100 protein-coding genes (1 of these 100 running past the window's edge) are annotated in these 115,343 nt (G+C 37.0%); 34 read left to right on the top strand and 66 right to left on the bottom strand.

The annotated features are described in order from the left end of the window. Positions 1–548, bottom strand: partial view of a DNA polymerase III subunit delta gene (holA, locus tag M0D58_RS00500; protein ID WP_248392622.1) — the 5' portion only. 490 nt of this gene lie to the left of the window's left edge; the window shows 548 of its 1,038 coding nt (coding positions 1–548); the start codon lies at positions 546–548; the stop codon falls past the left edge of the window. Positions 549–555: 7 nt separating this feature from the next. Between holA and M0D58_RS00495 the strand changes: the two genes are divergently transcribed. Then, entirely contained in the window at positions 556–987 is a 432-nt protein-coding gene (locus M0D58_RS00495) for a type I restriction enzyme HsdR N-terminal domain-containing protein (protein WP_248392620.1), read from the top strand. Positions 988–1,273: 286 nt separating this feature from the next. Further along, positions 1,274–2,017: a dienelactone hydrolase family protein gene (locus tag M0D58_RS00490; RefSeq protein ID WP_248392619.1), complete on the top strand. Its 744-nt coding sequence runs from the start codon at positions 1,274–1,276 to the stop codon at positions 2,015–2,017. Between the two features lie 46 nt (positions 2,018–2,063). Here M0D58_RS00490 and M0D58_RS00485 read toward each other — a convergent pair whose 3' ends face one another. The 7 genes from M0D58_RS00485 to M0D58_RS00455 all read right to left on the bottom strand — a co-directional run bounded on the left by M0D58_RS00485 (position 2,064) and on the right by M0D58_RS00455 (position 9,906). Beyond that, a complete protein-coding gene (locus M0D58_RS00485; RefSeq protein ID WP_248392618.1) occupies positions 2,064–2,444 on the bottom strand; it encodes a PEGA domain-containing protein in 381 nt (126 codons plus the stop codon). A gap of 155 nt (positions 2,445–2,599) precedes the next feature. After that, positions 2,600–2,971 carry a cupin domain-containing protein gene (locus M0D58_RS00480; protein WP_248392617.1) on the bottom strand — a complete coding sequence of 124 codons (372 nt, stop codon included), beginning with the start codon at positions 2,969–2,971 and terminating at the stop codon, positions 2,600–2,602. Then, positions 2,958–3,491 carry a GNAT family N-acetyltransferase gene (locus M0D58_RS00475; protein ID WP_248392616.1) on the bottom strand — a complete coding sequence of 178 codons (534 nt, stop codon included), beginning with the start codon at positions 3,489–3,491 and terminating at the stop codon, positions 2,958–2,960. Before M0D58_RS00475 ends, M0D58_RS00480 begins: the two co-directional genes overlap by 14 nt. Positions 3,492–3,521: 30 nt before the next feature. Further along, positions 3,522–4,127: a DUF2911 domain-containing protein gene (locus tag M0D58_RS00470; protein WP_248392615.1), complete on the bottom strand. Its 606-nt coding sequence runs from the start codon at positions 4,125–4,127 to the stop codon at positions 3,522–3,524. Between the two features lie 154 nt (positions 4,128–4,281). Further along, complete coding sequence (carB, locus tag M0D58_RS00465; RefSeq protein WP_248392613.1) at positions 4,282–7,461, bottom strand: carbamoyl-phosphate synthase large subunit; 3,180 nt, start codon at positions 7,459–7,461, stop codon at positions 4,282–4,284. Positions 7,462–7,758: 297 nt separating this feature from the next. After that, entirely contained in the window at positions 7,759–8,832 is a 1,074-nt protein-coding gene (locus tag M0D58_RS00460; protein WP_248392603.1) for a carbamoyl phosphate synthase small subunit, read from the bottom strand. Positions 8,833–9,015: 183 nt separating this feature from the next. Then, positions 9,016–9,906, bottom strand: a complete 891-nt coding sequence (locus M0D58_RS00455) for an aspartate carbamoyltransferase catalytic subunit (RefSeq protein WP_248392596.1) — start codon at positions 9,904–9,906, stop codon at positions 9,016–9,018. Between the two features lie 245 nt (positions 9,907–10,151). Between M0D58_RS00455 and M0D58_RS00450 the strand changes: the two genes are divergently transcribed. Continuing rightward, positions 10,152–10,613, top strand: coding sequence for an Lrp/AsnC family transcriptional regulator (locus tag M0D58_RS00450; protein WP_248392595.1), 462 nt, complete (start codon positions 10,152–10,154; stop codon positions 10,611–10,613). 48 nt (positions 10,614–10,661) lie between these two features. After that, a complete protein-coding gene (locus M0D58_RS00445) occupies positions 10,662–11,180 on the top strand; it encodes a SecDF P1 head subdomain-containing protein (RefSeq protein ID WP_248392594.1) in 519 nt (172 codons plus the stop codon). A gap of 31 nt (positions 11,181–11,211) precedes the next feature. Here M0D58_RS00445 and argH read toward each other — a convergent pair whose 3' ends face one another. The 8 genes from argH to M0D58_RS00405 form a co-directional block, all read right to left on the bottom strand. Then, the gene (argH, locus tag M0D58_RS00440) at positions 11,212–12,516 is read right to left on the bottom strand and encodes an argininosuccinate lyase (protein WP_248392593.1); all 1,305 of its coding nucleotides are present in this window, start codon (positions 12,514–12,516) and stop codon (positions 11,212–11,214) included. A gap of 147 nt (positions 12,517–12,663) precedes the next feature. Further along, complete coding sequence (locus tag M0D58_RS00435; RefSeq protein ID WP_248392592.1) at positions 12,664–13,746, bottom strand: M20 family metallo-hydrolase; 1,083 nt, start codon at positions 13,744–13,746, stop codon at positions 12,664–12,666. Further along, the gene (gene argB, locus M0D58_RS00430) at positions 13,721–14,515 is read right to left on the bottom strand and encodes an acetylglutamate kinase (protein WP_248392590.1); all 795 of its coding nucleotides are present in this window, start codon (positions 14,513–14,515) and stop codon (positions 13,721–13,723) included. The genes M0D58_RS00435 and argB overlap by 26 nt, the downstream gene beginning before the upstream one ends. A 68-nt stretch (positions 14,516–14,583) precedes the next feature. Continuing rightward, on the bottom strand, positions 14,584–15,543 hold the full coding sequence (locus M0D58_RS00425) for an N-acetylornithine carbamoyltransferase (protein ID WP_248392588.1): 960 nt from the start codon (positions 15,541–15,543) through the stop codon (positions 14,584–14,586). Positions 15,544–15,826: 283 nt separating this feature from the next. After that, positions 15,827–16,966, bottom strand: a complete 1,140-nt coding sequence (locus tag M0D58_RS00420; RefSeq protein WP_248392579.1) for an aspartate aminotransferase family protein — start codon at positions 16,964–16,966, stop codon at positions 15,827–15,829. A 347-nt stretch (positions 16,967–17,313) separates the two neighbouring features. Next, complete coding sequence (gene argC, locus M0D58_RS00415) at positions 17,314–18,279, bottom strand: N-acetyl-gamma-glutamyl-phosphate reductase (RefSeq protein ID WP_248392576.1); 966 nt, start codon at positions 18,277–18,279, stop codon at positions 17,314–17,316. 129 nt (positions 18,280–18,408) lie between these two features. Continuing rightward, positions 18,409–19,602: an argininosuccinate synthase gene (argG, locus tag M0D58_RS00410; protein WP_248392575.1), complete on the bottom strand. Its 1,194-nt coding sequence runs from the start codon at positions 19,600–19,602 to the stop codon at positions 18,409–18,411. Beyond that, positions 19,574–20,170, bottom strand: coding sequence for a GNAT family N-acetyltransferase (locus M0D58_RS00405; RefSeq protein WP_248392574.1), 597 nt, complete (start codon positions 20,168–20,170; stop codon positions 19,574–19,576). Before M0D58_RS00405 ends, argG begins: the two co-directional genes overlap by 29 nt. Positions 20,171–20,330: 160 nt before the next feature. Between M0D58_RS00405 and M0D58_RS00400 the strand changes: the two genes are divergently transcribed. The 12 genes from M0D58_RS00400 (at position 20,331) to M0D58_RS00345 (ending at position 35,049) form a co-directional block, all read left to right on the top strand. Beyond that, positions 20,331–20,747: an IS1/IS1595 family N-terminal zinc-binding domain-containing protein gene (locus M0D58_RS00400; RefSeq protein ID WP_248392573.1), complete on the top strand. Its 417-nt coding sequence runs from the start codon at positions 20,331–20,333 to the stop codon at positions 20,745–20,747. Between the two features lie 249 nt (positions 20,748–20,996). Further along, positions 20,997–22,376 carry a porin gene (locus M0D58_RS00395; protein ID WP_248392572.1) on the top strand — a complete coding sequence of 460 codons (1,380 nt, stop codon included), beginning with the start codon at positions 20,997–20,999 and terminating at the stop codon, positions 22,374–22,376. 95 nt (positions 22,377–22,471) lie between these two features. Continuing rightward, positions 22,472–24,052, top strand: a complete 1,581-nt coding sequence (locus M0D58_RS00390) for an MFS transporter (RefSeq protein WP_248392571.1) — start codon at positions 22,472–22,474, stop codon at positions 24,050–24,052. A 44-nt stretch (positions 24,053–24,096) separates the two neighbouring features. After that, positions 24,097–24,324, top strand: coding sequence for a DUF6814 family protein (locus M0D58_RS00385; RefSeq protein ID WP_248392570.1), 228 nt, complete (start codon positions 24,097–24,099; stop codon positions 24,322–24,324). 78 nt (positions 24,325–24,402) lie between these two features. Then, entirely contained in the window at positions 24,403–24,597 is a 195-nt protein-coding gene (locus M0D58_RS00380) for a hypothetical protein (RefSeq protein WP_248392569.1), read from the top strand. Next, a complete protein-coding gene (locus tag M0D58_RS00375; RefSeq protein WP_248395002.1) occupies positions 24,590–27,304 on the top strand; it encodes an ATP-binding protein in 2,715 nt (904 codons plus the stop codon). The genes M0D58_RS00380 and M0D58_RS00375 overlap by 8 nt, the downstream gene beginning before the upstream one ends. Positions 27,305–27,377: 73 nt before the next feature. After that, positions 27,378–27,809, top strand: coding sequence for an IS200/IS605 family transposase (gene tnpA, locus M0D58_RS00370; RefSeq protein WP_248392567.1), 432 nt, complete (start codon positions 27,378–27,380; stop codon positions 27,807–27,809). Positions 27,810–27,950: 141 nt separating this feature from the next. Further along, positions 27,951–28,313 (top strand): response regulator transcription factor, encoded by a 363-nt coding sequence (locus tag M0D58_RS00365; RefSeq protein ID WP_248392566.1) that lies wholly within the window; start codon positions 27,951–27,953, stop codon positions 28,311–28,313. A gap of 32 nt (positions 28,314–28,345) precedes the next feature. Beyond that, positions 28,346–30,244 (top strand): AMP-binding protein, encoded by a 1,899-nt coding sequence (locus M0D58_RS00360; protein WP_248392565.1) that lies wholly within the window; start codon positions 28,346–28,348, stop codon positions 30,242–30,244. A gap of 43 nt (positions 30,245–30,287) precedes the next feature. Then, the gene (gene acs, locus M0D58_RS00355) at positions 30,288–32,195 is read left to right on the top strand and encodes an acetate--CoA ligase (protein WP_248392564.1); all 1,908 of its coding nucleotides are present in this window, start codon (positions 30,288–30,290) and stop codon (positions 32,193–32,195) included. Positions 32,196–32,361: 166 nt separating this feature from the next. Further along, complete coding sequence (locus M0D58_RS00350) at positions 32,362–32,724, top strand: hypothetical protein (protein WP_248392563.1); 363 nt, start codon at positions 32,362–32,364, stop codon at positions 32,722–32,724. 114 nt (positions 32,725–32,838) lie between these two features. Beyond that, positions 32,839–35,049, top strand: coding sequence for a RelA/SpoT family protein (locus tag M0D58_RS00345; protein WP_248392558.1), 2,211 nt, complete (start codon positions 32,839–32,841; stop codon positions 35,047–35,049). 406 nt (positions 35,050–35,455) lie between these two features. Here the strand turns inward: M0D58_RS00345 and M0D58_RS00340 are convergent, their stop codons facing one another. Together M0D58_RS00340 and M0D58_RS00335 are read right to left on the bottom strand one after the other, a co-directional pair. After that, positions 35,456–36,415: a YihY/virulence factor BrkB family protein gene (locus tag M0D58_RS00340; RefSeq protein ID WP_248392557.1), complete on the bottom strand. Its 960-nt coding sequence runs from the start codon at positions 36,413–36,415 to the stop codon at positions 35,456–35,458. A 1-nt stretch (position 36,416) separates the two neighbouring features. Further along, positions 36,417–37,433 (bottom strand): DUF4421 family protein, encoded by a 1,017-nt coding sequence (locus tag M0D58_RS00335; protein WP_248392556.1) that lies wholly within the window; start codon positions 37,431–37,433, stop codon positions 36,417–36,419. A 113-nt stretch (positions 37,434–37,546) separates the two neighbouring features. On the opposite strand from M0D58_RS00335, the gene M0D58_RS00330 reads away from it, so the two are divergent. Beyond that, a complete protein-coding gene (locus tag M0D58_RS00330; protein WP_248392555.1) occupies positions 37,547–38,020 on the top strand; it encodes a 23S rRNA (pseudouridine(1915)-N(3))-methyltransferase RlmH in 474 nt (157 codons plus the stop codon). 75 nt (positions 38,021–38,095) lie between these two features. Here the strand turns inward: M0D58_RS00330 and M0D58_RS00325 are convergent, their stop codons facing one another. From M0D58_RS00325 to secD, 8 genes are all read right to left on the bottom strand, one after another. Next, on the bottom strand, positions 38,096–38,911 hold the full coding sequence (locus M0D58_RS00325; protein ID WP_248392554.1) for a tetratricopeptide repeat protein: 816 nt from the start codon (positions 38,909–38,911) through the stop codon (positions 38,096–38,098). After that, positions 38,908–39,474 carry a phosphatase PAP2 family protein gene (locus M0D58_RS00320; RefSeq protein WP_248392552.1) on the bottom strand — a complete coding sequence of 189 codons (567 nt, stop codon included), beginning with the start codon at positions 39,472–39,474 and terminating at the stop codon, positions 38,908–38,910. Before M0D58_RS00320 ends, M0D58_RS00325 begins: the two co-directional genes overlap by 4 nt. 3 nt (positions 39,475–39,477) lie before the next feature. Continuing rightward, positions 39,478–39,813, bottom strand: coding sequence for a Sec-independent protein translocase subunit TatA/TatB (locus M0D58_RS00315; protein ID WP_248392550.1), 336 nt, complete (start codon positions 39,811–39,813; stop codon positions 39,478–39,480). A 67-nt stretch (positions 39,814–39,880) separates the two neighbouring features. Next, entirely contained in the window at positions 39,881–40,528 is a 648-nt protein-coding gene (locus M0D58_RS00310) for an SCO family protein (protein WP_248392548.1), read from the bottom strand. After that, a complete protein-coding gene (locus tag M0D58_RS00305; protein WP_248392546.1) occupies positions 40,500–40,997 on the bottom strand; it encodes a toxin-antitoxin system YwqK family antitoxin in 498 nt (165 codons plus the stop codon). Before M0D58_RS00305 ends, M0D58_RS00310 begins: the two co-directional genes overlap by 29 nt. A gap of 49 nt (positions 40,998–41,046) precedes the next feature. Continuing rightward, positions 41,047–41,808 carry a YHYH protein gene (locus M0D58_RS00300; protein ID WP_248392544.1) on the bottom strand — a complete coding sequence of 254 codons (762 nt, stop codon included), beginning with the start codon at positions 41,806–41,808 and terminating at the stop codon, positions 41,047–41,049. Positions 41,809–41,889: 81 nt separating this feature from the next. After that, positions 41,890–43,149 carry a TCR/Tet family MFS transporter gene (locus tag M0D58_RS00295; RefSeq protein ID WP_248392542.1) on the bottom strand — a complete coding sequence of 420 codons (1,260 nt, stop codon included), beginning with the start codon at positions 43,147–43,149 and terminating at the stop codon, positions 41,890–41,892. A 442-nt stretch (positions 43,150–43,591) separates the two neighbouring features. Then, the gene (gene secD / locus M0D58_RS00290) at positions 43,592–46,504 is read right to left on the bottom strand and encodes a protein translocase subunit SecD (RefSeq protein ID WP_248392540.1); all 2,913 of its coding nucleotides are present in this window, start codon (positions 46,502–46,504) and stop codon (positions 43,592–43,594) included. A gap of 215 nt (positions 46,505–46,719) precedes the next feature. On the opposite strand from secD, the gene M0D58_RS00285 reads away from it, so the two are divergent. Next, positions 46,720–48,081 (top strand): PQQ-dependent sugar dehydrogenase, encoded by a 1,362-nt coding sequence (locus tag M0D58_RS00285; RefSeq protein WP_248392538.1) that lies wholly within the window; start codon positions 46,720–46,722, stop codon positions 48,079–48,081. A gap of 21 nt (positions 48,082–48,102) precedes the next feature. On the opposite strand, the gene M0D58_RS00280 is transcribed toward M0D58_RS00285, so the two are convergent. The 4 genes from M0D58_RS00280 to M0D58_RS00265 form a co-directional block, all read right to left on the bottom strand. Beyond that, positions 48,103–49,311, bottom strand: coding sequence for a hypothetical protein (locus M0D58_RS00280; RefSeq protein WP_248392536.1), 1,209 nt, complete (start codon positions 49,309–49,311; stop codon positions 48,103–48,105). A 4-nt stretch (positions 49,312–49,315) separates the two neighbouring features. After that, positions 49,316–50,674: an oxygen-independent coproporphyrinogen III oxidase gene (hemN, locus tag M0D58_RS00275; protein ID WP_248392532.1), complete on the bottom strand. Its 1,359-nt coding sequence runs from the start codon at positions 50,672–50,674 to the stop codon at positions 49,316–49,318. Between the two features lie 134 nt (positions 50,675–50,808). After that, positions 50,809–51,831 carry a beta propeller repeat protein gene (locus M0D58_RS00270; protein ID WP_248392531.1) on the bottom strand — a complete coding sequence of 341 codons (1,023 nt, stop codon included), beginning with the start codon at positions 51,829–51,831 and terminating at the stop codon, positions 50,809–50,811. Between the two features lie 61 nt (positions 51,832–51,892). Continuing rightward, positions 51,893–53,413 (bottom strand): APC family permease, encoded by a 1,521-nt coding sequence (locus M0D58_RS00265; RefSeq protein WP_248392529.1) that lies wholly within the window; start codon positions 53,411–53,413, stop codon positions 51,893–51,895. Positions 53,414–53,578: 165 nt separating this feature from the next. Here M0D58_RS00265 and pnuC point away from each other — a divergent pair, with 165 nt between their 5' ends. The 5 genes from pnuC to M0D58_RS00240 all read left to right on the top strand — a co-directional run bounded on the left by pnuC (position 53,579) and on the right by M0D58_RS00240 (position 59,483). After that, entirely contained in the window at positions 53,579–54,241 is a 663-nt protein-coding gene (gene pnuC / locus M0D58_RS00260) for a nicotinamide riboside transporter PnuC (RefSeq protein WP_248392527.1), read from the top strand. A 6-nt stretch (positions 54,242–54,247) separates the two neighbouring features. Next, positions 54,248–54,832 (top strand): hypothetical protein, encoded by a 585-nt coding sequence (locus M0D58_RS00255; RefSeq protein WP_248392525.1) that lies wholly within the window; start codon positions 54,248–54,250, stop codon positions 54,830–54,832. Between the two features lie 100 nt (positions 54,833–54,932). Beyond that, entirely contained in the window at positions 54,933–55,700 is a 768-nt protein-coding gene (gene dapF / locus M0D58_RS00250) for a diaminopimelate epimerase (protein WP_248392523.1), read from the top strand. A 21-nt stretch (positions 55,701–55,721) separates the two neighbouring features. Next, positions 55,722–56,747, top strand: coding sequence for an endolytic transglycosylase MltG (gene mltG / locus M0D58_RS00245; protein WP_248392521.1), 1,026 nt, complete (start codon positions 55,722–55,724; stop codon positions 56,745–56,747). 168 nt (positions 56,748–56,915) lie between these two features. Continuing rightward, positions 56,916–59,483, top strand: coding sequence for a TonB-dependent receptor (locus M0D58_RS00240; RefSeq protein ID WP_248392519.1), 2,568 nt, complete (start codon positions 56,916–56,918; stop codon positions 59,481–59,483). Between the two features lie 44 nt (positions 59,484–59,527). Here M0D58_RS00240 and M0D58_RS00235 read toward each other — a convergent pair whose 3' ends face one another. The 3 genes from M0D58_RS00235 to M0D58_RS00225 all read right to left on the bottom strand — a co-directional run bounded on the left by M0D58_RS00235 (position 59,528) and on the right by M0D58_RS00225 (position 62,640). Next, complete coding sequence (locus M0D58_RS00235; RefSeq protein ID WP_248392517.1) at positions 59,528–59,980, bottom strand: adenylyltransferase/cytidyltransferase family protein; 453 nt, start codon at positions 59,978–59,980, stop codon at positions 59,528–59,530. Between the two features lie 25 nt (positions 59,981–60,005). Further along, entirely contained in the window at positions 60,006–61,028 is a 1,023-nt protein-coding gene (gene galE / locus M0D58_RS00230; RefSeq protein ID WP_248392515.1) for a UDP-glucose 4-epimerase GalE, read from the bottom strand. 487 nt (positions 61,029–61,515) lie between these two features. Then, a complete protein-coding gene (locus tag M0D58_RS00225) occupies positions 61,516–62,640 on the bottom strand; it encodes a DegT/DnrJ/EryC1/StrS family aminotransferase (RefSeq protein WP_248392513.1) in 1,125 nt (374 codons plus the stop codon). An 86-nt stretch (positions 62,641–62,726) separates the two neighbouring features. Here M0D58_RS00225 and M0D58_RS00220 point away from each other — a divergent pair, with 86 nt between their 5' ends. After that, positions 62,727–64,337, top strand: a complete 1,611-nt coding sequence (locus tag M0D58_RS00220; RefSeq protein WP_248392511.1) for a S8/S53 family peptidase — start codon at positions 62,727–62,729, stop codon at positions 64,335–64,337. 43 nt (positions 64,338–64,380) lie between these two features. On the opposite strand, the gene M0D58_RS00215 is transcribed toward M0D58_RS00220, so the two are convergent. Both M0D58_RS00215 and M0D58_RS00210 read right to left on the bottom strand, forming a co-directional pair. Beyond that, positions 64,381–65,127: a hypothetical protein gene (locus M0D58_RS00215; RefSeq protein ID WP_248392509.1), complete on the bottom strand. Its 747-nt coding sequence runs from the start codon at positions 65,125–65,127 to the stop codon at positions 64,381–64,383. 7 nt (positions 65,128–65,134) lie between these two features. Beyond that, positions 65,135–67,669, bottom strand: coding sequence for a phosphoenolpyruvate carboxylase (locus tag M0D58_RS00210; protein ID WP_248392507.1), 2,535 nt, complete (start codon positions 67,667–67,669; stop codon positions 65,135–65,137). Between the two features lie 116 nt (positions 67,670–67,785). On the opposite strand from M0D58_RS00210, the gene M0D58_RS00205 reads away from it, so the two are divergent. The 7 genes from M0D58_RS00205 to M0D58_RS00175 all read left to right on the top strand — a co-directional run bounded on the left by M0D58_RS00205 (position 67,786) and on the right by M0D58_RS00175 (position 73,325). After that, complete coding sequence (locus M0D58_RS00205) at positions 67,786–68,238, top strand: SLATT domain-containing protein (RefSeq protein WP_248392505.1); 453 nt, start codon at positions 67,786–67,788, stop codon at positions 68,236–68,238. 86 nt (positions 68,239–68,324) lie between these two features. Beyond that, positions 68,325–68,729 carry a putative periplasmic lipoprotein gene (locus M0D58_RS00200; RefSeq protein ID WP_248392503.1) on the top strand — a complete coding sequence of 135 codons (405 nt, stop codon included), beginning with the start codon at positions 68,325–68,327 and terminating at the stop codon, positions 68,727–68,729. A 229-nt stretch (positions 68,730–68,958) separates the two neighbouring features. Then, positions 68,959–69,537 (top strand): hypothetical protein, encoded by a 579-nt coding sequence (locus M0D58_RS00195; RefSeq protein ID WP_248392500.1) that lies wholly within the window; start codon positions 68,959–68,961, stop codon positions 69,535–69,537. Between the two features lie 782 nt (positions 69,538–70,319). Then, the gene (locus M0D58_RS00190) at positions 70,320–71,483 is read left to right on the top strand and encodes an iron-containing alcohol dehydrogenase (RefSeq protein ID WP_248392499.1); all 1,164 of its coding nucleotides are present in this window, start codon (positions 70,320–70,322) and stop codon (positions 71,481–71,483) included. Between the two features lie 187 nt (positions 71,484–71,670). Then, positions 71,671–72,132, top strand: a complete 462-nt coding sequence (locus M0D58_RS00185; RefSeq protein ID WP_248392498.1) for a lipocalin-like domain-containing protein — start codon at positions 71,671–71,673, stop codon at positions 72,130–72,132. 62 nt (positions 72,133–72,194) lie between these two features. Further along, positions 72,195–72,848 (top strand): GDSL-type esterase/lipase family protein, encoded by a 654-nt coding sequence (locus M0D58_RS00180; RefSeq protein ID WP_248392496.1) that lies wholly within the window; start codon positions 72,195–72,197, stop codon positions 72,846–72,848. Continuing rightward, positions 72,849–73,325 carry a hypothetical protein gene (locus tag M0D58_RS00175; protein ID WP_248392494.1) on the top strand — a complete coding sequence of 159 codons (477 nt, stop codon included), beginning with the start codon at positions 72,849–72,851 and terminating at the stop codon, positions 73,323–73,325. A gap of 41 nt (positions 73,326–73,366) precedes the next feature. Here the strand turns inward: M0D58_RS00175 and M0D58_RS00170 are convergent, their stop codons facing one another. From M0D58_RS00170 to M0D58_RS00070, 21 genes are all read right to left on the bottom strand, one after another. Beyond that, positions 73,367–74,719: a DEAD/DEAH box helicase gene (locus M0D58_RS00170; protein WP_248392492.1), complete on the bottom strand. Its 1,353-nt coding sequence runs from the start codon at positions 74,717–74,719 to the stop codon at positions 73,367–73,369. An 82-nt stretch (positions 74,720–74,801) separates the two neighbouring features. Beyond that, a complete protein-coding gene (locus M0D58_RS00165) occupies positions 74,802–76,451 on the bottom strand; it encodes an ABC1 kinase family protein (RefSeq protein WP_248392490.1) in 1,650 nt (549 codons plus the stop codon). A gap of 118 nt (positions 76,452–76,569) precedes the next feature. Continuing rightward, a complete protein-coding gene (locus M0D58_RS00160; protein ID WP_066436637.1) occupies positions 76,570–76,905 on the bottom strand; it encodes a transposase in 336 nt (111 codons plus the stop codon). A 1-nt stretch (position 76,906) separates the two neighbouring features. Further along, positions 76,907–77,344, bottom strand: a complete 438-nt coding sequence (locus tag M0D58_RS00155; RefSeq protein WP_248392488.1) for a transposase — start codon at positions 77,342–77,344, stop codon at positions 76,907–76,909. A gap of 768 nt (positions 77,345–78,112) precedes the next feature. After that, positions 78,113–79,612, bottom strand: coding sequence for a carbon-nitrogen hydrolase family protein (locus tag M0D58_RS00150; protein ID WP_248392486.1), 1,500 nt, complete (start codon positions 79,610–79,612; stop codon positions 78,113–78,115). Between the two features lie 459 nt (positions 79,613–80,071). After that, entirely contained in the window at positions 80,072–81,601 is a 1,530-nt protein-coding gene (gene guaA, locus M0D58_RS00145) for a glutamine-hydrolyzing GMP synthase (RefSeq protein WP_248392484.1), read from the bottom strand. Between the two features lie 209 nt (positions 81,602–81,810). Beyond that, positions 81,811–83,049, bottom strand: coding sequence for a phosphoribosylamine--glycine ligase (gene purD / locus M0D58_RS00140; protein ID WP_248392482.1), 1,239 nt, complete (start codon positions 83,047–83,049; stop codon positions 81,811–81,813). A 269-nt stretch (positions 83,050–83,318) separates the two neighbouring features. After that, entirely contained in the window at positions 83,319–84,836 is a 1,518-nt protein-coding gene (gene purH / locus M0D58_RS00135; RefSeq protein ID WP_248392481.1) for a bifunctional phosphoribosylaminoimidazolecarboxamide formyltransferase/IMP cyclohydrolase, read from the bottom strand. Positions 84,837–85,128: 292 nt separating this feature from the next. Then, a complete protein-coding gene (gene purN, locus M0D58_RS00130) occupies positions 85,129–85,701 on the bottom strand; it encodes a phosphoribosylglycinamide formyltransferase (protein ID WP_248392480.1) in 573 nt (190 codons plus the stop codon). A gap of 81 nt (positions 85,702–85,782) precedes the next feature. Then, positions 85,783–86,775, bottom strand: coding sequence for a phosphoribosylformylglycinamidine cyclo-ligase (gene purM / locus M0D58_RS00125; RefSeq protein ID WP_248392478.1), 993 nt, complete (start codon positions 86,773–86,775; stop codon positions 85,783–85,785). Positions 86,776–87,044: 269 nt separating this feature from the next. After that, the gene (locus M0D58_RS00120; RefSeq protein ID WP_248392476.1) at positions 87,045–87,596 is read right to left on the bottom strand and encodes an NADPH-dependent FMN reductase; all 552 of its coding nucleotides are present in this window, start codon (positions 87,594–87,596) and stop codon (positions 87,045–87,047) included. Between the two features lie 29 nt (positions 87,597–87,625). Then, positions 87,626–88,354, bottom strand: a complete 729-nt coding sequence (locus M0D58_RS00115) for a pirin family protein (protein WP_248392474.1) — start codon at positions 88,352–88,354, stop codon at positions 87,626–87,628. Between the two features lie 162 nt (positions 88,355–88,516). Continuing rightward, positions 88,517–89,935 carry an MFS transporter gene (locus tag M0D58_RS00110; protein ID WP_248392465.1) on the bottom strand — a complete coding sequence of 473 codons (1,419 nt, stop codon included), beginning with the start codon at positions 89,933–89,935 and terminating at the stop codon, positions 88,517–88,519. Further along, positions 89,935–90,447 carry a nuclear transport factor 2 family protein gene (locus M0D58_RS00105; protein WP_248392463.1) on the bottom strand — a complete coding sequence of 171 codons (513 nt, stop codon included), beginning with the start codon at positions 90,445–90,447 and terminating at the stop codon, positions 89,935–89,937. The genes M0D58_RS00110 and M0D58_RS00105 overlap by 1 nt, the downstream gene beginning before the upstream one ends. 110 nt (positions 90,448–90,557) lie before the next feature. Further along, positions 90,558–92,411, bottom strand: coding sequence for a glycoside hydrolase family 13 protein (locus tag M0D58_RS00100; RefSeq protein ID WP_248392453.1), 1,854 nt, complete (start codon positions 92,409–92,411; stop codon positions 90,558–90,560). Positions 92,412–92,448: 37 nt separating this feature from the next. Continuing rightward, on the bottom strand, positions 92,449–92,808 hold the full coding sequence (locus tag M0D58_RS00095; protein ID WP_248392452.1) for a hypothetical protein: 360 nt from the start codon (positions 92,806–92,808) through the stop codon (positions 92,449–92,451). Further along, the gene (locus M0D58_RS00090; protein WP_248392451.1) at positions 92,805–93,284 is read right to left on the bottom strand and encodes a DoxX family protein; all 480 of its coding nucleotides are present in this window, start codon (positions 93,282–93,284) and stop codon (positions 92,805–92,807) included. Before M0D58_RS00090 ends, M0D58_RS00095 begins: the two co-directional genes overlap by 4 nt. A 58-nt stretch (positions 93,285–93,342) precedes the next feature. Then, complete coding sequence (locus M0D58_RS00085) at positions 93,343–95,499, bottom strand: glycoside hydrolase family 97 protein (RefSeq protein WP_248392450.1); 2,157 nt, start codon at positions 95,497–95,499, stop codon at positions 93,343–93,345. A gap of 84 nt (positions 95,500–95,583) precedes the next feature. Next, complete coding sequence (locus M0D58_RS00080) at positions 95,584–96,693, bottom strand: SusE domain-containing protein (RefSeq protein WP_248392449.1); 1,110 nt, start codon at positions 96,691–96,693, stop codon at positions 95,584–95,586. A 17-nt stretch (positions 96,694–96,710) separates the two neighbouring features. Next, the gene (locus M0D58_RS00075; RefSeq protein WP_248392448.1) at positions 96,711–98,303 is read right to left on the bottom strand and encodes a RagB/SusD family nutrient uptake outer membrane protein; all 1,593 of its coding nucleotides are present in this window, start codon (positions 98,301–98,303) and stop codon (positions 96,711–96,713) included. A 6-nt stretch (positions 98,304–98,309) separates the two neighbouring features. Beyond that, entirely contained in the window at positions 98,310–101,045 is a 2,736-nt protein-coding gene (locus tag M0D58_RS00070; RefSeq protein WP_248392447.1) for a SusC/RagA family TonB-linked outer membrane protein, read from the bottom strand. 329 nt (positions 101,046–101,374) lie between these two features. Between M0D58_RS00070 and metG the strand changes: the two genes are divergently transcribed. Further along, the gene (gene metG / locus M0D58_RS00065) at positions 101,375–103,411 is read left to right on the top strand and encodes a methionine--tRNA ligase (protein ID WP_248392446.1); all 2,037 of its coding nucleotides are present in this window, start codon (positions 101,375–101,377) and stop codon (positions 103,409–103,411) included. 236 nt (positions 103,412–103,647) lie between these two features. Here metG and M0D58_RS00060 read toward each other — a convergent pair whose 3' ends face one another. The 5 genes from M0D58_RS00060 to M0D58_RS00040 form a co-directional block, all read right to left on the bottom strand. Next, positions 103,648–104,349: a class I SAM-dependent methyltransferase gene (locus tag M0D58_RS00060; RefSeq protein WP_248392445.1), complete on the bottom strand. Its 702-nt coding sequence runs from the start codon at positions 104,347–104,349 to the stop codon at positions 103,648–103,650. Between the two features lie 475 nt (positions 104,350–104,824). Further along, positions 104,825–106,417, bottom strand: coding sequence for an MFS transporter (locus tag M0D58_RS00055; protein WP_248392444.1), 1,593 nt, complete (start codon positions 106,415–106,417; stop codon positions 104,825–104,827). Positions 106,418–106,567: 150 nt separating this feature from the next. Next, on the bottom strand, positions 106,568–107,683 hold the full coding sequence (locus M0D58_RS00050) for an HlyD family secretion protein (RefSeq protein WP_248392443.1): 1,116 nt from the start codon (positions 107,681–107,683) through the stop codon (positions 106,568–106,570). Positions 107,684–107,704: 21 nt separating this feature from the next. Further along, entirely contained in the window at positions 107,705–109,015 is a 1,311-nt protein-coding gene (locus tag M0D58_RS00045; RefSeq protein WP_248392442.1) for a TolC family protein, read from the bottom strand. 89 nt (positions 109,016–109,104) lie between these two features. Further along, positions 109,105–109,950: a helix-turn-helix domain-containing protein gene (locus M0D58_RS00040; RefSeq protein ID WP_248392441.1), complete on the bottom strand. Its 846-nt coding sequence runs from the start codon at positions 109,948–109,950 to the stop codon at positions 109,105–109,107. Positions 109,951–110,018: 68 nt separating this feature from the next. Here M0D58_RS00040 and M0D58_RS00035 point away from each other — a divergent pair, with 68 nt between their 5' ends. Next, positions 110,019–110,492: an Mpo1 family 2-hydroxy fatty acid dioxygenase gene (locus M0D58_RS00035; RefSeq protein ID WP_248392440.1), complete on the top strand. Its 474-nt coding sequence runs from the start codon at positions 110,019–110,021 to the stop codon at positions 110,490–110,492. Between the two features lie 90 nt (positions 110,493–110,582). Here M0D58_RS00035 and M0D58_RS00030 read toward each other — a convergent pair whose 3' ends face one another. Next, on the bottom strand, positions 110,583–111,650 hold the full coding sequence (locus M0D58_RS00030) for a DUF2891 domain-containing protein (RefSeq protein ID WP_248392439.1): 1,068 nt from the start codon (positions 111,648–111,650) through the stop codon (positions 110,583–110,585). A 235-nt stretch (positions 111,651–111,885) separates the two neighbouring features. Between M0D58_RS00030 and M0D58_RS18130 the strand changes: the two genes are divergently transcribed. Next, entirely contained in the window at positions 111,886–112,023 is a 138-nt protein-coding gene (locus M0D58_RS18130; RefSeq protein ID WP_345892704.1) for a GxxExxY protein, read from the top strand. 120 nt (positions 112,024–112,143) lie between these two features. On the opposite strand, the gene M0D58_RS00020 is transcribed toward M0D58_RS18130, so the two are convergent. From M0D58_RS00020 to dnaA, 4 genes are all read right to left on the bottom strand, one after another. After that, positions 112,144–112,842: an SAM-dependent methyltransferase gene (locus M0D58_RS00020; protein WP_248392437.1), complete on the bottom strand. Its 699-nt coding sequence runs from the start codon at positions 112,840–112,842 to the stop codon at positions 112,144–112,146. Positions 112,843–112,847: 5 nt separating this feature from the next. Beyond that, a complete protein-coding gene (locus tag M0D58_RS00015; protein WP_248392435.1) occupies positions 112,848–113,348 on the bottom strand; it encodes a nuclear transport factor 2 family protein in 501 nt (166 codons plus the stop codon). A gap of 1 nt (position 113,349) precedes the next feature. Continuing rightward, positions 113,350–113,796: a low molecular weight protein-tyrosine-phosphatase gene (locus tag M0D58_RS00010; protein ID WP_248392433.1), complete on the bottom strand. Its 447-nt coding sequence runs from the start codon at positions 113,794–113,796 to the stop codon at positions 113,350–113,352. Between the two features lie 92 nt (positions 113,797–113,888). Further along, positions 113,889–115,343: a chromosomal replication initiator protein DnaA gene (gene dnaA / locus M0D58_RS00005; RefSeq protein WP_248392431.1), complete on the bottom strand. Its 1,455-nt coding sequence runs from the start codon at positions 115,341–115,343 to the stop codon at positions 113,889–113,891.

Here is a 115,343-nt window from a genome sequence, read left to right as displayed (position 1 = left end):
TTGGCGATTCTGGAGAGGTCATTGCCCAAATATTCTGCAAGAAGATGAGAAATATTCGGGGCAGTTTTGATGTTCAGCCTGATACACTCATCGGAGATCCATTTCGGAAGATTGTTTTCCTTTACCGATTCGCTAAGGATTAAAGCATTGGCTTTGTCGAGAGCTTTGGTAGCTTTTTTACGGCTGTCCAGTTTTTTATGTTTATGCGCAAAAACCAGCACTGTGGAAGGAACTGGATTGGCAACATAAGCTTCCAGAATTCTGTTTTCTTCTTCATTGAATTTTAAGTCCTGTGCTTCTTTTACAATGATTACCTGCTTATCGCCCATCATCGGAAATTGTCTTGCCAGGGAAAGAATTTCCTGGTAAGAAGTATCTTTTCCGTACACAACGGTTTGGTTGAATGCTTTTTCATCTTCCTCCAGAAAGTCGTGCTCAAGTGCTTTTACTGCAAGATCTATAAAGTAAGGCTCTTCTCCATGGAAAAAATAAATCGGTAAAACTTCTTTATTTTTAATATTTTTGAGGATTAAATCTAATTCTTTCATCTTATAAATGGAACTTCCAAAACTGAATTTTCAGGAAACTTTTGATTTTAAATTCAAGAAAGACAAAGATAAGTTTTTTATTTATGATCTGGTTCGTAAAACTTACCTTTTGCTCACTCCTGAAGAATGGGTACGGCAACACTGGATTCATCATTATCTTACGGTAAAGTCCTACTCTGTTTCTGCTTTAATTACAGAAAAAAAAATTGTTTTAAATGGTTTAACAAAAAGAATTGATCTTTTAATCACTGAAAAGACAGAGCCGAAAATTTTAATTGAATGCAAAGCGCCGCAAATTAAATTAACCGAAAAAACATTTGAACAAACGGCAAGATACAATTCTATAATCGGAGCGAAAGAGATTGTTTTAACGAACGGACTGCAGCATATTCATGCGTTTTACGAGAATGGCGAGTATCATTTTTATAAGCCGGATTGAAGAGTTATAGGTTCAGGTTGAGGCTAAAATTGAGTTTAAGTCTGTTTTTTGAGTTATTTTTAGTAATTTAGATAGGATATCTTTGATGGTATTGGAATGGAAACAGAAGTATGATGCAGGGTTTGCTAGCCCGGATTGAGCGGCATGTCTGAGCTCTTTTTATTTTCGGCGGCGCGCGCCGCCGAAAATAAAAAAGCGAGTAGCGAAAGCCGGAAAAGCTTCAAATAAAAATAAACACTGATTTTCGAGGTAATCCAATAACTCTAACAAAATTAAATTACAAAATATGATACGCACACTTTTATTATCGGCATTCCTGATGGGTTCGGGAACTTTTTTCAGTCAGAATTTAAAGCCTGTGGCTTATAAGGACGGCTCGCAAAAACTAAACGGTTTAGTCACCTCAAATTCCGGAAAAAAACTTCCCGGAGTTTTAATCTTACCGGCATGGAAAGGTATTGACGATGAAGCAAAAAATGCCGCTGCAGATCTGGAAAAACAAGGGTATATTGCTTTTGTTGCAGATATTTACGGTGAAGGAAATATTCCGGCAGATAATGAGTCGGCAGCAAAAACATCGGGATATTATAAGAAAAATTATGAGGCTTACCAGAAAAGGATTTTACTGGCACTGGAAGAACTAAAGAAAAACGGAGCTGTTCCTGAAAAAATTGCTGTAATAGGCTATTGTTTTGGGGGTACAGGTGCTCTGGAGTCTGCGAGAGGAAGTTTTCCTGTGGCGGGTGTAGTTTCGATCCATGGAAGTATCGGGAAAGACCAGACAAGAAAAAACGGACCGATTTCTACAAAAATACTGGTTGAAAATCCTGCAGATGACAAAAGTGTAACGCCGGAAGATTATAACAATCTTATCAAGGAAATGAATGAAGGAAATGCCGACTGGCAGATCATCACCTATGCGCATTCTAAACACACATTTACCGATCCGAAATCTCCGGATTACAATCCTGTTATGGCAAAAAGAGCATGGAATCATACTCTGATGTTTTTGAAAGAAATCCTGAAATAATATAACAGTGTAACAATTACTTATTGTTACACTGCTAAATTTTAAATTAATTTTTCTGCTCGAGCTCTATTTGATATGCTTTTGGAGAATATTTGGTAAGAGAACCTGTAGCCGCATCAATTCCGACACCGATAGCGCCACCTAAAAGAATATTGACCAATGTCACCGGATTAAAGGTTTTGGTAAGCTTAACCTCCTTAGTATTAAATCCTTCTTTTTCAAAAGTTACCATTTGTTTGCTTAAGGATCTCGGAATCTCAGCGGTACATGGAGTTGTACACTTTTCAATTCCTTTATGAAATACTTTGGCACCTTCCGGAGTCGAATTAAAAGTGATCTTATCTTTTGTTCCTGTAAGAATACTTGCGCATGAAGTTACAGAAAGGGCGATTCCCGCTAAAAGGGCTATTGACAGTTTGTTTTTCATAGTTAGTTTTATCTTTCGTAAAAATTTGCGCGAACTTACGAATAATCTGTCACCGGTCAAAAAAAACAACTATATATCGAGTCAGTTTAATATCATTATAAATTATATTTTGACTGTTACACTGTTACATTATTAAATTGGTGCATTATGCAATTTTAATCTACTCCTTCCTCTTCCCGATGTACCGATTCTATAGAAAATGCAGGGAGACAAATTGAAATATATTCACACTCCTGTTCAAAAGGATTGCTGTAGCGGATTCTGGCGCCTTTTTCGATCATGATGCTTTGCCCTTTCTCCAGGATGACTGTTTCACCGTCAATTTCAAACTGTTTTTTCCCCGAAATAATAAGGGTAAATTCATCAAATTCCGGTGTCTGATGCGGCTCGCTCCATCCCGGCGGAGCTATCATGTGGGCAATTGAAAGGTCTGAGTTTCCGGTGGAATTTCCCCAGTGTTCTTCAATTAGTTTTCCATCGGTCGTCGGAACCACGAATGGTGTCTGTTGGATCTTAAATTTTTTCATATTTTTCTTTTTTGATTTGGTATAAAATGTTGATTCTCGAAGGTTCTCCGAAATAAGCAATTTCTTCTTCACCTCTCTCTTCCGCCCCCAGCTTTTCCATAGCTTTCCTGGAACGAATATTATTTTTTCCGACATGGAAATACACCGTATCAACAAACTGAAAGATATAATGAAGCATTAATTTTTTGATTTGAGAATTAATCCCTTTCCCCCAGAATTTTGTTCCATAAAAAGTGTAACCTATGAAAATGCTGTTATCATGTTGGTTATAATCATAAAAACGGGTGCTTCCCAGTATTTCGTCAGAAGATTTTCCGGTGATTTTAAAGGCTCCGCCACTTTTCATAGCTCCTTCAAAGAAAGTACTGAAAACGTCTTTACGATACCGGTCTTTGTTCGGATGCTGGCTCCAGACCTCCGGATCGGAAGCGACGTGATATAAAGACTCAAAATCCCCTTGCTGCAAGGGGATTAACTGATATTTTTCATTTTCTAAAACCGGTTGAATAGAAAATTTCATTGCTTATTTTTTATTGATGCTAAACTGCAATTAACTCTTTGTTTTAGCAGCATCCGCTTCGATTTTTTTAATTTCTCTAAGTTTATCGGCAATTTTATTTACAGCATCCGGCTTGGAAGGTTTTACCGGAACTTCAGCCTGCAGATCATCCCATTTTAGCACAAGATTAGCAGCATTTTCGTCGGTAGGATTCAGGGTAATTTCAAACCACTCCTGTTTATCAGCCAGCTTGTTCACCGGAACGGTAACATCTACTACATCCTGTTTCGGATCATAGGTATAAGCACCCCACTGCTGGAAGTCTTTATTGAGTATTACTTTCCATTCTTTTTCTGTAGGAACGATGAATAAGCCATACGTTCCTGCCTGAACAATCTTACCTCCGAAATTCACCGACTGTCCGAAAGTAATTTTCGTAGAAGAGTTGGCTCCCGCTCTCCAAACCTGTCCGTAAGGCACTAATTCTCCGAAGATCTTACGTCCTTTCACGCCCGGTCTTCCATAGTCAACCGTTATTTTAGACATTGAGAACTGCTGCTCTACTTTCTGACGCGGGCTTGCCGCCGGTACCGAATAATCCTGTGCAAAACTGAAAGCCGAAACTGATATACAAATGGCAAATAGTATTTTTTTCACTTTTAAAATTTTGTTTAAAAATACAAAATCGGGATCAGAAAAGTATTTGTTCGGGATGCTAAAATTTTGTTAAAGATTGCATTATATCCATAAAAAAACCTCACAGGTTTTTAAAACCCGTGAGGTTGATTATATAATCATTAATAATTTTACATTACATCGTTTCCATTTTGAAGCTCATGCTTTCGATTACTTTTAAGATGGCTTCTACCGTATCCATGGATGTTAAACAAGGTACCCCGTTTTCCACGCTCATTCTTCTGATCTGGAAACCGTCTCTTTCGGATTGTTTTCCTTTCGTCATGGTATTGACCACATACTGAACTTTTCCTTTCTGGATAAGATCAATCAGGTTAACACTTTCCTCTCCTATTTTATATCCTATTTTGCAAGGAATTCCTTTTTCTTCGAAAAATTTTGCCGTTCCTTCCGTTGCCCAGATTCTGAAACCAACTTCATGGAATCTCGACGCCAGATCAGCCGCTTCCTGCTTGTGCTTATCCGCTACCGTGAACAGGATGGAACCGTGCATCGGAACTTTTCTTCCGGCAGCAACCAATCCTTTATAAAGCGCCTTTTCAAGGGTGGTATCTTTACCCATAACCTCTCCTGTAGACTTCATTTCAGGGCCTAAAGAGATATCAACTTTCGTTAATTTTGAGAAAGAGAACACCGGAACTTTTACGAAAACACCTTCTTTGTTCGGAACCAGTCCGCTTTCGTAGCCCAGGTCTTTCAGTTTCTGACCTAAAATTGCTTTCGTAGCCAAGTTTGCCATCGGAACTTCTGTAATTTTAGATAAGAAAGGAACTGTTCTTGATGATCTTGGATTCACCTCAATCACATAAACGTTTCCTTCGAAAAGAACGTACTGGATGTTCATTAATCCGATGACGTTGAGTCCTTTTGCTAATCTTTTGGTATAATCAACCAAAGTATCGATTTCGCTTTGTGAAATATTCTGTGGAGGATACACTGCAATTGAGTCTCCGGAGTGAACTCCTGCTCTTTCGATGTGTTCCATAATTCCAGGAATGATCACTGTTTCACCATCGCAGATCGCATCGATTTCCACTTCTTTTCCAACCATGTATTTGTCGACCAAAACAGGATGCTCAGGGCTTGCTTCTACCGCGTTTTCCATGTAATGCGCCAGTTCGGTTTCTGTGTAAACAATTTCCATGGCTCTACCTCCCAACACGTAGCTCGGGCGAACCAATACCGGATAACCGATCTCGTTGGCAATTTTTATCGCTTCTTCTTTTGAAACAGATGTTTTTCCTAAAGGCTGCGGAATCTGCATTTCCTGAAGCGCTTTTTCAAACTTATCTCTGTTTTCCGCTCTATCAAGATCTTCCAGAGAAGTTCCTAAAATCTGAACACCGTGAGAAGCCAATTTATCCGCTAAATTGATGGCCGTCTGACCGCCAAACTGTACCACAACACCTTTTGGTTTTTCCAGTTCGATGATATTCATCACATCTTCTTCCGTCAAAGGTTCAAAATATAATTTATCTGAAATGGAGAAGTCTGTAGAAACTGTCTCAGGATTATTGTTGATGATAATCGCTTCGTAACCCATTTCTTTGATCGCCCAAACCGAGTGAACTGTCGCGTAATCAAACTCAACACCCTGCCCGATTCTGATCGGTCCTGAACCCAGAACGATGATCTTTTCTTTATCTGAAACAACACTTTCATTTTCCTCTTCATAAGTTCCGTAGAAATATGGGGTTTCAGATTCGAATTCTGCGGCGCAGGTGTCTACCATTTTGTAAACCGGCATTACCCCGTTTTCTTTTCTGAAATTGAACACTTCCCTTTGTGTAACATCCCAAAGGTGAGCGATATTTAAATCTGCAAAACCTAATTTTTTAGCTTCAATCAGAATTTCTTTGTTGAATTTATTTTCTGCAATCGTTTTTTCGAAATCAATTAATTTTTTGATTTTCCAGATGAAGAATTTATCGATTTTGCTCCATTCTACAATTTGTTCCCAGTCGTACCCTCTTCTTAAAGCATCCCCGATGATGAACAATCTTTCGTCGTCACAAACCCTGATTCTTCTTTCGATTTCTTCCGCTGTTAAAGCTTCGGTCTGCTTGGTTTTTAAACCGATATGTCTGATTCCTGTTTCAAGGGAACGGATGGCTTTTTGTAAAGATTCTTCGAAATTTCTTCCGATTGCCATTACTTCACCCGTTGCTTTCATCTGAGTTGATAATCTTCTGTCCGCTGTTTCGAATTTATCGAACGGGAATCTTGGGAATTTCGTCACTACATAATCCAATGCCGGCTCAAAACAAGCATACGTTTTTCCTGTAACCGGATTCATGATTTCATCAAGTGTTAAACCTACCGCGATTTTCGCAGCGATTTTCGCAATCGGATAACCTGTTGCTTTTGATGCTAAAGCTGAAGAACGGGAAACTCTAGGGTTTACTTCGATAATATAATAATTGAATGAATGTGGGTCTAATGCTAACTGTACATTACATCCACCTTCAATTCCTAATGCTCTGATGATTTTTAATGAAGCATTTCTCAGCATCTGATATTCTCTGTCCGAAAGCGTCTGAGAAGGCGCCACAACGATGGAGTCTCCTGTGTGAACTCCCACCGGATCGATATTTTCCATGTTACAAACCACAATTGCGTTGTCGTTTGCATCACGCATTACTTCATATTCAATTTCTTTGAAACCTGCGATTGATCTTTCAATCAGACATTGCGTAACCGGACTGTGTTTTAACCCTAATTCTGCAATTTCCTTCAATTCAGTTTCGTTGGAAGCGATACCACCTCCTGTTCCACCCATGGTAAAGGCCGGACGAACAATTACAGGATACCCGATTTCATCAGCAAATTTTAAAGCTCCTTCTACTGTGTTCACGATGTCAGATTCCGGAACAGGCTCGTTCAGTTCTCTCATCAACTCACGGAACAAATCTCTGTCTTCTGCTCTGTTGATGGCTGAAAGCTTTGTTCCCAACACTTCCACTTTACATTCTTCAAGAATTCCTGATTTTTCCAATTCTACCGCCATATTCAGTCCGGTTTGCCCACCAAGCGTTGGTAAAAGCGCATCGGGACGTTCTTTTCTGATGATATGACTTACAAACTGAAGTGAAATCGGCTCGATATATACTTTATCTGCGATTTCAACATCCGTCATAATGGTTGCAGGGTTTGAATTGATCAAAATTACCTTGTAGCCTTCTTCTTTTAAAGATAAGCAAGCCTGCGTTCCTGCGTAATCAAATTCCGCCGCCTGACCGATAATGATTGGACCTGAACCGATTACTAAAATTGTTTTTATGTCGTTTCTTTTCATTTTTAAATTTATCCTTTTTGTTAATGTTGAACCCTTTCGGGTTCTGATGTTGGTTGTTTTACCATTTTCATGGTTTTCACCGTTTTCCATAGGTTGCACCTACGGCTATTCATAATTGAATCCTTCGGATTCTTTTAATTTAAGCAGCGAATTGCACGCAGCCCGACTTGAGCGGAAATCCTTTTTTGCCATCCTGTTTGTTCTATTTTCGCAGAAAAGTCCTGCAAAAAAGATTGGGAGCCCTTCGACTTCGCTCAGGATAAACTACAGGCGGATTAAGCTGCCCAAATTCATATTCTACTTTTTAAAATCTTCCATCAACTGGATAAAATCATCGAATAAATAATTCGCGTCTTCAGGACCCGGACTTGCTTCCGGATGATACTGAACGGAGAAACAAGGGTGAATTTTGTGCTTCAGGCCTTCGTTCGTCCTGTCATTCAATGCGATATGGGTTTCAATTAAATATGTATTTTTCAAACTTTCCTGATCTACCGCGTAACCGTGATTTTGGGAAGTAATGGCCACTTTGTTTTTCTCTAAATCCAACACCGGATGGTTTCCTCCCCTGTGTCCGAATTTTAGTTTGAATGTTTTTGCTCCGCAGGCCAGACCTATTAATTGGTGACCCAGACAGATTCCGAAAATCGGAACTTTTCCTAAGATTCCACGGATCATTTCCAGTGCCTGCTGATTATCTTCCGGATCTCCAGGACCGTTTGACAACATTACGCCATCGGGATTCATCAGTAAAATTTCTTCTGCTGTTACATCCTGGGAAACTACCGTAATATCACAGTTTCTTTGAGATAACTCCCTGATGATCCCTAATTTGGAACCGAAATCCACCAATACCACTTTTAAGCCTCTTCCCGGATTTGCATACGGTGTTTTTGTAGAAACCTGCTCCACCTGATCGGTTGGAAAGTTGGTTGATTTTAATTCTGAAACTACGGTGTTTTCATCAGCATCAGCGTTTACAATTTTTCCTTTCACTACCCCGTGGTTACGAAGAATTCTTGTCAGTCTTCTGGTGTCGATTCCTGAAATTCCTGAAAGGTTTTTCTTTTTAAATAATTCATCTAAAGTAATCTGAGTACGAAAATTAGATGGCAGATCACAAAGTTCCTTTACAATAAGCCCTTTGATCGCCGGTTCTATACTCTCATAATCATCTCTATTAATTCCATAGTTTCCGATTAATGGATAGGTCATGCACACAATCTGACCGCAATAAGACGGATCAGAGATCAGTTCCTGATACCCTGTCATTCCGGTATTGAAAACTACTTCCCCTGCCGTTTCCAATTCTGCTCCGAAACCTTCTCCATGAAATACTTCACCGGACTCCAGTATTAATTTTTTCTTCATTTTAAACTTTTATCTCTTATTATTTATTTTATATATCCACATGGGTTTCACCCACGGCTATTAACATGTCGCTCCTATGGAGCTTGGACAACCTGTATGTTTTTGTTTTCCAGGGCTTCACCCGTCGCTATTATAAATCGCCCTTTCAGGGCTCATCAAAATTTTTTTAAACTATTCCTTGCCTCATTTAAAAGTATATCCTTGATTTTCCAAGGCTTCTTTTATGATGGCCATTCTTGCAAAAACGCCGTTCTGCATTTGTTTGAAAACCCTTGAACGTTCGCATTCCACGAGGTCGGTATCAATCTCCACGTCTCTGTTAATGGGTGCCGGATGCATGATGATGGCATCTTTTTTCATGGCTTTTTCTCTTTCTTTGGTTAAACCGTATTTTCTATGGTATTCAGAAGCAGAGAAGCTCATTTTGGCATCATGCCTTTCGTGCTGGATTCTTAACAACATTAAAACATCAACCTCTTTAATTAATTCATCAACGTTTAAGTAAGTTCCGTTGATTAGAGCCCCTTCATCAAACCATTGTTCAGGTCCCGAAAAGTATACCTTCGCTCCAAGCCTTCTCAATGCTTCTGCGTTTGAATTGGCGACTCTGCTGTGTTTAACATCACCTACAATCCCCACTTTAAGGCCTTCAAATTTCCCGAATTCCTGATAGATCGTCATTAGATCCAGCATACATTGAGACGGGTGATTTCCCGTTCCGTCTCCTCCGTTGATTACCGGAATTTTTATATTTTTTAATTCATCAAAATATCTGTCTTTTTTATCTCTGATTACGACAAGATTTACACCTAAACTTTCAATGGTCTTTACGGTATCATACAAACTTTCTCCTTTGTTTACGGAAGAATTTGAAGCATCAAAAGGCACTACCTGCAAGCCCAGTTTTCTTTCTGCAATATCAAAACTCGTTTTTGTTCTGGTGCTGTCTTCAAAGAAAAGATTCGAGCAAAAAACTTCTCCTTCAATTTTAGCCGTTTTTCCATTCGCAAAAGCCAAAGCTTCTGTCACTATCCTGTTGATTCTCCCGGTGCTTAGTTCTGTAATCGTAAACATAATATTTTAATTTTTTTACAAAAAAAAAGCGAAGAAACATCTTCGCTTAAAATAAATAAATATCATAAAGGGCGCTATCGCCCGGTAATTCTAATGATATAAATACTGTGTTATTCATTAGGTGCAAAGATACAACAATTTTATAAACCGACAAAACCAAATTTCATTATTATTAAAATACCATGATTTTTAAATAATTTAATTTTTAAATACTATTTTTGTTACCCTATCAACGTTTATACAATATGGATTTAAAAGACAAAATGATTCTCAGCATTATTCAGGAAGATTCTACTTATTCTGTAAAAGAAATTTCGGAAAAAATCGGGCTTACTTTTACTCCGACATATGAACGCATCAAACAACTGGAGAAACAGGGAATCATTGAAAAATATGTAGGCCTTTTAAACCGTGAGAAACTAGGGCTTAATATTGTTGTATATTGTAACGTAAGACTAAAAGAACAATCTAAAAAAGTATTGGAAACTTTTGAGAAAAACATAATGCAGCATGATGAAGTTCAAGAAATAATAAGTCTTTCCGGCGAATACGATTATATGCTGAAAATCATTGCGAAAGATATTAATTCTTATAATGATTTTACCGTGAATGTGATTTCAAATATTCCTAACATCGGTCAATATCACAGTTCTATCGTTCTTCACGAGGTGAAGAAGTCTACGAAGTTTAAGATTGATTTGGATTAAAAATTTAAAAATCAATATCATTTAGCATAACATTTTATTCATTTTATAATGAAACATACATTACTAATAATAGGAATAATGGTATCAAGTCTGTGCTTTTCGCAAAATACTTCCGAAGTTGTTGATGTTATCAACAATGGAAAGGTTGAAAACAACGAAGATCGAGATACACAAAACTATATCGCAGAATATCTCACTTCCTTTTTTGACAAAACCTACGAAAAACCTGACGGATTCTACCTCGTTATCGAACAAAAAACTCCTAATAACAAAAATACGCTCGAAATTGAAAGCATTGCTTTCCTAAATTCAACTGATATAAAAAATATAATTTTAAATAAAAATGGCAATAAATACCCCACCGTCCTATTCGAACTTAATGAAACAGGAAGTAGAAAATTAAAGAAAATTACATCTGAAAACTTTGGAAATGGAATCGCTATAATTGTTGACAAAAAAATAATTACCATGCCAATGATTGTTGCTGAGATATCAGATGGTAAGCTTGAATACAACAGTATTCTGCCTTATAACGAAACCGAATTAATAGTTAATAAATTAAAATAATTTTCTTTAATTAATCTTTTTTAAACATAAACTATCCCAGCAATTTACTTTTCAGTTTATTAAACTGATATTCTATCCTATCCAGACAAAGATTTCCGATGCTTCCCTGATGCGTATGATTCAGGTTTCCCATTTTAAAATCAAACTCGCCTTTTTCAATTTCCTGCCCTACCTTTATATAAGCATCGCGGAATGAACTTCCGCTTTTCACTTCTTCATTTATTTTCTCTACACTGAAAAGATATTTATACTTTTCATCCTCCAAAATCCCGTCTTTCACCTGAATATTCGGCAAAGTGTAACTTAAAATTTCAAGACATTCCTTTAATGAATCAATTGCCGGGAAAAGAATTTCTTTCGTCAACTGCATATCACGATGATAGCCTGAAGGAAGATTATTGGTCAACAAAATAAACTCATTCGGCAACGACTGAATTCTGTTGCAACGTGCACGAACCAACTCGAAAATATCCGGATTTTTCTTGTGGGGCATAATGCTGCTTCCCGTGGTAAATTCTTTAGGGAAACTGATAAAATCAAAGTTCTGGCTCAAATACAGACACACATCATAAGAAAATTTGCTTAAAGTTCCCGCCAAAGTTGCCATTGCCATCGACAACATTTTCTCTGACTTTCCGCGCGTCATCTGAGCGTAAACCGAATTGTAATTCATGGATTGAAAGCCTAAGTTATAGGTTGTACTCTCCCGATCAATCGGAAATGAGGAACCATAGCCTGCCGCCGAACCTAATGGATTTTTATTGATGATATTTTTTACCGAAAACAACATCTCAAGGTCATCCAACAACGCTTCTGCATACGCTCCAAACCACAATCCGAAAGAGGAAGGCATCGCAATCTGTAAATGCGTATAGCCCGGAAGCATAACATTTTTATGCTGTTCCGCCAATTTGATTAAGATCTGAAAGAATTCGTCCGTTAAAGCTGTAATTTCACGGATTTCATCTAATAAATACAACTTAATATCTAATAAAACCTGATCGTTACGAGATCTTGCCGTATGGATCTTTTTTCCGGTATCCCCTAATTTTTCGATTAAAATTGATTCTATCTGTGAATGAATATCTTCTGCATTTTTATCAATGTTAAAAGTTCCATCTTCAATATCCTGTAAAATCAAAGCCAGAACGAAAAGCATTTTTTCCGATTCTTCCTTTGTAATAATACCTGTTTCTGCCAGCATGATGCAATGCGCAACTGAACCTTTGACGTCATATTTTGCCAAACGTTCATCAAAGTCAAGATCTTTTCCGACTGTAAATTTGTTGACTAATATATTGGTGGCATTATCGTCTTTTTGCCATATTTTTTTCATAAATTTCTTTTTTGTTGGAAGATGGAAGCTAGGTGCTGGAAGTTTACTACCAAATGCTTAATCTTCATTAATTAAAAAAAATTGTTATTTTGAACAAAAATTATATTTTTAGGCATCTTTATTAGCATCCAGCATCCCGCTTCCAACCTATAAAACCTTTTCTAAAATTTGAATATAAATCTCAATTCCCTCCGCAATTTCTTCGATGAAAATAAATTCATCTGCGGTATGAGAGCGCCTGCTGTCACCTGGTCCGAGTTTTACCGATGTACAAGGAATAATGGCCTGGTCGGATGAAGTCGGCGAGCCGTATGTTGTCCTTCCAATCTCAAGACCTGCCTGTACGAACGGATGCTCCATTTCAATTTTTGAAGAATTTAATCTGAAAGATCTCGCTGTCAACGTTGATTTCATCTGTGACTGAATGATTTCAAATGCTTCTTGATTAGAATACTCATCCGTCACTCTTACATCCAAAGTAAAAGTGCACGATTCCGGAACGACATTATGCTGAACTCCGGCATGAACCCCTGACAACGTTATCTTTACCTCACCCAGATAATCCGAAATTTTTGGAAATTTAAAATTCAAAATGTTTCGGAGGTCTTCCATACATTTTACAATCGAGTTATCATTGTTAGGATGAGCAGCATGAGAAGGAGTGCCCTTCATTTCCCCGTCGATCACCAAAAGACCTTTTTCCGCGATCGCCAGATTCATCTGCGTTGGTTCTCCTACGATGGCGAGTTCGATATTGGGCAACTGTGGAAATAAAGCTTCGATCCCGTCAAAACCTGAAATCTCCTCCTCTGCTGTCAAAGCAATAACTAAATTATATTTTAAATCTTCTTTCTCAAAAAAATACAAAAAAACCTGCGCCATCGAAACCAAAGAAGCTCCTGCATCATTGCTTCCCAATCCGAATAATTTTCCGTCTTTTTCAATTGGTAGAAACGGATCCAAAGTGTACGCTTTATTCGGTTTTACGGTATCATGATGTGTATTCAGCAAAATTGACGGTTTGAAAACATCAAAATTCTTATTCACAGCCCAGATGTTATTTTTAAATCGCTTCGTCGGAATTTGATGTCTTTTGAAAAAATTTTCAATTTCCACGGATGTATTAAATTCATCTTTGCTGAATGACGGAATTTCAATCAGTCTTTTCAGCAAATCCACTGCGTTATTCAGTAGTTCTTCTTTACTATAAACAGATTTCAGTTCCTGCATGATGGTTTTCTATATGGTTTTTTAGTTCGGTTTCCTTAATTAAGAATACCTTATTCACATTATTTTTTACTGCTCCTAAGGCATTTTCCAATTTTGGAAGAATTCCTTTATGAAGTTTTCCTTCGTTTTTTAAGATTGAAAATTCTTCTTCGGAAATATTTTTAATAACAGATGCTGGGTTATTTACATCTTCCAAAACACCTTCTTTATCGAAGCAGTACAATAATTCCACATCATATTTTATTGATAAAGCCTGCGCAATTACCGAAGCAATGGTGTCTGCATTGGTATTGAAGAGATGTCCTTTTTTATCATGGGTAATCGCTGAAAACACCGGAACTAATTTTAGTTTAAGCAACTTTGAAATCAACTTTCTGTTCACACTTTTTTCGGTAATATCTCCCACAAATCCGAAATCAATTTCTTGGTGTTCCCGTTTTTTAGCTTTAATTAAATTCGCATCGGCACCGGAAAAACCTATGGCTTTACATTTCTTTTGCTGAAGTTTTGCCACAATATTTTTGTTAATTCCTCCTGCATACACCATCGCTACAATATCTAAAGTATCTTTATCTGTGATTCTTCTACCGTTCACCAGCTTTTGTTTAATTCCAAGCTTGTCCGCCAAAGTGGTTGCTAATTTTCCGCCACCATGAACAAGGATTTTCTTTTCCTGAATTTCAGCAAACTGCTCTAAGAATTGTTCTAATAATTCCTCATCATCAATTAATGATCCGCCAATTTTTATGATGTATAATTTTTCTTTCATTTTATACATTTTTTTGATTGGATTATATCCAATCCTTTTATAATTCGTCCTTTCAGGACTTTATTAATTTATTTAGAATTCAATTCATCCAAAATTTCTGAGAAAACGGCCTGCGCTGAGAAAATCCGGTTTTTTGCCTGTTGATAAATGATAGAATTTTCACCATCCATTACCTCATCGCTCAATTCTACATTTCGACGAACCGGAAGACAATGCATTACCTTTGCCTGATTGGTATTTTCCAATTTTTCATTCGTTAACATCCAGTTTTCTTTCACTTCAGGCATCTCCGCATACTCATCAAAAGACGACCAGTTTTTAACATAAATAAAGTCTGCATCTTTCAACGCTTCATCCTGATCATGAATAACTTTTACGTCTTTCGTGAAATTTTTATCTAAATCATAACCTTCCGGATTGGTAATGATAAAATCGACATCCATTTCCTGCATCCATTCTGCGAAAGAATTTCCTACCGCGTGAGCAATCGGTTTGATGTGAGGCGCCCAGGTTAAAACCACTTTCGGTTTACGGTCTTCCTGCCAGCTTTCTGTAATCGTAATGCAATCAGCCAAACTTTGCAAAGGATGGCGTGTAGCCGATTCCAAGGAAATAACGGGAACTTTTGCATGTTGCTCGAACTGACTTAAAATGCTTTCGTTTACATCATCTTCCTTACTTTTCATTCCCGCAAAACAACGAACTGCAATGATGTCACAATATTGATTTAATACTTCAATCGCGTCTTTGATATGTTCAACAGTATCGCCATTCATCACTGCGCCATCTGCAAATTCAAGGTTCCAGGCTTCCTGAGCTGCATTTAATGTTAAAACATTTAACCCTAAATTCTGCGCAGCAATCTGACTACTCAAACGGGTTCTCAAACTTGAATTTAAAAATACAAGTCCGATGGTTTTTCCTTTTCCCTTATCAGTTTCCGAAAGAGGATTTTCTTTAATTTGTAAAGCTTTTTTTATAATTTCCTGTAAGTTCTCAACGTCACTTACAGCGGTGAATTTTTTCATTTGGAAATTTTTATTTTTTTAATGGACAAATGGAATATCCATTTCATTTTGAATTGATTTTAAAGATTTTTTATCTTACATATTTGATTGAGTTTTTAACGCTATGATCGCGAAGCTTTTTTTATTAAAATTGAAAACATTTTCGTTCGCAAGGGCGTTTCACTCAGGTAATGATAATTATGTTTGTCATTCTGAACGAAGGAAGAATCTATTGGTACTATGATAGAGATTCTTCACTACACTTCGTTTCGTTCAGAATGACAAACCGCATAATTTTCACAGGTTAAATATTCTCCAATACTTCTTTCAAAGCACTGATGAATAGATCAGTTTCTTCTTTTTTAATATTAAGTGCCGGAAGAATCCTCAGCACAGCCTTATCATTAGAATTTCCTGTGAAAATATGATGATTGTACAACAGGCTGCTCCTCACTTCCGAGCAATCCCGATCAAGTTCAATCCCGATCATCAGACCTTTCCTTCGAATTGTTTTAATATGTGGAAAATTTTTAATTTCATTTTCAATATACTCACCCATTTCCTGAGCATTTCCGATGAGATTTTCATCTTTCATAACATCCAGAACCGCAATTGCAGCGACACAAGCTAAATGATTTCCACCGAAAGTAGTTCCCAGCAAACCGTTGCTTGCCTGAAATTTTGGATGAATCAAAACGCCACCAATCGGGAAACCATTTCCCATTCCTTTTGCTGTTGTGATGATATCGGCTTCAATCCCGAATTCCTGATGGGCAAAGAAATAACCACTTCTTCCGTATCCCGACTGAACTTCATCCAAAATCAAAACAACATTATATTTTTCGCATAATTCTTTGATTTTAGTTAAAAATCCAGCCGTTGGAATCATAATACCTCCAACTCCCTGAATTCCTTCGATAATAACAGACGAGATTTCACTTCCTTGTTTTTCGAAAACTTTCTCCAGCTGTTCGATATTATTCCATTCAGACTTGATAAATCTTTCGTCATAATTGACCGGAGCTACGATTTTCGGATTATCCGTCACCGAAACTGCCGCCGAAGTTCTTCCGTGAAACGAGCCTGAAAAATAAAGTACTTTATTTTTTCCGTTGTGGAAAGAAGCCAGTTTTAAAGCATTTTCATTCGCTTCAGCACCTGAATTGCACAGAAATAAATTATAATCTTCCAAGCCTGAAAGTTTCCCTAATTTTTCAGCCAGTTCAGTTTGTAATTTATTCTGAACCGAGTTTGAATAAAAAGAAATTTTATCTAATTGCTCTTTCAAATGATTTTGGTAATGCGGATGATTATGTCCGATGGAAATCACCGCGTGACCACCGTAAAAATCAAGATATTTTTTCCCTTTGTCGTCCCAGAGAAATGATCCCTGAGCTTTTATCGGATTGATGTTGAATAATGGATATACGTTGAATAAATTCATCTTAGTTGATTGTTTTTGGTTGATAGTTGTCGGTTTTTCTGACAACTTATCTTTATAACTTTTCTTTTGCCTTGAAATCGAAGATTCGACGTAGTCAAACAAAAGAAACAAAAGTTCAAGACTTGGAAACTTCCGCTAAAAAATATTTTTATTCTCTAAAAATTCTAAAACTTGCGCGAAATCAATGTTTGTTCTTCGGTTCTACATTTGTGTCGCGCTTCGAACAGTAGAATTTTCTTAACGTTCATAAAATTCTTTTTCTTAACGCTCCATTTTCCTAAGTCGGTTTTGATTCGAGCCTTTAAAATTCACAATTGACTATTTGACAATTTGCATTTATAATTCTTTTAAAATGCAATAGGTTTTAAGTTCAATCCTAAATCTTCTTCCCAACCCATTGCAATATTCATGTTTTGAACAGCCTGTCCGGAAGCTCCTTTCAACAAATTGTCAATCGCTGAGTGAATAACCGCAACATTTCCACTCTTTTCAATATGAATCACACAGCGATTCGTATTGACAACCTGCTTTAAATCAATTGCTTTTTCACTTACCTTTACAAAAAGTTCATCGGCATAAAAATCTTCAAACAATTGATATATTTCTGAAAGTTCCACATCTGTTTCCACCGTGGAACTTGTAAAAATCCCTCTCGCAAAATCCCCTCTCCAGGGAACAAAATTCAAACTAATTTCATTATTATTAAAAGAAACTAACTGCTGTAAAATCTCATCCACATGTTGATGAGTCAAGGTTTTATAAGCTGAAATATTGTCATTCCTCCATGTAAAATGGGTTGTTGGCTGTAAAGACTGGCCTGCGCCTGTTGAACCCGTAATTCCTGTCGTATACACCTCATCTAACAAACCTTTTTGCGCTAAAGGAAGCAAAGCAAGTTGAATAGCAGTCGCAAAGCATCCCGGATTGGCAATACTTCTTGCTTCTGAAAGTTGTTTTTTGTTGATTTCAGGTAATCCGTAGATAAAATTTCTATCTCCGAAACTACCGTCCAAACGAAAATCATTTCCCAAATCAATAACCAGCGTTGAATCTTTTACAGGATTCTGACTCAGCCAATTCTGACTTTCTTTGTGAGGAAGGCATAAAAACAAAATATCGACTTCTTCTGGTTGATCCGTTAAAACCATTTCGCAAACTGTCGTTAAATCTGGGTACAGATCCGAAATCTTTGTTCCCGAATTTGAACGACTATACAAAAAACTCAAAGACACATGAGGATGAAAAGCCAGCAGACGAACCAGTTCGCTTCCTGTGTAACCGTTGGCTCCGATGATTCCAATTTTCTTTTTCATTTTATTATTTTCCATAGGTTTTCACCTACGGTTATTTGTATTGAACCCTATCGGGTTCTGATTCTTGTTGATTTTATTAACCATAGGTTTTACCTACGGCTATTAATATTGAACCCTTCGGTTTCACCATCATAATGCTGAATTAATCTGATGATATATATTTAAAGAATTGCTTACGATTTTTGTATAACCTTTCACATCTTCGCCTGTCCATGCTCTGTTCGCTTCGCCATAGCTTCCGAATTCATCAGACATCAGATCGTGTTGAGACTCAATTCCATTCAAAATAAATCGATAAGGATGGAGCGTTACAAAAACTTTTCCGCTGACCGTTTTTTGAGAATTAACCAAGAAAGACTCGATATTTCGCATCACTGGATCCAGGAAAAGTGCTTCGTGAAGCCAGTTTCCGTACCAGTCGGATAATTGGGACTTCATCATCTGCTGGTATTTCGAAAGCGTATGTTTTTCCAATAAATGGTGTGCTTTGATAATCACAGACGCCGCAGCCGCTTCAAATCCCACTCTTCCTTTAATTCCGACAATCGTATCTCCAACGTGAATATCACGACCGATTCCGTAAGCAGAAGCCAATTCTTCAATTTTCTGAATGGCATAAACAGGATGTTCAAAATTTTCTCCGTTTACAGCAACAACTTCTCCGTTTTTAAACTCAACTTCCATTTCTGAAGGCTGAGTTTCTTTAATCTGAGAAGGAAAAGCCTCTTCAGGCAAATAATTTCTTGATGTCAGCGTTTCTTTTCCGCCCACGGAAGTTCCCCAAAGTCCTTTATTCACCGAATATTGTGCTTTCTGAAATTCCATTTCATAGCCATTACTTTTCAAAAACTCAATTTCTTCTTCACGAGACAAAGCCATATCGCGAATCGGCGTAATGATTTCCACATCGGGGCACATGACCTGGAAAATCAAGTCAAAACGAACCTGGTCATTTCCTGCTCCAGTACTTCCGTGAGCGATAGCATCAGCTCCGACTTCAATCGCAAACTTTGCAATTTCCTGCGCCTGAATCGTACGTTCCGCACTTACGGATAAAGGATAAGTATTGTTTTTTAAAACATTTCCAAAAATCAAATACTTCACGCAAGAATTGTAATAATCTTCCTGAGCATCAACACACCTGTATTCTTTTACCCCGAGAATCAAAGCTTTATTCTCCAGCTCTTTTTCTTCTTCCTTAGAAAAACCGCCGGTGTTTACAGTGACTGCATATACATCATATCCCAGTACTTCACTGAGATATTTAGCGCAGTAAGAGGTATCAAGACCTCCGCTAAATGCTAAAACTACTTTCTTGTTCATTATTGTATTGATTTTCAGACTGAGATTTCTCAGCACTGTTTTTTATATTTTCCGGGACAAAAAGCATTGCCGTGCAAAGACAATTTTTCCGTTCTTTCTTCATTAAAATATCATAATTCACACAACTTTTGCAGCCGTTCCAAAACTCTTCATCCTGGGTAAGCTCGGAATAAATAACTGGCTTATATCCCAAATCACTGTTAATTTTCATAACCGCTAATCCGGTAGTCAATCCGAAAATTTTTGCATTCGGATACTTATTTCGGGACAAAGTGAACACTTTATCCTTAATCAATCTTGCCACACCCAAGTGCCTGAATTCAGGAGAAACGATCAGTCCGGAATTAGCTACAAACTGTCCATGAGACCATGTTTCGATATAACAGAAACCCACCCATTTTCCGTTATCAGTAGCTATTACCGCATTTCCTTCAATAATTTTTTTACTGAGGTATTCGATAGAACGTTTGGCAATGCCCGTCCCCCGACGCTGTGCAGAATCATACATTTCCTGCTGTATATCATTCACATACATCAAATGAATGGATGAGGAAATTTCTATTTCCATTTATTTATCTAAAATTTTCGGCAAATTTAAAATATAATTTCCATAATAAGCAAGTATAAAAGATAATTTTATTGAAATAAATTAATATTCAGGTAATTTTATCTTTAAGTAAAATTAATATTTTGCTAAATTATTATATATTTGCTAAAAAGATATAGTTATGGAAAATCAATGTCCGAAATGCAATAACAATAAAGTTGTAAAAAGCGGGATCGTAAATGACAAACAGCGTTTCCTATGTAAAGACTGCAACTATTATTTCACTGTTAAAAAATTAGGAAAACAGATCGATGATTATTACGTAACAAAAGCATTACAACTCTATCTGGAAGGCTTAAGTTTCCGTGAGATTGAGAGAATTATTGGTGTTTCACACGTAACCATTAGTTCATGGATTAAGAAATACAACATCACAAGACCTCCCCATTCAGAATTTCATCCTGTGTATAAGATTTTAAAGCAAAACGAATTGATTGAATATATGAGCAAGGAAGAAAATATTAAAAATTCTGGGTTAATTATTACTCAGTTTGCAGATAAATACATGCTTATCAAATGGGAACGATTTAAAAAATAACTTTTGGTAAGCTATGAGTTATTAATTATAAATTATGAGTTTTAGTTACATGCGATTAACTATTAAATAGTTTAAAATAAGAATATTACATATATAATTAATTCAAAATTTACAAGTTTCAACACCTTATAATTAATCACTAATAACTTATAACTATACCATTAGCATTAATATATATTAAATTTTTTCAAACAAATTATTAATTACAATTTGGCTTTCATAAAAAACAACGCCAAAAATTGATAATTTATGAAAAAATTACTCACTTTAATCGGATTGGCTTTAATCAGCAATTCTTTATATTCTCAAGGTTCACCTGATTATGGAAGTGGATTAAAAATAAATCTCAATCAGCAAGGTGACAAATACATCAGATTTATTTTATGGGATCAGTTTTGGCTGAGGAATACCGATATGAATCCTGGCAGTATGGTTGGTGGAGAACCGACTGATAATTCATGGAGCTTAGGAAATAGAAGATTGCGTGCATTGGCATATGCTCAAATTTCCAAAAGATATATGATCTTAGCCCATTTTGGAATTAATAATCAGACTTTTATCAATGGCGGTGGCTCGGGAACTTCAGGAACAGGAGGATACGGAAACGGCAAAAAGCCACAGATGTTTTTTCATGATGCCTGGAATGAATACGCTGTGGTTTTACCTGGTGAAGCCGGAAAATTCAGTTTATCTTTGGGAGCAGGACTGCATTACTACATGGGTCTTTCAAGGATGACGATGGCTTCAACATTGAATTTCCTTACTGTCGATTCGCCAATCTTTACATGGCCTTTAATTGACAATTCCGACCAGTTTGCGAGGCAGCTGGGGATGTTTGCCAAAGGAAAATATGGAAAACTGGAATATCGTTTTAGCTTAAACAAACCTTTCGCGACCGACCTGGTTCCGGCGAATGTGACTGATCCATCGAAAGCCGTAGCCGTTGACAACAACGGAAATCCGAACTTTTCAAAAGCAGCATATGTCGAATACCAGTTTCTGGATGAGGAGTCGAATCTATTGCCTTTTAAAGTGGGTTCTTACTTAGGAACAAAAAAGGTTTTCAATGTCGGAGCCGGATTTTATCATCAGAAAGACGGAACGAGAACTTCCGTGAATTCCAATATTGAAAAACATGACATTACACTTGTTGCCGTTGATGCCTTTGCAGATATTCCGCTGGGAAATGCCAAAAACAAAATGGCTGTTTCGGCTTATGCAGGATACTACAATTATCAATTTGGACCCAATTATATCAGAAATATCGGCATCATGAATATCGCTTCTTCCGACCCGAATTTTGTCGGAAATAAAGCTATTGCCGGTCCGGGAAACCTGCAACCAACCATTGGAACAGGTAATATTATCTACGCACAGGCAGGATTATTATTACCAAGCCAAGCAGAAAAACCAAAAATCAGGATCCAGCCGTTCGCAGCCTATACTCATAAAAGTTTCGAGGCATTTGATAAATCTTCCTCGCAATTTGATGTCGGTGCCAACTGGTTTATCGACGGTCATCACGCAAAAATCACCACGCAATATTCTACAAGGCCGGTGTACACAAGTCCAACCGACAGCCCTTCTTCCAAAGGAGAATTCATTATACAATTTCAGATTTACCTGTAAAAACTTTGAATTTTAACCATTAAGATTATTTAATCGGATAAAAATCAATTAAGAAAACTAAATATCAATTCAAATTAACATTAAAAATTAATCATATGAGCGATAACAATCAAGTAAGCTACGAGAATATGACCGAAAGACAAAAAAATCGCACGATTTGGGGCGTGATTACGGCATCATCACTCGGAACATTAATAGAATGGTACGACTTCTATATATTCGGGAGTCTGGCTGTTGTTTTAGCTACGAAATTTTTTCCGTCGGATAACCCGACCGCAGCATTTTTATCGACCTTAGCTACTTTCGCGGCAGGATTTGTCGTAAGACCTTTCGGAGCATTATTTTTCGGAAGACTTGGAGACATCATCGGAAGAAAGTATACATTCCTGGTAACGTTGCTGATCATGGGATTTTCAACTTTCCTTATCGGATGTATTCCAAGTTATGAGACCATCGGATTTTTAGCACCTGTTTTAGTTTTAATTTTAAGATTACTACAAGGTCTGGCTCTTGGTGGTGAATACGGAGGAGCGGCAACCTATGTCGCAGAATATGCACAGCCCGGAAGAAGAGGCTACTGGACTTCATGGATCCAGACAACGGCAACAGCAGGACTTTTCATTTCATTAATCGTTATTCTAGTCACCAAAACGACGCTTTCGGTAGAAGAGTTTGATGGTTGGGGCTGGAGAATTCCATTCTGGATATCAATTTTAATGGTGGGTGTTTCTTATATCATCAGAAGGAATATGAAAGAATCTCCCTTGTTTGCAAAAGCCAAAAGTGAAGGTAAAACTTCAAAAAATCCTTTAAAAGAAAGTTTCGGGAATAAATTCAACTTCAAATTTGTCTTATTGGCATTATTCGGAGCGGCAATGGGACAAGGAGTCATCTGGTACACAGGACAGTTTTATGCGATGAGCTTCCTTCAGAAAGTAATGAATGTAGAATCTGCACAGGTTGACTCACTGATGGCAACAGCACTATTCCTGGGAACACCTTTCTTCGTATTCTTCGGGTGGCTTTCGGATAAAATCGGACGAAAAGCCGTGATGATGACGGGAATGCTGATTGCTATTCTGGCCTACAGACCTATTTACGACAGTATGTTTAAGAGTGTAAATCTTGAAAATAAAACGATAGCAGCCAATGGAATTACAGAAACAAGAACAGCTAAAATTCATGATAAAATCACAACCGACAGCCTGATAAGCTTCCATAAAGAAACTTTATACACCGACGGGACTTTAATCAAAAAAGACAGTGTTGTACACTGGTCACCGACCGGGCCTGTCATAAAAGACGGAAAAGCAGAAGAACCGAAAGTTTCTCAAAGCATCAAATTAGCCGATAATACAAAATGGTATCTCGTTTTTATGGTATTCATTCAGGTGATTTTTGTGACGATGGTTTACGGTCCTATTGCAGCATTTTTGGTAGAGATGTTCCCAGTGAGGATTCGCTATACCTCAATGTCTCTTCCTTATCATATCGGAAACGGTGTTTTCGGAGGATTGCTTCCGGCTGTAGCCACCTATCTGGTTACCACAGGAAAAGAGGCAGGGCATGCAACATGGTATCTGGAAGGACTTTGGTATCCTATCGGAGTTGCCGGAGTCTGTTTATTAATCGGATTATTTTATCTTAAAAATAAGAACAATAATATTCACGATTAGAAGCGAAATCACTCAATTTTTTTACTAATTTTAAAACAACTAAAATGAACGGACTCAAAAAAATATTAGGCATACTTTGGATAGCCATTGCGTTGGTGGTGGGATATTTCGGAATTACAGTTTTAGGAATTCCAAAAATCACTTCAGGAAAACAGGAAGACTTGGTTTTCGGAATCATCATTCTTTTTGTACTGATGCCGATTATTTCCGGTGGAATGGCCATTTTCGGATATTATTCGCTCACGGGAGAATATTCTGACCATAAAGAATAATTTATAAATAATGAATGATAATTGATTAATGGCAAATTCAAAATCGTCAAACTATCAATTATCATTCATCAATCAATCATGAAAAAGAGACACGAACAAAAATTAATCATCCTGAGTATCGGCCTTTTGATAGCATTTAGCATTCCGGTTTCACTACTTTTCAACAGCGACCGGGAAGTCCTTGGCTATCCGATGATTCTGATTTATATTTTCGTTATCTGGATGATTTCCATCATTATATCTTTTATAATTATAAAAAAATATGATGAGTAGTTTCGCTTTATTTACCGTGGTTTTGTTTTACCTGGCGCTTTTGTTCTTAGTCGCTTATCTGGCGGAGAAGAAAAAGAGTAAGCTATGGATCAACAATCCTTACATCTATGCACTTTCCCTGGCGGTATACTGCACAGCCTGGACCTACTATGGCAGCATAGGCGTTGCAGCAACAAGCGGACTCAACTATCTTCCAATCTATATCGGGCCTATCATCATTATTCCTGCATGGATCTACATCAATACACGAATTGTAAGGATCTCAAGGGTAAATAAGATCAGCAGCCTTGCAGACTTCATCTCCCTAAGATATGGAAACAGCAGAAGTTTTAGTGCAGTAATTACGATTGTCTGCCTTTTGGCTATCGTTCCGTATATCGGTTTACAGATTAAGGCAATTTCCGAGACTTTCCATTTGGTGACAGAAACACCAATGTCAAAAAATATCCTTACAGATAATGCGACTTTCGTGGTTGTTTTAATCGCTTTGTTTTCATCATATTACGGAACCAGATATGTGGATGCATCGGAAAAACGTTTGGGAATTATTTCTGCGATTGCTTTAGAAAGCTTCCTGAAATTGTTTTTCATTATTATTTTAGGACTTTTTGTGATTTATTTTGTGTTTGACGGATTTTCGGATATTTATCAAAAGGCAAGTCAGTTTGAAGATTTTAAAGAAAAAAATACGTTTAACGGTGTTGAAGGTGCGATGAACTGGATGGTTTTGTGTATGATTTCCGGAACAGCAATCTGTATACTTCCAAGGCAGTTTCATACCGCAATTGTGGAAAACAGACAAGAGAAACATATCAAAACAGCGATTTGGTTTTTCCCTCTTTACTTATTGATTTTCACTGTATTTATCTTTCCTATAGCTTGGGGTGGACGACTTATTTTCGACGGTCAGAAAGTAAATCCTGAATTCTACTCCATTTTAATTCCGCAGCATTTCAACAATACACTGATTACGGTTTTGGTGTTCCTAGGAGGATTAAGTTCCTGTATATCAATGATTATTATTTCGGCCATCACTTTATCCATTATGCTTTCCAATAACCTGATTATTCCGTATGGATTGTTAGGAAAATTCAAATCGGAAAACGAGATTCAGAATACCCGAAATATTACCAACATCCGAAAATTCAGCATTTTCGCATTGATTATCATGGCATTTGCCTTTTATAAATATTTTATTCTGAAAACTTCATTGGATTCTGTCGGGTTGATTTCATTTGTCGTTATTGCCCAGTTGGCGCCTGCATTTTTCGGAGCTATTTTCTGGCGAAGAGGAAGCTATAAAGGTGCTATTACAGGACTTTTAGCAGGACTGATCATTTGTTATTTCGGCTTAATAATTCCTCAGTATTATTTTTCCTATAATCAGGAATTCAAGGGAGTTCTAAGAGATATGTATGATGCTTTTGATTTCTTTAAAATCTCTTTTTTAAGCCGGATTCCTCAGATTTTCTTTTGGTCGATTTTAGTGAATACAGCGCTCTTCAGCATTATTTCGGTAAGTGTAAAAGGAAATTATCGTGAGCGAAATTTTGCCGAATTGTACGTTGATATTGATAAATACATCCAAAATCATGAGAATGCATTTATCTGGCGCGGAACTGCCTATGTATCAGATATTAAAAATATTCTTGAGCGATTTTTAGGTAAAAGCAAAACAGAGCAGGCCTTACGAATTTTTAATTTAAAATATAATATTGATTCTCAGACAGAAACTGCAGATTCAAGGTTTATCAAGTTTTCAGAAAATCTTCTCGCAGGAAGAATAGGAACAGCTTCAGCAAAAATATTAATCGAAGGTGTGACGAAAGAAGATAAAATTTCCTTAAAAGAGGTTTTAAACATTCTGGAAGAATCTAAAGAAAATATCACGCTTAATAAAAAACTCACCGAACAGTCGGAAGAGCTGCAAAAACTGTCCGATGATTTGCGAAATGCCAATGAAAATCTGATCATTAAAGACCTTCAGAAGGATGATTTCCTGGACTCTGTGGCGCACGAATTGAGGACGCCGATTACAGCAATCCGGTCTGCAGGAGAAATTCTGGCCGATGATGACGACATTCCTCTAGAAATCAAAAAAGAGTTTTTAAATAATATCATTACGGAATCCGACAGATTAAGTGAAATTATTAATGACATTCTCTATTTGGATAAACTGGAACACGGTGAAATAGCGCTACACATTCAGGAGAATAATATTATTGAAACCTATAAAAAGGCGTTAAATCCGCTTTTGCATCTTATCCATCAGAAAAACATTCATTTAAGCGAAGTTAATCTGCTCAATCATTTTTTATTTGAATATGACGAAGCCCGAATGATTCAATTATTTCAGAATATTTTGGGAAATGCCTTAAAATTTACCGATGAGCAGGGAACGATCCAGACAAAATTATCTGAAAAAGAAAACCAGCTGGTTATTAAAATTTTCAATACAGGAAAACATATCCCTGAAGAAGATCTGGAAATGATTTTTGATAAATTTTACCAGTCGAAAAATCAAAATATTTTAAAACCTACAGGAAGCGGACTGGGACTGGCAATTTGTAAAAAGATAGTTCAGGCACAAGGCGGAACCATCAGCGCGGAAAACAGCGGATTGGGCGTGACTTTTACAATTATTTTGCCAAGTAGAAAGATCGGTGATAAAGAACCCGAAGGGTTCAACAACAATAGCCGTAGGTAAAACCTATGGAAATGAAAATGAATATAAAATAAACCCGAACCCGAAGGGTTCAATAATAAAACACAAATGAAAAATGGGAACGTATCGACAAATATTTTATCATATCGTTTTCGGAACAAAACATCGAGAACCAACAATTAACGAAAGAAATGAATCAGAATTATACAAATATATTTGGGGTATTTTAAAAAATAAAAAATGTAAATTATACAGAATTAATGGAATGCCGGACCATATCCATATTTTCTGTGATCTCCATCCCAATATAAATCTCAGCAATCTGGTAAAAGACATTAAAGTTGCAACAAATTTATGGATGAAAGAATCAGGGTTATTTCCTGAATTTTCGGGATGGCAAGAAGGGTACGGAGCGTTTACCAATTCGATAAGAGACAAGGAAATAATTGTAGAATATATAAAGAATCAAAAAGAACATCATAAAACAGAAAAATTTGAAGATGAATTTAAAAAACTTTTAGCTGAACATGGAATTGAATCAGAATGAACATTAATATATTCAACCCTTACGGGTTGGTTTATAATACATTCCGTGTTCCATAGGTTTCACCTACGGCTATTAAAATTGAACCCTTCGGGTTCCCCAAAACCAAAACAATGAAGTTGAACCATAAAGAAGAAATACACAATGAAAAAGATAATCATTGCAGATGATGAACACAAGATATTAATGTCACTGGAGTACAGCTTTAAGAAAAACGGCTACGACGTGTATATCGCCAGAGACGGAACCGAAGTTCTGGAATTTTTAAAAAATATGATTCCGGATGTTATTTTACTGGACATTATGATGCCCAATCTCGACGGTTTTAGCACGTTAGAGATCATTAAGCAAAATGAAAAATTACGAAATACGAAAGTCATCTTCCTGAGCGCAAAAAACAATCCGAAAGACATTGAAAAAGGCTTGGAGATGGGGGCTGATGCCTATGTTACAAAACCCTACTCTATCAAAAAACTGATGCAGCAAATCGAAGAAATGTTTGAATAGTTTTTAAGATTGAAACACAAAATAAAAATATTATGAATGCAGAAAATTTATTTCAAAGAAGTATAGAAAATAAAGAAAGTTTCTGGAAAGAACAGGCAAAGGAAATCGACTGGTTTCAATTTCCTTCACAAATTCTTTCCAAAGACGAAAATGATTACACCCAATGGTTTACCGATGGAAAATTGAATATGTGTTATTTATGCATAGACAAGCATATCAATGATGGTCATGGAGAACAAATCGCAGTGATCTATGACTCACCGGTAACGGAGCAAAAGAAAACATATACTTTCAATCAGGCGAAAGAGGAAATTTCGAAATTAGCGGGAGGCTTGGTTTCTTTAGGCTTAAAAAGGGGCGATACCGCGGTTATTTATATGCCAATGATTCCACAGACGCTTTTTGCCATGCTGGCCTGTGCAAGAATCGGTGTTATACACAATGTTGTTTTCGGAGGTTTTGCACCGCATGAACTCGTAGTAAGAATTGATGATTGTAAACCTAAAGCCTTAATAACAGCAACAGCAGGGGTAGAAATCGCCAAAAGGATTCCGTATTTGCCTTTAGTTGAAAAAGCCATTGAATTAGCACAGGATAAAGTAGAAAACATCATCGTTTTTAACAGGAGATTAGCGGACAACCAACATGAAATGTTTGACGGATTAATTGATTATGAAGAATTGATCCGGCAGTCAGAACCAGCAGATTGCGTTTCCGTTGAATCTACACATCCACTCTATTTATTATATACATCAGGAACCACAGGAAAACCGAAAGGAATTACGCGTGATACCGGTGGCTATGCCACAGCACTGAAATTTTCCATGAAATACATTTATGATGCCGAACCCGGTGAAACATATTGGGCAGCTTCAGATTTCGGATGGGCGGTCGGTCATAGCTTTTCCGTCTACGGACCGTTAATAAACAGAAATACAACAGTCATTTTTGAAGGCAAACCTATAATGACGCCGGATGCCGGAACTTTCTGGAGAATTATTTCAGAATATAAAGTTTCCGTAATGTTTACGGCACCAACGGCAATCAGAGCTATAAAAAAGGAAGATCCGAACGGAGAACTGGTAAAAAAATATGATTTAAGCCATTTTAAAAAGCAGTTTCTGGCAGGTGAAAGATGTGACGTTGCCACACTGGACTGGTTTGCAGAACACATCGGAGTTCCCGCCATTGACCATTGGTGGCAGACCGAATCCGGCTGGCCAATGCTGGGATTAATGACTTTCGGTGAAAATTACAAGATAAAAAGAGCTTCTGCCGGAAAACCCATTCCCGGTTATGATATTACAATTTTTGATGAAAACGGATATGAGCTGGACGCCCACCATGAAGGTTATCTCGTGATTAAACTACCACTTCCTCCGGGAGCTTTGCTTGGAATCTGGAATGACAATGATCGTTTTCAAAAAAGCTATCTGTCGCAATATCAAGGCTATTATTTTTCAGGAGATGGCGCAATCAAGGATGAAGATGGCTATATTTTCATTACCGGAAGAGTTGACGATGTGATCAATGTTGCAGGACACCGGCTTTCAACCTCAGAAATGGAAGAGATTGTCTCATCCCATCCGGATGTGGCCGAATGTGCCGTAGTAGGAATTGATGATGAACTGAAAGGACAAATTCCTTTTGCTACGATTGTTTTGAAGAATGGCTCCAAAATTTCTGAAGAAGAAGTAGAAAAAGATATTGTGAAAAATGTACGTGAAAAAATTGGCGCCGTTGCCTGTCTTAAAAATGTAATGACTGTAAAACGTCTTCCTAAAACACGTTCTGGAAAAACATTAAGAAAACTCATCAGAACACTACTCGACAAAAAAGAATTTCAGATTCCCTCAACCATTGATGATGAGAAGATTATTGATGAAATTCAACAAAAAATCATCGAATACAGAGCAGAAAAGAAGAATTAAACTACTATTAAAAATAACAGAATTCAATTTCAAAAAAAAGGATATGAGAAATTACCTGATAGAAGATTTACCACATTATTTTGAAGATTACAAAAAATCGATTAAAAATCCTAAAAAATTCTGGGATAAAATAGCTGATGAAAATTTTGTATGGTACCAACGCTGGAGTAAAGTTGTAAAATACGATATGAATGAAGCCAAAATTTCATGGTTTAAAAATGCTAAATTAAATATTACCAAAAACTGTCTGGACAGGCATCTTTCCGTAAGAGGAGATAAGACTGCCATTATCTGGGAACCCAACGATCCCAAAGAAGAAGCACAACATATTTCTTACAGTGAATTATATACCAGAGTAAATAAAACGGCTAATGTTTTACGGGAAATGGGTATTGAAAAAGGAGACCGGGTATGCATTTATCTTCCGATGATTCCGGAACTGGCAGTCACTATGCTGGCTTGTGCAAAACTGGGAGCTATTCATTCTGTGATCTTTGCCGGGTTTTCAGCCTCTGCCGTAGCTTCGAGAGTAAATGACTGCGGAGCAAAAATGGTGATTACTTCCGATGGCAGCTACAGAGGTAATAAAGTTTTAGATTTAAAAAGTATCGTTGATGAAGCTTTAGAAAAAACACCAACCGTAGAAAAAGTGCTCGTTGTAAAAAGAACCCATAACGACATCAAAATGAAGGAACACAGAGATTTCTGGATGGAAGACCTTTATGAAAATGCCTCCCCTGATTTTGTCAGTGTGATTATGGATGCAGAAGATCCGCTTTTTATTTTGTATACTTCCGGTTCTACCGGCAAGCCGAAAGGAATGCTCCATACCTGTGCAGGATACATGGTATATACAGCTTATACTTTTAAAAATGTATTTAATTATAAAGAAAACGACATTTATTGGTGCACAGCCGATATAGGCTGGATCACAGGACATTCCTACATCCTTTACGGTCCGCTTCTGAATGGTGCAACAACCGTTATTTTCGAAGGAGTACCAACATATCCTGAACCGGACAGATTTTGGGAAGTAATTGAAAAACATAAAGTTACCCAATTCTACACTGCCCCTACGGCAATCCGTTCACTAGCTAAAGAAAGTGTGGAATGGGTAGACAAGCATGATTTAAGCACATTAAAAGTTATTGGATCTGTAGGTGAACCAATTAATGAAGAAGCATGGCATTGGTTTAATGACCATGTAGGCAAGAAAAAATGTCCAGTTGTAGATACATGGTGGCAAACAGAAACCGGTGGAATCATGATCTCTCCTCTCCCATTTGTAACCCCTACCAAGCCAACATACGCCACATTACCATTACCGGGAATCCAGCCGGTTTTAATGGATGACAAACGTAATGAAATCATGGGCAACCAGGTTACCGGAAATCTTTGCATCCGTTTTCCATGGCCGGGTATTGCCAGAACCATCTGGGGAGACCATCAACGGTATAAAGAGACCTATTTTACCGCTTTCCCCGGAAAATATTTTACCGGTGACGGCGCGCTTCGCGATGAAGTTGGATATTACAGAATCACTGGGCGTGTGGACGATGTGATTATCGTTTCCGGGCACAATCTGGGAACTGCTCCGATTGAAGACAGCATCAACCAGCATCCTGCCGTGGCGGAGTCTGCTATTGTGGGGTATCCTCACGACATTAAAGGAAATGCACTCTACGGTTATGTTGTTTTAAAAGAAACAGGGGAAAGCAGACAAAGGGAAAATCTTAAAAAAGAAATCAATCAGCTTATTTCGGAACAGATCGGCCCGATTGCAAAACTGGATAAAATTCAGTTTGTTTCCGGATTGCCAAAAACACGTTCAGGAAAAATTATGCGAAGAATATTACGGAAGATTGCAGAAGGGGACTTCAGTAATTTCGGGGATATTACCACACTGTTAAATCCTGAAATCGTGGAAGAAATAAAAAATGAAAGAGTTTAAATATAAGAGCGGAATATTCCGCTCTTCTTATGTTTTACATTTAATAGATAAATCAAATAAAAAATAAATTACATATAGATAAAACAATAAAATGTTAATTTTTTTAAAAATTATTTAACAAAAGTGAAAAATTATTTATATCTTTATGATAATAAAAACTAGTGCTATGTCAAATATTTTAGCTGGATTATTTGAACCTCACAGCGATTACAAAAAACTAGAAGCGGATCTTGAAGATTCTGGTTTTGAGAATTCAGAATATATTGTATATCTCAACGAAGACAATCATCATTCCCCATATATTGTGAGTGTGGCAGTAAAAGAACATCAGATTGATGATGCTAAAAACGTGTTTAACCAAAATACGGTAATGAAAACATATCTGTTTGAAAATATGAGTCTTGAACAGGCAAATTATACTACCCTTAAAAACTTTATCAGCGCCAGAAACAAAGCGGAAATCCACAATAGCCCGGATGTAAGAATTAAAGGTTCTACCATGGGAATGGATTCCGAAGTAAAATTTTAAAATACAAATGATTAAAATAAATGCCTGAATCCATAGATCCGTCTATGGGTTCTTTTTGTATTTGAAAAGTGCAAAAAATTTCGTATTTTCGTGTAAATATAGGCTTTAGCACGAATGAGTTACGACTTAGAACAAGAAAATAAAGAAATACTCGCCAGATATAAAGATCTGATTTCTAACACATACCGCACTTTGGATGAGGAAAATAATAAACTTATCCGAAAAGCATTTGATATTGCGCTGGACGCTCATAAAGATCAGCGGAGAAAATCCGGGGAACCGTATATTTACCACCCTATTGCCGTAGCGAAAATTGTAGCTACGGAAATCGGTCTTGGAGCTACGTCGATTGCCTGCGCACTGTTGCATGATGTAGTTGAGGATTCTGATTATACCTATGAAGATCTGAAGAAAATTTTTGGTGAGAAAATAGCCAATATTGTCAACGGACTTACCAAGATCTCCATCATGAACCATCAGAACATATCGGTTCAGTCGGAGAATTACAGAAAGCTTCTTCTTACCCTTTCGGAAGATTTCAGGGTGATTCTGATCAAAATAGCAGACCGGCTTCATAACATGCGTACGCTGGAAAGCATGGCTCCGGACAAGCAGAAAAAAATTGCTTCCGAAACCGTGTATATTTATGCTCCTATGGCGCACCGTTTAGGTTTGTACAACATCAAATCCGAGCTTGAAGACCTCTCCTTAAAATATAATAATCCCGACGTTTATACTGAAATTACACAGAAACTCGAGCTGGCCAAAGAAAGCCGCGAACGTTACATTGAAGAATTCAAAAAAGAAGTTTCTGAAAAGCTGCACGAAGAAGGCCTGAATTTTAAGATAAAAGGGCGTGCAAAAGCGATCTCTTCCATTTACAGAAAAATGCTGAAGCAGGGAGTTTCTTTTGAGGAAGTGTATGATAATTACGCCATAAGGATTATTTATAAATCTGATGCGAAGAATGAAAAATTTCTGGCCTGGAAAATTTACTCTATTGTAACGGACGTTTATCACAGTAATCCTTCCAGAATGCGTGACTGGATCACGCAACCACGTTCTACAGGATACGAAAGTCTGCACCTTACGGTTTTAGGACCGGACAAGAAGTGGATTGAAGTACAGATCCGCTCCGAAAGAATGGATGAAATTGCAGAAAAAGGTGTTGCTGCTCACTATAAATACAAAGAAGGATACAAACAAAGCTCCGAAGACAGGAATTTTGAAAACTGGGTAACTGAAATCCGTGAAGTACTGGAGCAACAGCAGAATCTTTCCACTTCCGAGCTTCTGGATAATATAAAACTCAATCTTTACTCCAAGGAAGTTTTTGTTTTCACTCCTAAAGGGGAAATTAAAATTCTGCCAACTAATGCAACAGCCCTTGATTTTGCTTTCTCGGTACACTCAGACTTGGGGATGAAATGTTTGGGTGCAAAAATCAATGGAAAACTTGTTCCGATTTCGTATGTATTACAGAACGGAGACCAGGTTGATATACTTTCGTCACAAAACCAGAAACCAAAATCCGACTGGCTGGAGTTTGTGGTTACCTCAAAAGCCAAATCGAAAATCAAGAGTTATTTAAACTCACAAAAAAATCAGCTGGTAGAGGAAGGAAAAGAAATTCTTCAGCGAAAGCTTCGCCATGCCAAGATTAATTTTAATGATGATGAAGTGAATAAGCTTCAGAAATTTTTTAACCTCAAAACCTCGCAGGAGCTGTTTCTTAAATTTCAAAGCAATGAACTTGACGCAAGCAGCCTGAGAAAATATATTGAAAGTAAAAACGTATTCAACAACCTGCTTTCAAGATTCAGGAAATCCCCTTCAAAAAATACTGCTTTTGTAGAGCCTAAAGAGCAGAACCTGGATATGATTGTCTTCGGTAAAGACGAAGAAAAGCTCAATTATACCTACGCAAAATGCTGTACGGTAATTCCGGGAGATAAGATTTTCGGATTTATTACCATTTCGGACGGAATCAAAGTACACAGCGACAACTGCCCGAATGCCATTAATCTCCGTGCGCAGTATGATTACAGAGTAATCCCTGCCAAATGGGTAAATGCGGAAAGTTTCAAAAACAGAGTGAAAATAGAGATTGAAGGGCTCGACAGGATGGGAATGATCAACGATATTACAACCGTAATCAGCGGTGCGATGGGAATGGATATGAAAAGTATGTCTATTGAATCCAATGACGGTATTTTCACAGGAACTATTAATCTCGAAGTAAAAAATAAAAGTCAGCTTGAACAAACCTTTAAAAAACTCAATGATATTAATGGAGTTTCGAAGGTGAGAAGACTGCAGTCTTAGTACGAGTCTTACAAATACTTTAAAATTTTCAGCAGCAACCAGACTTCAGGAAGCATCCTGATTTCTTTGCTGCAGTATTTTTACTCATTTAATTCGTCCGGTGCAGAAAATTTCCAGGCTTTAGGGATCAAGAATAAAAGAGATAAACTGAGTTCTTTACCTCAAAGTTGTTGGAATAGATGATCGGTACATTTTGTACATGTTTATTGGCTAATAAGAATTTACCATTCAGACTTTTATCGCACTGCTGTCGTTTAAAAATGAAATTGAAATTCAGAATGAGGTGAAGTTTGCCATTCTTATTGCTTCTTTATTGTTGCCATTTCCGGATATCCTGTTCTCAATCTCGGTTCACGCAGAAGATTTACCGAAGCAGACAAAAACTGATCGATTTCTCAGAATGAATTTATTTATCTTGATCGGAATCAGTATTTTGATTTCTTGATTTTCTCAATTCGTCAGACAATAGTTTTTCGATCCTTAGCTTTCTGATGGCCATATTCAATTCGTTTCCGAAAAGGAGAAGATAAACGTTTACATTTACCCACACCATCAGAAGAATCATACTTCCGATTGATCCGTAAAGCACGTTGTAGCGCGCAATATTCTTTATATATAATGCGAAAAGGTAGGTCGTTAACACAAATAGTACTGTGGTTAAGATTGCTCCCGGAATAGCCTGCCTGAATCTTGCAATTTTTACGGTTCCCAACCAGTAAAACAGCGTAAGAAGAATAAAATAAAATAAAGGAAAGGAAACAAAACCGATAATTTCCGAAAGGTTATTAACCAGCCATGAAACATCATAAACAGGTGTAAACTGCTTTAACACCACTTCAGAATAATACAATCCGAAAAGTGCAAGAAAAACAATCAGCACAAAGCCGATGGTAATAAAAAAAGAAAGTATAAATTCTTTGACATCGCTCATCTTTTCGCGGGTATTTTCATTGAATCCATTGATGAGTGAAAACGTTCCGTTCGTGGCAAAAACCAAGGCAAGAACAATAGTCAGATTACTGATTCCCTTCATATTCGGGACGATACTTGCTTCAATATAACTTCGTACATCTCCTTCCATACTTGCAGGGAAAACATTATGCATCAGTACATCAAAGATATAATACTGCAAGGTTTCATAATGCGGCATATAGGGAATTACCGAAAGTATAAAGAGAATGAAAGGAAATAAACTTATTGTAAAACTCCAGGAAATAGCCGCTGCTTTTCTTCCTATTTTGTCTTTAAAAATTCCCCTGATATAAATCTGAAACATTTGCCACAGCGATATTCCCAAAAGGGGAATGTGTATATCATCAAAAAATTCTTGAATTTTATGTATAAATTTTGGAAGTTTCAGACCCATATTATTTTAAAATATTATCTATTTTATCAAAGTTTTTATTTACAAATGTAGGAGAATTCAAACGAAAACCAATTCCCGCACGAAAAAGCCATTGTGTCGCAGAATAAAAATTTTCATTAGAGCTATTGATCAAGTTGAGCTGCGCACCGGCGCCGAAAAAACATTTTCCATTATCATAACCGATTCTCCCGTTAGAATAGCCCCCAATATTAAATTCATGAAAATCTTCGCCAATGAGTTTTGCGTAGTATATTTCAGGATAAACTTCCAATATGGCATACCAGTTTTTAATTTTTTTCTGAATACCCCCACCCGATCTTAAAGCAATCCTGATATCTTTAGACGGACTGTTTTGAATTTCAGTAAAAGTATTTCCCTGATAGATTGTTTTATTCATATCACTAAGAATATTGTACTGGTAAAAAAGGCCTGTACTTACCACGAAAACATCCTTTAGAGGCTGATAGGTCATATTGTTAAAACTTCGGTAATCCGATTTATTTCCTATCCAGAGATAACTCGTTTCCCCTTTAAAAGAGCGGTATTTTGCATCCGGAAACTGCAGGTATCCTTCTTCGTTATAATCACTGCCATACAGCATTTGTAAAAATTCTTTGGTATCCTGAAAATACAGACCTTTTACCTGGCTGAAATACAGATATTGCCTGATTTTCGGACTTAGGAAAAAAGTAAATCCAAAATTAAAATATTTCGTCTTTCCTTTTTCAGGATCGTCATTATTGATATTGGTAAGCTTTGGTGCAAATGAAAAACTTACATCCAGCCATCTGTACCGCAGAAAAAATTCTGTATAAAATGCGTCATTCGGTCTTAATCGATAAATCTTATTTTCATATAACAACCCAAATGAATTATGCAGATAACTCAGTCCTCCTACAACAGAAATTTTCTTTTTATCTTCTTCCAGATATCGTGCTTCATCATTTTTATTAATTTCCTGTGCAAAAGAAATTAGTGGAAAAAAGTAAAACAAAAAAAGTAAAACTGATATTTTCATTGGATTGGTGTGGTACAAAAATAATGATTTTTTCAGACTTTGTTCGTACATGGAAAAGTGCGATTATGAATTCTGTTGATTTATAAATATCTTTGAAGCTTAATTAGGAATAAATGCAGATTAACTTGCTTTGTATCGGTAAAACGGATGATAAGGAAATTACTTCCCTGATCAGTTATTATATCAAAAGACTACCTAAACACTGGAATTTTGAAATCATTGAAATTCCGGATGTAAAAAATGCCAGAAACCTGTCTCCCGAGCTTTTAAAAAAAGAAGAAGCCAAACTTTTTCTGAATTACATAGACCGAACAGATCTTGTAATGATTCTTGATGAAAAAGGTAAACAATTTACCAGCCGTGAATTTTCTCAGAAAATAGATGCCTGGATGAATTCTTCAGTGAAAAAAATTCATCTTCTGATTGGTGGTGCATACGGGTTTTCGGAAGAAGTTTACGCCAGAGCCAACGAAAAAATATCGTTATCAAAAATGACTTTTACACATCAGATGATCCGGCTTTTTATTGTAGAGCAGTTGTATCGCGCAGATCAGATTTTGCAGGGAAAACCCTATCATAATGACTGATAGAGCTTTTAAGTTTTTATTAAATTGGTTTCGGCGGCTCCGCCGCCGAAACCAATTTAATAAAAATACATATCATTATTTCTTAACTTCACATTTAGAGTAATATTCTATCAGCAAAGGTTTCTCATATCCCAGGCTTACTGCCTTATCAAGACTTGCACAAGCTTCCTTCGGCTTAGCCGTTTCGAATAAAATTAAGGCTTTATTTACATAGGCCTGAGCAAATTTAGGATCAATTGAAATTGCTTTGTTGACATCAGCGAGAGCTTCCTTATTTTTTTTCAGTTTAAAGTAGACGTCACCTCTTCCACTGTAGAGAAGGGATTCCGGTTTTTCTGAAATTAGCTGGTTATAATCTTTTAAGGCACCTTCAAGATCACCGCTGTTCTTTTTAAGATTGGCCAGTCCGGTTCTTGCGTAAATATTATCCGGGGCAAAACTGAGAATCTGATTTAAATCCTTCGCTGCCAGATCTTTCTTGCCTAAATTTTCATAAACTTTAGAACGGGTAAGGTACATATCTGCATTTTCAGGTTCAAGCTTAAGTCCCTGATTAAGATAATCCAATGCAGCCTGTTTATTTCCTTTTTGTCCGTGAATAGAACCTAAATTAGCATACACTGCAGCAGACATAGGATCCGCTTTTAATGCAGATTCATATGATTTGAACGCTGCGGTTGTTTTACCAAGCCTTCTCTGTGACGTACCCAGATAATTGTAATATTCTGATTTGAATTTCTGAATTTTTTCAGTTTGAACCAATTTGGAATATTCTTCCTCCGCACATTTGTAATCCGCTTTACGGAAACAATCTTCGGCAATTTTTTTATCCTGCGCCTGCAGCGATACTATGGAGCATGTTAATGCTAAAAGAAATAGAGTTTTTGTCATGAGGTTATATTTTGTTTATTGATTACTTTTCTTGCGAGTGCAGAAAACACCACTCCCAATAAAGTTCCAACAAACGCCCCCACCAAAATATCTATCGGGAAATGCACTCCTAAATAAATGCGGCTGTATGATATTATTGCAGCCCACACAAATATAGCATAAGGAAACCATTTAATCTTATTTTTTAACAAAATACTTAAATAAGCTGCCAAAAAGAATGTATTGGAAGCATGGGCAGAATAAAACCCGAACTGTCCGCCGCATTTCACAATCCTCATGTGATCCTGAAGAGAAGGATCATGGCAAGGCCTAAGCCTTTCTATACCATGTTTAAAAACACCGGCAAGCTGATCTGATATCGTTACCCCTATTGCAATAAATACTAGGATAAAAATTAATGATCTCAGCTTGTAATTTTTATATAGAAAATAGCAGAAAATAATATAAAGCGGAACCCAGATCCAAGTGCTGGAAATCAACATCCAGAACTGGTCAAAAGAAGAATCTCCTAAATTATTGAGAAATAAAAAGACTTTTTTATCTTCCTGAATAATTTCCTCCATACGTTATCTGCTTACAGGTCCTTCATAGGTTTCATCCTCTGAAGGTTTTGGTTTTGGAGGTTCATTTGAAGACTGGGAATCAGCAAGAATATCGCTTTGAACATCTTTCATCGGATTAAAATCTTTTGCGGCGTCTTTTACTTTTTCAATCTCACGCTTGATCTCAGAAACAGGATTATCCGTTTCTTTCATGATCTCGGTTTTGATATCTTCCACTGCACCACGCATCTTTCTTACCCCTGCACCCAGATCACGGGCGATTTGAGGAAGCTTATCCGGTCCGAATAATACTACGATTGCCACGGCAATCAGTGCCATTTCTCCAATGCTTAGTTCCATGTTACAAAATTACAAAAGATAAGTGAATCTCAATACTTATTATTAAGTTTTAATAAAATATTAAGTTTTAAAACGTATTCTTTTTAATCAAATCTATATCCGTTATAAGCTGCTGCATATCAGATTGTAGGGTACCATTATAAATTCCTCTGATTTTTCTCTGCCCATCTACAAGAATAATATGTTCTGTATGAAGAAATTCTGCACTGTCGCGCGTAAATCCTAAAGCTTCTTCAGCAAAATAAGATTTCCGGGCAAGACTGTATATTTCATTTTTATTTCCGGTAAGAAAGTGCCAGTTTGCATTTGTAATTTTATGCTTTGTTTTAAAATCTTTCAATTTTTCTGAGGTATCAATCCAGGGTGTTACTGAAAAAGAAAGTAAGATTACATCGGGATCATTTTTATATTTACGGTCTACCAGTTTCAGATTTCTGATCATGTTGGGACAAATACTTCCGCATGATGTAAAAATAAAGCTGGCAATATGTATTTTATGATCCGTTATTTTATCCGTAATTACCCTATTGTCCTGATCAACAAAAGAAAAATGTTGAATGGTATGATTAATTTTATCGGAAGCTTCCTCTTTAGATAAAAATTGGGGCTCAAAATCCGGCGTGTTGTAATAAGGTACATCTTGTTTTTTTTGCCGGCATGAAAAAAGCAGCAAAAAAACGATCAGGCTACTTCTTAAAAATACGTTCTGTAACATTTACACAATTTTTTGTTCCTAATAAGCCATAGCGTTTACCCTGCTTTACGAAATAATTGGATCTTATCTTACCATTGTCATAAAATTGTTTCTGACTTCCTTCTTCGTATCCTAATTTATAATGCATATCCCTTACCAATTGTCCGTTCCTGTTCCACTCCCGATATTCACCGTTATTTTCTCCCTCAGAGAAAGAACCTGAAATTTTTATATTTCCATTTTCCCACCATTCTTTTAATGTTTTTACTTTGGTTCCGTTCTCAAAAAAACGCCTTCCTGCCAACCTACCGTTCGGATAAAATTTTTTCCATTCTCCATGTTCTTTTCCTTGATAAAAAGCAACAATTTCTGCAGTATCTTTTGTATTGGAGAACATTGAATATACAATACCTGAAAAAGGCTGATTATTCAGCAGTATGATTCCATTCTTATTTTCCAAATGAATATCGTCCAGATTATAATATTTCATGCGTTCTTTATCTGATGAACCACAAGAAAGTAAAGTAAAAAATAAAATACTAATTACTGACAGTTCCCGGAGTTCCATAGAAGCCATTTCCGTTAATATAAGGGTCTGAACTGGTAATATGATAATGATAAATCCCGTTGGGATAATCTGCAGTTGCAGATGTATGACCATGGTAAGCATCCAGTGAAGTATTGGCAACCGCTACGCCGTTTTCTTCAGGACCATACACCGGAAAACCATCCAGTAAAAAACCCAACAGTGCAGATTTTGACGCTTTAACAGTAGTAAGGTATTTGGGTTCGACATGGTAATGATAATCTCCTCCCTGTGCAGGATGTCCCCACCACTGATCGAAAGAAACAATCTCTCCTGATAAGGGCTGATTTGGCCCTGCATATTGATTGAAAAAAGGCACTCCGTTAAGTGAGACACCAATGGGTCCCAGAGGTGTGGCTGGATGAGCTGAATTCACTGCCGGATTCAGAGGAATTTTGAATGTATAATTTTTTGTTGAAATCGAATTAGGATTTTTAGAAAATGTGTATCCGCCATAAGTTGTCCCGGAAAAATTTTCGTAAAGACTATTTCCCGTAGGATAATAAACACTTTTATGATCTGGTGTTCCTGTTGTTTTAATATAAACATACGTACCATCTGAAGTTATACTTGCTGCTCCATATATTTTTTTGTAAACCGCAGGAACTTCAGAGGTATTGTTATTGCTATTATTTTGTGAAGAGTCATCATTGCTGCTGCAATTAATAAGCGTGATCGCAGATATAATCCCTGATAAAATTTTTATTTTTTTCATATTCATGCTATTTTGTTCAAATATATAAAAATAACGCAATCAAAATCAAAGAATTGAACAATATTATATAAAAAACGAACCTTACATTAGGTCCGTTTTTTTATTTAACTCAAGTTCTTCTTTTTTTATACCCTTCTTCTGAAAATTGTAATAAGTAATGATTACGCTTACGGCCATTAAAATAAAAGCTAAGAAGAAAGGTGCTCCCGAAAATTTAAACGGGGCTTCATCATGCGTGAAGAAATAAAATAAATTGGTCATCATTGGCGGACCGATAATCGCAGTTGCACTCATAAGACTGGTGAGCGCTCCCTGAAGCTCTCCCTGCTCGTTGGAAGGTACATTTTTTGTAATCACCGACTGAAGTGCAGGCCCGCAAATTCCTCCTAAGCAATAAGGAATTAAAAAAACGAACATCATCCATCCCTTTGTAGCAAATGCAAACAACAGCATTCCGATTGCGTAAAGTGTCAATCCGTAATAGATGCTTTTCTGTTCGCCCAACTTTGGGGTTGTCCATCTTATCAGCCCGCCCTGAACTAATCCTACCAATAAGCCAACTACTCCTAAGGAGATTCCCACCATTCTTTCATTCCAGTTGAATTTATACATGGTAAAAAAGCTCCAGTTGCTTTGCACAGCGTGTCCGGCAATATAAATCAGAATTAAAGAAACAATTAAACCTGAAATTTCAGGATGTTTTCCTAAAAATTTAAAGGATCCGACCGGGTTAGCGCGCTTCCAGTTGAATTCTCTTCTTTTATCTTTATCAAGACTTTCGGGCAGAATAAAATAGCCGTAAAGAAAATTTAAAAGACACAATCCAGCTGCAGCATAAAAGGGGACCCTGGCTCCGTAATGTCCTAAAAGTCCGCCCAACACAGGCCCGATGATGAATCCAAGTCCGAAAGCAGCTCCAATAAGTCCAAAATTCTTGGCGCGGTCTTCATCTGTTGAAATATCTGCAATATAGGCACTTGCCGTTGTAACACTTGCCCCTGTAATTCCCGCAATAACTCTTCCGATAAACAGCCATATGATGGTAGGAGCCAAAGCCAGCAGAACATAATCTATGGCAAATCCGAAAAGAGAAATGAGGATGATTGGCCTTCTCCCGAATTTATCACTAAGATTTCCCACTACCGGCGAAAAAATAAACTGTGTAAATGCATAGGCAAATCCCAGCCAGCCGCCGTATTTTGCAGCTTCACTGATATCACTGTGAATCAGTTCCTCAATAAGTTTAGGAACCACCGGAATAATGATACCCCATCCCGTAATATCAATTAACAACGTAATAAATATGAAGCTCATTGCCGCTTTTTTCCTTGAGTTTTCCATAATGATGCAAAAATAATCAAATCGGGAAAAATAATGATTCTAAATTGCAGGTTACGAATGGGTAATGAAATGATAAATTATTAATGGTGAATTTAATTTTTTTGATGTCTGTATATAATCGTTACTATTTTTTGGAAGACAGCTATTGTTAATGTTTATAAAATATTGAAATATTGGCTTTGACCTTAGCCCTGATTGAGCGGCATGTCTGAGCTCTTTTTCTATTGGTGCGGCGGCTCCGCCGCCGCTCCAATAGAAAAAAGCGAGTAGCGAAAGCAGGAAAAAGCTCCTAATTAAATTGAAGAGTTTGAGGATTTGAGATTCCGGAGTGTGAATTTAAAGAATTAATATGAAATACAAACAGTAAGCAATCAACAATTGACACAGCAACAAAAAAAGCCTTTCACATTGGAAAGGCTTTCTTATTTATTGTAGTTTACTTTTATTTTGAAGCAAGTACTTCTTTGTTGGTAGTAGATTTACCGTGAACTTCCTCTTCTTTACCTGTTTTCAGGAAGTCATAGGCAATTGCCGATGCCACGAAGATGGATGAATAAGTACCGAAACCGATACCGATTAACATCGCAAACATAAATCCTCTCAGATTATCTCCACCAAAAATAAAGATGGCCAAGATTACAAGGATTGTAGTAAATGAAGTATTGAACGTTCTACCCAGCGTACTGGAAATTGAATCATCAAATAACCCTGCCAATGTTAATGATTTCTTCTCTCTTAAATATTCCCTGATCCTGTCAAAGATAATTACCGTATCATTAATGGAATATCCTAATACCGTAAGGATGGCTGCAATAAAATCCTGGTTGATCTCCATATTGAACGGCATATATTTGTGAAGCAAAGAATATGCTCCCAAAATAATAACTGCATCGTGGAACAATGCTGCTACCGCACCAAGGGAGAACTGCCATTTTCTGAATCGCAATAAGATATAAATAAAGATAATTCCTAATGCTCCCAGCACCGCATATAACCCGTGAATTTTGATATCGTCCGCAACAGAAGGTCCTACTTTTTCGGAAGAAATAATTCCTGCATGTTCTTTATCTGCAGATTTAAAATCTTTTAACGTTGTTCCTGCAGGTAATTCTGATTTTAATCCTTCGTATAATTTCTGCTCAATAACCTGGTCAGCTTTCAAAGATTCGTCTTCGATAAGGTAATCAGTAGAGATCTTTAATTGATTGTTATTTCCGAAAGTTTTGGCTTCTACTGAAGAGTTTTTGCCGTCTTCCGTTTTAAATAATGCTACCAGTTTGTTTTCAACATCTTCTGCTTTTACGTCTTTGTCGAATCTTATTACATAATTTCTACCACCCGTAAAATCAATCCCATATTTGAAACCATGCGTAGCGATTGAAATGATACAAACCACCGTTAAAACAGCTGAGAAAATGTAAGCATATTTTCTTTTCCCGATGAAATCAATCCAGGTATTTCTAAAAAGATTCTTAGTTGCCGGCGTCCATACAGAAAGTCCTTTTCCTTTATTTAATCTTGAGAAGATCATTACTCTTGAAAGCAATACAGACGTGAATAGTGTCATTGCAACCCCAATCATCAGAGTTAAGGCAAAACCTTTGATAGGTCCTGTTCCGAAGAAGAACAATACCACTGCCGTTAAGAAAGTTGTGGTATGACCATCAATAATCGCATTCAATGCATGTTTAAATCCGTCTTTATAAGCTTCAAGGATACTTTTCCCTGCAAATAATTCTTCTTTTGTTCTTTCATAAATGATAACGTTTGTATCAACCGCAACCGCCATCGTTAAAACGATACCCGCGATACCAGGAAGCGTAAGCGTGAAATCTCCCGAATCCATAATACCAAAAATATAGAAAAGGTTGATGATCATTGCAATTACTGCATAAACACCCGCTCCACCGTAATAGAAGATGATATAAACAATAATGATAGCAAATGCGATCATGAATGACATCAAACCTGCATCAATAGATTCCTGACCTAAAGAAGGACCTACAACCGTAGCCTGAACTACTTTTGCACCAGCAGGCAATTTACCCGCTCCCAAAACATCTACCAGCTCTTTGGCTTCTTCCTGAGAGAAGTTACCGGAAATTTGTGTTCTACCGTTAGGAATTGCATTTACAACGTTCGGTGCTGTGTATACTCTGTTATCAAGCGTTACGGCAACTGGTTTCCCAACGTTTTTCTCCGTTAGTGTTTTCCATTCTTTTGCTCCTTTCGAATCCATCTGCATATCTACCACCACTCTGCTCAATTCATCGTAGCCGATATTTGCGGTTTCAACAGCACCGTCTACAGGAGCTTTCTGGTTGATATTTCCTCTGATAGCATACAATACCAAGCTTTCAGCATCTGAAGCCTCAGGCTTGTATCCCCACATGAATTGAGTATATTTAATGTTTGCAGGACGTAAAGATTGTGCAACTTTGCTGTTTAAAATTTTATTTACAACAGCCGTATCAGACAATTTTACACTTCCTACTGCACTTTGGCTCATGGATTTACCTTTCTGCAAAATGTTCAGAAGGTTTACATTTTTGGCAACGCCCATAGAATCGCCTTTTGCAGCGATCATTGTAGTTAATGTCTGGAAATAAGGATATACTTCAGGAGATTGCTGTACTTCCCAGAACTGAAGTTTTGCAGAAGTCTGAAGCATCTTTTTCACTTTATCAATGTCCTTCATTCCCGGCATTTCAACAGAAATTCTGGCAGTACCCGGAACCCTCTGAACGTTTGGCTGGATCGCTCCCAGTTTATCAATTCTGGTTCTGATCACCTCGAAAGCCGTTCCTACAGATGCATCAATCTTTTTCTTAACAATCGCTTTTACCTGCTCGTCAGGCGTATTGTACTTTACCTCAGTAAGCGTGGTATTTCCGAAAAGTTCCGGATCTGCCAGTTTAAGGTTGGTACCTTTTGCTTTGTTAACTGCATCGAACTGCTCAAAGAAATTGTCGATGTACGATCTTGTAGAATTCTTCTGAACTTCATCTGTTTTGTTCAAAGCCTCAATAAGAACAGGATTTGTGGAATAATTGGTTAAATCATTCACCAGATCTCTCTGATTGATTTCCAAAAGAACGTTGATCCCTCCTTTAAGGTCAAGACCAAGTTTCATTTCCTTGTCTCTGGCTTTGGTGTAATAAAGTTTTGTGAATCCAAGATTCAGTGTATCCTTAGAAAGTCTTGTGATTTCTTTCTGATACTTCTCCGGATTGTCTCCTGCAATAGCAGTCGCCTGCTTTTCAATTTTGCTGGTGTACCATGTTGGTAATAGCTCGTTTAAGCAAATCAACCCTAGTACAATAGCAACAATTGTAATAAGTCCTTTTCCTTGCATTTTGTTATAACTACGTTAAATTAAGTCGGCAAATATAATCATTTTCTTGAATTTTATGAATTTTTAACAACAGAAATCATTTATTTTCAGATATATCGGTATTCTTATTTTTATTTAAGATTTAATAATTTTTTCCTGCTATTTTAATGAATTTTATAATGTTTTTATGGTATGAAATTTTCATTCTGATATAATACACTAAATATCAAAATATTATGAAAAATTTACTTTTTTATGCAGGTTTGTTTTCTTTCAGCATCTTTAATGCGCAAAGTATTAACCTTGAAGAATTTGCAACAGGTTTTACCGCTCCGGTAGAAATCACTCACGCCAACGATACCAGAATGTTCGTAGTACAGCAAAACGGCATCATTAAAATCGTACAGCCGAACGGAAGCATAAATTCATCCAACTTCTTAGACATCAGTTCTAAAATTACCTATGGAGGAGAAAGAGGACTTTTAGGACTTGCTTTTCATCCGCAATACTCTACCAATGGGTATTTTTTTGTGTATTACAATGATACCAGCGGAAATATTACGGTAGCAAGATACACCAGAAGTTCCAATCCGGATGTTGCGGATCCCACTACTGAAAAAATTGTTCTGAATCAGCCAAAACCATTTGACAATCACAACGGGGGAAGCATTCATTTTGCACCGGACGGCTATCTGTGGATTGTGACGGGTGATGGAGGAAGTGGCGGCGACCCCAATAACAACGGGCAAAATAAAAATTCTCTTTTAGGCAAATTATTGCGGCTGGACATCAATTCCACAGGTCCGTACAATATTCCACCGGATAACCCTTTTGTTGGCACTGACGGCGCTGATGAAGTGTGGGCGTACGGGCTGAGAAACGCATGGAAATTCAATTTTGATACGGCTTCCGGCAATGTTATGATTGCAGATGTTGGACAGGGTAATATCGAAGAAATCAACAGAATGCCCATCACACAGGCAGGAATCAATTACGGCTGGAGATGCTATGAAGGCAATAATGCCTATAATACATCCGGCTGCGCAGCACAATCAACCATGACTTTTCCCGTTGCTGCCTATAACCATTCCGGCGGAAGATGTTCCATAACGGGAGGATATGTTTACAGAGGCTCATTATATCCGGCTCTCCAGGGAAAATATATTTTTGCCGATTACTGTTCTACGCAGATCGGAATTCTGAATAATGATGATTCCATCACGTGGTCGGCGGCATTTTCAGGAAATAATTTTTCAACATTCGGAATTAATAATCAGAACGAACTTTTCGTAGCAGCAGTAAACAACGGAAAGATATTCAGGGTAACGACTTTAACTTTGAATATCAAGGAAAATGAACTTTCGGCACAGATAAAAATCTATCCCAACCCTGCCTCTGAAAAGGTTTTCATTGAGGGAATTGAGGAAAAAAATGCAACCGTTGACATTACCAATACTGAAGGAAGAAAAGTATTGGAAGGTGCAAAAATTGAAAGTGACCATAGCTTAAATATTTCAGGAATACCTACAGGCGTTTATTTCCTTCATATTAATACGGAAAATCAGAAATCGTACAGTAAAAAATTAATTATAAAATAATTTTCAGAATTTAATAGAGCTTCAGTCAGTTTTGACTGGAGCTTTTTTTATAAAATATAAAATTCCCAATATGGGCAGGATCAGTATTAACTTTACTGCAACTGAAAATCTTTCCGTTTCGCCATCAAACAAAATAGCAGGAATTAAGGAAACAAAAAGGAAGGCTGTAATAAAAAATACATATTCCCACCATGAAAATTTTTCGGGCTTTGTTTGCCCACTGTCTCTTTTATATTTTAAGCTTAAAATCCAGAATCCTAAGAACAAAATCATATAAGGGAAGGTCCAGATTCTGTAGGTATCATATGCAATGGAATGAAGAATTAACGGAATTGCTGAAATAACAATAAGCAAAATAAACAATTGGATATTCAGCTTAAATTCTTTAAAAATCATCCATAAACAGAAAACAATGGGAATTCCATAAAATATTGTTGCTTTCGAAATAAAAATTCTTTGAAAAAAATATTCATATTGTTCACTAAAATAATACGTAAAACTTTTAGTATAGGCTGAACAGACCGAGTCGGCAACTTTTTCAGATATTGATGATTGTTTTAAATAGGAAAATAGTTGTGTATAGTAATTTCCACCGTTGACTTCCTGATAGCCTGAAATAAAAACAGCACTTAGAAACGGCAATGTTAAAAATAAAGCAAGCTTCTTTATAACATTTGGAGAAAATACATTTTTAATAGAAAATTTCCTTTCCGGCACCTGATTGACAATAATGGCAAAACAGCAGACAGGAAGCATTAACACAATTGAAATTTCATGAATAAAAATACTGAAAACTGCAATGATTGATGCCGGAAACAATTTGTTTCGGGTAATAAGGTAAACTGTAAAAATCGTCATCAGGAAAACAACATGATCCAAATACCCTATCAAATGAGCAGAAAATACAATATACTGGGAAAGAAGGAAAATGACAAAAAACAGGATCCTGTAACAACTTCTTGTATTATTCCAGGTTATTTTTACTGCGATGCTGGCGATGAAAAAATACAATACCGCCAACACCAATACAGAAAGAGCAGTGACTGAAAATGCATTTTTTTCACATAAAAAGCCTAATAATTCTCCAGCCAAACCTCTTTTGATAAATCCGAACCTGTAATCTACCAGCCAGTGAGACTGCGCCCATTGGTTCGGTATTCTTATGGTTTTTGAAACACTGAAAACCAGTGCGTACAGATAAAGAAATATCAGAAGAAATTTCCTGTACATACTATCAGATCGTCATCGAGAAAATTCTCGTTTCCGGTTTGTTGCGCATCATTCTGAGATCGAAAACCATGGCTACATTTCTTGTAAAGGCTCTTCCTTTCTCCGTAATCTGGATATGATGCCCATTGATTTCCACCAATTCATCATTTTCCATTTCTTTCAGCATATCAAAAGCATTTTCAAGTTCAGGAAAAGAGTTGTTGATATCGAAAGTTGTTTCCAGCTGACACATTAAATTCAGAATATGCCTTCTTATGGTAAGATCTTCATCGTTCAGGATATGTCCTTTTACAACAGGGATCTGTCCTTCTTCCACTATTTTCTGATATTCTTCCACCGTTTTTACATTTTGGGCAAAAGCATACCAAGAATCCGAAATAGCAGACATTCCCAACCCAACCATCAGCTGGGTCTTGCTGGAAGTATATCCCATAAAATTCCTGTGAAGTTTTTTCTGAATCAAAGATTGATACAGATCATCATGTTCAAGCGAAAAATGATCCATCCCGACTTCAATATAGCCTAATTCTTCCAATAATTTTTTACCGTCTTCATATAAACGGCGTTTTTCTTCCCCGCTTGGAAGATCGTTTTCATCAAATCCTCTCTGCCCCACTCCTTTCACCCACGGAACGTGTGCGTAAGAATAAAAAGCAAGACGATCCGGCTTCAATTCCATTGTTTTACGAATGGTGTATTCCATCGCCTCCCAGGACTGATGCGGAAGTCCGAAAACAAGGTCGTGACTGATGCCTCTATACCCGATTTCCCTTGCCCATTCCGTTACTCTTTGTACATTTTCAAAAGGCTGAATTCTGTTGATTGCTTTCTGAACTTTCAGATCGTAATCCTGTACACCGAAGCTCACTCTTCTGAAACCAAGATCATATAAAGTCTGAAGATGCTCTCTTGTAGTGTTATTCGGGTGACCTTCAAAAGAAAATTCCTGGTCTTGTGCAATTTCCACGGTTTCAAAAATGCCTTCCAGTAAAGTTTTCAGGTTCTGCGGAGAAAAGAAAGTCGGTGTTCCACCACCCAAATGAAGTTCTTTCAGCTTAGGCTTTTCATTAAAAAGGTTAAGATACAGCTGCCATTCTTTCAATACACTTTCCAGATATGGAATCTCAACACTGTGCTGTTTGGTAATACGCTTGTGGCAGGCACAGAACGTACACAATGCTTCACAGAATGGTAAATGGATATAGATAGAAATTCCTTCTTCCGCATTCGATTCCTTAAAAGTCCTGATGACACTCTGCTTCCACAATTCCGGAGAGAAACTGGTTTCGTCCCAATACGGAACAGTAGGATAGGAAGTGTATCTTGGGCCGGGAATATTATATTTATCTATTAAAGAATTCATTTTCGATTTAAAATTTTAATGAACTTTCAGCAAGTTTCATCTTACAAAATTACGCATATCTGATGAATTTTTAACCATGAAATATATTAGCATCTATTTTTTGAAATTTATAATCACTCTAAATACTTGTATAATCAGAAAGTAAGCTTCACTAATGAAATCCTGTTTTTTCCTGCAAAAACAACGGTATTTGAATCAATCCATTCACAGACATAGAAACCTTTTTCATCGGAAATCTTTTTCCACGTTTTCCCAAAATCTGATGAATAGCTGATGTGTTGATCTCCTACAGCAATAATCTCCTTTCCTTTCGAGCCCGGTTTGATTTTAACACAGGTGGTATATCCTGCATTTTCTCCCGAAGCCTGAATCTGCCAGCTTTCACCGCCATTGTTCGTTGTAGCGATGTTATTGATATTGGCTTCCTGCTGTGTATAATCTCCACCAACAGCAATTCCGAATCTCGATGACGGATCGATATCCAAAGAGTAAATCCCGGTTGAAGAACTTCCGTTTACAAAATTCACTTCTTTTCCATACAGCTTTTCTCCCATTTTATAAGAATAAAACTGTCTTGATTTTTTTCCGCCCGTCACAAACCAGAACTCTTCATCATGAATAAAGATATTGGTATTGCTTGCGGCAAAAGCAGCTTCTCCTTCTCCTATTTCAAATGACTTTCCGCAAGGCAGAGTTTCCCAGCTTTTACCACTGTTTCTGGTGATTACGATATTCATGCATTTCCCGTAAGGATCACCTAGTGCAATACCATTTTTTCCTGAAAAAGAAAGAGCATCATAAAACGCTGTTTTTGCCGTATCGGTATGAATGATCTGATATTTTAAACTTTTTTTATCAATCTTAAAAAAATAAGCGGGACTCTCAATATTAATAGCATAAAAATATTTTTTATCCTGAGCCAATGTCCGGAACTGCAGCTTTTGATCTGACAATACAATTTGTTTCTGATTTTCTGGGTTATTTAAGTCAACGTACCCGAATTTGGAATCTGTACCGCTGTACCATATTTTATTGCCATAAAGCTGCAAAGCACGGATGCTTACTTTATCATTCAGAATGGTTTTAAAATGCTCTATCTGCTGAGAAAATGTAAGTACTCCCAAGAATAATAGTGAAAATGGTATTATTTTTTTCATAGGTAACAAAAATAAAAAATCCACAGTTTGTTCTGTGGATTTTTTCAAATATATTATTTTTTTAAAGATCAAGATCCGGTTTTTCCAGCGGCTCCTGCTCTGCTTTGAAAGTTTCGCCGTAACCAACCTTATGAAGTTTACTGTTTCTAAGACTGTAGGTGAAGTAAATTAAAACTCCCAGTGCAAGCCAGCCCATAGAAAGGTATTTTGCTTCATGGCTCAGGTTCCAGATTAGATAAACGTTGATACAGATTCCTAATGTTGCAATAACAGGTAGTGCCGGCACTTTAAATGATCTTGGCAGATTCGGTTCTTTTTTTCTGAGAATCCAAACCGCTACACACACCATTGTGAAAGCGAAAAGAGTACCGAAACTTGTCATATCCGCGAGTTTGCTGATTGGCGTTAAAGCGGCTATCGTAGCAATTACAATCCCTAAAAGCATTAAGCTTTTGGCCGGGGTTTTTCTTACAGGATGAACATCGCTGAACATTTTCGGAATAAGCCCGTCTTTAGACATTCCAAGGAAAATTCTTGATTGTCCCATGATCATTACCATTAATACAGAAATCAAACCAATTGTTGCTGCTATTGTAATGATATATCCTGCCCAGCCTTGTCCTGCAATTTCAAAAGCATAAGCAACCGGTGCTTTAATAGCGTCCGGATATTTTCCCTGAGGATCAAAATCCGAATAATGCATCATCCCTGTTAAAACAAGAGACACCAGAATATAAAGACCTGTACAAACCAACAATGAAACAATGATGGCGAAAGGCACATCTTTTTTAGGATTAATTGCTTCACCTGCCTGAGTGGAAACAGCATCAAAACCGATATAAGCAAAAAATATGGCAGCAGCTCCGGAAACAATTCCCTGGATTCCGTATGCTTCTTTCATTTTATCACCTTCCATTACCATTTTCTGTGCAGGAATAAAAGGATCCCAATTAGAGGTATTAATAAAAAATACACCTGCAATAATCACAAACAATACTGCCGAAACTTTCATGATTACAATAAGGTTATTGGTCTTAGCGGCCTCTTTTGTTCCTTTGATCAGAATTCCGATCACAAATAAAACGATAAGGAAAGCTGGTAAATTCATAGAAAAACCTTCCCCAGTATAACTGGCTGGGTCAGAAGTAAGATATTCGGGAAGATGAATACCGAACATTTTTAAAAGTTTATTAAAATAGCCGGACCATGATACAGCCACCGTCATAGATCCCATTGCATACTCGAGGATAAGCCCCCATCCGATGATCCAGGCAAAGATCTCTCCCACCGTTCCGTACGCATACGCATACGCAGATCCTTCCACAGGAAGTATGGAAGCAAATTCAGAATAACATAATGCAGCGAAAATACAAGCGATTCCTGCAATGATAAAAGAGATGGCTAATGCGGGTCCTGCATGGTAGTAAGCTCCGGTACCTGTAAGTACGAAAATTCCCCCTCCAATGATAGCACCGATCCCGATAGCTGTAAGACTCCATTTACCGAGTACTCTTTTGAGCTGACTGCTTTTCATATCATTTTCGAAAGCACTCATCGGTTTCTTGGTCCAAATTTTAGACATATTTTATTATTTATTAAAGATTTACGAAAATATAAAAATTTTAGAAACCTTAACGTTTATTAATACAATTTCATTATTTTTTTTAAATAAAGGCAGATAAAAAACTGATTTTCATAATATTTAAATCATTTTAAAATATACCTTTTTTTATTTATTTTTGATCTCATGAACCTATACAATCTTTTCGTAAAACCCTACGAAACCTACACAAACCTTCAGATTTTCCTGGAAGCCTTTGCAACCGTATTCGGAATTTTAAGTGTTTATTTTTCCATTAAAAAGAATATCTGGGTCTATCCTACAGGAATTATTTCCACGCTTATTTATGTCTATATTCTTTTCAATTTCGGGCTGTTGGGCGACTGTATGATTAATGTCTATTATACGGTAATGAGTATTTACGGATGGGTTTTATGGGCAAAAAATTCGGATGACCATGTTCACGTTGAAGTTTCATGGGCTACAAAAAAAGAATGGCTGTATGGGATTTTACTTTTTGCCTTAAGTTTAATCTTAGTAACTGTAGTATATTATTATAAGCCGTATATCGACAACAGTTTTTCAATGGAAAACATCAGTTTAGGGCTGTATCACCTGGATTGGGGCAATTGGTTAGATGTAATCACCACGTCCGTATTTTTAGTAGGAATGTGGTTTATGGCAAAAAGACGCATTGAAAACTGGGTTTTCTGGATCATCGGAGATTTTATCTGTATACCTATGATGATTTATAAAGGTCTCGGTATCACTTCGGTTCAATATTTGGTATTTACTATAATGGCAATCCAGGGCTATATTACCTGGAAAAAAAGTTTAAGAAAAAGTTAGAAAGTCATGAAAAATTTATTAAAAATAGCATTTAGCGTTGTAACGATAGCAGGTTTAGTATCATGTACAGCGTACGCGGATCCTTATGCCAATGCTTATGGAGATCCATATTATGATAACGGATATTATTATGCACCACAAGGGTATTACGGCGGTGGCGGATATTGGGGAAATGATGGATACTACTATCGAAATAATATGAATTATTATTATGATAACGGTATGCCGTATTATTACCAGAACTACAATAACTCTAGAAGAAAAGTATACCTGGAGAGAAGATCAAGTGGTGAAGCAACTTCTGCAAGACCAAATAACGGTTTCAGAGGAAATGTAAACGATGGCACTTCCAATAACGGCGGTTTTAGAAACAGCAACAGACAAAATAATAATCAAAGGTCCAATAATGGTTTCAGAAATCAGCAGCAGAATACACAGCAGCCTCAAAACAACGGAGGGTTTAGAAACAATTCCAATAATTCCAACAATTCGAATAACGGAGGATTCAGGAATAATTCAGGATCAGGAAATCAGCAGGCTCCTGCCCAGCAGAACAACAATAGGAATACCAACGGAGGAGGTTTTAGATAAAACGATTATAAATAACGAAACGGACAGCTAACACTGTTCGTTTTTTGTTTTAATTGTACTAATTTTGCATGCTCAATCTGAGACAAATATCAGCTACCATATGGAATTTTACAAATATCAGGGAACCGGAAATGACTTCGTAATGATAGACAATCGTTCCGGAGAATGGGATGACCTTTCAATAGCCAGTATTCAGAAGCTCTGTGACCGACGATTCGGTATCGGCGCGGACGGACTGATCAAAATAAATAAGGCAGAAGGTTTTGATTTTGAAGTTGATTATTATAATTCCGACGGCTCCAAAAGCTTTTGCGGAAACGGGGCCCGATGTTCGGTTGCGTTTGCTTTCTTCCTTGATATTTTTGAAGGTAAATGCCGGTTTACAGCCATTGACGGAGCTCACGAAGCGGAAATCCACAACGGAATCGTAAAACTGAAAATGAATGATGTGGAAACCATTGCTGTTGACGGAAATGATACCGTAATGAATACAGGTTCGCCACATTATGTAAAATATGTTGAAGATCTTGTGAATTATAATGTTTTTGCAGAAGGAAGCGGTATCCGAAATTCGGAAAACTACAAAGAAAAGGGGATCAATGTAAACTTTGTGGAAAAAATTAATGAAGATGAAATATTTGTAAGAACCTATGAACGAGGCGTTGAAGATGAAACATACAGCTGTGGTACAGGAGTTACAGCTTCTGCTTTAACCTTTCTTCAAAATAACAATCTAATTTCCGTAAATGTGAAGACTTTGGGAGGAAATCTTAAAGTATATGCTGAAAAAGACGGAAATTCTTTCAGAAATATTTGGCTGGAAGGCCCTGCGAAACAGGTTTTTAAAGGAAGAATAGATGTTTTGTAAATAAATCTAGTTAAACGATACATGAAAAAAGCTATCCTCATTATTGCCCTGCTTATTTTTGTAATAGGTGGATTTTTTGGTTTTAAATTTTATTCCAAATATTACGGAAACAATATCAAAAATGACGGTTATGTTCTCATTCCTCATAATGCCGGTTTTAAACAGATTTTAGATTCGGCGGCAAAATATGTAGACAACCGGGAAACATTTGAAGCGGTAGCTAAAGAAAAAGACCTTGAAAAATTTTATAAAGCAGGACGCTATCATTTTCAGAAAGGATTGGGAAATGCTCATCTTGTAAACATGATCAAAGCAGGAAACCAGAGTGAGAACAGCTTTAGAATCGGGGATTTCGGGGATGTGTACCAAATGTTGGGTAAAGTAACCAAAAAAACAGAACTGGATTCTTTGGAATTTGTGAAAGGACTCAACACCATCGCAGCCGAAAAAGGCTATAATAACGCAGAAGATCTTAAAAAATATTTTTTTATTGATACCTATAATTTTTTCTGGACGGTAACACCAAAAGATTTTTTTAACAGGTTCAATGATCAGTATAATGAATTCTGGAATGCTGAAAGAAAAGCCAAAGAGCAGCAATCAGGTCTTACGAGAGAACAGATTTATGCACTCGCTTCCATTGTTTATAAAGAATCCGGCGGTAAAAAGGACGAGATGAAGACCATTGCCGGCCTTTATCTGAACCGCTACAGAAAGGGAATGAAATTACAATCGGACCCCACAGTTATTTATGCCATTAATAAACAGACTAATTTCCAGCAGCCTATTAAAAGAGTTTTCTATAAACATTTATCTACGCCATCTCCTTATAATACCTATGCCAATAAAGGTATTCCTCCGGGACCAATTTGTGTGGTAGATAAAAATTCTGTTGACGCAGTTTTAAATGCTGAAAAAAACAATTATATTTTTATGTGTGCCGATCCTGCAAGATTAGGATACCACAAATTCACTGCAAGTGCCGAACAGCATGCAATTAATGCAAAAGCATATCAGGACTGGCTGAATTCAAATAATATAAAATAATAATTATAATTAACTTTTTTTAACAATTTTATAATTAACATTTCGCTAATTAAAGCGACATATATATTTACAAATAATAAATTAGGCTTAATATTTGAAGTTAAACACAATTGATAATTTCATAATATTAAGAAAAATCTTTCGCGATTTTACACAAAAAAATACCTTATGAATCAGACGGAAATCATTAACATTTTTACAAAGAAAACCCTAGGGCTTACTTTTGTACTTTCGGCCGCAGCGTTGGCTTTTGCACAGGAGAAGGTGGGTATTTCAGGGTCGGTTGTCAGCAAGAGCAATCAGCCCGTTCCTTATGCCTCAGTTACGTTCACTAACAAAGCAAACAAACAGTTGAGTGATGCAACACTCACCGATGAAAAGGGACAATATAAGCTTGATCTTACACCCGGACAATACGACATTTCTGTTGAGGCAATCGATTACAAAAAAAGTACTATTACCAAACAGATTACAGCAGCGGGCAATATCGGTGCACTTTCTATTGATCCTGAAGCAAGCGCAACCAATATGAAAACCGGAGAAATCCAGGGCGTTACTATCACTGCAGCTTCTACAAAACCTTATAAAGTTGAACTTGATAAAAGAACCTACGACCCTTCTCAGGATATTGTAAGCAAGGGAGGAAATCTTCAGGATGTCCTTTCTAATGTTCCTTCTGTGTCTGTTGATACCGATGGTACGGTTTCCATGAGAGGAAGCTCTAATGTACGTTTTTTAATTAATGGTAAACCGTCTGCACTTTTAGGAATTGACGACGGGGCTAATGCTTTACAGAGTATTCCGGCAGACCAGATCGAAAGAATTGAAGTAATTACAAACCCTTCTTCTAAATTTGAGGCGAGCGGAACAGCAGGTATTTTAAATATCATTTTAAAGAAAAACAAAAAAACAGGTTTCAACGGAAGTGTTACGGGAACTTTAGGGTACCTTCCCCAAACCAACCTGAATACCAATTTAAGCTGGAGAAAAGGAAACTTTACATGGTTCCTGAACGGCGGCGGCGGATACAGAGAGTCTAAAAGCACCAACAGAAATGATGATTATTTCAGCAATGCTGTGAATGCCGATGATCAGATCCAGAGAAATACGAATTCTGAGAACAACAGCAAGAATAACAACTATAATGCTTCTGCCGGAATCGTTTATGACATATCGGATAAAACTTCCGTAAACGCATCCGGAACCGTAAGAACGTTTGATAATGAAAGTGTAGGAAATATTGATTATTTCTACGATTTTTTAGCAATTCCAAATAGTCGTTCGCAAAGGATTACATTAGGAACCAATAACAACCTGGCATTTCAGGGAGATTTCGGATTAGACCATAAATTTGACGATAAAGGACAAAATTTATCCTTATCATTAAGTTTACAAAGAAACCGTTCTTATAACGATACCGATATTGATCAGACCCGTGATGGTTTATTTGAATTAAGGAATATTGTTAACCAGAATACAATAAACAGAACCGTAATTGCCAAAGCGGATTATGAACTTCCGATTGGAGAAAACTCTAAACTTGAGGCAGGTTACCGATTGGATATCAACAATAACGATTACAGCAATGATGTACAGCAAAGCACTGTAACCACTCCTGCATTGTCATTTTTAAGACCGTATACTTATGATGCCAATTACAAAGAAATGTTTAATGCTTTCTATGTGCAGTTTAAAAGCAAAATCGGAAATTTAGGATACCAGTTAGGACTGAGAGATGAAATTTCAAGCATTGATATTGCTTATAAAAATTTAGTTCCGACGAGCCCGGCTTTAAATACTACAAAAAACTATAACAACCTGTTTCCAAGTGTGTATTTAAGCTATGAATTTTCAAAAGACAATCAGTTATTATTAAATTATACCCGAAGAATTGACCGTCCGAGATCTTTCTTCCTGATTCCGAATCCTAATTATAATGACAACCAGAATATTTTCGACGGTAATATCGATCTGAACCCTTCTTATGTTGATTCATATGAATTCGGATACAGCATTTCCAAGAAAAAATTCACGATTAACCCTACATTATACTACAGACATCAGACTGACGATACTAAAATGTTAGTATATAACAAATTAGCAACAGATGAAGCTGGAAATATTCTTACGCCAAAGGTGATCGAATCTCATACAAAACCTATCAATCTTGGTACCGATGACCGATACGGATTGGATTTAAACTTCAACTTTGATGCAACAAGCTGGCTGAAATTCCTCGGAAATGTTGATTTATTCGGATATAATACAAAAGGAAGCATTGCGTATGATACTTTTGATCTGGATGGAAACCCTACACAGGCTATTGCTAATTTTGAAGGAAAAGGATTCTCAACAAGAGCAAGACTTACTTCTACGGTAAAGGTTGATAAAACATTCAGTTTACAGGTACAGGGATTCTATAGAGGTGGCCAGAAAACAGCCTATCAAGATAGAAAAGATATGTATGCCATTAATTTCGGAGCTTCAAAAACGATCTGGAACGGAAATGCAACCATTTCTTTCAATATCCAGGACATTTTCAACACGAGAGCAATGAGATCTACCACTTATACAGCAAACAGCGTAAGAGATTCTTACATGCAGTGGCAGCCAAGACAGTTCGCTCTATCGTTTACTTACAGATTTAAACAGGGAGAGAAAGTGGAACAGCCGAAACGTAAAAAAGACATTAATGCCAATGATACTGGCGGAGATGAGCAGGGAGGACCAATGTAATATCCTTCATATATAAAAAATCCCGAAAATATTTCGGGATTTTTTTATTTTACAGCTTCAGCCTTTGAATTTTTCTCCATTTCAGCTTCGTAAATTCTTTTTCTGAGGTCACTAGATGAAAACCTGTGGTCTCTTTTGTTATAAAAGATCTCAACGCCATTTTCTTCGCAGTATTTTTTTCCTGTGAAATCTTTTTCTCTATAATCATCTCCAATGATTCTAACGTCAATTACAAATGATTTTAAGATATCCTCCAGATCCTGCTCGGTATAATAAGGAATAATCTCATCCACCGCGTTTACGGCTTTCAGCTGAATATATCTTTCTACGATAGTCTGCGTAGGTTTATTTTTATTCGGGCGATCATGAGAGGGATCAATCTGCAGGCCAACGATAAGGTAATCACAAACCGTTTTTGCTTCTTCAAGCATTTTAATGTGTCCGGCATGAAGTAAGTCAAAAGACGAAAACGTAATGCCTATTCTTTGTGTTTTCATAATAAATTTCTTTTTTTAATTAATTTTAAATATTCCTTGACTGAAGATACTCCTGCCATTCCCATACCGTTCTTAACGATTCTTCCAAAGAAGTTTCAGATTTCCATCCAAGTTCTCGTTCCGCTTTATCTACATTGGCATAAGCTATGGTAATATCTCCTTCTCTTCTATCACAGATCTGATAGGGAACTTCAACATTATTTGCCACTTCAAAGGCCTTGATCACTTCAAGAACAGAAGATCCTTTTCCTGTTCCGAGATTGTAAATATCAATTACAGCTTCGTCTGATGTGCTTTGCATCAATTTTTGCAGAGCAGCCACATGAGCTTTTGCAAGATCAACTACGTAAATATAATCACGGATTGCCGTTCCGTCTGGTGTTGGGTAATCATTTCCCCAGACATTCAGCTTTTCGCGGATACCTGCTGCAGTCTGCATAACATAAGGTACAAGATTATTTGGAATTCCTATAGGTAATTCGCCAATTTTTGAGGACGGATGTGCTCCGATTGGGTTAAAATATCTCAATAGAGAAATTTTTCTCTGATAAGCTTTGGCAAAATCAGCTAAAATTTCTTCGCCCATTTGCTTGGTTTTCCCATAAACGCTTTCAGGCATTTTTAGCGGTGTATTTTCATCAATCGGCATCGTATCCGCCTGGCCGTAAACTGTACAGGAAGAACTGAAAATAAAATTGGAAAGTCCTCTTTCTTTAAATTCCTGCAAGATATTGATCAGAGAGAACAGATTGTTTTCATAATAATCAACCGGTTTTATCTGGCTCTCTCCCACCGCTTTTGAAGCGGCAAAATTAATACAGCCGTCAATAGGGTGCGCATCAAAAACCTGGGTTAAAAGTTCTCTTCTTTTTAAATCAAAAGGATAAAAGACAGGTTTTCTTCCGGTAATTTCCTCAATATTTTTTAATATAAATTTCTCCGAATTGGATAAATCGTCTACAATAACAACTTCAAAATTGTTATTCAAAAGTTCCACCACCGTGTGTGAACCAATATATCCTAAACCTCCTGTTACGAGTATTGCCATATTGTATTTTTTTGGACTTTGTCAAGTTTGAAATCTTGGACAAAGTATTGTTTTTTTTATTCACTGTGTTTTCCTATAGATTCTATTTCTATTTCAGATTTATTTTCCTTAAGACTATATTTGTTAATAATTATCAGAATTATTGTTCCAATAAGCAAAATCTTAAAATGAAAACTAGTTAGAACTTTATCTAGATTCACAAGAGACATTTTAAGTACTAAAACAATATAAAATAATGAATCAAGCATAAATATACCTAAGCTTAGATTTAAAAACAAAACTGCCTTGTTATATTTTTCAATTAAATGTACTAATGCAAATAAATTTACAACGATTGAAAAAACAGTCATAATAGTGGTAATAATGCTGAAATCATTAAATAATGAAAGAAATGACATAATTGAGAAAAAAATAAGAAATATTGTAACGATGATCGCTAAATAAAAAACTATTTTATTACTGAATATTCTTTTTCTCATTACAAAAATCACTTCATAAACTCCAGCACCGCATCTGCAATATACTTGAGTTGCTCTTCATCCAGTTCCGTATGCATCGGAAGAGAAATAACCTCATCCAGCAGCTTATCAGTGTTCACGAAATCGGCATCATTGCTTTCCTGATAATAAGCCTTTTGTTTTCTTAGGGCTACTGGATAATAGATCATAGCCGGAATTTCTTTTTCCGTTAAAAATTTCTGAAGGTCATTGCGTTGACCGTTTAAAATTCTCAACGTGTACTGATGGAAAACATGAGTAGAATTATCCGCTCTTTTCGGCGTTAAAATGTGCTCATGCCCTGCAAAAGCCTCATCGTAATAATCAGCTGCTTTGTTTCTTGCTTCATTATAATTATCTAAATGCGGAAGTTTCTTTCGCAGAATAGCAGCCTGAATACTGTCCAATCTTGAATTTACACCAACCTCATCATGATAATATCTTTCGTACATGCCATGATTCACGATTCCTCTCAAACGATGCGCTAATTCATCATTATTGGTGAAAATAGCTCCTCCGTCGCCATAGCATCCGAGATTTTTAGAAGGGAAAAAAGAAGTGGTTCCTACCGTAGACATGGTTCCTGCTTTTTTTACACTTCCGTCGGAGAATGTAAATTCTGCACCGATCGCCTGTGCATTATCTTCAATAACATATAAATTATGCTGTTCTGCAATTTTCAGAATTTCTTCCATATTGGCGCACTGCCCGAAAAGATGAACCGGAATAATGGCCTTTGTTTTTGGGGTAATCGCTTTTTTAATCGCTTCTGTAGAAATCGTAAACGTATCATAATCAACATCTACCAGTACCGATTTAAGTTTAAGCAAATGAATAACCTCAACCGTTGCTGCGAAAGTAAAATCTGCAGTGATGATTTCATCCCCTTCTTTAAGATCAAGAGCCATTAAAGCAATCTGAAGAGCATCCGTACCGTTGGCACACGGGATTACATGTTTTACGTCTAAATAAGACTCTAATTCATTCTGGAAAGACTTTACCTCAGGGCCGTTGATGAAAGCCGCTGAATCCATTACATTTGAAACTGCATTATCTACTTCATTCTTTATCTTGTAATACTGACTTTGTAAGTCAACCATTTGAATCTTTTTCATAAATAAATATTTCTGTAAAAATAAGGAATTTAAAATCCTATCAAAAATTTTATTGATTTTGTTTTATCTTTATATAAAATATCTACATGAAAAAAATTCTACTCTTTTGTCTTTTAGCATGTTATTCAGTGAGTTTTGCACAAACGTCGCTTGTTTTCGTGTTCTTTAAAGATAAGCCGAACAAGGCCGCATTTTATGCCAATCCCTTGTCTGAACTTTCCCAAAAGTCTCTCGACAGACGTACTGCCCTTGGCGTTCCGTTGAATGATCAGGATGCACCTATTGAGCCATCCTACATTACCAGTATTCAGAATTTGGGCTTCACCGTTACGGATTATTCAAAATGGCTTAATGGTGTTGCCGTCAATGCTACTCCGGCTCAGATTACTCTTCTTCAGTCACAGACTTATGTGAATTCTGTAGAAAGTTTCGCAAAGAATGCATCCGGTGTACCAAAGATGGAAAATATCAATAAATGGATAAATCCGGACGTCAATACAGGAAAAAACCTCACCGTCTTTGATTACGGTTCCGGAGCACAGCAGATTGACCAGATTAACATTCGTCCGCTGCATCTTGCAGGATATACCGGAACAGGAGTTACCATCGCTGTCATCGACACCGGTTTTCCGAATGTAAATACAGGTTCCGCATTTACGAGGCTTTGGAATAACGGACACATCAAAGGCGGATATGATTTTGTAACGAAGACCACAGACATTTATAATCCTTCCCTCAATATACATGGAACGGTGGTTCTCGGAGCCATTGGCGGATTTGTACAGGATACTTTTGTAGGCTCTGCTCCTGATGCCGATTTTTATTTGTACCGAAGTGAAAATGCCAATGTCGAAATTCCCGAAGAAGAACTTTACTGGATTGAAGCTGCTGAAGAAGCAGACCGGAAAGGAGTTGATATGATTACCACATCTTTAGGGTATTCCACTTTTGATGACCCGAAGTACAATTATTCCTACGCCAATCTGAACGGAACGACTTCCTTTATTGCGCGTGGTGCTGAAATCGCAGTAAACAAAGGAATATTTGTATTATTTGCCGCAGGAAATTCTGGAGTTCAGCCATGGCATTATATTTTAACGCCGGCGGATAACGCGAAAGTTTTTAGTATCGGTTCTGTAGACGCTGCAGGAGCATCGTCGGATTTTTCATCTTACGGACCCAATTCTGCGGGAGTTATTAAACCTGATGCAAGTGCAAGAGGAACAGCAGCGATTACGGTGAGCAATAACAATTCCACACTTCCGGTAAGCGGAACCTCTATCGCCACGCCCATTGCAGCAGGAGGCGTCGCATGTCTCATCCAGGCTTTTTCTACAATGAACAGAGATCTGATGAGAGATAAGCTAAGACAGACCGCATCGCTTTATCCGAATCATACCGATCAGATGGGTTTTGGAATCCTTAATTTCGGAAGCTTGTACAACAATGTTTTAAATACGTCTGAATTGGTAAAGAAAAACAATATTGTCATTTTCCCGAATCCGGTAAAAAATATTCTCAATATTGCTTCCGAAAAAGAAATTACATCACTGGAAGTGTATGATAATTTAGGAAGACTGATCACCACAGTAAATAATCAAAAATCTTTGAAAGTTGAAGATTTCAGTAAAGGGGTTTATTACCTGAAGATCAAAACAAAAGATGCAATCTATTATGAAAAATTTATAAAAGAATAAAGCAAAAACCTCTCAGTCCGAGAGGTTTTTTATTGAATTTATGTCAGAAGCTGAGTTCATCAAAATCTTTAATTTCAGATAAAAGAACAGGCTTTTGAATATCAACTTTAGACCATGTTTCCTTGAAAACCTCATCCTTGTCTTCCTCATCTTTATTGATATTATCTTTAATCTGCTTTTTACCGGTTAAAAAATTAATGCTTGTCTCATTTTGAACAATCGGGCCGCGGTTATAGCTTGCATCATAACCAATGAGCTGGAAATCATTGCTTCTGTATTTAAAAGTATAGGTCCAGTATCCATATCTGCCGTGCATATAATTAACATAGAGATTATTTTTGTCTATGGAAACTTCCATTTCCGGAGCATAATATACGCCGCCATCTTCGTTTTCGGATGAAAAGCAGTTGTTGTTTTCTACAATCTTTTTATAGCTGTTATCTTCTGTTTTAAACAAGATAATAATTCCCCGGCGGTTTCGATCCAGTTTTCCACGATACTCATCGGTGACTATTTTATCCTTTTCAGTTCCTTTAATGATCAGCACATGATCTTTACGTCCGTCGTTATTCAGATCTCCTTCTACTTCATCAAAAAGCACAAATCCATTGGGTATAAAATCAGCAGGTTTTTTCTTATCAGCAGTTTTTACATGATCTTCCAAAACTTTTTTTACCGATAATGCTTCATTTTTAGCAGCTGGCGGCAACTGGCTTTCATTGGATTTTTTACAACCATCAAACAAAAAAAGGGCTGTAAAAACCGAAACTGAAAAGAATATATTTTTCATACTATTTTTAAGCTGAATTTCTGCTGGCGTTGATATTTCCAAACAAAGACCGCGTCACAAGCTTTTCATACGCTTCTTTATTTCCTTCCCCTTTCTGAATTTTAATCAGGGCATATTGTTGAATACTCAATAAAGGAAGAACAATTCTTTCGCGGATCTTTACGGATTTTCTGGAAAGCGGATCTTCCTGTTGGAGCATGGTGAAGCCGGTAAGCTCCAACATAATATTTTTAGAAAGGTTATATTCATCAAACAAAATATTCCAGAATGCCCCGAATTTAGGATTATTTTTAATGTAATAAGTCAGCGGAAAATAAGTTTTATTTAAACTCATCATGGAGTTTAAAACCAATGTTTTGAAGAAGTCGGAACCCCTGTACAGTGCTGTTACTTCGTCAAACCGTCCCTGTTCTTTCATCTGCTGCATAGCAAAACCGAGTCCGAAAAACCCGGGAACATTCTGCTTCAGCTGTGACCATGAACCTACAAAAGGAATGGCTCTTAAATCTTCAAATTTAAGCTCATTTCCGACACCTCTTTTCGACGGGCGGCTTCCGATATTGGTTTTCCCGTAATATTCCAGCGTACTCATTTCCTGGAGATAGGGAACAAACATAGGATGTGCTTTCAGATCCGAATATTTTTTATAGCTGATATCGGCCAGTTCGGCAATCAGCGATCTTTCTTTTTCCGTAAGGTCTTTTTTGGAATTTTTAAACACATCATTCTCCACACCGGCTGTTAAGAGCTGTTCAAAATTGTATTTTGCCTGCTCCTTATTCCCGAAAATACTGGTAATCGTCTGTCCCTGAATTGTTAATTCAATCTTATTATTGGCAATCGTTTTTCCCTGGGAAGCATAAAAATCGTGGGTTTTTCCGCCACCTCTTGCAGGCGGACCGCCTCTTCCGTCGAAGAAGACCACTTTAATTCCGTTTTGTTCGGAAAGTTTCGTTAAAACTTCCTTGGCCTTGTAAATTTCCCAATTGGCTTTGAGATAGCCGCCGTCTTTTGTACCATCAGAAAAGCCAAGCATAATGGTCTGCTGATTTCCTCTTCTTTCCAGATGCTTTTGATACACCGGATTCTGATACAGTTCAGCCATTACTTTTTCCGCATTGGCAAGACCTTCCATGGTTTCGAACAACGGAACAATATCCATCTTGATTTCTGCATCCTGATAACCGCAGATTTTGAAAAATGCATACACATTCATCACATCCTTTACCGCATCGGAATTGGAAATAATGTAGCGGTTCATTCCTCTCAAGCCGTTAAGCATTTGAATGTCTGTAATCTGAGCAACCGTAAGCAAAGTATCTTTAACGATATCTTCAAAATCATCCGGATTTATTTTTTCCGAAACCTGAATCAGACGGTTGAATTTCTCTTCTGAACCAGCGTCTGGATTTCCGACAACTTTGGCAAAAACTTCATCAATTACTTTCTGATGAATCCTGCTGTCCTGGCGAACGTCCAATGTCGCAAAGTGGGTTCCGAAAATTTTCACCCTGTCCCTGAAATCCGTCAGCAGATCAATAAACAGCGAATTATGCTGCTCTCTGACAATTGTTTCCGCTTCATCCAGTCGTCTGATGATATCATCTGCTGTAATTCTTTCATTTCTGAATATAGCCGAATACAGTTCGTTGCTGAGTTTTGTCAACACTTCCGAAACTCCCCTGAAACTCAATCTTCTTCTTACTGACTTCAGATTATTGTAATATGCTTTGAGAATGGCTGAGTGAAGTTCTTCTGCTACCCTCTTGGTAACATCGGCCGTTACAAAAGGATTTCCGTCGCGGTCGCCGCCCGGCCAGAAACCAAGCTGGATAAGGTCTTCATGAATATGGAAATGCTCACTTCCGAACGTTTCTTTTATTTTCGTGAAAAGTTCCCCAATCGTATCGTAATACACATATCTCAGATAATAAATGATGCTCATGGCTTCATCAATCGGGGTCGGTTTTTCTTTATTTACAAATGGCGTTTTCCCCAATTGCTGCAGAAGCATATCGATATTGGTGATCGAATCGTGGGTAATTGCATTTCTGAGGTCATGAAGAATCCTTTGTACCGAGTTCGGATAAAACTGGGTCGGGTGTGCGGTAAAGACAATTTTGATCGCAAAATCTTTGAGTTTTTCACGAACCTGTTCCAGTTTATGGTCCTGAAGGGAATGCTCGTAAAGGTTGGTTACCGTGCCTTTGTCGCTGTCGGAATGAAGATTGGGAAATGCTGCATCTTCGATACTGTCGAACAAAACAACCTGTCTTTCAATATATTGTATAATTTTAAAAAGCAGTTCGAGTTTCTGTTCTTCGGTCTGCAAATCGGTATGGCTTTTAAAGAATTCTTCAACGATTTCTTCGGGAGTTTTCCCGGCTTGGTAGCCGGTTTTGCTTTCTTCACAAAGAAACGGAAGGAGCATCCCGATGTTCGTCATTTTATCATAAGGCAGGCTCATAAACAATGAATTGTAGATCTGGAACTTATTTTCCACGATCTGCCTGAATTTTTCTGCGCGTTGGTCGTGTATCATAATAACAAATGTAGGGGATTTTGATTTGATTTCAAACGAAGAATAGCTTAAAATAATTAATTCTGTTTCATTGAATTCTTAAAATTAATTACATATTTTTATATAAAACTAAACCTATGAAAGATAATTCAATAAACAACCCTTTTTATATTCAAATTCAGAAAGAGATTAACAGAATTGAAAGGAAAACCAGGAAATATGCCCTGCTGTTCTACTTTATCAGAATTATCCAAATTGCTTTTACTGCAACAATTACTATTGTATCAGGAATTGCGGAAATTGAGGATATTACTACAGCAAAAGTTACATTAATTTTAGGAGCGGTTGCTACTGCCGTTACTGCATTTGATACGTTATTTCAAACTGATAATAAGAAAAATACATATAAACTTGTATTGTTTGAATTAAGATCTATAAGAGCGGAACTCGTTTATTATTATATTAAAAATAAGATGATCGACAACAATATTTTGGAAATGCTTTTCAATAAATATCAAAAGGCAAATGATTATGCAAGAGATCTTATTACAATAGATTTGGATAGTAGCAACCCGGCAGAAAAAAAGTAATTACTAAAATTTTAGCTTACTGTTGGTTTTTTATGACATTAATATATTTTTAATAATTAATTTTACACTTCACAGATATTAATCTCATGAAAAAAATATTCATATTCTTTATAATGGCCTTCCTTTTCACCGCCTGCGGTGAAGATTGCTATAATCCGCCACAGCCTATTGTTTTTGAATTTGTGAATGCTGCCGGTGAAAACCTTATTGCCAATGGAACATTGACCACCTATTCCATACAGGATGAAAACAATGTTGCCATTCAGCTCACCAAAACTTCAGAGAACAGGGTACTTCTGGAAAATGTAGGAGCGTACAACGGTACAAAAAATTATAAATTTTATTCTAATGTCAAACTTTTTGATTTCTCAATAGAATCCGCAGAATTCAATAGCGGCTGCGAAGGCTATCAGATCAAAAAACTGACTTTTACCGGCGTGGGATTTGATGTGAAAGATGAAAACGGATATTACAAAATTATATTCCAGTAAATTTCCTTTTACTTGTTGAAAATTTCTATTAACCGCAAAAGATTTAAATACTTTCAATTAAAGTTCATCAACATGAAGAATAAAGAACACAATAGTTTTTAAAATCTTTGATTTTTATTCTTTTGAGAACTTTGTTTCTCCAGTAACAACTTTAAAATATCCTTGCCTCTTTTGTGGTTAACTTTAAAATAGTTTAACAGCTTTTTTGCTAAATTAAAACAATGACAGAATGAAAGTATTATTTCCGATTGTATTGCTGTGTTCAGGTTTGGTTTTCAGCCAGAAAACTGTTCCGGCAGGTTACCAAAAAATTCCTGAAATTCTCGACAATCCGGAACTACTCTACCCTTTTATCGTTCCGGACAAAAAATACGATTACTGGAGCGTTCTCAGAAACAATCCGGATCCCGACAAAGCGGTTATCTATGAAAGCCAGGCACCGGATTTCATGACTTTAAATGATCCTACTCCTGAGAAAGGATTTTTTCAGAAATGCCTGGGTGAAGATTGTTTTTCTTACCTTCTGGCCTGTGAAAAAGGTAAAACGAAATACTTTTCAACTGAACAGCAACTGAGAGATTTTATCGGAACTGTCGATAATCTTCCGGAAGCTATTTTAATAGCCAACACATACGGTTATACTGTTGACACAGGCAATGCACTAAGCAGCTCTTATAAAATGGATGATAAAAATATTTTCCTATATCTCACCAAGCTTACAAACAATACCGAAAACAAAGAGTCTTTTTTCATTAAGATCAACAGGAAAACGGGAAAACATGAGGTAAAAAGCAATGGAACTTTTTAATATAAATATGTCTGTTCGATTTCTATAATATCCGCTATTTATTTCATACACAAAATTACTTTTTATGTTTAAAAAGCTCTGAATTCTATTGATACAGCGTACTGTTTCATTGATTCGCTCTTTTCAACGAAGCTATAAAGCATTGAAAAATAACAAATTGCACTTGACTATCTCTTCGGACTGGTTGATCGGCTCTTCGGAGGAGTTGATCGCTACTTCGGACTGGTTGGTTCCCTCTTCGGAGCAGTTGATCGCTTATTCGAAACACTTGATTGCTTCATCGAACTGATTGATCCGCCATTCGAAGTACTTGACGATCTCATCAAAGTAGTTGATGGCCTCAACTGAATGCATAAATTTCACTTTACATACAAAATATTTTAATCCGTCAGTTCAGACAGGTTTTTCGCAATACAATCAATAAAAGCATATCAAGAACTTTTTATAATTAAGAGATCTGTTCTCGATACAAAATTCTTTTCAGAATTTTTACTCGAACTGACGTGATGAAAAATATAAATCTTCTTTAATATACGTCTTTCAATTAATCGTCAGTTCGAGTGATTTTCCGTAATGAAATGGAGGAAAATTGTATCGAGAACTCTTAGTTAATATGTTCTCGATATAAAATTCTTTTCAGAATTTTCACTCGAACTGACGAAACGTCTATTATAATAAACCCGATAGTTTTAATAAAACTGAATCATTAAAATTTTAAAACTTTATTAACCCGGATTTCATCAAGCATTGCGTACATTTGAATTTAAATAAATTTAAGGACTATGCTTAATTTCGAGTTTAAAAATCCAACTAAAATACTTTTCGGTAAAGGGGAAATTGCCAAAATATCTAAAGAAGTTCCGGCCAATGCTAAAGTTTTAATGATTTATGGCGGCGGAAGCATTAAAAATAATGGTGTTTACGACCAGGTAAAAGAGGCGTTGAAAGATCATGAAATCTATGAGTTCGGCGGCGTTCCTGCCAATCCCGAATATGAAGTTCTGGTCAATGCACTCCAATTTATCAAAGAAAAAGATATCGATTTCCTTCTGGCCGTTGGCGGAGGTTCGGTGATTGACGGAACAAAATTTCTCTCTGCAGCAGCAAATTATGATGGTGAGCCGTGGGAAATCCTTACCAAATCCGTAAGAACTTTCGAAGGAGAAGGATTGCCTTTCGGAACGGTTCTTACGTTGCCCGCAACCGGATCTGAAATGAATTCCGGCTATGTGATTTCAAGAAGAGAGACCAATGAAAAATTGTCTTCCGGAGGTCCGGGCCTTTTCCCGCAATTTTCAGTCCTGGATCCTGAAGTCGTAAGATCAATACCAGCAAGACAAATTGTAAATGGTTTAACAGATGCTTATACACATGTTTTGGAACAATATATGACAGCACCTTCCCCGGCAGATTTGCAGGAGAGAATTGCAGAAAGCATCCTGATCAGCCTTCAGGAAACTGCTCCGAAAGTTCTTGCAGATGATTTCGACTATGAAGCAGCCGGAAATTTCATGTGGTGCTGCACAATGGCCTTAAACGGGCTTATTCAGAAAGGTGTGATTACCGACTGGGCAGTTCACGCAATGGGCCATGAACTGACCGCATATTTCGGAATTGATCATGCAAGAACACTGGCCATCATTGCTCCTTCCCATTACCGCTATAATTTTGAAGTTAAAAAAGGAAAGCTCGCTCAGTATGCAGAAAGAGTGTGGGGAATTAAAGAGGGAACTCTTGAAGAACGAGCAGAAGCAGGAATCAGAAAGCTGGAAGATTTTTTCCACAGCCTGCACATCCAGACTAAGCTTTCGGAATACACCGAAGATTTCCAGGGAACAGCAGAACGAGTGGAAAAAGCATTCACCGAAAGAAAATGGACAGGTCTTGGTGAATATAAAAAACTTACGCCTCAGGATGCAAAGAAGATCGTAGAAATGAGCTATTAAAAAACAGGAAGCGTGAAGATGGAAGATGGAGGTTATAAAATTCAGAAATTAATTATGAACCTGCCATTACCATCTTCAAACTTCCGGTCAAATTATTTTGTTTACAAACATTCGTTTAAAAAACCTTAATTTCATTAGAGATATTTCAAATTTATTTATATTTTAGCATATTCTTAAATTTGTAAAAATGAAAAAACAATTACTTTTATTTGCCTTTTCAGCATTCGTGCTTAGTTCATGTGAAGATGATGATATCCAAGCGTATGAAATGGATATGATGAAAGGTGAATGGAAAATCAGTAAAACAGAAGTAATTTCAGGAAAAGACGATAAGACAGCACTTAGTACTTATGTGCCGACCGGATGTGAAACCAACAATACGATGGAATACAGAACGGATTTTTACACCTCTTTTACAGCATATACCGGAACAGGAACAGACTGTCAGATCGCTTACAAATCGGAAGGAACGTATGATTATGATACGGAGACTAAGAATCTCACCATAAAATATACGAATGACAGCTCAAGACCATATCAGGTAGTTATTCTTACAAGTTCTGAGATGAGGCTTAAACAGATGTTCGGAAACATAGACCAGAATGGAGATCAGGTGATCGATTACACCTACATTTCTTTAAAAAGATAAAATGAAACTCCCGAGATTCCGGGAGTTTTTTTATGAAACGGAATTTTTAAAATGATTATACAATGAAGAAGATGTTATCAGCATTTTTACTGCTGACTTTTGCCCTTTTCTTTTCGCAGGAAAAAAAACCGATGTTCTGGCAAGACATACAGAATTTCAAAAAACAGGATCAGGAAACACCGCCCCCCAAAGACGCTATCCTCCTGATTGGAAGCTCATCATTTACAAAATGGACGGATGTTGCCAATTATTTCCCGGATAAAACTATTATCAACAGAGGTTTTGGAGGGTCCAGATTAACAGATCTTAATTATTTTGCCAATGATCTATTACACTATCAACCCAAACAGATTATCATCTATTGCGGTGAAAATGATTTTGCCGATGATGATAAACTGAAGGCAGATGTGGTAGTAGAGCGATTCAAAACTTTTTACAAAAAAATACGTGCTAAATTTCCTACCATTGAAGTAGATTATATCTCAATCAAATATTCTCCAAGCCGCGAAAAGCTTTGGCCCCAAATGAAAGAAGCCAATAAAAAAATTGCCGCTTTCATGAAAAAACAGCCGAATGCAGAGTTTATTGATATCACCAAAGTAATGGAAGATGCCAACGGAAATGTACGAAAAGACCTTTTTGTAGAAGATATGCTTCATATGACACCGGAAGGCTACAAATTGTGGACATCGGTAATGAATCCTTATATGAAATAAATGAGAGAATCGGTTAGAAATTTACCACTTTATCAAAAAGCCGAGGAAATCTACGAAACGTTAAAGATCATTACTGATCTTTTCCCCGAAGATAATGACTATCTGCAACATCTAAAGATAAATCTTCTTGAAGACATTATGATTATTCAGGCTAAAATATCTGGTGCTGAAGCCGTAAGACTTTATGACATCAAGATGGAGAACGCTGCAATTATCCGTAAAGCAGCGAGAGATATTATGGTAAGCGGAAATAACCTTGAAATGTTCGGGTTTACAGATTCAAAATATTACAAACTGATCAGAAGCCTTATAGAAGAATTCCGCATTTTGTTTGTGGAATGGGTAGCCGGATTTGATCCGAAACATTTTATTGTAGATGATTGGGGATTATTTAATCCTCCTGGAATATCTCATGACTATATTCAGAGTGATGACGAACTCGATTTTCTTGACGAAGATGAAGACGATGAATTTTAATTGACTCAAACAAAAAACTCCCGAAATTCGGGAGTTTTTTGTTATTTCTTTTTCTTGGATTTTGAAATAGCTTTTTGCTGAGATCTGTTGGCACCAAATTTTTTCGGGGCCTTTCTTTTGGATGGTCCGCCCCAGTTTTCTTTTGTATTCTTGGCTTTCTTCTCGTGAAATGCGCCTCCGCCTTCATTCAGTTTTACCTGGGCAGGATTTTTCATGGAAATCTGCTCTTCTTCAGAGGCAATTTTCTTAGGATTTATTTTCACCTCTTCAGGGAAGTTGATAAATCTAAGCTCCTTATCCATCAGTAATTCGATGTCAAGGATCAGCGGTTCCTCTTTTTTAGTAACAAATGTTACCGCTTTTCCATCTTTATCTGCCCTACCCGTTCTACCGATCCTGTGAATATACTGTTCCGGAATATCCGGCGTTTCAAAATTGATAACATGGGTAATATCCGAAATATCAAGACCTCTTGCCATGACGTCTGTGGTTATAAGGCCTCTTATCTCTTCATTTTCAAAACTTTTCATGGCTTTCAGCCTGTAATTCTGTGATTTATTGGAATGAATCACATCAAACTGTTCCGGGAAGAGCTCATTAATTTTAGTAAAAAGAAGATCTGCGTTTTTCTTATTATTGTTAAAAATCAACACTTTAGACATCTCCTCATCCCGCTTTAACAGATATTCCAACAGGTTGATTTTGGTATTAAAATTCTCAACTTTGTAAGCAGTCTGTTCAATTTTTTCAAGCGGAGTACCGGATTTTGCAAGAGAAATCTCTACCGGACTTGCAAAATACTCATCCAGCATACCATCTACTGCTTCCGTCATGGTTGCAGAAAAAAGAATGTTCTGTCTCTTTTCCTTCATCATTTCGAAAATATGCGTCAGCTGCGGTCTGAAACCGAGATTCAACATTTCATCAAACTCATCGATGATCAGCTTCTGAACTTCTTTCAGTGATATAGCATTGTCGATCGCCAAATCCATCACCCGTCCAGGAGTTCCCACCAAAATATCACATCCTCCGTCGAATAAAAGTTTCTGTGTGTTAATATTTTTACCTCCATAAATACCGATCACTCTTGCCGTGATATTTTCTGTAAGCTTTTCAAGAATTTCCGTAACCTGTACTACCAGCTCTCTTGTAGGTACAAGAATAAGAACCGTAGGATTTCCGTTTTTATTGTACTTCCAGGTTTTAAGAACGGGTAAAAGATAAGCCAGGGTTTTCCCCGTACCGGTCTGTGCAATTCCCATTACATCGCGTCCTGAAAGTATCGGCCTAAGGCTCTTCTCCTGGATGGGAGTAGGTTCAAATAAATCCAGATCTGCCAAAACATCAAGAATTTTAACCGGAAGGTCAAAATCTGCAAAAGTGAGTTTTTCCATTTTGCAAAGATAGGCAATTAATTTTTGAAAGAATATGACCGATCCGTTGACTATTTAAAGCGCCATTCTAAGTATTATCCGCTTATTTCCTGGTAATCCTTAATAAAATGATAATCGTTAATAAGACTGAAAATATAAATCCCAGAACAGCAATTAAGGACATTTCCCCAACTTTAGGTCCGGATTCCGAGACAAATACAATTGCTGTAGCAATGATATTCGCACCGAGAATCATGGTTAGAATCAGATTAACAACACTTGACTTGATCAGCTGATTGGTTTTCTCAATATTTTTAATTTCGCTGGTAACGGTGAACTTATTTTCATCGAGTTTCTGTAGGACGGAACGCAATTCTTTAGGGATTTCATCTACATTATCTGTAAAAGTCATCATTTTTTCCATCCCTGTTTTTAAAATATTCTGCGGACTTATCTTTTTAGCGAATATTTTTTTTGTGTACGGATGGAGGCTTTTCACTACATCCAGATCGGGATTAATGGTGCGCCCCACTCCTTCGATCAATCCAATTCCTTTGAATAAAAGATAAAAATAATCCGGCATGTACAGTCGGTTATCTTTCAATACATCTTTCATTTTGTTCATCACCGCATGCGGATCAATTTCTTTAAGTGAGGTACTGTGGACGAAATCCAGGATATCCTCCACATCTCCTTCAAATCTTCTTTCATCAGGAATCTGATAACTGACCGCCATCTTTTTAAGGTAACGCACAATCTTATGCGGATTTTTTGCAACGAAACTTACGATAAGATCTTCCAGGATTTCCTTGTCATTCGGCGGGATTTTACCTACTGCACCAAAATCGATGAATACAACTTTTCCGTCCTTTTTTACCAGGATATTTCCCGCATGAGGATCTGCATGAAAGAAGCCATAATCTAAAATCTGAGAGACAAAAAGCCGTAATCCGGCTTCCGAAATATGAACAGGATTGATTGAATTGGCCAATAACGCTGCTTTATCCGTAACTTTAATACCGTCGATAAATTCCATGCAGAGAATATTGTTATTAGAAAACTCTTCGTAAACCTTGGGAATATATGTTTCTTTACTGTTTTTAAAATTTCTTCTAAATTGAAGAATATTTTCTTTTTCATTAATCAGAGAGACTTCCTCCAATAAAGATTTTTCGAAAGTTGAAATTGCCTGTTTAAGATTAAGTTTTTCTCCGATTTCAGAATAGGACGAAATCAGTTTCTCAAGATCTTTGATCAACAGAAGATCATCTTCTATGATTTTCTGAACATCCGGCTTTTTAATTTTAAGAATAACCTGCGTTCCGTCAGTCAGTAAAGCTTTATATACCTGAGCAATGGAGGCTGTAGCCAGAGGTTCGCTTTGAATTTCTGAAAAGTGCTCCGAAGCAGAAATATTGCATTCATTTTCGAGGATTTCAGCAACATTCATTTCTATTTGATCTACTTTGTCCTGAAGTTTCTGCAGTTCCTGGATCAGTTCGGGCGGAAGAAGATCTTCCCGATTGCTGAATGTCTGTCCGAGTTTTACAAAAGTAGGTCCCAGCTCTTCCAGGGCCATTCTTATCCTTTCATAAACCGTTCCTTTTGAAATAATTTCTTCGAGATCGGAAGAAACTTCGGGCTGTTTATTTCCGACATTCATTCTTGCCAGAAGATCTTTAAAGCCATATTTGCTCAATACGGAAATGAGTTTTGCAGACCTTTTCAGTTTTCTTTGTTGCTTATCAAACATAATGCATAAAAGTAATAAAAACAAGCCACAAGCATTCAAAAAGTATTCCTAATATCCAAAAAAAACTTTGCCATAAAGGCAAAGCTGTTATATTATTTTATAAAGCTGTTATATTATTTTATACAATAAAAAGTTTTTTCCATCTCGAAACTGTATTGCGGCTCAGTTTATAATGCAGAGCGAGTTTGGTATTGTTCAGTCCGTGCTCTTTCTGGAACTCAAGGATTTTAATAATGGTAGACTTGCTGTACGACCGGTGCTGCTGATTGGATTTGATGATATCTTCTGAAACAGGAGTAAATATAATATTGTTAATTGCAATAACATCCAGTTCGGAAAGAGTCTTCTTGCTGAGAATTTTATCACAAAGTTCTTTTTTTTCCGGGAATTTCTTTTGCAGGATATCAGTATATATTCTTTTAAAATCCGGCTGTGAAGTTTTATTTTTTTTCATGTTATCCGTTATTAAGATTACCGTATTTTTTAGTCCACCGATGAAGCGTAGATTTCGGGATCCGGTATTCCTTCACAATCTGGGGCATTGTTTTTTCCTCGGTTTCTATCAGTTCAACAATAAAATCGATAACTTCCCGGGTGTAGATACTTTTGCGAAAACTGGGGAGCATGGATTTTTTTTCTACCTGTTTATCTACTTTGGAAGGAGGTGCATAGAGGATAAGATGCTGAGAATATATTCTGAAGAAATCATATTCCAGAAGTTTACTCCATCTCATAAGAATATCACTATCTAAGCTCTTGGAGCGATACATCTCTTCAATCTGGTCTTTTGTAGTTTTCAGGAATTTGCAAATTCTTTCAAGATCAGTTTCTGTATCTTCAACGCGAGTCTTTATGATACTTCCTATGTGTATTTCTTTGTAGTCAAATTTCATCCTTTTAGTATTATATGTGAAAAATAAAAATGGTGTTATTACTTTTGGGTAAATAAAATTCTCTATCTCCGGATAGAAAACGAAAAAAAACTATTGAAATTACCAGAAACCGAAGCTTACAATCCATGTGCAATGTATTATTCATTATCAGATAACTTTCATGTGTTTGCACTAATTTTCATGAGAAGCATTAATTATTTTAATACTTCGCAAAACAAAATCAATTTCAACAGTTTGCATTTTTAAGAATGGAGGGAATTTTAAGACGGTATTAAATCTTTGGTCATTACTTAAAGATTTATCCAGGTCCGAATTTTTCATGAATATTCTATAATCAGGTTTGTCAGGTTAAAGTTTTCAGTGGCAATTATTAGCTTTATTTAAACTAAACTATTTTTACAAATTTAGATAAAACCAAACAATAATACAATATATTTAAAGCATTTACATTTAAATATTATTATTAGAGTTATTTATTAATTTATATAAAAATATTAATTCCTATTTGTAAATTTTTACTAAACTTTATCTGCTAACGCTTATCCTGTTATTTTATTGTGTATTACAGTAATTTCAGTATAATTATTACTATGTAATACTCATCAATTTGTAAAAATTTCTTATCCAGCTTTTCATGTATAAATCTTTGTATATGTATAGAATTATTGACACTTATTTTTTGATGACATTTCGATATATTGTTACAAAAAAAACACCCCTTTCTTCTAAAGAGGTGTAAATTTTATTATAAACAGATCATACTGAAAACTATTTTAAATATGTTTCATAAAGATCTTTTCTACGGTCTTTCATCACCTGTACGGAGCCATGGTGATGAAGGTCTTTCAGAAGATTTAAATCCACATCTACAATCAGTGTCATTTCCGTATTGGGTGTTGCTTCTCCTTTCACAGCATTCGATGGAAAAGCAAAATCGGAAGGAGTAAATACGGCTGCCTGCCCAAACTGAATATCCATATTATTAACACCCGGAAGATTTCCTACGCAACCTGCAATCGCAACATAACACTCATTTTCAATAGCTCTTGCGGCCGCACAATGCCGAACACGCATATAGGCATTCTGCGTATCCGTAAGATAAGGCACAAAAAGAATTTTCATCCCCTGATCGGCTAAAATTCTTGGTAATTCCGGGAACTCCACATCGTAGCAGATTACCAGTCCGATTTTACCACAGTCCGTATCGAAAACACGGATTTCGTTTCCGCCTTTCATTCCGTAATATTTTTTCTCATTCGGCGTGATGTGAATTTTCCTGTATTCATCTATTCTTCCATCTCTGTGAAGAAGATAACTTACATTATATAAATCATTATTTTCGAAAACAGGCATGCTTCCGGAAATGATATTAACGTTATAGCTGATGGCCAGATCCGAAATTTTCATTTTGATTTCTTCCGTTAATTTTGCAAGTTCAATCATACTGTCTCTTTCGGAAAGTTTGTTGAAGGGAGCCAGCAAAGGAGTGTTGAACAATTCCGGGAAAAGAACGAAATCGGCTTTATAGTCGCCCATCACATCTACAAAGAACTCAACCTGTTCGTAGAAGGCATCAATATCTTTGAAATGTCTCATCTGCCATTGCACCAGTCCCAGCCTGATAATGCTGTCCTGCATGGTATTGGGCTTTTTACTGTAATAGATATTATTCCATTGCAGGAGCACAGCATTTTCTTTTGAGGATTCGTCTTCGGGGAGATATTTCTTTAAAACTCTGATGGGCAAAAAATTATTGGAAAGCTGAAATGATAAAACCGGATCATAAATTTCTTTATCTCTAACTCTCCTGATATATTCCCTCGGTGATAGCTCGCTGTGTTTGTGATAGTTCGGAATTCTGCCTCCTAAAATAATCGATCTTAGATTTAACAGTTCACAAAGTTCTTTCCTGGCATCATATAATCTTCTTCCCAGCCGAAGTTCACGAAATTCCGGATCAACAAAAACTTCGATTCCATAGAGTACATTCCCTGTGGAAGTATGGGTATTGAAAGTATAATTTCCCGTAATATCGCTGTAAGTATGATCATCGCCGAATTCATCATAATTTACAATGATTGAAAGTGCTACGGCGGCGAGTTTTCCGTCAACCGTAATACAGATCTGTCCCTGAGGAAATATTCTTGTTAGTTTTTCGATGCTTCTTTTAGACCATACATATTCAGACATTTGAGGATAGGCCCGTTTCATAGTTTCTACCAATTCTGAGTAATCCTGAACGGTGAGCGTTCTTGTTTCAATTTGCATTTGATGTAATTTTACTTAAATTTAGGGAAAAACTGAGACTTATTTATAATGCATGAGTTTTTTAACCGCAAAAGACACAAAAGATTTTGTTTATTTAAGTTGAGCCTTGAAGACAAAAGCTAACAATAGATTAATTTCATCATACATTCCAGCAATGTAAATCTCAATTGAATTAAGTGTATTTCTTAACTGTACAAACTGACTTGTAATTGTATGATTTTATAAACTGAAAGGGCGGCTGCAACCCTAGCCCAGATTGAAGCAGCATCCTTTTTGGTTGCGGCCGGAGCATAAACCGGAAGCTTACAAACATAGTTCAGGAGCCCATAACCAAAAAGATATAGTACTTCGACAGGCTCAGCATCAACTCAAAGCTGGAAAAAGCTCCAAATAATTTTAATAATTAAACGAAAAAATCCCGCCCAAAGGCAGGATTTATATCTTAACTCAAGTCAAAAATTATTCCCACTCGATCGTTGCAGGCGGTTTGCTTGAAATATCATAAGCTACCCTGTTGATTCCTCTTACTTCGTTGATGATTCTGCTTGAAACGGTATCTAAAAACTCATAAGGAAGTCTGCTCCAGGTTGCCGTCATAAAGTCGATGGTGTTGGCAGAACGGACAACGGCTGTATATTCGTACGTTCTCTCATCGCCCATTACTCCAACCGATTTTACCGGAAGAAGCACAACAAATGCCTGAGAAACTTTTTCATATAAATCATTTTTATATAATTCTTCAATGAAAATATCATCCGCTTCCTGAAGGATTCTTACTTTTTCAGCATCAACAGCTCCCAAAATCCTGATTCCTAATCCCGGACCAGGGAAAGGGTGTCTGTGTACCAAATGATGAGGAATTCCCAGCTCTTCTCCAACTTTTCTTACTTCATCTTTAAATAATTCTCTTAAAGGCTCCAGCAATTCAAATTCCATTTCTTCTGGAAGTCCGCCAACGTTATGGTGAGATTTGATCACTGCAGAAGGACCGTTTACCGACTGACTTTCAATTACATCCGGATAAATTGTTCCCTGTGCTAAGAATTTAGCGCCTTCAATTTTATGAGATTCTTCATCAAAAACGTGAATAAACTCGTTTCCGATGATTTTTCTTTTTGCTTCAGGATCATCTACTCCGGCTAATTTTGATAAAAATCTTTCGGAAGCATCCACTAATTTAATGTTCATATGGAAATGCTCTCCATAATTGTCCATTACTTTTTTGCCTTCGTCTTTTCTCAGTAAACCTGTATCTACGAAGATACATGTCAACTGGTCACCAATTGCACGGTGAATTAACACTGCCGCTACAGAAGAATCTACCCCTCCTGAAAGTCCTAAGATAACCTTTTGGTCACCTACTCTTTCGCGGATTTCTGCAACTGTTTTATCAATATAATTAGTCAGTTTCCAGTTTTTCTCTGCATTACAGATTCCGAACACGAAATTCTCCAACATTTTCCCGCCTTCTTCGGTGTGGGAAACTTCAGGGTGAAACTGTACGCAATAGATTTTCTTATCCTCATTCGCCATGGAAGCAATTACGCCTGATTCAGCATTTAATTCAAAGCCCGGAGGCAATTGTCCTACTTCATCAAAGTGGCTCATCCAAACGATAGAATTATTGGTTACACCTTTTAGCAAGGAAGATTCTTTTACAATTTCCAGGTGTGCTTTTCCGTATTCTCCTTTTACGCCTTTATGTACTTTTCCGCCTAAAAGATGGGCTGTTAACTGCATTCCGTAACAGATTCCCAAAACAGGAATTCCCTGCTCATACAATTCTTTTTCAACCAGATGAGCATTTTCTGCATTTACAGAACTTGGTCCTCCTGAAAGGATAATTCCTTTCGGCTGTTTTTCTAAAATTGTTTCTAATGGTGTATTGAAAGGTAAGATTTCAGAATATACACCCATTTCACGGATTCTTCTTCCGATAAGCTGGTTGTACTGTGATCCGAAATCTAATATGATAATACCGTTGTTCATTTTTTATAATTGATGAATAATGATTGATAAATGATTTTGTAAAATTGTCTGAAATTATAGCCCCGATTGCAGCGGCATCCTTTTTTGTTATTGCGATTGCCGAAAAGTTCTAAATATTGCTTCTCTTTGTTCGCAATGACAAAAAAGATACAGCGGAAAGCGGGAAATAGCTTCTAACAAAAAAAGCCCCGAAAAATCAGGGCATTATTTTAAAACTTTCCGATGTCTTCTCTGTAGAAGCCGTAATCGAAATGTACATGACTTGCATCTTCGTACACTTTTTTGCGGGCATCTTCGTAAGTTGCTCCGGTAGCTACAATGTTCAGTACTCTTCCACCGTTGGAAACTACTTTGTCTCCTTTTCTGATGGCTCCTGCGTATAAAAGCTTGCTGTATTTCAGTTTATCTTCGCCCACGATTTCGAAACCTGTTTCGATGTTTCTCGGGTAGCCTCCTGAACACATCACAAGGCAAATAGCTTTTTCGTCTTTAAATTTAAGCTCAATGTCTTTTCCGTCCATACAATCCTGGATCACATCAAGAAGGTTATTTTCCATTAAAGCCATCAATACCTGAGTTTCAGGGTCTCCGAATCTCATATTGTATTCCAGAAGATACGTTCCGTTTTTGGTAACCATCAATCCAAAGAAAATAATTCCTTTGAAACCGAAGCCTTCCGCTTTAAGACCTTTTAAAGTAGGTTCAAGGATATTTTTTTCAAAGTCAGCATAGTGTTCCTGGGTAAATTCAGGGCTTGGAGCTACCGTTCCCATACCGCCGGTATTCGGTCCTGTATCTCCGTTTCCTGCTTTCTTATAATCTTTCGCCGCAATACACGGGAATAATTTTTCACCGTTTGAAAAAGCAATGATGGAGGCTTCAAATCCTTCTAAATATTCCTCAATAACCAAACGAATCCCTGCATCTCCATAGATTCTTCTGATCATAAAATCATGAATTGTTGCTTCAGCTTCTTCTAAGGTATCGCAGATCACAACACCTTTACCTCCTGCAAGTCCGCTTGCTTTGATCACTAATGGATATTGCTGAGTCTGAACATATTCTTTAGCTTCATTGTATGAATCAAATACTACTGCTTTTGCTGTTTTGATATCATAGGTCTGCATGAATTTTTTAGAGAAAGCCTTGCTTCCTTCCAAGCTTGCCACTTTCTGATTCGGGCCAAAAACTTTCAAATCGTGCTTTTTGAATTCGTCCTTCAAACCAGCTACAAGCGGCGCTTCCGGACCAACAATCGTTAAGTCTACCTTTTCTTTGATTGCAAAATCTCTAAGTTCTTTAATCTCTGATAAATGAACATTTTTTCCTATTACATCAGTGGTAGCATTTCCGTTGGCGAAAAACATCTTCGTAATTCTTGAATCGTTCTGAAGCTTGGCTGCCAAAGCAGATTCTCGTCCACCTTCACCTATGATTAATATTCTCATACTTTATTTAATTAACTAGTCTATAATTTACAAATATATAATTTTGAATGCTATAAATACAATCTCAAAATATAATTTCCGGATGTATGCATTTAATCTCAATAAAAATTTTTAACGCAAAGTCCGCTAAGATATCTTTAATAACTGACTGCTTTTTAAGTTCGTAAAGGTACTTCGACGAGCTCAGCATAAACTAACACTCAGCAAAGACCGGAAAGCAATCTATCCTAAATTACAGATTTTCATCTGTAATTTTAATCTAATTTTAATTAATGTAAAAAATGTCTTATTCCCGTAAACATCATTGGTATTTTGTGCTCATTGGCAGCATCAATACTGTCCTGATCTTTCACACTTCCACCCGGCTGGATGATTGCTGTGATACCTTCTTGAGCGCAGAAATCTACCACGTCACGGAAAGGGAAAAAGGCATCTGAAGCCAATACCAATTCCCCGGAGAACTTTTCTTTGGCTCTTTCAATTGCCTGTTGAGTTGCCCAGATTCTGTTTACCTGTCCGCCTCCGATTCCAAAAGCCTGGATTCCATTGGAAACTACAATTGCATTTGATTTTACATATTTTACTACTCTCTGGGAGAACAATAACGCTTTTTTCTGCTCTTCCGTAGGCTGAGTTTCAGTTACGACTTTGATGTCATCCGAGAAGATGCTGTCGTTATCCTGAACCAAAATACCCCCGTCGATCTTTACCCACGTCTGTTTGTCGGATACAGGATTTACAATTTTAATAATTCTCAGATTTTTTTTCTTTCTCAAAATTTCAATCGCTTCCTCATCAAATTCAGGAGCCATTACAATTTCAAGGAATGTTTTATTTAATTCTTCTGCGGTTGCCGCGTCGATTTTGTAGTTCATAGCAACAATTCCGCCAAAAATAGAAACCGGATCACATTCGAAAGTTTTCTGGTAGGTTTCCAAGGCTGAAGTTCCGATTGCTACTCCACAAGGTGTAGAGTGTTTTACGGCACAACAAGCCATTTCTTCTTTAAATTCAGTCACTACTTTCCAGCAAAGATCCATATCACGAAGGTTGTTGAAAGACAATTCTTTACCTCCCAGCTGTTCAAAATCTTTCATCGCGCCGTTTTCGAAAGTAGAAACGTAGTAAGCCGCTGTCTGATGAGGATTTTCACCATATCTCAGATCAGAAACTTTCTTGTAAGAGGCATTTAAATAAGTAGGATAATCTTCTTCTAAAAGCATTCTTGAAATCGCTGCATCGTAAGCAGAAGTAAGATTGAATACTTTTCCTGCCAATTTCTTACGGGTTTCAATATAGGTATCACCGTTTTGCTCCATTTCAATTTTTACCGCAGCATAATCTTCAACATCAGTAATTACCGTAACGGAATCAAAGTTTTTAGCTGCAGAGCGAAGCATCGAAGGTCCTCCGATATCGATGAATTCCACCTTTTCGTGAAGAGAAATGTTTTTGTTTACATTTTCGAAAAAAGGATAAAGATTTACAATTACCATGTCAATCAGGCCAATTCCATGTTCCTGAACAGTACTCATGTGTTCTTCGTTGGAACGAACCGCCAACAATCCTCCGTGAACTTTTGGGTGTAATGTTTTCACTCTTCCGTCCAACATCTCAGGAAAATTGGTAACTTCATCAATCTGAATCGGATTTAAACCAGCATCTTTCAAATGTTTGAACGTTCCTCCCGTAGAGATCAGCTCATAATTTTGGGCTTCCAGAAACTGTGCAAATTCGATCAACCCGCTTTTGTCAGAAACACTGATTAAAACTCTTTTTTTGCTCATTTTACTTTCGATTTTTTCTTTGTAATAATTCTTATGTACAATCTGATAGAACTTCATCCTATCCTGATGTAGGTCGTCCTTTCAGGACTCCACTACTTAAAGAACTTTACTTTCAATTTCACTTTTTACAGTTATTTCAAACTGTCGACCGGTTCTTTCACCTCCGATCTTATTTATTTTTACTTAGATTTTTCTTGTTTTTCGAAATAATAAAATCTAAATGTGTTTTATATTAATGTAATAAATGTATCAGTATAACAATGTAACAATCATTTGGTAAATTGGTACATTGCTAGATTGGTACATTATTTAATACTTTGTTTATTGCTTTTGGGAAAATTTCGTATTCTATTAAATGAACTTTTTCCGCTACGGTTTCGGGTGTGTCATTTTCAGTGATTTCAAATGACTTCTGAAGAATCGCTTCTCCTTCATCAATTCCCGAGGTTACAAAATGTACGGTTGCCCCGCTTTCTTTTTCTTTAGCTTCAATCACAGCATGATGAACATGATGCCCCCACATTCCTTTTCCTCCGAATTTAGGAAGCAGTGCCGGATGAATATTGATTATTTTCCCCCTCCAGGTTTCACAAAATTCAGGTTTAAGAATGGATAAAAATCCTGCTAAAACGATTAAGTCCGTATTTTCAGGAATAATTTTAGCCAATTCGCCGCTGAAATTTTTTCCTCTCGGAATCAGAACTTTTTCTATATTATGATTTTTCGCTCTTTCCAGTCCGTAACATTCTCTGTCGGCCACAACCAAAGATATTTTTGCATTTTGGATATCTCCATTATCAATAGTATCGATGATTCGCTGAAGATTGGTTCCTGAACCTGAAACGAGTATAACTAAGTTTTTCATAGATTAATGTAACAATGTATCAGTTTAACAATATAACAATTCATTAAAATTGGTAAAATACTACATTGTTATATTGGTACATTAAAATGATAATTTGATTTTTTCGCTTCCTTCCGTAATTTCTCCGATTTCGTAAGCATCATCCAAAAGGTGCAGTACTTTTTCTGCGTGTTCCGCATCTACTACAACGATCATTCCTACTCCCATATTGAAGGTTCCGAACATTTCTTCACGGGCTACACCGCCTCTTTTTTCCAGTTCCAGCATGATGCTTGGAATCTTGATTTTTGAAGCATCGATGGAAGCACATAATCCTTCACCAATAATTCTCGGAATGTTTTCATATAATCCACCTCCGGTAATATGTGCAATTCCGCATACTTTTACTTCTTCAAGAACTTTATGAATGTCTTTATAATACAATCTTGTAGGCACCAAAAGTGTTTCGTACAAAGGTTTTCCTTCGAATTCTTCGTTGAAATCAGGGAATACTTTTCTAACAAGGGAGAATCCATTTGAATGAAAGCCCGAACTTGGCAGAGCAATAATTTTGTTTCCTGGTTTTATATCGGATCCGTCAATGATCTGGTCTTTTTCAACAATACCTACACAAAAACCGGCAACATCGTAATCTCCAGGCTGATACATTCCCGGCATTTCGGCAGTTTCTCCGCCAATCAGTGCACAGTTGTTATCTTTGCATGCTTCCACCATTCCTAAAACAATTTCCGCAGCAATTTCGGAATCAAGTTTTCCGCAAGCCAGGTAATCCAGGAAAAACAAAGGCTTTGCACCATGACAAAGGATATCATTGGCACACATTGCGAAGCAGTCTACACCAATAGAGTCATATTTTTTTGAATCTAAAGCTACTTTAAGCTTTGTTCCCACCCCGTCGGTTCCCGAAACCAAGACAGGATTTTTGTATCCTCCGATTTCATAAAAAGCACCAAAACTTCCCAAATGATTCAGTACGTTGGAATTATGGGTTTCGCCAACCGCTTTCTTGATCTTGTCAACGGTTTTGTATCCTTCTTCTTTGTCTACTCCTGCGGATTTGTACGTGTTGCTCATATTATTAATGTAACAGTGTATCAGTTTAACAATTTAACAATGATTTTGATTGTTAATGTGCTAAATTGGCACAATTTATTTCTATGTTTAAGTTTCAATTTCGAAAATAAAAAAGCCGACAATCTTATTAGATTATCGGCCGTTATATTATCTCAGAATTTCAGAGCCCACAATATTCCCTTTCTTGGAGAAACATTCTTTAAAAGTGGTCTGAATATTCATCTTTTTTTCTTTTTGCAAAGATATTAATTTTAAATTAATATTCAAATCTATTTTTCAAGGATAATCTCTACTGCCGAAATTTTTGCAATCTTTTCCTTCAATTCGCTGTCTTTCTCTTCATTAGAAATTGTCTGAGCCGATTTATCAAAATTGTCATTGAAGAAAGGAAGTGTAAAGGTATCCACAATATTTCCGCCGTGAAGTGGGAAACGTTTGGCTGCCGCTTCTAAAACGCCTAATCCGCCTCTTGCTCCCGGAGCTGTTGCCATTAACAGCATTGGTTTTTCATTCCACACTGCTCTGTCCTTGATTCTGGAAGTCCAGTCGAATACATTTTTGAAAGCTGAAGAATACGTTCCATTGTGTTCGGATAAAGAAACGATAAGTATATCTGCCGCATCAATTTTCGCAGCGAAATTTTTTGCTTCCTGCGGAAGTCCGCTTTCCACTTCGCGCTGGTGTTTGTAGATTGGCATTTCAAATTCGTTCATATCTACCACTTCCACTTCTGCATTCTGAATAAGTGAAGCTGCGTAAGAAACTAAAAGTTTATTGATTGATGTCTCGGAATTGCTTCCGGCTATGGCTAAAATTTTCATTGTTTATATTTAAGTTTACAAATTTAATATTATTTAAGGTAAGATGGCAAGTCCATGGGAACTTCCATTAGAAGAATTTCGGCATCTTCAATGGCTTCAATGTTGAAACTTTGGGTATCCCAGATTCCCAGACCGTCTCTTTTGTTTAAAACTCTGTCGCCGATTTTTGCGTTTCCTTTTAAAACAAATGCATAAACCCCGTTTCCTTTTTTATGAAGCATATAGTTTTTACCGTTTCCTTTGGTAAAGTTTGCCAGATTAAACCAGGCATCCTGATGAATCCAGACCCCTTCGTCGTTTTTATCCGGCGATAAAATCTGCTGAAACCCGTTTATTTTCTCACCTTCTTTGATACTTTTCTGATCATACCTTGGCTCAACATCAACCTCTCTTGGAAATACCCAGATCTGTAAAAATTTTACTTCTTCATCCTTATTTTTGTTGTATTCGCTGTGCATTACACCGGTTCCGGCACTCATCACCTGAATTTCTCCTTTTCTGATAACGGCTGTTGTCCCCATTGAATCCTTGTGTTCCAGATCACCTTCCAGCGGGATTGAAATAATTTCCATGTTTTTGTGCGGATGTGTTCCGAATCCCATCCCTTGGGAAACGGTGTCGTCATTCAACACTCTGAGAACTCCGAAATGCGTTCTTTCATGGTTTTGATAATTTGCAAAACTGAAAGTATGGTAAGAATTAAGCCATCCATGATTCGCGTGGCCTCTTGTATCTGCTTTATGATATACTGTTTTCATATTGTGATTATTTATGGTACAAATGTCGGAAGTCTTACGCACGGAAATGTTGATGTAAGGTAAGAAAGATTATTAATAAATAAAAACGGATTCTTATGAACCCGTTCCGTTATTTTTTGTTTGATTTTTAATTGATTAAACTGAAATTAAAGGTTATTAACTTTAAAAATGTACCTGCTTAATTTCTTCTTCAATTTCCTTTGGCGAATCATGTTCAGATTTAATAAAAACCATAGTTAAAACAGCTCCCAACAGCATACAGATTCCACCGACTACGATATAATCAATGGCCATTTTGCCGAAAATCCCACTTACAATCGGTCCCCCGAAAATCCCGTTGATGATCTGAGGAATCACGATAAAAAAGTTGAAAATTCCCATATAAACCCCCATTTTCTTTTGTGGAATTGAATCGATCAGCATCGCGTAAGGCATGGCTAAAATACTTGCCCAGGCAAATCCCAGTCCAACCATTGAAATCCACAGATAATGAATGTCTTTAATAAAATACATGGCAATCAGTCCCAGTCCTCCACAAGTCAGGGCTAACGCATGGGTCTGTTTTTTACCTATAAATTTTGCAATCGGTGTTAAAGCAAAAGCAAAGAAAATGGCATAGAAATTATAGCTTCCGAATAAGCTTCCCGTTAAATCTCCGGCTTTGTTAAATTCCGCAGAATGGGTATCGTCCGGTGAAAGCCCGAAATGATGGGTTGCCAAAGCACTTGTTGTAAAAACCCACATGGTAAACAAAGCAAACCAGGAAAAGAACTGTACAATTCCTAATTTTTTCATTTGGGAAGGTACATTAGCAAAATCTTTAAAGATATCCGAAAGTTTAGATTTTTCTTCTACAATTTCTTTTCCGCCTTCAAAAGAGGCAAACTCCTCCGGTGAGTATTCTTTGGTGGAAATAATGGTGTATAAAATTGATATCAAAAGAACAACTGCTCCAATGTAGAAAGAATAAATCACATTATCTGCTACGAATCCTTTGGGTGCCTCATTGGAAACGCCCAATTTACTAAGCCATCCCGGCAGATCTGACCCAATAACCGCTCCGATTCCAATTAGAATTGTCTGAACTGAAAATCCGATGGTTGCCTGATGTTTCGGCAGCATATCTCCCACTAAAGCACGGAAAGGTTCCATAGCCACATTAATGGACGCATCCATCATGGCAAGAAAAATTACAGCCATCAGCAGGACATTTGCCGCCATCATCTGCGTTGCAGAAGCAGCATTAGGAAGCATTACCAGTCCGATTGCACACAAAACCGCTCCTATTAAAAAATAAGGTTTTCTTCTTCCCAGCGGACTCCAGGTATTGTCTCCCATGTGACCAATAATTGGCTGTACAATCAATCCCGTTATAGGAGCCACCAGCCAAAACCATGACAACTCGTGAACATCTGCTCCAAAATTTGCCAAAATCCGGCTTGCATTTCCGTTCTGTAATCCAAATGCCATCTGGATTCCTAAGAATCCCATGCTCATATTGATGATCTGAAGCATTGATAAGTTCGGCTTTTTCATTTTGCCAAATTCACCCTTATTGTATTTTCCTGTCATTTCTGCCATTATTGCTTCATTTTTTGAATTAATATATCTTCTATCGGAGCTTTTATTTCCACCACTTTATCTACAACATCATTTGGAACTGTTACGGAAAGTACATACTGTTTTACTTTCCACTGTCCGTTTATTTTTTCAACAACTCCTGAACCCCGGCAGATTTTCATTTGAGTATCCAAAAGTTCATCAAACCAAGCGATTTTTCCGTCTTTACTAAAATAGATATTTCTTTTTAGTGAAGTGAAGTTCCAGGTTTTGTTTTTATCAAAATAAGGTTTGGCCCAATTCATAAAGGCTTTTTTATCCCAGACTTCGGTAGCATCGGTTCCTATATATGTTGATTCTTCAGCAAAATAATTGAAATAAGTGTTAAAATCAGCTTTTGCTGCAGCGACGTTGAATCCGTCTAACATTGTCCCGATTTCTGTTTTTTCTTTTTCAAATTTGGCTTGAGCCGAAATGGTCGTAAAGCTCAATATACATATGATTAATGTAAAGAATATTGTTGTTTTTTTCATATATAATTTTTGTTTTTAACGCAAGAGCGCTAAGAATTTTTGTAATTTTACTTAATATTTTCGTTCGCAAAGGCGTTTCACTCAGCAAAGTGAATGAATATATTTTTAAGTTACTTTAATTCAATAATCATAGATGTTTTAGCGGGTATGACTAAGTTGTTTTGCAATGAAAAGTCTTTGTCGGAGATGATATCTTTTCCTTTTGAAAATCCTTTTAATGATTCAGCAAAATGCTTCAAATCCAATGTCTGCTCTGTTTCATTATTATTTAAAATAACCATCACACTTTCTTTTTCATTGTATCTAAAATATACAAAAACATTATTCTGCGGAACGAAATTTTTGGTTTTTCCGGTATGGATGACTTCTTTTCCTTTTCTCCAGTTTAGGAGCTTTTGAGTAAACTGATAAAATTCTTTTTGCCCGGGCGTCTGCGACGAAGGATTAAATGCATTTTGCTTATCAGACTTCCAGCCGCCGGGAAAGTCTCTTCTAATATCTGCATCACCGCCTTTGTTTTTGTCACCCCTCATTCCTACTTCCGAACCGTAATAAATCTGCGGAATTCCGCGAACGGTTGAAAGCAGGGTTAATCCCAACTGATATGCTTTCGGATCCTCGTTAAATATTTCGTTCCATCTTTCGGTATCGTGATTTTCAAAGAAAATCATTACATTGTTGATGTCAGGATAAAGAAAATCGCTGGATAAGGTATTGTAAATCCTGTTCATGCCGCTGTCCCAGCCGTCTTTTTCTTTAAGTGCTTTCGGCAGATCTCCATACAGCATAAAATCCATAACAGACGGGAGATATGAATTGTAATTTGCGGCCTCACCTGTTTTAGAATTTTTTTGCCATGCTGAAATATGACCAGCCGTACTTAGCCATGTCTCTCCTACGATATTAAAATTGGGATATTCATCGGTAATGGCTTTTGCCCATTTGGCCATGGCTTCTTTATCATTGTAAGGATAGGTATCTACACGAAAACCTCCCAGTTCGGCGTATTCTATCCACCAGATTGCGTTTTGTGTGAGATACTTCAGAACCAACGGATTCTTTTGATTGATGTCCGGCATTGTGGTATCGAACCAGCCGTCGAGAGCAATTTTTTTGTCAATATCAGAAGCATTGGTATCAAACTGGGTAGTCGTTTTGTAATTGGACCGTTTAAATCCGTTTTCACCATCTTCAAACCAGTGAATCCAATCCTTTGTCGGCAAATCTTTGATCATCCAATGCGAAACTCCCCAATGATTAGTGACGTAATCCATCACCAGTTTCATATTCCTTTTATTTAATTTTTGTGAAAGTTCTCGATATTCTTCATTGGTGCCATATCTTGCATCGATTTTATATAAATCGGTTTGTGCATAACCATGGTAAGAATACACTTTTTCGTTGTCTTCATTCACAGGGGTGAGCCATACTGCCGTTGCTCCCAGGTTTTGAATATAGTCGAGGTTATTGATGATTCCTCGCAAATCTCCGCCATGGCGTCCGCCGGGAAGACTTCGGTTTGCTTTTTCCGTTAGTTGAGGATTCGAATCGTTTTTCTCATCACCGTTGGCAAAACGGTCGGGCATAATCAGGTACATTACATCTTTCGAGGTAAAGGATTCCCTTGTTGCGGAATTAGACTGTCTTTGTTTTAGTTCATAAGTGTAGGTACTGATGTTCTTTTTTCCTTTCTTAATATTAATATTGAATTTCGGAACGTTTATTTCAGCAGTATTTACTGTTACAAATACATAGTTCGGATTTTCAACCTTTTGAATATCCTTAATCTGAACTCCGTCTGAAAGCTCAATCTGATCATTGGCAATGTTTTTTCCATAAACCAAAATCTGAAGTTCAGAGTTTTTCATCCCTTTCCACCAAAAAGCAGGTTCTACTTTTTGAATTTGTGAAAAAAATAAAGATGAAGCAAAAAGTGAAGCTGTATATATAAATTTCTGATACATAATTATTTATTAAAAATTACATGAGTGATTTTAAATATTATTTTACTGGCTGATTAAAAACTGCATTGTAATATGTTATCCCCGAATTTTTAAATTCCACCCTCCGATTCGGCATATTTTGAAGTTCATATTCTCCATTCAATGTAAATTTTACTTCCGTGAATTTATAACCCGTTAAATAGGTGACTTTCGCCTGATATACATTATCGCCATTTATTTTTTCGAGTCTGGTATCCTGCTCCCAGCTCAAGGGTTTATCGTTTCCTCTTATCCCAATGGATTTAACTTCTGTCTGGGCGGGAACTTTGAGGGTGTAAATTACAGTCTGCTTATATGCCTTCTGAACGCAGCCACTCACTATAAAACAAGAGATTATAAGAAGTACTATTTTATTCATCTGCTCATTTTTTTAGCAATTAGATAATCTAATCCCAATCTTCCTGAGCCTAAAATGATATAAAATAAGCTCAACCACATAATTCCCATTGCCGGCAACATATTCCAGACACCCTGATTGGCCTGCTGAAAAAATGCAGCTACGAACATGGTAATGAAAATAAGAACTGCGAAAGGTCTGGTAAACAGTCCCAATAATAAAAAAATTCCTCCCACTCCTTCACTGAATGCTCCCATCCACGCAAAGAATGCGGGAAACATTGCAAAAATTCCTCCGTATTCAGAAACATCATTTGGAAACCAGAAAGCTACCTCAAAAAATTTCAAATTGTTATCTTCCGGAGACCATGGCAAGCCAAATTTTGCAGCTCCAAAGTCGCTAGTCAGTAAATATCCACACACTATTCTGGGAATAGTAAACAGAAAATCCTGCCACCAAAACGGCATTTGAATGGGATTTATAATTCTTTTTATCATAGGAGTTTGTGTTAAAAAAACCCTACAGAATAATCTGTAAGGTTTTAATTATTTAAAATTATTTTACAGGCTTGATAGAGATTGCGAAACCGCCACTTCTCACCATTTTAAAATTGATTTTAGACTTACTTGTGATCTGTTTTTTGTAGATATTGTAACTCTGTGGATTGTTGATGTAATCCGCATCTTTCCCATCTTCATAAATCGTGGCTTCGTATTTTTTTCCTTTATCTAAAAATGAAAAATCTACCGTGTATTCACGTTTGTTTTCGTCGGTGATTCCTCCTACGAACCAGTTTTCTGTGCCCTTTGCTTTTCTGGCCGTGATGATATAATCTCCCGGCTCTGCCGATAAAATCTTCGTATCATCCCAGTCTGCAGCGACATCTTTAATAAACTGGAAAGCATCCATGTGTTTCTGGTAATTCTCCGGTAAATCTGCAGCCATCTGAAGCGGCATGTACATCACCACATACAAAGCGAGCTGTTTTACCAGCGTTGTTTTTACAAAACGATTGTCTCCCGGGAAATAATAATCCAGTTTCGTCTGGAAAATTCCCGGTGTATAGTCCATTGGTCCTCCCATCCATCTCGTGAACGGAAGAATTGTCTGGTGATCCGGATTATTTCCTGCAAAGGCTTCAAATTCTGTTCCTCTTGCTGCTTCTGCGGAGATCCAGTTCGGGTACGTTCTGCTCTCTCCTCCGGGTCTTACCGATTCGTGAGAATTCACCATGATTTTATATTCATTCGCTTTTTCTGCAATTCTATAGAAATGATTGATCGTCCACTGGGAATAATGATGTTCACCTCTTGGTATGATGTCTCCTACATAACCTGTTTTCACGGCATCATAACCATAGTCATTCATTAATTTGAAGGCTTTGTCTGCCCATCTTTCATAGTTCGTGGCCGAACCTGAAGTTTCATGGTGCATGATAAGCTTTATTCCTTTTGAATGTGCATATTCATTCAGCATTTTGATATCAAAATCAGGATAAGGTGTGATGAAATCGAAAACAAATTCTTTTGAGTGTCCAAACCAATCTTCCCAGCCGGCATTCCATCCTTCGATAAGTAATCCGCCAAAACCGTTGGCTGCCGCAAAATCGATGTATTCTTTTACCTTCGTATTATTCGCGGCATGTTTTCCGTTAGGTGTTAATTTGGAAAAATCCGTCACTCCGATATGAACGTTTTCAGCTGTGGAATATGCCCACTGTGACTTCCCGATGATCATTTCCCACCAGACGCCCATGTATTTTGTAGGGTGAATGTATGAAGTATCGGTATATTTTGTAGGTTCATTCAGGTTAAACATCATTTTAGATGCTAAAACTTCTTCAGCTTTCGGGGAAACGATGATTGTTCTCCACGGGGAAACGGAAGAGGTTTGGATATATCCTTTTGCACCCTGTCTGTCGGGAGTTAAGTGTGTTTTAAATTTAAAATTAACCGGATCTACTTCAAGATGTGAAGCAGGATAATTTAACACCGCTGCCTCTCCAACATTTACGTACAAAGGATCTTTACCTTCTTTTTTCAGCATTAAAGGCGACTGAACGGCATTTGGCACCATTTGCTGCGACGCATTACTGTCGAATGAATTCGGCCATCTCACCGGAATTTCAGAGATTTTTGTTGTCTGCGGCTGGTATTCCTGGGAGTCATAATCCGCTGCAATCCACCATGCTTTCATATCCGTTGGAAAATCAATTTCCGAGTCTTCTTCACGGATCACAAAATAATTCAAGTTTTTCTGTTGTGGAAATTCATACCGAAATCCTAATCCGTCATTGAACAGCCTGAACTTAACCACAATATTTCTATCTGTAGCGTCCTGATGAAGGGTTACCGCCAGTTCATTGTATTGATTGACATAATTTTTTTTCTCTCCCAACACAGGCTGCCAGGTTTCATTTTTAGAATCCTTTTTTTCTTCTGTTTTGGTAAAGCCGTTATTGAGGTCAAATTTGGCATCTTCGGGTTTAGCAATCTCCGAGGCAAATTTAATGGCGGTATCTTTAAATAATCTCAGCCCCAATTTAGAATCCTCCACCACTACACTGCCATTGTATTTCAGATTGTAATACGGAATTCCCTGCTTCAGCTGGAAGTTCATTTCAAACTTCCCGTCAGGAGATTGTAAGGATTGGGCATTAATACCAACAAACATTGTTGAGAACAATAACGCTCCCACTGTAATTTTCTTCATAATGATTATTTATAAACTTTTAAAAATAAAGAAAGTGCTGCTTTTCAGCAACACTTTGCTATGTAAATTTAATATAATTTCACCCTACAAAGGCTGTATTTTATAAGTACCTAATTTTATATCTACAGAAATCTTATAACTACCTCCTGTTCCGTCAAATTTAATATTTCCATTACTTCCTTTCGGACCCAAATAACCGGTATTTCCATCAGCAGAAATATTTCCCCAGTCAAGATCTCCCCAGCTTTGCTGCCCTAAAAATTTAAATTCTGAAGCAGCCGGAAGAGCGATAGTATGCTCAAATTTCCCGTTTCCTAAATTTGTCATTGGAATAGCTGTTCCGGAATTCCATCCGTTCACTGTTCCTACAAGATACAAATTAGCAGGATTCCAATTATTGATCGGCGAAGCTGAAACAGTAATTGACTTTACAGTAGCGTCTGCATCTATAACGATTTTATACATTCCGGAAGCACCCGTAAATTGCATATTTTCTGGGGTTGAAGGCGATAAATTAGTAGACCATGTTTTAAAATACCTGTTTCCGGCATTCATTCCTGCAACATCAAGGCTATAATTCAGTCCATTCCAATCCTGCTGTCCTAAAAATCTAAAGTACTTACCATTCTCCAGATAAGTGTAAATAGTTGACAAATTATCTTTCTTATAAAGCATTTGAGATCCTCCCGCATTCCATCCTACAGCTGAAGCATCACCAACAATGTAGAAAGATGGGTACTCCGTAATATAAGGTGTCACTTTAATAGTAACAACATTAGACTTGACAGCATCAAAACTTCCCAGCTTTGAAGATAATCTCACTTCTATATCAGTGGCAACACCAGGTGCTAATCCTGCGTCCAATAATACATTATTAAATTCAGCAACGGTATAAGAAACTTTTTTTGTTCCGTCTACCAAATCAACATTTTTTGGCGTTGCAAAGTTTGTTCCTTTAACTGCAATCTGGAGCTGATTTTTTTGTGCTACTGCAACACTATAATCAGGATTCGTCCAATCGAATGTAATACCTGTTTGAGATGCATTATCTTTTATTAAAACTAAAGTAGCTTTATCTGCTTTAAGGGTAGATGCAGAAGGTTTTTGCAAAACAGCCTGATCCTCATCTTTCTCACATGAAAAAAGCATAACTGCAATCAGCCCAAAAACTAAAAATTTAAATATATTTTTCATTTTTAAAGTGTTTAATATTAGTATCCAGGATTTTGAATCAAATTAGGATTTGCCACGATATCATTTGCAGGAATTGGAAATAGATTTCTATAATCCTCAACTGCTTTTCCATCTTTCACCCCTCCTTTCCATGGCCATAAATATGATGAAGACGTAAACTTGCCGTAACGGATTAAATCTGTTCTTCTAGTTGCTTCCCACGATAATTCTCTGGCTCTTTCATCCAAAAAGAAATCTGTGTTAATAGATCCAACTGTATTTGCCCCTGCTCTTGTTCTCAAAGCATTCACATAACCCAAGGCCGTAGCTGTACTACCACCGGAGCCCCCTCTTGCAACTGCCTCACCATACATTAAATATATATCTGCTAAACGGTATAAAGGAATATCTGCATCTACAAAATCACCGGAAGCATCTGAACCAGGAGCTCCGTTTGAGAATTTAATATTTTTATACTTTATGAATGCGTATCCATCTGTAAACGTACTTACATTATTTATTTCTAAATTCTGTCCGCTGGTATAAAAGTTACCTCTTTGATCATTGGGAGTGAACAAATTAACAAATGCCTTTGTTGTTCTTAAACCACCCCATCCTCCGTTGATTCCAAACTGCGAAGCAGGCATTGACCCTCCAACTGCAGCATGCACCATGAAGGTTGATCCTCCATACGTTCTGGTACTTGTACCATCATAATTTACAGATAGAATAACTTCAGGATTGCTTACATTGTTATCAGCCATAAATAGTGATGCGTAGTTTGTTTTTAATGCATATCCTGCACTGATAACTTTATTACAATAAGTAATACAGTCTGTATATCTTGCAGTACCTGTATACACCTGAGCATTAAGATATAATCTTGCTAATAATGCCCATGCTGCGGCTTTATCCGCCCTGCCATATTCATTTGTTCTGGCATCTTTTAATTCATTAGCACATGCTAAGAGTTCTGATTCTACATATTTGAATAACTCTGCTCTCACAATTCTTGGAGGCGGTGTATTAATAATATCGGTAGTTTCTGTTACATAAGGGACATTTCCAAATAGATCCAATGCGTGATAATATGATTGTGCTCTTAAAAAACGAGCTTCGGCACGCATATATTTTGCTTCTGTAAGATCATTACCTGCAATACCATTTGAAGAAAGTTTTTCGTCTGTGGTATTCTTAATAAATTCATTACTCACAGCAATTACATTGAATATTCTATAATAAATTGCAGCCACAAAAGGATTGGAAGCGTTCCAAGTCATGCTATGCATTTCCGGAAGACCAGCGTCTGCCCATGCTATAACTGCTTCATCAGTAGTTAAAACCTGCATACTGTACATCTGACGAAGATAGTTTGAAAACCCTCCATCAATACCTCCAATATCAGTATTTGCATCACCATTATTCTGGTCTCCCTGTCCCCCGATTGCAAGACCGGCATAAATTTTAGCCAAAGCTGGTTTATAATTACTAAAATCTTTGTATAACACAGAAGAAGTTAATCCTAAGGTAGGTTCTCTTTCAAGATCTTGTGTACATGAACCTGTGAAAAACAGAGTTCCTAATGTAATAGATCCTAAAATAATCTTTTTATATAAATATTTATTGTTCATGATAAATTAAAATTGAAAGTTAAAGCCAACTGAATACACTTTAGGTCTTTGATAAAATCCGTTATCAACACCTCCGAAAACTTCAGGATCTATTCCTTTATATTTCGTAATGACAAATACGTTTTGTGCCATTGCATTTACTCTTAAATTCGTTCCTTTGCCCATAAATTCTCCTACATTGTAAGCAATTGAGAAATTATCCATTCTTAAAAACGAAGCATCTTCAATAAACATATCAGAGAAAAGTTGTGTTGTTGCAAACTGAGTATTTAGAACGCTCACATTCGTATTACTTAAAAAGTTGTTTGCCTGAATATTTGCAATGGAGCTGTTAGAAGCCGAATTGTTGTAAACATAATTTCCTAAAACCGCTCTCAAAGCAGTACTAAATTCCCATTTTTTAACACTAACTTTTGTAGAAAAACCTAATATTACATCAGGATTTGGAGATTTATAAAAATATTTATCATCTTCAGTAGATTTCCCATCGCCATTTCGGTCTACATAAATACCTTCCAACGGTTTCCCATTATTGTCATAAACCTGTTGATACACATAAAATGCATTTAAGGGTTGGCCCACTGTTATAGCCTGAATATAGTTATTAATTCCTGAAATACTCCCCGCAACAATTTTATATGATTCATCTACATATTGAGATAAACTTGTCACTTTTGGATTAAATCTGGTTGCATTAAGATTAACATCCCAGGTTATATTATCTTTCCTGACAGGAACTATATTTAAATTTACTTCAAAACCTTTGTTTGCAATAATTCCGACATTTTTAACATTGAAATTACTTAGATCGCCTGCCCAAGTAGGTACTTTGGAAATAAGATTTTCTGATTTTTTATCAAAATAGTCAAAAGAACCGCTGATTCTGTTATTGAAGATGGCAAAGTCTAATCCTAAATTTTTTGTAGTTGTGGTTTCCCAGACAAGATTGGGATTATAAACATCAGGTCGTAATAGTGTATAAAAATTATTCCCAAACTGATATTGTGCAGTACTACTGTTACTGTAAGAATAAGAACCAAAGGCGGGATAGAAAGTTCCCGTTTCCTGCTGTCCGGTTTTACCCCAACCTGCTCTAACCTTTAATGAATTAATTGTTGAAATATCTCTCAAAAAGCTTTCTTCATTAACTTTCCAGGCAACCGAAACAGCCGGGAAATTACCCCATACATTATCTCTGTTTCCATTCCAGAATGTTGAAGATCCGTCTCTTCTTACTGAACCATTAATAACGTATCTATCTGCAATAGTAAAGATACCTCTTGCATAAAAAGAAACTAATGTTCTTCTTGTATCGCCAGGAGTCGAGAAATCCGTTTTCCTTCCGTTTCCATAGTAAGTGGGCGCCTCCGGAGTGATTGTATTAGTATCCTGATAAGAATAACCACCAATTACATCTACAGTAGTATTAATTGCCTGAATTTTTTTTACATAATTCAAATATGATTCAAATAGTTTACTTTTAATCTCTTGAGAATACGATCTGTAAGATCCCAGCGTTCCTATTCCCTGAGCAAAATCTTTAGAGACATTTACAGAACCGTCACTTTTTGCATAATCATAAGATCCATTTAAATTCAAACGTAAATCAGGTAAAAAGTGGAATTTATAATCCAACTGCAAACTTGGAATAATTCTGAATACCGAAGAAAGATCTCTTTTACTATACAATAAACCAAGTGGGTTCTTGGTTCCGTTCACATTCAGTCCTGTTGCTGTGTTAGCAGGATCTAGCCATTCATAATACCCTCCATAGTTAGAATTTCCTGAATAAACAGGCTGTGTGGGATCAAAATAAATGGAAGCTCCGATAGCACCACCATCAGGAAACCTGTTTTCAGAGAAAGTCCCTTTAAAATTACCATTAACTGTTAAATGATTATCAAAAAATTTAGGTGAAAAATTTAATCCTAAAGATGTTCTTCTAAATTCATTTGTTTTTACAATCCCGTTTTGTTCATTATATCCTAACGAAACTCTGTATGGCAAACCTTTCACACCGCCTGAAAAAGCGACATTATTATCCGTTCCCCAAGCTTGCTGATAAATTTGATCCTGCCAGTTTGTATCTGCATTACCTAAATAAGATTTTTGTGCAGCAGTTCCGTAAGCGTCTACAAAACTTCTGAATTGATCTGCAGTCAGAACATCAACATTGCCCATTTTCGTCGAAACCGAAAAGTTGGTATTAAAATTCACCTTAAACTTTCCTGTTGTTCCTTTTTTAGTAGTAATTAAAATTACCCCGTTTGAAGCCCTGTTTCCATAGATGGCTGCAGAAGATGCATCCTTAAGAATATCAAAAGTTTCGATATCATTAGGGTTAATTAAGGATAATGGATTTGTTGCTCCACTTAAACTGTTGAAATCAATAGGAACACCATCAATTACAATTAAAGGATCATTATTTATAAATGATGACCCTCCCCGTACTCTAATGGTTGAACCAGCTCCCGGAGCACCACTGTTTCCGGTAATTTGTACTCCCGGTGTTTTTCCGATAATCAACTGATCTGCAGTTGAAGCACCTGCGTTAAAATCTTTTGAAGTAATAGAAGATATCGATCCCGTAAGATCAGTTTTCTTTTGCTTTCCATAACCAATGAGCACTACTTCTTCAATTTTTTTTTCTTTAGTTGCAGTGTCACTGGTTTGTGCATGAATCATTGCACTTGCCAATAGAAATGCAGGTGCAATTTTTAATACCGTTGTAAAATTTCTCACAATATTATTTTTTATATAGTTACTTTTTTCATCATACCGGCCTGAGCCTGCTGCAATTTAAAAAAAAAACATAATTATCTTAAATTTTTAAAAAAATTTGTTAAAATTATGTAAATTAAACGATGAATTAATATTAATCCACTAGTTATCAATATATTAATACAAAATATGCATCGCATAGCACAACATTAAAATTAACAAAAAGTTAAACATGAGTTTAACTAAATGTAATATCCGATCGTATTAATAGACTATAAAACACTTTAAAAAAGACACCTTATACTATTCCGCAGATATTCGTTATCTTTGCAGACTAAAACTTACTATAAATGTCGAACAGAAAGATGATTACGGCAGCCTTGCCTTATGCAAACGGCCCGGTTCATATAGGACATTTGGCAGGTGTGTATATTCCTGCAGATGTATATGCAAGATTTCAGAGAAGATTGGGAAAAGATGTAGCGTTTATCTGTGGTTCAGATGAACACGGAATCCCTATTACTATAAGAGCAAAAAAAGAAGGAGTCACTCCTCAGGATATTGTTGACAAATACCATGAAATCATTAAAAAGTCTTTTGCGGATTTAGGAATTTCATTTGACGAATATTCAAGGACTACCTCTAAAAATCATTATGAAACCAGTCAGGACTTTTTTAAGGTTCTTTATGAAAAAGGAAAATTCACGGAAGAAATGTCTGAACAGTATTTTGATGAGCAGGCCGGGGAATTCCTAGCAGATCGTTATATTGTAGGAACATGCCCGAATTGCGGTAACGAAAATGCTTACGGTGATCAGTGCGAACGTTGCGGTTCTACGCTCTCTCCTTCAGAATTGATTAATCCTAAATCAATGCTGAGCGGAAATGTTCCTATCCTGAAAGAAACAAAAAACTGGTATCTCCCATTGAATGAATATGAAAATTTCCTGAATGAGTGGATCATCGAAGGCCATAAAGACGACTGGAAACCAAACGTTTACGGACAGGTAAAATCATGGCTGAATGACGGACTGAAACCGCGCGCCATGACCCGCGACCTCAACTGGGGCGTTCCTGTTCCGCTTCCCGGTGCAGAAGGCAAAGTATTATATGTATGGTTTGATGCTCCGATCGGGTATATTTCTTTCACCAAAGAATGGGCAGAGAAAAACGGGAAAGACTGGAAAGACTACTGGCAAAGCGATGCGTCTGATCTTGTACATTTTATCGGAAAGGATAATATCGTGTTTCACTGTATTATTTTCCCAAGTATGATGAAGGCGCATGGTGACTTTATCATGCCTGCCAATGTACCGGCATTTGAGTTTTTGAACCTTGAAAATGACAAAATTTCAACCTCAAGAAACTGGGCCGTCTGGGCACACGAATATGTTGAAGATTTTCCCGGACAACAGGATGTTTTGAGATATGCCCTTCTCTCATCAGCTCCGGAAACAAAGGATAATAATTTTACGTGGAAAGATTTCCAGACCAAAAATAATTCTGAGCTGGTAGGAATCTTCGGGAACTTTATCAACAGGGTTGCGGTTCTGATTCATAAATATTATGACGGCGTTATTCCGCAAGGTGATGTTAATGCACCTGAATTACAGGAAATCAGTAAATCGGCTAAAGAAATTTCAGGCTTCCTGGAAAATTATGAATTCAGAAATTCGTTAACAGCTTTAATGAATTTAGCACGTTTCGGAAACCAGTATCTTCAGACTGAAGAGCCATGGAAAACCATTAAGGATAACCCTGAAAAAGCAGCTCATTCATTATTTGTAGGCGCACAAATCGCCGTTGCTTTAGCACAGTTGTGTGAACCGTTTATGCCTTTCAGTTCTGATAAGTTACTGAATATGTTTAATGTTGAAAAGCAAAGCTGGAAGGATGTTGAAACAAAATCTGTTTTAATTGAAACCGGACATACCATCAACGAAGCATCTCTCCTTTTCTCAAAAATTGAAGATGATGTAATCGAAGCCCAGATTCAGAAATTAGAACAGACGAAACAGAATAATAAAAAAACCAATCCAAACGCCAACCCTATGAAAGAAGAGATCACTTTTGATGATTTTACAAAAATCGACCTGAGAACAGCCACGATCCTTGAAGCTGAAAAAGTGGAAAAAGCAGATAAATTATTAAAGCTGACTGTTGATACAGGGGTTGACGTAAGAACCGTTGTTTCAGGGATTGCGGAAAGCTTTACGCCGGAAGAAGTAATCGGAAAGCAAGTGATGATCTTGTTAAATCTTGCACCGAGAAAAATCAGGGGTATTGAATCGCAGGGAATGTTGTTATTGACAACAAAACCGGACGGTAAGCTTTCTTTTGTAACTCCGGATGACAGCAATGTTGAAAACGGGATTGAGATTGGATAATCCATCATTCTTAAATAAACAGAATCCACATGAAAACTCATGTGGATTTTTGTTTTATTGAATGCTTCGACAGTCTCACCATGACATGTCTAATACTTATTTGATTATTAAAATTAACTTTTCTTAAATCTTAATTGAATCTTAATTGTTAAAAAATTGAAACATTAAGGTTATTTAAGTGGTTAAGATTATTAAGAGATTGCTTCGTCGCTTTGCTCCTCGCAATGACTTATATTTTATTTCGTCAGCCTTGCCAGATAAGCATCTTCATCCTTAAGCAATTTTTCGATCTTAAAACCGTTGTTTTCAGCAGCATTTTTCAGGGTATTAAAATCAAGATACAGCCATTTGATCGGGTCTTCCGATTCTCCTTTGTAATGAACGATATAATCCAGTTCACCATAATAGCCTTCCGCCGGAATATACACCCCTCCGTCTTCATCACGGTCAAACATATAGAGAATATCGGTACTGTCGATCAGGATCTGTCCGTTTTCATTCAGAAGTGAGTGCAGTTTTTTAAGATAGAGATCAATCACCTGAAGGCTTTGGAAAATTCCGGTTCCGTTCATTAATAAAAGGATCGTATCAAAAGTTTCACCGGAGAATTGCAGCATGTTTTCAGCTACAGCTTTTTTTATTCCCCTCAGCCGGCACACTTCTATGGATTTGGGAGAAATATCCAGGGCTGTTACGTCAAGGTTTCTTTCATTCTGAAGATATAATGAATGTGAACCCGCGCCGGCACCAATATCCAGGACTTTTCCCCGTGACAGTTCCAAAGCTTTCTGTTCGATTTCATTCATTTCTTCAAAATCCCGGAAGAGATATGCAACCGGAAGCTCATCCAGTTCGGAGATTGAAGTTTCAGTCTGCAGATCCTGAGGATTTTCCTGATGGTAATAATCCCGGATCGCCTTTCCCATAAGGTCTTTCATAATGCTAATTCTGACTGTAAATATAGCTGTTTTTGATGTATTTTCAGAATGCTGTTCAGGTAAGTTATGAACGCAATGGTCACAAGAAAATATTTATAATACGTCTGTTTAAACTTTTATAACCACAACAGGTAGTGTGCTAATATGCAATTAATTCTGATGCTAATTTGCATATTAAGACTAAGGCAGTATCATCAAGATGATTGCATCGTACGTCACAAGCATCATGTTAGCCTCGACATAAGCATCTTGCTCCGTACGGTCAACGCTGCTTAGATCGGGCGGTCAACGCATCTTCAAAGGTACGTTCAACACACCTTCAAAGGTACGGTCAACGCACCTTCAACAGTACGGTCAACACCGCATTGAAAAATAGCAATTTGCGTAAACCTATTAAGACAATTCCGTAAAATGCAAAGCTCCATTCTATAAATAAAATGAAGCTTTGACTAAGTAAATGAAAAACAAGGTATCGTTATAGCGCAGGCCCTGCTGCGTCTTTTATTTCTTCTAAAAGTTTTTTTCTTTCACGGAGCCTTCTTCTGGCGATGACCGATTTACCCGTAAGCATTCTTATAAAACGCGTAGAGACAAAACGTTCTTTACCGAAATGATGGGTAAACACGTAGATCAACACACCGATTCCGGCCAGAATGATATATCCGAATATTTTTTTGGTAGCAATGATAATGGCATTCAGCTGAATGAGCTTCATGTTACCCGCAACATTTTGCGGCGATACGGTCATCCCATCCATATATACCGACAGATCACCGACAGCCACTACCTGAAAACGGTACTGAAACCAGGAATACAGTGCTGAAAAAACACCTACTGCCAGAAATGTTCTCCAGACCAGCACCAGACCAATGGCAGCAAGCATTTCATCCATCTCAAGTTTGTCCAGCGTATAAAACCATACGGAAATAAAAAGTGCTCCCATTCCATATCCTTTCAGGAACATGGGAAGATACCAGTAGCTATAGCTGAACTCCAGCACCATGGAAAAGTACATAATGATCGCATATCCCAACATAGCGGCAAAACCCGAAAAGATGAACATTTTCAGAGGGATTTCTTTTTTAAACCAGAAAATAGCCGTTACACCTGCCAGGATCAAACCGGGAATCATTAAGAGATTCAGTTTCGCATTGGTCAGCTGATCATATCCCAGTACCCCTACTGCAAAAGTATTCTGTAACGAAGTCGTTCCTAAAAACATGCCCAGGCAAAAAAGCATGAATAGACCGTGCTGAACATTATTTTTGGTGAAAATTTTAAAAGACAAATACGGTCTTTTTAAAGTAAACTGCCGTATCGCAAGCAATGAAAAACTCGCAAAAGCTGCAATTCCTGCATTGATAATTTTGTTTGAATGAAGCCAGTCCTGCTGTTTCCCGAACGAAAAAACATAGGCCGAAAACATAAAGGTTGCCACAAAAAGCAAAACACTCAGCCAGTCTATATAATGTAGCGGAACTTTTAAGGCAAAATATCGATCATGCATAAAGATCCAGTGCAGCAGCGCCAGTACGAAACATCCAACTGCAGCAATGATATAAAACTGTTGCCAGTTGTACCGGATAGAAATGTCCACGGCATAGTAAGCTGCTACCTGATTGAGCACCAGAACGAAAGTATAAAATGCGCCATAAAACATTCCGCGGTTTCCAATCATCGCCATCAGCGGAAGAAACAGCTCTATCGTAACCATCATTTTTAAAAACCCGATCAGGAGTGAGCTGAACACAAAGATCATAGGATCATAGGTTGTGGAATTCAGGTAGCTTAACAATCCTAAAAGCACCAGCAAAACCGTCATTTTATCCCGGACCTTAAATCTCATTTTCATCCTGAGAACAATCGGCATACAGGCGCCCATTCCGATGGTTGTTGCATAATTGGCCCACATGAAATATTCTGTCATCGCACCGGTTCCGTTTACGAGATAGCTGATGTTTCCGGTATACACTCCTCCCAACGGCATTACTACTGCAAGCAGCAATACGATAAGAAAAAGCTGTAGTGGCTTGGGAACCCAGTCGTTGTATAGTCCTTTGTTGTACATAGATTTTGTATTATGGGATAAGTGAAAAGTTAAAAAGTTAGAAGTTAGAAGTTAGAAGTTAGAAGTTAGAAGTAAAATTATAAAGGCTCAAGAGTTTTATGAATTTACAATCTGCTATACTTGGTCTTCTCACTTCTCACTTCTCACTTCTCACTTTTTACTCACTAAATTCACATTCATTCCGGCGCTCAGCTTATCGAGATCTGCTTTCTTATTGGCTTCTGTAAATTCTATTCTCACAGGAATTCTCTGCTGAACTTTAATAAAGTTTCCGGTGGAATTATCGGTCGGCACGCTGGAATATCTTGATCCGGTTGCCGCAGAAATTGCCGTTACCACACCTTCAAACTGTTTTCCGCCCAAGGCATCTACGGTCATCATCATTTTTTCGCCGATTTTCACATCAGGCATCTGACTTTCCAGAAAATTGGCAGTTACCCATTTCTGTCCGTTTAATACAATGGTAGCGACCTGCTGCCCGGGCTGTATCAGCTGACCTTCCGAAATGGTTCTTCGTCCCATCACGCCGTCATAAGGAGCGATAATTACGGTGTACGAAAGATTGATCTTGGCCATATCGAGAGCTGCTTTTGTTCTTTTAATTTCAGCATCATTAATCCCAAGTTTACTTTTCACCTCAGTTGTGGAAAGGTTTGCAGATTGTTTTTGGTTGATTAAGGTTTCATAAGCTGCTTTCTGTGCGTCATATTCGGTTTTTACCTGGTCGTACTGTTGTCTGGTCACGGCTTCGGAAGTCAGAAGATTTTTATACCGGTTGAGGTTCTGTTCTGCGTTCCATAATCTGGCTTTGGCACCGGCAATATTGGATTCCATAACATTGACATTATTGGATACTGTATTGACGGAAGAACTGGTTGCCGTTCTCTGGGCAAGAGCATTCTGGTAGGCAGCTTCCGCCTGTCCCAGCTGGGTAAGAATCTCGCGGTTATCCAGAATAACCAAAGTGTCACCTTTTTTTACAGGCTGATGTTCAATAAATTTAATATCTTTAATATAGGCCGAAACCCTGGTATTGATAGGATTAATAAACTCTTCCACCTGAGCTGCTTCCGTATACGTTTTATCGCCCACATGAAAATATTCACGGACCAGCCAGAATAATCCGAAACCAACGACCACAAATACTACGATATTGGAGATAATTGCTCGGAGTTTATTTTTTTTATTTTCTTTTTTCTTCGCTGCAGCACTGGTCTGTACTGGTGCCGAAGTTGTATTCTGAGTATTTTGTTCCTTGTTTTCCATTGTTTTATTTACCTTAAAAAATTATAATGTCCCTGTTGATTTCAGCAGATTGTAATATTGATACAGTACATTGATCTCTGCATTGGCATAATCTAATTCCGATTGTAATTTCTGATTCTGTGCATCGATCATTTCCGCCTGAACCGCAAGCTGATTCAGATATTTGGCTTCCGTAATCTTGTAGTTTTCTTCTGCTAATTTTTTAGCATCATTAAGAATTTCTGTCTGCTGAATGGATTCCTGATATTTGATGTAAGCGGCGTTAACGGCCATATCTACATTCTGCTGTGTCAGGGTTACCGCATCATTGGCCTGATTTTTCTGAAGCTCTCCCAATTTTACCCGTTCTTTAGTCTTATATAGATTATCAATATTATAGCTGAGGGAAATTCCGGTTTGCCATCCTCCGGAATACATATCCAGAACAGGATTTCTTGTCGTAATGGGTCTTTGCAAACTATATCCGCCAAAACCTGAAATGGTTGGCTTCTTATCGGTTTTAATGATTTCGATATTCTTATCGGCAACATTTACGTTGGTCTGTGCCGATTTCAGTAAAGGATTGTTATCGTGAGCAAGACTCAGATAATAGTCAATACTAATACCGGATTCTTTGTTCTCAAGACTTTCTACAGGAACGATTTCCGTATCCGGAGCTAATCCGAGGGCAACACTTAAATTATAATTGAGAATTTTTTTATTGTTGGCTAACGTAAGAATTCCCTGATCAAGGTTTTTAATTGCCAGCTCACCACGAATCACTTCATTACGGGTGACCATTCCCTGCTGATAGAATTTCTGAATATTTTTAAGCCTTTCCTGTGCCAGCTTTTTGTTATTCTGAAAAACTTTCTCCTGGTTTACAATTTTATAGACATCCAGATAATTGGAAATTACCAGAATTTTCACATCCTGTTTATTTTTCTCCAGATCAAGCTCGGAAAGCTGCTCGCGAAGTCCTGCCATTTCAATAGATTTGTTCACCAATCCTCCTTTAAAGATCAGCTGGGTTGCCTGAACAGCGTACGAGCTTCCATAATGAGGCATGGCAACATTTGTTGAATTTGAGAAATCCTTGTCAATTGCTACGGCGTCACCCAAATAGAATTGACTTGTAGATGCAGTGATATTCGGGAGTTTCTGAAGTTTTACAACATTTGTATTCTGTTTTGCAATATCAATATTCTGTGCAGAAACTTTCAGCTGCTGATGGTTCTGAAGAGCAAGTTCCGCCACTTCATTCGCTGTCATCTGTTTTATTTCCTGTGAAAAAAACAGCGCAGGAAAGACTGCCATCATTAATGACAGCACCGTTTTTATATTCTGTACCATTTTACCTTGTTTTACGAATGCAAAGTTATGGCACCCACGAACTCAAACAAATGTTTGAATTTTGGAAAAAGATGTTCAAATGTAGGATTTCAGTTTTCGAACTGATTTCTATACCGGGTTGGACTTTCGTCCAGATGTTTTTTAAAAAAGTGAGAAAAAGAATACTGATCACTAAAACCAAGAAGTGCAGAAATTTCGGAAACAGGCTTATTAGACGAGTTCAATAACACCTTTGCTTCATTGATAACAATTAAAGCAATGATCTCACTGGCGGATTTCCCGGTAACATTCTTAACAACCGATGAAAGATGTCTGGTAGTAATCGACTGCCGTGCGGCATAAAACTCTACACTTCGCTCAGTATTGTGATGTTTAGCCACATCATTCAGAAAAACAAAAACAATTTCTTCCTGCCTCGACATCTGGTTCATAGCGCTGCTGTCTTCTTTGGAAATAATTCCGGCCATCTGATAGCAGAATACGGAAAAAAGATGTTCCACAATCTCTTTTTTATAGGTCATTTCCGTTTCAGAATCCAAGATATATTTTAAGAAATTAACGCTTTTCCACACGACTTCCATTTCATCGGCATGAAAAGGAACGCCGATATTCATCTGCTGTCTGAAATACCGATATGTAATTAACCTGTTGAATTTTAATGATAATGCTGAGATAAATTCTCTTTTATAGGAAACCATTCTCGACTGGAAATCATCGCTTACAGAGATCATTTCATAGACCGTCTGCGGATCCGTAACCATAAACATATTCGCCGAAAGTTCCAGATCCCGGAAGTGCTGTTTCAGCTTTATCGTTCCTGATTTTATAAAGATAAACGCAGGATTTTCCGGACGGAAAGGTTTGTCGACAGCAATTCTCTCGAAAATATTATGTTGGGTAAAAATTTCAACCCCGAATTTTTCTAAGACAGACATAGAACAAATGTAAGCAATCTGCTGAGTGATTACAAAAATTTATTATTTTAGTGTTCCAAATTACAGCTATGAGAAAAATTGATTTGCTTTTTGCAGAATACAGTGAAAGCCACAGGAATTCTACCAACAAACTGATCCACTGGATTTGTGTCCCGCTGATTTTCTGGAGTATTTTAGGGTTTATTTCCCTTATTCCGTCAAAGTCAATCGGCTTTATCTACATTGGAGAAATCAGTTATGTAAGTTTTGCAGCAATTGCTTTAGTTACCATTTTTTACATGCGGCTTTCGGTTGTTATAAGTATCATCATGTTTATCCTGATGGTAATCATGGAAAGCTTTGCATACGGAATCAATATTAGGTTTAAAGAAAATGCATGGATCGTTTACCTCTCGGTTTTTGTGGTTACCTGGATTTTCCAGTTTGTAGGTCATAAAATTGAAGGAAAAAAACCATCTTTTCTGAAAGACTTACAGTTTCTCTTAGTCGGGCCGATATGGCTGCTAAGTTTTATTCTTAAAAAAACAGGAATCAGATATTAGAATTTCAGGTATGGAAGATGGGAGCCAGATGATGGAATTAGGCTCATAATCTATACCTTCCCTCTTCTTCCAGCATCATGCTTCCAGGCTTTAATCTTCAAGAGCATACACCGCAAAGCTGGCCAGCCAGTGGTCGCCTCCGTAATTTCCCTGGAAAAGCAGCGGAAGGCCGTTATTTAAAAATAATGCGGCTGTTCTCTGAAATTCTTTTTTCAGGGGATGACCGTTCGGAAGAGACTTTGCAATTCCCTTCATACACCATGCTTTTGAAAAAGATAATCCTACCAAATGTACCGTCTGATAATCTGACAAATCGCTTACAACAGGAATCTTTTCTATATTTTCGATACTGCGTTTCTCATAAAATGTATCCAGCCATTGTACAAATTCTTTCTGAGGCAGAACTCTTCTCATTAAATCTGCTATTTCGAGGCTCGGAGAAAAGAAATCCGATCCGTCAGGTTCAAGATAAGCAGGTGTTTTTTCATCTTTTAAATAAAAATATTTTGCCTTTTCGATCAGCTGATTTTCAAACTCCTTATCTCCGACCGACCTGGCCCAATCCAGCGCGAAAGCCATAGCAAAAGCACTGTTAGGGTGAACACCTGTTCTGTTAGGATAAGTCTGTTTTGGAAGGTAGGCTTTCCAGGCTGCCAGAATCTTATCTGTTAATGGTTTAAGGTTCTGATGCCAGATTTTTGCTTTAGGATGATTCCATGTCATAAGTTCCTCATCAAGTTTCAACAGCCATGCCCAGCCGTAGGTTCTTTCAAAAGTACCGGTAAGCTGATACTTTGTAAAATAATCTGCTTCCACCTGCAGGTTTTCTTTGCTGAATGACTGATCCAGCGTCTTTTCAATTTCTTTTGCTATGGCAAACCCAGGCTTTGTTTTCAATAAACGAACCAGCATCCAGTGTCCGTGTACCGAACTGTGCCAGTCGAAACAGCCATAAAAGCTGGGATGCAATACCTTCGGGCTTAAAGGAACTTCACTTTCATTGTTGATGATATGTGCGGTTTTGTTGGGATATTCCTGGGTGATGCAATGCAGTGGCTTTTCAGATAGTTTTATGGCCACCTCATCGGTAAGTTTCGGAACTTCCTGGGCAAACATAAAAAACGGATAAAAGACAATAGCTAAAAGACTTTTTTTCATTGACTAAAAATATAAAATTATTTCAAGTTTCTGTTTTAAAAAATTAAATGAGATTGTAATCTAATTCATTATTTGTAAATTTTTAAATTCGCAAAAACAATACAAATGGATGAAAATGAAATTTCCTTCTTAGTAAGAAAATGTATTTTAATGTATACAACAGTCTTGGACCAGGCCTTTTGGAAAGTGTATATTCAACAAAAAGTTTGATTTAAATTTTAGAATCGATATTCTGGTGGAAAATAAAATTATTTTAGAATTAAAATCTGTAAAAAGTATTGAAGAAATTCATTACAAGCAATTGCAGACTTATTTGAAACTTTCAGATAAAAGACTCGGATTATTGATTAATTTTAAACAACGAATATTTTAGATGGAATTAAGAGAATGGTTAATAAGTTATAATTTTCTCTCCCGCAGATTTTACAGATTAAGCAGATCAAATTTGCACTAAAAAAAATCTGCGGGAGATCAAGAAAAATAATTCATGCTTCTATTTCCCCAGTACAAATACTGCCGGAATTTTATGCAGTTCCGGTTTCTGTTTCTGCCACTCTTTTATGGTTTTGGTTTTGATAAACTCGTGCTCCGGATCATTAATATTAGCAGCAATACATAATTTTGTATTCGGTGACAAAAACTTGCAGAGATCTTCAAAAAGTTGATTGTTCCTGTAAGGCGTTTCCATAAAAATCTGTGAATAACCAGTCTTCTGAACCATCGTCTCGAGATGCAGAATCTGTTTTTTCTTTTCACTTTTATCAATCGGCAAATATCCGTTGAATGTAAATTCCTGACCGTTAAATCCGCTGGAAATTAGAGCCAGAATAATTGATGATGGCCCGGAAATAGGAATCACCCGGATATTCTTTTCGTGGCACCATTTTACCATGAGATTTCCAGGATCTGCAATACACGGAAGTCCTGCCTCTGAAAGCAGTCCAAAATCCTGACCTTTCAGCATCAGTTCCTGTGCTTCTTTGATATCCGCATTTTCCGTGTATTTATCTAAAAGAAAAAGTTTAAGATCCGATTGTTTTTTTTCAGGAGCAAAGAATTTCACCACTTTTCTTGCGGTTTTTTCATTTTCCACAAAAAAGTAATCAGTCTGCATGATGTAATCTTTTATCACTGGTGAAAAATGCGTGATAGAAGTATTTTCGGAAAGGTAAGCCGGAAGTAAGAAAAGCATTTATATTATTTTTTAAGTCTCTCTTGTAAAGAAGGTTGTACGTAATATTCTGTCATATCCATTGAAAAAGAAACTGATGTTATTTTCCATAGACCGTTGATCTTCATCAGTGTCCATATTTCTTTTCCCCAATTTAGCATCTTGCCATCGTACCAAAAGCTGTAGTCAAAATTAGCAGAAGCAATTGATCCGTCTTCTATAATTTTAACATTATCAAACCGCTCTTCAGATTTATTGTTTTTAAAACTTTTGATAAATGCTTTATAATTATCTGTAAAAAAACTTTTTTCATTGGGATCTTTTTCTAAAACTTTTCTGTAAGTCCGATCAGTATATACACCTGTCCAGAGAACAGGTTCCTGAAAAAGAGAAATAAATTTAGCTTCATCCCTCGTTTTAATGCAATTCATAAAATCAGTCATTACTTGTCTGATAGCCTTTTCATCTTTAGTCTGTCCGAAAATAAAATTACAGCTCAGCAAAAGTAAGATTAATATCCTTCTCATACTAAATTATTTGTTTTAAAATAGCTTCACAACCACGGTCCAGTAATTGGAAAACTTCTTCGAACTCATTCATATCTCCCCAATACGGATCCGGAACTTCAGCATTCTGATGATCGCCGAGCACTTCCAGAAATAAGGAAACTTTTTTTCGTTGATCTTCATTCCGTGCTTTGGAAACAACATCTGCCAATACATCCACATCCATACAGTAGATTTTATCAAAATTTTCAAAGTCCGCTTGTGTAATGGGTCTGGATCTTTGTTGGGAAATATCAATTCCGTGACGGATTGCGGTTTGTATAGCTCTTTTATCGGGATTTTTCCCTTCATGGAGTGAAATGGTTCCTGCAGAATCTATATAAAAATATTTGGGAGCTTTAGCTTTCATAATTCCTTCTGCTAAAGGACTTCTGCAAATATTTCCGAGACAGACCATCAGTATTTTCATGGCAATATTGATAATAATTAAATTCAGACAAAACTAAATAAAAAATGAAGAATAAAATTATTCTCCATTTTTAATATCTACATTGATTTTTTTTATTGCTTAATTCTTTCGGATAATTCCTTAACGTATTTTTTAACCTCTTTATCAATTTTAGAAACATCTTTAATCGTTTCGCAGGCATACATTACCGTAGAATGGTCTTTTCCACCCATTTCTTCACCGATTTTAGTAAAGGTTGCGTTTGTAAGCTCTTTCGCAAAATACATGGCCAGCTGTCTTGGCAGTGCAATTTCTCTTTTTCTTGTCTTGGATAAAAGCTGCTCTCTTTTGATTCCGAAGTAATCGCAAACCACTTCCTGGATATACGGAATATTGATGATTTTCTTCTGGTTGGCTGCAATCTTATTGATGGTATCCTTTAACAATTCAAGACTTAAATCTGACTTATAAATGGTAGAATATGCAATTACAGAATTGATCACTCCAATAAGCTCTCTTACGTTTGTTTTGGCTTCTGAAGCTAAGAAATCGAGCATATCTTCAGTAAGGACGATACCGTCTCTGCTTAACTTATCAACGATAATCTGTTTACGGGTGCTGTAATCCGGGGATTTTATTTCTGCGGAAAGTCCCCATTTAAAACGGGAAACAATTCTGTCCTGAATATCCATAATATCCGCCGGAGCTTTATCAGATGTAAGGATAATCTGTTTTCCGTTCTGATGAAGATAATCGAAAATATGGAAGAAACTATCCTGCGTTGCAGATTTACCGGAAAGGAACTGAATATCATCAATAATCAAAACATCCACCATCTGGTAAAAATTGGCAAATTCCGTTTGCTTATGAGCTTTTGCAGCCGAAATAAACTGCTGAATGAATTTTTCGGAAGACAGATATAAAACTACTTTATCCGGAAACTGGCTTTTTACTTCAAGCCCTACCGCCTGGCCGAGATGGGTTTTTCCAACTCCATAACCACCATATAAAAATAAAGGGTTGAAAGCTGTTGCTCCCGGTCTCTTTGCAATAGATCTTGCTACAGTTGCTGCAAATTTATTGCTTTCTCCTTCTACATAATTATCAAAAGAGAAATCCGATTTTAAGTTGGAATCAATATTTACTTTTTTGATTCCCGGCACTACAAAAGGATTGACGATATTTGATGAAAATCCCTGAGGCATTGTTTCCTGAACTTTAGGGGTAGGAACGGTTTTTCCTTTCATATTCATGGTAACCGGTTTTTCTAAACCTGAAGGCTTATTTTCCATTACCGAATACCATAATTTTACACCTTTTCCTATATTTTTCTTCAGGGCAGCAGAAAGCAAGGACAGGTAATTATCCTCAATATATTCCTTGTAAAAATCACTCGGGACCATTAATGTAAGATTGTTGTCAACCAAAGAAATTGGCTGCACTTTATCAAACAGTAAATCGAAAGATTTTTCAAGTTTTTTAAGATCAGAATTATCTTCAGCAGCGTTTAGATTATCGCGCATGAACTGAAGGCACTTCTGCCATGTCAACATTAAATTTTCATCCAT

It is taken from the genome of Chryseobacterium nepalense (assembly GCF_023195755.1).
In the GTDB taxonomy this organism is placed as follows: Bacteria; Bacteroidota; Bacteroidia; order Flavobacteriales; family Weeksellaceae; genus Chryseobacterium; species Chryseobacterium nepalense.
The sequence above is the reverse complement of the archived record's forward strand: the minus strand, read 5'-3'. Positions and strand labels throughout refer to the sequence as shown.

Bases quoted from the DNA above. Each gene is read 5' to 3' on its own strand.
- M0D58_RS00495 (WP_248392620.1), top strand. From the start codon at position 556: ATGGAACTTCCAAAACTGAATTTTCAGGAAACTTTTGATTTTAAATTC.
- M0D58_RS00490 (WP_248392619.1), top strand. From the start codon at position 1,274: ATGATACGCACACTTTTATTATCGGCATTCCTGATGGGTTCGGGAACT.
- M0D58_RS00485 (WP_248392618.1), bottom strand. From the start codon at position 2,444: ATGAAAAACAAACTGTCAATAGCCCTTTTAGCGGGAATCGCCCTTTCT.
- M0D58_RS00480 (WP_248392617.1), bottom strand. From the start codon at position 2,971: ATGAAAAAATTTAAGATCCAACAGACACCATTCGTGGTTCCGACGACC.
- M0D58_RS00475 (WP_248392616.1), bottom strand. From the start codon at position 3,491: ATGAAATTTTCTATTCAACCGGTTTTAGAAAATGAAAAATATCAGTTA.
- carB (WP_248392613.1), bottom strand. From the start codon at position 7,461: ATGAAAAGAAACGACATAAAAACAATTTTAGTAATCGGTTCAGGTCCA.
- M0D58_RS00460 (WP_248392603.1), bottom strand. From the start codon at position 8,832: ATGAAGAAAAAATTAATACTGGAGTCCGGTGAAGTATTTCATGGAGAA.
- M0D58_RS00455 (WP_248392596.1), bottom strand. From the start codon at position 9,906: ATGTTTACGATTACAGAACTAAGCACCGGGAGAATCAACAGGATAGTG.
- M0D58_RS00450 (WP_248392595.1), top strand. From the start codon at position 10,152: ATGGATTTAAAAGACAAAATGATTCTCAGCATTATTCAGGAAGATTCT.
- M0D58_RS00445 (WP_248392594.1), top strand. From the start codon at position 10,662: ATGAAACATACATTACTAATAATAGGAATAATGGTATCAAGTCTGTGC.
- argH (WP_248392593.1), bottom strand. From the start codon at position 12,516: ATGAAAAAAATATGGCAAAAAGACGATAATGCCACCAATATATTAGTC.
- M0D58_RS00435 (WP_248392592.1), bottom strand. From the start codon at position 13,746: ATGCAGGAACTGAAATCTGTTTATAGTAAAGAAGAACTACTGAATAAC.
- argB (WP_248392590.1), bottom strand. From the start codon at position 14,515: ATGAAAGAAAAATTATACATCATAAAAATTGGCGGATCATTAATTGAT.
- M0D58_RS00425 (WP_248392588.1), bottom strand. From the start codon at position 15,543: ATGAAAAAATTCACCGCTGTAAGTGACGTTGAGAACTTACAGGAAATT.
- M0D58_RS00420 (WP_248392579.1), bottom strand. From the start codon at position 16,966: ATGAATTTATTCAACGTATATCCATTATTCAACATCAATCCGATAAAA.
- argC (WP_248392576.1), bottom strand. From the start codon at position 18,279: ATGAAAAAGAAAATTGGAATCATCGGAGCCAACGGTTACACAGGAAGC.
- argG (WP_248392575.1), bottom strand. From the start codon at position 19,602: ATGAACAAGAAAGTAGTTTTAGCATTTAGCGGAGGTCTTGATACCTCT.
- M0D58_RS00405 (WP_248392574.1), bottom strand. From the start codon at position 20,170: ATGGAAATAGAAATTTCCTCATCCATTCATTTGATGTATGTGAATGAT.
- M0D58_RS00400 (WP_248392573.1), top strand. From the start codon at position 20,331: ATGGAAAATCAATGTCCGAAATGCAATAACAATAAAGTTGTAAAAAGC.
- M0D58_RS00395 (WP_248392572.1), top strand. From the start codon at position 20,997: ATGAAAAAATTACTCACTTTAATCGGATTGGCTTTAATCAGCAATTCT.
- M0D58_RS00390 (WP_248392571.1), top strand. From the start codon at position 22,472: ATGAGCGATAACAATCAAGTAAGCTACGAGAATATGACCGAAAGACAA.
- M0D58_RS00385 (WP_248392570.1), top strand. From the start codon at position 24,097: ATGAACGGACTCAAAAAAATATTAGGCATACTTTGGATAGCCATTGCG.
- M0D58_RS00380 (WP_248392569.1), top strand. From the start codon at position 24,403: ATGAAAAAGAGACACGAACAAAAATTAATCATCCTGAGTATCGGCCTT.
- M0D58_RS00375 (WP_248395002.1), top strand. From the start codon at position 24,590: ATGAGTAGTTTCGCTTTATTTACCGTGGTTTTGTTTTACCTGGCGCTT.
- tnpA (WP_248392567.1), top strand. From the start codon at position 27,378: ATGGGAACGTATCGACAAATATTTTATCATATCGTTTTCGGAACAAAA.
- M0D58_RS00365 (WP_248392566.1), top strand. From the start codon at position 27,951: ATGAAAAAGATAATCATTGCAGATGATGAACACAAGATATTAATGTCA.
- M0D58_RS00360 (WP_248392565.1), top strand. From the start codon at position 28,346: ATGAATGCAGAAAATTTATTTCAAAGAAGTATAGAAAATAAAGAAAGT.
- acs (WP_248392564.1), top strand. From the start codon at position 30,288: ATGAGAAATTACCTGATAGAAGATTTACCACATTATTTTGAAGATTAC.
- M0D58_RS00350 (WP_248392563.1), top strand. From the start codon at position 32,362: ATGTCAAATATTTTAGCTGGATTATTTGAACCTCACAGCGATTACAAA.
- M0D58_RS00345 (WP_248392558.1), top strand. From the start codon at position 32,839: ATGAGTTACGACTTAGAACAAGAAAATAAAGAAATACTCGCCAGATAT.
- M0D58_RS00340 (WP_248392557.1), bottom strand. From the start codon at position 36,415: ATGGGTCTGAAACTTCCAAAATTTATACATAAAATTCAAGAATTTTTT.
- M0D58_RS00335 (WP_248392556.1), bottom strand. From the start codon at position 37,433: ATGAAAATATCAGTTTTACTTTTTTTGTTTTACTTTTTTCCACTAATT.
- M0D58_RS00330 (WP_248392555.1), top strand. From the start codon at position 37,547: ATGCAGATTAACTTGCTTTGTATCGGTAAAACGGATGATAAGGAAATT.
- M0D58_RS00325 (WP_248392554.1), bottom strand. From the start codon at position 38,911: ATGACAAAAACTCTATTTCTTTTAGCATTAACATGCTCCATAGTATCG.
- M0D58_RS00320 (WP_248392552.1), bottom strand. From the start codon at position 39,474: ATGGAGGAAATTATTCAGGAAGATAAAAAAGTCTTTTTATTTCTCAAT.
- M0D58_RS00315 (WP_248392550.1), bottom strand. From the start codon at position 39,813: ATGGAACTAAGCATTGGAGAAATGGCACTGATTGCCGTGGCAATCGTA.
- M0D58_RS00310 (WP_248392548.1), bottom strand. From the start codon at position 40,528: ATGTTACAGAACGTATTTTTAAGAAGTAGCCTGATCGTTTTTTTGCTG.
- M0D58_RS00305 (WP_248392546.1), bottom strand. From the start codon at position 40,997: ATGAAATATTATAATCTGGACGATATTCATTTGGAAAATAAGAATGGA.
- M0D58_RS00300 (WP_248392544.1), bottom strand. From the start codon at position 41,808: ATGAAAAAAATAAAAATTTTATCAGGGATTATATCTGCGATCACGCTT.
- M0D58_RS00295 (WP_248392542.1), bottom strand. From the start codon at position 43,149: ATGGAAAACTCAAGGAAAAAAGCGGCAATGAGCTTCATATTTATTACG.
- secD (WP_248392540.1), bottom strand. From the start codon at position 46,504: ATGCAAGGAAAAGGACTTATTACAATTGTTGCTATTGTACTAGGGTTG.
- M0D58_RS00285 (WP_248392538.1), top strand. From the start codon at position 46,720: ATGAAAAATTTACTTTTTTATGCAGGTTTGTTTTCTTTCAGCATCTTT.
- M0D58_RS00280 (WP_248392536.1), bottom strand. From the start codon at position 49,311: ATGTACAGGAAATTTCTTCTGATATTTCTTTATCTGTACGCACTGGTT.
- hemN (WP_248392532.1), bottom strand. From the start codon at position 50,674: ATGAATTCTTTAATAGATAAATATAATATTCCCGGCCCAAGATACACT.
- M0D58_RS00270 (WP_248392531.1), bottom strand. From the start codon at position 51,831: ATGAAAAAAATAATACCATTTTCACTATTATTCTTGGGAGTACTTACA.
- M0D58_RS00265 (WP_248392529.1), bottom strand. From the start codon at position 53,413: ATGTCTAAAATTTGGACCAAGAAACCGATGAGTGCTTTCGAAAATGAT.
- pnuC (WP_248392527.1), top strand. From the start codon at position 53,579: ATGAACCTATACAATCTTTTCGTAAAACCCTACGAAACCTACACAAAC.
- M0D58_RS00255 (WP_248392525.1), top strand. From the start codon at position 54,248: ATGAAAAATTTATTAAAAATAGCATTTAGCGTTGTAACGATAGCAGGT.
- dapF (WP_248392523.1), top strand. From the start codon at position 54,933: ATGGAATTTTACAAATATCAGGGAACCGGAAATGACTTCGTAATGATA.
- mltG (WP_248392521.1), top strand. From the start codon at position 55,722: ATGAAAAAAGCTATCCTCATTATTGCCCTGCTTATTTTTGTAATAGGT.
- M0D58_RS00240 (WP_248392519.1), top strand. From the start codon at position 56,916: ATGAATCAGACGGAAATCATTAACATTTTTACAAAGAAAACCCTAGGG.
- M0D58_RS00235 (WP_248392517.1), bottom strand. From the start codon at position 59,980: ATGAAAACACAAAGAATAGGCATTACGTTTTCGTCTTTTGACTTACTT.
- galE (WP_248392515.1), bottom strand. From the start codon at position 61,028: ATGGCAATACTCGTAACAGGAGGTTTAGGATATATTGGTTCACACACG.
- M0D58_RS00225 (WP_248392513.1), bottom strand. From the start codon at position 62,640: ATGAAAAAGATTCAAATGGTTGACTTACAAAGTCAGTATTACAAGATA.
- M0D58_RS00220 (WP_248392511.1), top strand. From the start codon at position 62,727: ATGAAAAAAATTCTACTCTTTTGTCTTTTAGCATGTTATTCAGTGAGT.
- M0D58_RS00215 (WP_248392509.1), bottom strand. From the start codon at position 65,127: ATGAAAAATATATTCTTTTCAGTTTCGGTTTTTACAGCCCTTTTTTTG.
- M0D58_RS00210 (WP_248392507.1), bottom strand. From the start codon at position 67,669: ATGATACACGACCAACGCGCAGAAAAATTCAGGCAGATCGTGGAAAAT.
- M0D58_RS00205 (WP_248392505.1), top strand. From the start codon at position 67,786: ATGAAAGATAATTCAATAAACAACCCTTTTTATATTCAAATTCAGAAA.
- M0D58_RS00200 (WP_248392503.1), top strand. From the start codon at position 68,325: ATGAAAAAAATATTCATATTCTTTATAATGGCCTTCCTTTTCACCGCC.
- M0D58_RS00195 (WP_248392500.1), top strand. From the start codon at position 68,959: ATGAAAGTATTATTTCCGATTGTATTGCTGTGTTCAGGTTTGGTTTTC.
- M0D58_RS00190 (WP_248392499.1), top strand. From the start codon at position 70,320: ATGCTTAATTTCGAGTTTAAAAATCCAACTAAAATACTTTTCGGTAAA.
- M0D58_RS00185 (WP_248392498.1), top strand. From the start codon at position 71,671: ATGAAAAAACAATTACTTTTATTTGCCTTTTCAGCATTCGTGCTTAGT.
- M0D58_RS00180 (WP_248392496.1), top strand. From the start codon at position 72,195: ATGAAGAAGATGTTATCAGCATTTTTACTGCTGACTTTTGCCCTTTTC.
- M0D58_RS00175 (WP_248392494.1), top strand. From the start codon at position 72,849: ATGAGAGAATCGGTTAGAAATTTACCACTTTATCAAAAAGCCGAGGAA.
- M0D58_RS00170 (WP_248392492.1), bottom strand. From the start codon at position 74,719: ATGGAAAAACTCACTTTTGCAGATTTTGACCTTCCGGTTAAAATTCTT.
- M0D58_RS00165 (WP_248392490.1), bottom strand. From the start codon at position 76,451: ATGTTTGATAAGCAACAAAGAAAACTGAAAAGGTCTGCAAAACTCATT.
- M0D58_RS00160 (WP_066436637.1), bottom strand. From the start codon at position 76,905: ATGAAAAAAAATAAAACTTCACAGCCGGATTTTAAAAGAATATATACT.
- M0D58_RS00155 (WP_248392488.1), bottom strand. From the start codon at position 77,344: ATGAAATTTGACTACAAAGAAATACACATAGGAAGTATCATAAAGACT.
- M0D58_RS00150 (WP_248392486.1), bottom strand. From the start codon at position 79,612: ATGCAAATTGAAACAAGAACGCTCACCGTTCAGGATTACTCAGAATTG.
- guaA (WP_248392484.1), bottom strand. From the start codon at position 81,601: ATGAACAACGGTATTATCATATTAGATTTCGGATCACAGTACAACCAG.
- purD (WP_248392482.1), bottom strand. From the start codon at position 83,049: ATGAGAATATTAATCATAGGTGAAGGTGGACGAGAATCTGCTTTGGCA.
- purH (WP_248392481.1), bottom strand. From the start codon at position 84,836: ATGAGCAAAAAAAGAGTTTTAATCAGTGTTTCTGACAAAAGCGGGTTG.
- purN (WP_248392480.1), bottom strand. From the start codon at position 85,701: ATGAAAAACTTAGTTATACTCGTTTCAGGTTCAGGAACCAATCTTCAG.
- purM (WP_248392478.1), bottom strand. From the start codon at position 86,775: ATGAGCAACACGTACAAATCCGCAGGAGTAGACAAAGAAGAAGGATAC.
- M0D58_RS00120 (WP_248392476.1), bottom strand. From the start codon at position 87,596: ATGAAAATTTTAGCCATAGCCGGAAGCAATTCCGAGACATCAATCAAT.
- M0D58_RS00115 (WP_248392474.1), bottom strand. From the start codon at position 88,354: ATGAAAACAGTATATCATAAAGCAGATACAAGAGGCCACGCGAATCAT.
- M0D58_RS00110 (WP_248392465.1), bottom strand. From the start codon at position 89,935: ATGGCAGAAATGACAGGAAAATACAATAAGGGTGAATTTGGCAAAATG.
- M0D58_RS00105 (WP_248392463.1), bottom strand. From the start codon at position 90,447: ATGAAAAAAACAACAATATTCTTTACATTAATCATATGTATATTGAGC.
- M0D58_RS00100 (WP_248392453.1), bottom strand. From the start codon at position 92,411: ATGTATCAGAAATTTATATATACAGCTTCACTTTTTGCTTCATCTTTA.
- M0D58_RS00095 (WP_248392452.1), bottom strand. From the start codon at position 92,808: ATGAATAAAATAGTACTTCTTATAATCTCTTGTTTTATAGTGAGTGGC.
- M0D58_RS00090 (WP_248392451.1), bottom strand. From the start codon at position 93,284: ATGATAAAAAGAATTATAAATCCCATTCAAATGCCGTTTTGGTGGCAG.
- M0D58_RS00085 (WP_248392450.1), bottom strand. From the start codon at position 95,499: ATGAAGAAAATTACAGTGGGAGCGTTATTGTTCTCAACAATGTTTGTT.
- M0D58_RS00080 (WP_248392449.1), bottom strand. From the start codon at position 96,693: ATGAAAAATATATTTAAATTTTTAGTTTTTGGGCTGATTGCAGTTATG.
- M0D58_RS00075 (WP_248392448.1), bottom strand. From the start codon at position 98,303: ATGAACAATAAATATTTATATAAAAAGATTATTTTAGGATCTATTACA.
- metG (WP_248392446.1), top strand. From the start codon at position 101,375: ATGTCGAACAGAAAGATGATTACGGCAGCCTTGCCTTATGCAAACGGC.
- M0D58_RS00060 (WP_248392445.1), bottom strand. From the start codon at position 104,349: ATGAAAGACCTTATGGGAAAGGCGATCCGGGATTATTACCATCAGGAA.
- M0D58_RS00055 (WP_248392444.1), bottom strand. From the start codon at position 106,417: ATGTACAACAAAGGACTATACAACGACTGGGTTCCCAAGCCACTACAG.
- M0D58_RS00050 (WP_248392443.1), bottom strand. From the start codon at position 107,683: ATGGAAAACAAGGAACAAAATACTCAGAATACAACTTCGGCACCAGTA.
- M0D58_RS00045 (WP_248392442.1), bottom strand. From the start codon at position 109,015: ATGGTACAGAATATAAAAACGGTGCTGTCATTAATGATGGCAGTCTTT.
- M0D58_RS00040 (WP_248392441.1), bottom strand. From the start codon at position 109,950: ATGTCTGTCTTAGAAAAATTCGGGGTTGAAATTTTTACCCAACATAAT.
- M0D58_RS00035 (WP_248392440.1), top strand. From the start codon at position 110,019: ATGAGAAAAATTGATTTGCTTTTTGCAGAATACAGTGAAAGCCACAGG.
- M0D58_RS00030 (WP_248392439.1), bottom strand. From the start codon at position 111,650: ATGAAAAAAAGTCTTTTAGCTATTGTCTTTTATCCGTTTTTTATGTTT.
- M0D58_RS00020 (WP_248392437.1), bottom strand. From the start codon at position 112,842: ATGCTTTTCTTACTTCCGGCTTACCTTTCCGAAAATACTTCTATCACG.
- M0D58_RS00015 (WP_248392435.1), bottom strand. From the start codon at position 113,348: ATGAGAAGGATATTAATCTTACTTTTGCTGAGCTGTAATTTTATTTTC.
- M0D58_RS00010 (WP_248392433.1), bottom strand. From the start codon at position 113,796: ATGAAAATACTGATGGTCTGTCTCGGAAATATTTGCAGAAGTCCTTTA.
- dnaA (WP_248392431.1), bottom strand. From the start codon at position 115,343: ATGGATGAAAATTTAATGTTGACATGGCAGAAGTGCCTTCAGTTCATG.